This window comes from Pontibaca salina, assembly GCF_016307205.1.
Lineage (GTDB): Bacteria > Pseudomonadota > Alphaproteobacteria > Rhodobacterales > Rhodobacteraceae > Pontibaca > Pontibaca salina.
In genome coordinates this window covers 224,602-338,310 of record NZ_JAEIJD010000001.1, presented here as the reverse complement: position 1 = coordinate 338,310, position 113,709 = coordinate 224,602, and the positions used below count along the sequence as shown (strand labels likewise).

At 60.5% G+C, this 113,709-nt stretch carries 107 protein-coding genes (1 of these 107 only partly in view); 58 read left to right on the top strand and 49 right to left on the bottom strand.

From position 1 onward, the window contains the following. Positions 1-186: 186 nt before the first annotated feature. Positions 187-369, top strand: coding sequence for an SGNH/GDSL hydrolase family protein (locus tag JAO82_RS01740; protein WP_198684607.1), 183 nt, complete (start codon positions 187-189; stop codon positions 367-369). Between the two features lie 20 nt (positions 370-389). Here JAO82_RS01740 and JAO82_RS01735 read toward each other — a convergent pair whose 3' ends face one another. From JAO82_RS01735 to JAO82_RS01725, 3 genes are all read right to left on the bottom strand, one after another. Then, positions 390-950, bottom strand: a complete 561-nt coding sequence (locus JAO82_RS01735) for a DUF4329 domain-containing protein (protein ID WP_198684606.1) — start codon at positions 948-950, stop codon at positions 390-392. Between the two features lie 46 nt (positions 951-996). Continuing rightward, a complete protein-coding gene (locus JAO82_RS01730) occupies positions 997-1,560 on the bottom strand; it encodes a L,D-transpeptidase (RefSeq protein WP_198684605.1) in 564 nt (187 codons plus the stop codon). Between the two features lie 184 nt (positions 1,561-1,744). Next, positions 1,745-1,951, bottom strand: a complete 207-nt coding sequence (locus tag JAO82_RS01725) for a cold-shock protein (protein WP_198684604.1) — start codon at positions 1,949-1,951, stop codon at positions 1,745-1,747. A gap of 483 nt (positions 1,952-2,434) precedes the next feature. Between JAO82_RS01725 and JAO82_RS01720 the strand changes: the two genes are divergently transcribed. After that, the gene (locus JAO82_RS01720) at positions 2,435-2,725 is read left to right on the top strand and encodes a hypothetical protein (protein WP_198684603.1); all 291 of its coding nucleotides are present in this window, start codon (positions 2,435-2,437) and stop codon (positions 2,723-2,725) included. A gap of 135 nt (positions 2,726-2,860) precedes the next feature. Here JAO82_RS01720 and ettA read toward each other — a convergent pair whose 3' ends face one another. After that, positions 2,861-4,516, bottom strand: a complete 1,656-nt coding sequence (ettA, locus tag JAO82_RS01715) for an energy-dependent translational throttle protein EttA (protein ID WP_198684602.1) — start codon at positions 4,514-4,516, stop codon at positions 2,861-2,863. 79 nt (positions 4,517-4,595) lie between these two features. On the opposite strand from ettA, the gene JAO82_RS01710 reads away from it, so the two are divergent. Together JAO82_RS01710 and dacB are read left to right on the top strand one after the other, a co-directional pair. Then, a complete protein-coding gene (locus JAO82_RS01710; RefSeq protein ID WP_198684601.1) occupies positions 4,596-5,225 on the top strand; it encodes a nicotinate-nucleotide adenylyltransferase in 630 nt (209 codons plus the stop codon). A 58-nt stretch (positions 5,226-5,283) separates the two neighbouring features. Next, positions 5,284-6,774: a D-alanyl-D-alanine carboxypeptidase/D-alanyl-D-alanine endopeptidase gene (gene dacB / locus JAO82_RS01705; RefSeq protein WP_232897168.1), complete on the top strand. Its 1,491-nt coding sequence runs from the start codon at positions 5,284-5,286 to the stop codon at positions 6,772-6,774. A gap of 10 nt (positions 6,775-6,784) precedes the next feature. On the opposite strand, the gene JAO82_RS01700 is transcribed toward dacB, so the two are convergent. Then, positions 6,785-7,201 carry a tellurite resistance TerB family protein gene (locus JAO82_RS01700; RefSeq protein ID WP_198684599.1) on the bottom strand — a complete coding sequence of 139 codons (417 nt, stop codon included), beginning with the start codon at positions 7,199-7,201 and terminating at the stop codon, positions 6,785-6,787. A 123-nt stretch (positions 7,202-7,324) separates the two neighbouring features. Here JAO82_RS01700 and JAO82_RS01695 point away from each other — a divergent pair, with 123 nt between their 5' ends. Continuing rightward, entirely contained in the window at positions 7,325-8,899 is a 1,575-nt protein-coding gene (locus JAO82_RS01695; protein WP_198684598.1) for a lysine--tRNA ligase, read from the top strand. 155 nt (positions 8,900-9,054) lie between these two features. Then, positions 9,055-11,340, top strand: a complete 2,286-nt coding sequence (locus tag JAO82_RS01690; RefSeq protein ID WP_198684597.1) for a glycosyl hydrolase family 28-related protein — start codon at positions 9,055-9,057, stop codon at positions 11,338-11,340. Between the two features lie 41 nt (positions 11,341-11,381). Here the strand turns inward: JAO82_RS01690 and JAO82_RS01685 are convergent, their stop codons facing one another. Next, on the bottom strand, positions 11,382-12,320 hold the full coding sequence (locus tag JAO82_RS01685) for a hypothetical protein (protein WP_198684596.1): 939 nt from the start codon (positions 12,318-12,320) through the stop codon (positions 11,382-11,384). Between JAO82_RS01685 and parA the strand changes: the two genes are divergently transcribed. The 4 genes from parA to JAO82_RS01665 all read left to right on the top strand — a co-directional run bounded on the left by parA (position 12,307) and on the right by JAO82_RS01665 (position 14,361). Beyond that, on the top strand, positions 12,307-12,939 hold the full coding sequence (parA, locus tag JAO82_RS01680) for a ParA family partition ATPase (protein ID WP_198684595.1): 633 nt from the start codon (positions 12,307-12,309) through the stop codon (positions 12,937-12,939). The genes JAO82_RS01685 and parA overlap by 14 nt on opposite strands. Before the next feature lie 24 nt (positions 12,940-12,963). Continuing rightward, complete coding sequence (locus JAO82_RS01675; protein WP_198684594.1) at positions 12,964-13,284, top strand: antibiotic biosynthesis monooxygenase family protein; 321 nt, start codon at positions 12,964-12,966, stop codon at positions 13,282-13,284. A gap of 86 nt (positions 13,285-13,370) precedes the next feature. Continuing rightward, positions 13,371-13,778, top strand: a complete 408-nt coding sequence (locus JAO82_RS01670; protein WP_198684593.1) for a universal stress protein — start codon at positions 13,371-13,373, stop codon at positions 13,776-13,778. A gap of 1 nt (position 13,779) precedes the next feature. Next, positions 13,780-14,361 (top strand): rhodanese-like domain-containing protein, encoded by a 582-nt coding sequence (locus tag JAO82_RS01665; protein ID WP_198684592.1) that lies wholly within the window; start codon positions 13,780-13,782, stop codon positions 14,359-14,361. Between the two features lie 115 nt (positions 14,362-14,476). On the opposite strand, the gene JAO82_RS01660 is transcribed toward JAO82_RS01665, so the two are convergent. The 4 genes from JAO82_RS01660 to JAO82_RS01645 form a co-directional block, all read right to left on the bottom strand. Beyond that, positions 14,477-15,868, bottom strand: a complete 1,392-nt coding sequence (locus tag JAO82_RS01660; protein WP_198684591.1) for a TRAP transporter large permease — start codon at positions 15,866-15,868, stop codon at positions 14,477-14,479. Positions 15,869-15,874: 6 nt separating this feature from the next. Continuing rightward, a complete protein-coding gene (locus JAO82_RS01655; RefSeq protein ID WP_198684590.1) occupies positions 15,875-16,423 on the bottom strand; it encodes a TRAP transporter small permease subunit in 549 nt (182 codons plus the stop codon). 216 nt (positions 16,424-16,639) lie between these two features. Further along, positions 16,640-17,791, bottom strand: a complete 1,152-nt coding sequence (locus JAO82_RS01650; protein WP_198684589.1) for an aminodeoxychorismate synthase component I — start codon at positions 17,789-17,791, stop codon at positions 16,640-16,642. A 37-nt stretch (positions 17,792-17,828) separates the two neighbouring features. Next, a complete protein-coding gene (locus JAO82_RS01645; protein ID WP_198684588.1) occupies positions 17,829-18,122 on the bottom strand; it encodes a Dabb family protein in 294 nt (97 codons plus the stop codon). A 525-nt stretch (positions 18,123-18,647) separates the two neighbouring features. On the opposite strand from JAO82_RS01645, the gene JAO82_RS01640 reads away from it, so the two are divergent. The 10 genes from JAO82_RS01640 to JAO82_RS01595 all read left to right on the top strand — a co-directional run bounded on the left by JAO82_RS01640 (position 18,648) and on the right by JAO82_RS01595 (position 29,341). Continuing rightward, positions 18,648-19,850 carry an ABC transporter substrate-binding protein gene (locus tag JAO82_RS01640; RefSeq protein WP_198684587.1) on the top strand — a complete coding sequence of 401 codons (1,203 nt, stop codon included), beginning with the start codon at positions 18,648-18,650 and terminating at the stop codon, positions 19,848-19,850. Between the two features lie 18 nt (positions 19,851-19,868). Continuing rightward, positions 19,869-21,731, top strand: a complete 1,863-nt coding sequence (locus tag JAO82_RS01635; protein ID WP_198684586.1) for an ABC transporter permease — start codon at positions 19,869-19,871, stop codon at positions 21,729-21,731. Continuing rightward, entirely contained in the window at positions 21,728-22,507 is a 780-nt protein-coding gene (locus tag JAO82_RS01630) for an ABC transporter ATP-binding protein (RefSeq protein ID WP_198684585.1), read from the top strand. The genes JAO82_RS01635 and JAO82_RS01630 overlap by 4 nt, the downstream gene beginning before the upstream one ends. Beyond that, entirely contained in the window at positions 22,500-23,201 is a 702-nt protein-coding gene (locus JAO82_RS01625; RefSeq protein WP_198684798.1) for an ABC transporter ATP-binding protein, read from the top strand. Before JAO82_RS01630 ends, JAO82_RS01625 begins: the two co-directional genes overlap by 8 nt. Before the next feature lie 212 nt (positions 23,202-23,413). Further along, the gene (locus tag JAO82_RS01620; RefSeq protein WP_198684584.1) at positions 23,414-24,211 is read left to right on the top strand and encodes a S49 family peptidase; all 798 of its coding nucleotides are present in this window, start codon (positions 23,414-23,416) and stop codon (positions 24,209-24,211) included. Between the two features lie 168 nt (positions 24,212-24,379). Then, positions 24,380-25,327, top strand: coding sequence for a calcium/sodium antiporter (locus JAO82_RS01615; RefSeq protein WP_198684583.1), 948 nt, complete (start codon positions 24,380-24,382; stop codon positions 25,325-25,327). Positions 25,328-25,970: 643 nt separating this feature from the next. Further along, complete coding sequence (uvrC, locus tag JAO82_RS01610) at positions 25,971-27,848, top strand: excinuclease ABC subunit UvrC (RefSeq protein ID WP_198684582.1); 1,878 nt, start codon at positions 25,971-25,973, stop codon at positions 27,846-27,848. Positions 27,849-27,986: 138 nt separating this feature from the next. Further along, positions 27,987-28,649, top strand: a complete 663-nt coding sequence (gene pgsA / locus JAO82_RS01605) for a CDP-diacylglycerol--glycerol-3-phosphate 3-phosphatidyltransferase (protein WP_198684581.1) — start codon at positions 27,987-27,989, stop codon at positions 28,647-28,649. A 2-nt stretch (positions 28,650-28,651) separates the two neighbouring features. Then, entirely contained in the window at positions 28,652-28,897 is a 246-nt protein-coding gene (gene moaD / locus JAO82_RS01600; RefSeq protein ID WP_198684580.1) for a molybdopterin converting factor subunit 1, read from the top strand. A gap of 3 nt (positions 28,898-28,900) precedes the next feature. After that, positions 28,901-29,341, top strand: coding sequence for a molybdenum cofactor biosynthesis protein MoaE (locus JAO82_RS01595; protein ID WP_198684579.1), 441 nt, complete (start codon positions 28,901-28,903; stop codon positions 29,339-29,341). 31 nt (positions 29,342-29,372) lie between these two features. On the opposite strand, the gene JAO82_RS01590 is transcribed toward JAO82_RS01595, so the two are convergent. From JAO82_RS01590 to ubiA, 3 genes are read right to left on the bottom strand one after another with little or no spacing between them, the layout of a single operon-like run. Continuing rightward, positions 29,373-29,690, bottom strand: a complete 318-nt coding sequence (locus JAO82_RS01590; RefSeq protein ID WP_198684578.1) for a hypothetical protein — start codon at positions 29,688-29,690, stop codon at positions 29,373-29,375. Further along, positions 29,687-31,642, bottom strand: coding sequence for an OmpA family protein (locus JAO82_RS14220; protein ID WP_332872456.1), 1,956 nt, complete (start codon positions 31,640-31,642; stop codon positions 29,687-29,689). The genes JAO82_RS01590 and JAO82_RS14220 overlap by 4 nt, the downstream gene beginning before the upstream one ends. A 55-nt stretch (positions 31,643-31,697) precedes the next feature. Next, complete coding sequence (gene ubiA / locus JAO82_RS01580; RefSeq protein ID WP_198684577.1) at positions 31,698-32,672, bottom strand: 4-hydroxybenzoate octaprenyltransferase; 975 nt, start codon at positions 32,670-32,672, stop codon at positions 31,698-31,700. Positions 32,673-32,683: 11 nt separating this feature from the next. On the opposite strand from ubiA, the gene JAO82_RS01575 reads away from it, so the two are divergent. The 3 genes from JAO82_RS01575 (at position 32,684) to JAO82_RS01565 (ending at position 35,366) form a co-directional block, all read left to right on the top strand. Further along, the gene (locus JAO82_RS01575) at positions 32,684-33,406 is read left to right on the top strand and encodes a 16S rRNA (uracil(1498)-N(3))-methyltransferase (RefSeq protein ID WP_198684576.1); all 723 of its coding nucleotides are present in this window, start codon (positions 32,684-32,686) and stop codon (positions 33,404-33,406) included. Then, positions 33,403-33,930 carry a hypothetical protein gene (locus JAO82_RS01570; RefSeq protein WP_198684575.1) on the top strand — a complete coding sequence of 176 codons (528 nt, stop codon included), beginning with the start codon at positions 33,403-33,405 and terminating at the stop codon, positions 33,928-33,930. Before JAO82_RS01575 ends, JAO82_RS01570 begins: the two co-directional genes overlap by 4 nt. Before the next feature lie 65 nt (positions 33,931-33,995). Continuing rightward, a complete protein-coding gene (locus tag JAO82_RS01565; protein WP_198684574.1) occupies positions 33,996-35,366 on the top strand; it encodes a glutamate--cysteine ligase in 1,371 nt (456 codons plus the stop codon). A gap of 119 nt (positions 35,367-35,485) precedes the next feature. On the opposite strand, the gene JAO82_RS01560 is transcribed toward JAO82_RS01565, so the two are convergent. The 3 genes from JAO82_RS01560 to JAO82_RS01550 all read right to left on the bottom strand — a co-directional run bounded on the left by JAO82_RS01560 (position 35,486) and on the right by JAO82_RS01550 (position 38,458). Continuing rightward, positions 35,486-36,745 carry a glycerate kinase type-2 family protein gene (locus JAO82_RS01560; protein ID WP_198684573.1) on the bottom strand — a complete coding sequence of 420 codons (1,260 nt, stop codon included), beginning with the start codon at positions 36,743-36,745 and terminating at the stop codon, positions 35,486-35,488. After that, positions 36,742-37,719, bottom strand: coding sequence for an HpcH/HpaI aldolase/citrate lyase family protein (locus JAO82_RS01555; protein WP_198684572.1), 978 nt, complete (start codon positions 37,717-37,719; stop codon positions 36,742-36,744). The genes JAO82_RS01560 and JAO82_RS01555 overlap by 4 nt, the downstream gene beginning before the upstream one ends. A 115-nt stretch (positions 37,720-37,834) precedes the next feature. Beyond that, the gene (locus JAO82_RS01550) at positions 37,835-38,458 is read right to left on the bottom strand and encodes a response regulator transcription factor (protein ID WP_198684571.1); all 624 of its coding nucleotides are present in this window, start codon (positions 38,456-38,458) and stop codon (positions 37,835-37,837) included. A 233-nt stretch (positions 38,459-38,691) separates the two neighbouring features. Between JAO82_RS01550 and JAO82_RS01545 the strand changes: the two genes are divergently transcribed. From JAO82_RS01545 to glyA, 5 genes are all read left to right on the top strand, one after another. Further along, positions 38,692-39,936 (top strand): aminotransferase class V-fold PLP-dependent enzyme, encoded by a 1,245-nt coding sequence (locus JAO82_RS01545; protein ID WP_198684570.1) that lies wholly within the window; start codon positions 38,692-38,694, stop codon positions 39,934-39,936. A 26-nt stretch (positions 39,937-39,962) separates the two neighbouring features. Next, entirely contained in the window at positions 39,963-41,159 is a 1,197-nt protein-coding gene (locus JAO82_RS01540) for a malate--CoA ligase subunit beta (RefSeq protein WP_198684569.1), read from the top strand. Beyond that, positions 41,159-42,040 (top strand): succinate--CoA ligase subunit alpha, encoded by an 882-nt coding sequence (gene sucD, locus JAO82_RS01535; RefSeq protein ID WP_198684568.1) that lies wholly within the window; start codon positions 41,159-41,161, stop codon positions 42,038-42,040. Before JAO82_RS01540 ends, sucD begins: the two co-directional genes overlap by 1 nt. A gap of 533 nt (positions 42,041-42,573) precedes the next feature. Continuing rightward, positions 42,574-45,195 (top strand): phosphoenolpyruvate carboxylase, encoded by a 2,622-nt coding sequence (locus tag JAO82_RS01530; protein WP_332872455.1) that lies wholly within the window; start codon positions 42,574-42,576, stop codon positions 45,193-45,195. Between the two features lie 25 nt (positions 45,196-45,220). Continuing rightward, entirely contained in the window at positions 45,221-46,516 is a 1,296-nt protein-coding gene (gene glyA, locus JAO82_RS01525; protein ID WP_198684566.1) for a serine hydroxymethyltransferase, read from the top strand. A 91-nt stretch (positions 46,517-46,607) separates the two neighbouring features. Here glyA and JAO82_RS01520 read toward each other — a convergent pair whose 3' ends face one another. Both JAO82_RS01520 and JAO82_RS01515 read right to left on the bottom strand, forming a co-directional pair. Further along, positions 46,608-47,618, bottom strand: coding sequence for an LLM class flavin-dependent oxidoreductase (locus JAO82_RS01520; RefSeq protein ID WP_198684565.1), 1,011 nt, complete (start codon positions 47,616-47,618; stop codon positions 46,608-46,610). A 57-nt stretch (positions 47,619-47,675) separates the two neighbouring features. Next, positions 47,676-48,965, bottom strand: a complete 1,290-nt coding sequence (locus JAO82_RS01515; RefSeq protein WP_198684564.1) for a cystathionine gamma-synthase family protein — start codon at positions 48,963-48,965, stop codon at positions 47,676-47,678. A 209-nt stretch (positions 48,966-49,174) separates the two neighbouring features. Here JAO82_RS01515 and JAO82_RS01510 point away from each other — a divergent pair, with 209 nt between their 5' ends. Continuing rightward, entirely contained in the window at positions 49,175-50,449 is a 1,275-nt protein-coding gene (locus JAO82_RS01510; protein WP_198684563.1) for an efflux RND transporter periplasmic adaptor subunit, read from the top strand. After that, entirely contained in the window at positions 50,446-53,517 is a 3,072-nt protein-coding gene (locus JAO82_RS01505; protein WP_198684562.1) for an efflux RND transporter permease subunit, read from the top strand. Before JAO82_RS01510 ends, JAO82_RS01505 begins: the two co-directional genes overlap by 4 nt. A 92-nt stretch (positions 53,518-53,609) precedes the next feature. Here the strand turns inward: JAO82_RS01505 and JAO82_RS01500 are convergent, their stop codons facing one another. Next, a complete protein-coding gene (locus JAO82_RS01500; protein WP_198684561.1) occupies positions 53,610-54,770 on the bottom strand; it encodes a patatin-like phospholipase family protein in 1,161 nt (386 codons plus the stop codon). A 287-nt stretch (positions 54,771-55,057) separates the two neighbouring features. Here JAO82_RS01500 and JAO82_RS01495 point away from each other — a divergent pair, with 287 nt between their 5' ends. The 5 genes from JAO82_RS01495 (at position 55,058) to JAO82_RS01475 (ending at position 59,690) form a co-directional block, all read left to right on the top strand. Then, positions 55,058-55,807, top strand: coding sequence for an ABC transporter ATP-binding protein (locus JAO82_RS01495; protein WP_198684560.1), 750 nt, complete (start codon positions 55,058-55,060; stop codon positions 55,805-55,807). Beyond that, on the top strand, positions 55,800-56,519 hold the full coding sequence (locus tag JAO82_RS01490) for an ABC transporter ATP-binding protein (RefSeq protein ID WP_198684559.1): 720 nt from the start codon (positions 55,800-55,802) through the stop codon (positions 56,517-56,519). The genes JAO82_RS01495 and JAO82_RS01490 overlap by 8 nt, the downstream gene beginning before the upstream one ends. Before the next feature lie 46 nt (positions 56,520-56,565). Next, complete coding sequence (locus JAO82_RS01485; RefSeq protein WP_198684558.1) at positions 56,566-57,762, top strand: ABC transporter substrate-binding protein; 1,197 nt, start codon at positions 56,566-56,568, stop codon at positions 57,760-57,762. Between the two features lie 66 nt (positions 57,763-57,828). Continuing rightward, positions 57,829-58,716 carry a branched-chain amino acid ABC transporter permease gene (locus tag JAO82_RS01480; RefSeq protein ID WP_198684557.1) on the top strand — a complete coding sequence of 296 codons (888 nt, stop codon included), beginning with the start codon at positions 57,829-57,831 and terminating at the stop codon, positions 58,714-58,716. Further along, a complete protein-coding gene (locus tag JAO82_RS01475) occupies positions 58,716-59,690 on the top strand; it encodes a branched-chain amino acid ABC transporter permease (RefSeq protein WP_198684556.1) in 975 nt (324 codons plus the stop codon). The genes JAO82_RS01480 and JAO82_RS01475 overlap by 1 nt, the downstream gene beginning before the upstream one ends. A 3-nt stretch (positions 59,691-59,693) precedes the next feature. Here the strand turns inward: JAO82_RS01475 and JAO82_RS01470 are convergent, their stop codons facing one another. From JAO82_RS01470 to JAO82_RS01435, 8 genes are all read right to left on the bottom strand, one after another. Next, the gene (locus JAO82_RS01470) at positions 59,694-60,872 is read right to left on the bottom strand and encodes a multidrug effflux MFS transporter (protein ID WP_232897166.1); all 1,179 of its coding nucleotides are present in this window, start codon (positions 60,870-60,872) and stop codon (positions 59,694-59,696) included. Positions 60,873-60,913: 41 nt separating this feature from the next. Next, entirely contained in the window at positions 60,914-61,384 is a 471-nt protein-coding gene (locus tag JAO82_RS01465; protein WP_198684554.1) for a MarR family winged helix-turn-helix transcriptional regulator, read from the bottom strand. Between the two features lie 224 nt (positions 61,385-61,608). Beyond that, positions 61,609-62,049: a universal stress protein gene (locus JAO82_RS01460; RefSeq protein WP_198684553.1), complete on the bottom strand. Its 441-nt coding sequence runs from the start codon at positions 62,047-62,049 to the stop codon at positions 61,609-61,611. A 9-nt stretch (positions 62,050-62,058) separates the two neighbouring features. Then, entirely contained in the window at positions 62,059-63,345 is a 1,287-nt protein-coding gene (locus JAO82_RS01455; protein WP_198684552.1) for a TRAP transporter large permease, read from the bottom strand. 12 nt (positions 63,346-63,357) lie between these two features. Continuing rightward, a complete protein-coding gene (locus JAO82_RS01450; protein ID WP_198684551.1) occupies positions 63,358-63,984 on the bottom strand; it encodes a TRAP transporter small permease in 627 nt (208 codons plus the stop codon). A gap of 67 nt (positions 63,985-64,051) precedes the next feature. Next, entirely contained in the window at positions 64,052-65,065 is a 1,014-nt protein-coding gene (locus JAO82_RS01445; RefSeq protein WP_198684550.1) for a TRAP transporter substrate-binding protein, read from the bottom strand. Positions 65,066-65,337: 272 nt separating this feature from the next. Then, a complete protein-coding gene (locus JAO82_RS01440; protein WP_198684549.1) occupies positions 65,338-66,684 on the bottom strand; it encodes an ATP-binding protein in 1,347 nt (448 codons plus the stop codon). Further along, complete coding sequence (locus JAO82_RS01435; RefSeq protein ID WP_198684548.1) at positions 66,681-67,349, bottom strand: response regulator; 669 nt, start codon at positions 67,347-67,349, stop codon at positions 66,681-66,683. Before JAO82_RS01435 ends, JAO82_RS01440 begins: the two co-directional genes overlap by 4 nt. Before the next feature lie 166 nt (positions 67,350-67,515). Here JAO82_RS01435 and JAO82_RS01430 point away from each other — a divergent pair, with 166 nt between their 5' ends. Then, a complete protein-coding gene (locus JAO82_RS01430) occupies positions 67,516-68,082 on the top strand; it encodes a L,D-transpeptidase (protein ID WP_198684547.1) in 567 nt (188 codons plus the stop codon). Between the two features lie 114 nt (positions 68,083-68,196). Beyond that, positions 68,197-68,820: a glutathione S-transferase family protein gene (locus tag JAO82_RS01425; protein WP_198684546.1), complete on the top strand. Its 624-nt coding sequence runs from the start codon at positions 68,197-68,199 to the stop codon at positions 68,818-68,820. A 25-nt stretch (positions 68,821-68,845) separates the two neighbouring features. Here JAO82_RS01425 and JAO82_RS14450 read toward each other — a convergent pair whose 3' ends face one another. The 4 genes from JAO82_RS14450 to dsbD all read right to left on the bottom strand — a co-directional run bounded on the left by JAO82_RS14450 (position 68,846) and on the right by dsbD (position 73,819). Further along, on the bottom strand, positions 68,846-69,349 hold the full coding sequence (locus JAO82_RS14450; protein ID WP_408635487.1) for a mechanosensitive ion channel domain-containing protein: 504 nt from the start codon (positions 69,347-69,349) through the stop codon (positions 68,846-68,848). Positions 69,350-70,587: 1,238 nt separating this feature from the next. Then, positions 70,588-71,217 (bottom strand): DsbA family protein, encoded by a 630-nt coding sequence (locus tag JAO82_RS01415; protein WP_198684544.1) that lies wholly within the window; start codon positions 71,215-71,217, stop codon positions 70,588-70,590. A gap of 11 nt (positions 71,218-71,228) precedes the next feature. Further along, on the bottom strand, positions 71,229-72,050 hold the full coding sequence (locus JAO82_RS01410) for a TlpA disulfide reductase family protein (RefSeq protein WP_198684543.1): 822 nt from the start codon (positions 72,048-72,050) through the stop codon (positions 71,229-71,231). Continuing rightward, complete coding sequence (dsbD, locus tag JAO82_RS01405) at positions 72,047-73,819, bottom strand: protein-disulfide reductase DsbD (RefSeq protein WP_198684542.1); 1,773 nt, start codon at positions 73,817-73,819, stop codon at positions 72,047-72,049. Before dsbD ends, JAO82_RS01410 begins: the two co-directional genes overlap by 4 nt. 147 nt (positions 73,820-73,966) lie before the next feature. On the opposite strand from dsbD, the gene JAO82_RS01400 reads away from it, so the two are divergent. After that, the gene (locus tag JAO82_RS01400) at positions 73,967-74,155 is read left to right on the top strand and encodes a DUF6494 family protein (RefSeq protein ID WP_198684541.1); all 189 of its coding nucleotides are present in this window, start codon (positions 73,967-73,969) and stop codon (positions 74,153-74,155) included. A gap of 169 nt (positions 74,156-74,324) precedes the next feature. Here the strand turns inward: JAO82_RS01400 and JAO82_RS01395 are convergent, their stop codons facing one another. Genes JAO82_RS01395 through JAO82_RS01385 form a run of 3 tightly spaced genes read right to left on the bottom strand, consistent with a single transcriptional unit; the run spans position 74,325 to position 76,652 of the window. Continuing rightward, on the bottom strand, positions 74,325-75,155 hold the full coding sequence (locus tag JAO82_RS01395; RefSeq protein ID WP_198684540.1) for an extracellular solute-binding protein: 831 nt from the start codon (positions 75,153-75,155) through the stop codon (positions 74,325-74,327). Between the two features lie 17 nt (positions 75,156-75,172). Continuing rightward, on the bottom strand, positions 75,173-75,934 hold the full coding sequence (locus JAO82_RS01390) for an ATP-binding cassette domain-containing protein (RefSeq protein ID WP_198684539.1): 762 nt from the start codon (positions 75,932-75,934) through the stop codon (positions 75,173-75,175). 10 nt (positions 75,935-75,944) lie between these two features. Then, complete coding sequence (locus tag JAO82_RS01385; protein WP_198684538.1) at positions 75,945-76,652, bottom strand: ABC transporter permease; 708 nt, start codon at positions 76,650-76,652, stop codon at positions 75,945-75,947. Between the two features lie 159 nt (positions 76,653-76,811). Between JAO82_RS01385 and JAO82_RS01380 the strand changes: the two genes are divergently transcribed. Together JAO82_RS01380 and JAO82_RS01375 are read left to right on the top strand one after the other, a co-directional pair. Continuing rightward, positions 76,812-77,933, top strand: a complete 1,122-nt coding sequence (locus JAO82_RS01380) for a molybdate transporter family protein (protein WP_198684537.1) — start codon at positions 76,812-76,814, stop codon at positions 77,931-77,933. Between the two features lie 119 nt (positions 77,934-78,052). Continuing rightward, the gene (locus JAO82_RS01375) at positions 78,053-78,883 is read left to right on the top strand and encodes a bifunctional allantoicase/(S)-ureidoglycine aminohydrolase (RefSeq protein ID WP_198684536.1); all 831 of its coding nucleotides are present in this window, start codon (positions 78,053-78,055) and stop codon (positions 78,881-78,883) included. A 14-nt stretch (positions 78,884-78,897) separates the two neighbouring features. Here the strand turns inward: JAO82_RS01375 and bhcR are convergent, their stop codons facing one another. Continuing rightward, a complete protein-coding gene (gene bhcR, locus JAO82_RS01370; RefSeq protein ID WP_198684535.1) occupies positions 78,898-79,743 on the bottom strand; it encodes an HTH-type transcriptional regulator BhcR in 846 nt (281 codons plus the stop codon). Between the two features lie 170 nt (positions 79,744-79,913). Between bhcR and bhcA the strand changes: the two genes are divergently transcribed. The 4 genes from bhcA to bhcD all read left to right on the top strand — a co-directional run bounded on the left by bhcA (position 79,914) and on the right by bhcD (position 84,299). Then, the gene (bhcA, locus tag JAO82_RS01365; protein WP_198684534.1) at positions 79,914-81,104 is read left to right on the top strand and encodes an L-aspartate--glyoxylate aminotransferase BhcA; all 1,191 of its coding nucleotides are present in this window, start codon (positions 79,914-79,916) and stop codon (positions 81,102-81,104) included. Further along, positions 81,104-82,084, top strand: coding sequence for a beta-hydroxyaspartate dehydratase BhcB (gene bhcB, locus JAO82_RS01360; RefSeq protein WP_198684533.1), 981 nt, complete (start codon positions 81,104-81,106; stop codon positions 82,082-82,084). The genes bhcA and bhcB overlap by 1 nt, the downstream gene beginning before the upstream one ends. A 23-nt stretch (positions 82,085-82,107) precedes the next feature. Beyond that, positions 82,108-83,268, top strand: a complete 1,161-nt coding sequence (gene bhcC, locus JAO82_RS01355) for a 3-hydroxy-D-aspartate aldolase BhcC (RefSeq protein ID WP_198684532.1) — start codon at positions 82,108-82,110, stop codon at positions 83,266-83,268. Positions 83,269-83,333: 65 nt separating this feature from the next. Next, positions 83,334-84,299 (top strand): iminosuccinate reductase BhcD, encoded by a 966-nt coding sequence (gene bhcD, locus JAO82_RS01350; RefSeq protein WP_198684531.1) that lies wholly within the window; start codon positions 83,334-83,336, stop codon positions 84,297-84,299. Between the two features lie 138 nt (positions 84,300-84,437). On the opposite strand, the gene JAO82_RS01345 is transcribed toward bhcD, so the two are convergent. Both JAO82_RS01345 and puuE read right to left on the bottom strand, forming a co-directional pair. Next, positions 84,438-84,923 carry an ureidoglycolate lyase gene (locus tag JAO82_RS01345; RefSeq protein WP_198684530.1) on the bottom strand — a complete coding sequence of 162 codons (486 nt, stop codon included), beginning with the start codon at positions 84,921-84,923 and terminating at the stop codon, positions 84,438-84,440. Beyond that, complete coding sequence (gene puuE / locus JAO82_RS01340) at positions 84,920-86,329, bottom strand: allantoinase PuuE (protein ID WP_198684529.1); 1,410 nt, start codon at positions 86,327-86,329, stop codon at positions 84,920-84,922. Before puuE ends, JAO82_RS01345 begins: the two co-directional genes overlap by 4 nt. Positions 86,330-86,477: 148 nt before the next feature. Here puuE and uraH point away from each other — a divergent pair, with 148 nt between their 5' ends. Further along, entirely contained in the window at positions 86,478-86,831 is a 354-nt protein-coding gene (uraH, locus tag JAO82_RS01335) for a hydroxyisourate hydrolase (protein ID WP_198684528.1), read from the top strand. A gap of 9 nt (positions 86,832-86,840) precedes the next feature. Here uraH and JAO82_RS01330 read toward each other — a convergent pair whose 3' ends face one another. After that, on the bottom strand, positions 86,841-87,758 hold the full coding sequence (locus JAO82_RS01330; protein WP_198684527.1) for a LysR family transcriptional regulator: 918 nt from the start codon (positions 87,756-87,758) through the stop codon (positions 86,841-86,843). Between the two features lie 95 nt (positions 87,759-87,853). Here JAO82_RS01330 and JAO82_RS01325 point away from each other — a divergent pair, with 95 nt between their 5' ends. Then, positions 87,854-89,110: a urate hydroxylase PuuD gene (locus tag JAO82_RS01325; protein WP_198684526.1), complete on the top strand. Its 1,257-nt coding sequence runs from the start codon at positions 87,854-87,856 to the stop codon at positions 89,108-89,110. A gap of 38 nt (positions 89,111-89,148) precedes the next feature. Here JAO82_RS01325 and JAO82_RS01320 read toward each other — a convergent pair whose 3' ends face one another. Then, positions 89,149-91,218 carry a 3-hydroxyacyl-CoA dehydrogenase NAD-binding domain-containing protein gene (locus JAO82_RS01320; protein ID WP_198684525.1) on the bottom strand — a complete coding sequence of 690 codons (2,070 nt, stop codon included), beginning with the start codon at positions 91,216-91,218 and terminating at the stop codon, positions 89,149-89,151. After that, positions 91,215-92,501: an acetyl-CoA C-acetyltransferase gene (locus JAO82_RS01315; protein WP_198684524.1), complete on the bottom strand. Its 1,287-nt coding sequence runs from the start codon at positions 92,499-92,501 to the stop codon at positions 91,215-91,217. Before JAO82_RS01315 ends, JAO82_RS01320 begins: the two co-directional genes overlap by 4 nt. 233 nt (positions 92,502-92,734) lie before the next feature. Here JAO82_RS01315 and JAO82_RS01310 point away from each other — a divergent pair, with 233 nt between their 5' ends. From JAO82_RS01310 to JAO82_RS01285, 6 genes are all read left to right on the top strand, one after another. Beyond that, the gene (locus JAO82_RS01310; RefSeq protein ID WP_198684523.1) at positions 92,735-94,159 is read left to right on the top strand and encodes a dihydrolipoyl dehydrogenase; all 1,425 of its coding nucleotides are present in this window, start codon (positions 92,735-92,737) and stop codon (positions 94,157-94,159) included. A gap of 87 nt (positions 94,160-94,246) precedes the next feature. Continuing rightward, a complete protein-coding gene (locus tag JAO82_RS01305) occupies positions 94,247-95,188 on the top strand; it encodes a carbon-nitrogen hydrolase family protein (protein WP_198684522.1) in 942 nt (313 codons plus the stop codon). Next, the gene (locus tag JAO82_RS01300) at positions 95,188-95,811 is read left to right on the top strand and encodes a flavin reductase family protein (protein WP_198684521.1); all 624 of its coding nucleotides are present in this window, start codon (positions 95,188-95,190) and stop codon (positions 95,809-95,811) included. The genes JAO82_RS01305 and JAO82_RS01300 overlap by 1 nt, the downstream gene beginning before the upstream one ends. A 77-nt stretch (positions 95,812-95,888) precedes the next feature. Then, on the top strand, positions 95,889-96,431 hold the full coding sequence (locus tag JAO82_RS01295; protein WP_198684520.1) for a biotin transporter BioY: 543 nt from the start codon (positions 95,889-95,891) through the stop codon (positions 96,429-96,431). 10 nt (positions 96,432-96,441) lie between these two features. Continuing rightward, positions 96,442-97,110, top strand: a complete 669-nt coding sequence (locus tag JAO82_RS01290) for an energy-coupling factor ABC transporter ATP-binding protein (RefSeq protein WP_198684519.1) — start codon at positions 96,442-96,444, stop codon at positions 97,108-97,110. Continuing rightward, on the top strand, positions 97,104-97,697 hold the full coding sequence (locus JAO82_RS01285) for an energy-coupling factor transporter transmembrane component T family protein (protein ID WP_198684518.1): 594 nt from the start codon (positions 97,104-97,106) through the stop codon (positions 97,695-97,697). The genes JAO82_RS01290 and JAO82_RS01285 overlap by 7 nt, the downstream gene beginning before the upstream one ends. Here JAO82_RS01285 and JAO82_RS01280 read toward each other — a convergent pair. The 8 genes from JAO82_RS01280 to JAO82_RS01245 form a co-directional block, all read right to left on the bottom strand. Beyond that, the gene (locus JAO82_RS01280) at positions 97,686-98,396 is read right to left on the bottom strand and encodes a DUF1045 domain-containing protein (RefSeq protein WP_198684517.1); all 711 of its coding nucleotides are present in this window, start codon (positions 98,394-98,396) and stop codon (positions 97,686-97,688) included. The two genes, JAO82_RS01285 and JAO82_RS01280, sit on opposite strands and share 12 nt — an antisense overlap. 65 nt (positions 98,397-98,461) lie before the next feature. Beyond that, a complete protein-coding gene (locus JAO82_RS01275; RefSeq protein ID WP_198684516.1) occupies positions 98,462-98,638 on the bottom strand; it encodes a hypothetical protein in 177 nt (58 codons plus the stop codon). Next, entirely contained in the window at positions 98,635-99,762 is a 1,128-nt protein-coding gene (locus JAO82_RS01270; RefSeq protein ID WP_198684515.1) for a YeeE/YedE thiosulfate transporter family protein, read from the bottom strand. Before JAO82_RS01270 ends, JAO82_RS01275 begins: the two co-directional genes overlap by 4 nt. A 7-nt stretch (positions 99,763-99,769) precedes the next feature. After that, the gene (locus JAO82_RS01265; protein WP_232897165.1) at positions 99,770-100,714 is read right to left on the bottom strand and encodes a sulfurtransferase; all 945 of its coding nucleotides are present in this window, start codon (positions 100,712-100,714) and stop codon (positions 99,770-99,772) included. 266 nt (positions 100,715-100,980) lie between these two features. After that, entirely contained in the window at positions 100,981-102,366 is a 1,386-nt protein-coding gene (gene lpdA / locus JAO82_RS01260; RefSeq protein ID WP_198684514.1) for a dihydrolipoyl dehydrogenase, read from the bottom strand. 4 nt (positions 102,367-102,370) lie between these two features. Further along, entirely contained in the window at positions 102,371-103,657 is a 1,287-nt protein-coding gene (locus JAO82_RS01255; RefSeq protein ID WP_198684513.1) for a dihydrolipoamide acetyltransferase family protein, read from the bottom strand. Between the two features lie 2 nt (positions 103,658-103,659). Next, positions 103,660-104,673, bottom strand: a complete 1,014-nt coding sequence (locus tag JAO82_RS01250) for an alpha-ketoacid dehydrogenase subunit beta (RefSeq protein WP_198684512.1) — start codon at positions 104,671-104,673, stop codon at positions 103,660-103,662. Between the two features lies 1 nt (position 104,674). After that, positions 104,675-105,907, bottom strand: a complete 1,233-nt coding sequence (locus JAO82_RS01245; RefSeq protein ID WP_198684511.1) for a 3-methyl-2-oxobutanoate dehydrogenase (2-methylpropanoyl-transferring) subunit alpha — start codon at positions 105,905-105,907, stop codon at positions 104,675-104,677. A 266-nt stretch (positions 105,908-106,173) separates the two neighbouring features. Here JAO82_RS01245 and JAO82_RS01240 point away from each other — a divergent pair, with 266 nt between their 5' ends. The 3 genes from JAO82_RS01240 (at position 106,174) to JAO82_RS01230 (ending at position 109,020) form a co-directional block, all read left to right on the top strand. Then, positions 106,174-107,160, top strand: coding sequence for a TRAP transporter substrate-binding protein (locus JAO82_RS01240; RefSeq protein WP_198684510.1), 987 nt, complete (start codon positions 106,174-106,176; stop codon positions 107,158-107,160). A gap of 68 nt (positions 107,161-107,228) precedes the next feature. Continuing rightward, positions 107,229-107,744, top strand: coding sequence for a TRAP transporter small permease (locus JAO82_RS01235; protein WP_198684509.1), 516 nt, complete (start codon positions 107,229-107,231; stop codon positions 107,742-107,744). Then, the gene (locus JAO82_RS01230) at positions 107,737-109,020 is read left to right on the top strand and encodes a TRAP transporter large permease (RefSeq protein WP_198684508.1); all 1,284 of its coding nucleotides are present in this window, start codon (positions 107,737-107,739) and stop codon (positions 109,018-109,020) included. The genes JAO82_RS01235 and JAO82_RS01230 overlap by 8 nt, the downstream gene beginning before the upstream one ends. Positions 109,021-109,026: 6 nt before the next feature. Here JAO82_RS01230 and JAO82_RS01225 read toward each other — a convergent pair whose 3' ends face one another. Next, positions 109,027-109,209, bottom strand: a complete 183-nt coding sequence (locus JAO82_RS01225) for a DUF1674 domain-containing protein (RefSeq protein WP_198684507.1) — start codon at positions 109,207-109,209, stop codon at positions 109,027-109,029. Between the two features lie 78 nt (positions 109,210-109,287). On the opposite strand from JAO82_RS01225, the gene JAO82_RS01220 reads away from it, so the two are divergent. The 3 genes from JAO82_RS01220 to purH form a co-directional block, all read left to right on the top strand. Beyond that, positions 109,288-110,553 (top strand): RsmB/NOP family class I SAM-dependent RNA methyltransferase, encoded by a 1,266-nt coding sequence (locus JAO82_RS01220; protein WP_198684506.1) that lies wholly within the window; start codon positions 109,288-109,290, stop codon positions 110,551-110,553. Positions 110,554-110,637: 84 nt separating this feature from the next. After that, positions 110,638-112,374, top strand: a complete 1,737-nt coding sequence (locus JAO82_RS01215) for a heparinase II/III family protein (RefSeq protein WP_198684505.1) — start codon at positions 110,638-110,640, stop codon at positions 112,372-112,374. A gap of 149 nt (positions 112,375-112,523) precedes the next feature. After that, positions 112,524-113,709: the 5' portion of a bifunctional phosphoribosylaminoimidazolecarboxamide formyltransferase/IMP cyclohydrolase gene (gene purH, locus JAO82_RS01210; RefSeq protein WP_198684504.1), read on the top strand. The gene runs 404 nt beyond the window's last position; only the first 1,186 of its 1,590 coding nucleotides appear in the window; the start codon lies at positions 112,524-112,526; the stop codon falls past the right edge of the window.

Here is a 113,709-nt window from a genome sequence, read left to right as displayed (position 1 = left end):
GCACGGTGGCCCCAATCCCCCCGATATGATGGTCAGATCGCGTGCCAACCTGCGCACGATCCTTGCGGCCGCATAAAAGACCGACGTCGAGGTAGTGCTGATCGGCCTGTCCGCGCCCAAAAATTATGGAGCCGAATACCAAGCAGTGCTCGACAGCATCTATCCTGAATCTATCCTGATCTGGCTGTGCAATATGAGGTGCTTTACGCGCCGAATTTTCTTGCGGGGCTTGGCGATACAGCAACAGCCGGGCAGGCGATGGCCTTTTTGCAGGATGATGGCACCCATCCGAATGAGAAGGGTGTTGCCCGCATTGTCGAGGCGCTGGGGCCGTCGGTTCTGGAGCTGGTTGTACGGATCGCGGGCTAGGCTGATCAACGCAGCACGCCTTAATGCGCCTTCTCTAACTGCAGCAACTCCTCGCGGGTATAGCGGTTTCGGATCGGACCGTCATCGCCAGTGCGAAAACGCTCGTCCTGCGGCAAACAGCCCTCGCCACAAATCTGGATCGCCACCAAGGCGCGGCTGTTGATGTACCAAAGCCGCCCACCGGGCGTCGCGACATAGCCGTTCACGCCCTCGCGCGCATCGCTGTCCATGTCCAGAACGGTCGGGAATTCTGCCGGAACTGAGGGGTCATAGGCCCCGTGCGTGTGCAACGAGGCGCGAACCTGCGCTGCTCGTCTCGGAAGGCGGGGGGTGCAGCCATCGTGACCGCCCCGGATCATTTCGGTAAAAAAGAGTCGTTCGTTGGCAAGTTCGCCCAGATAGCCGCAATATTCCCGCCCGGTCGCAAAAGACAGCAATTGAATCGGGGCAAGCCGGGCCTTTACGGCATCGATTTCCGCTTGGTCCGGAAGCATGTTCGCAACCGGATTGGCCTTGGCTGGTATGATAAGCGCCAGCGTCAAGGCGGAGACGATGGCAAGCAGGCAAGTTCTTTCGGACATGTCACCACTCATCTGCAGGTGGGGCAACCACGCCCAGTGAACATGTTCAGATTACAGTAACGACTGTTCCGATCGGCACCCGCTGGTAAAGGTCGACCACATGGGAGTTGAGCATGCGGATACAACCGTTTGAGACAGAGCGACCAATGCTGCGTGTATCGCTGGTGCCGTGGACCCGGAAATAGGTGTCGACGCCATTCTGAAACAGATAAAGCGCCCGCGCGCCCAGTGGGTTCTCAGGGCCACCCGGTTGGACATAGTCGTTGTCTTTGAAGCGACCATAGATCTGGGGGCTGCGTTCGATCATCTCGTCCGTGGGCCGCCAGGTGGGCCATTCCTTTTTCACGTCGATCGTCGCAGTGCCGGTAAATTGCAGACCGGCCATGCCAACGCCAACGCCATATCGAATCGCCCGGCGGGGCTCGGTCACCCAGTAAAGATAATAAGAGCGCGGCAGCACCAGCATCTGCCCCGGCAGGAAGTGATCCCTTATGCTGACATATTGCGGCTTCGGGTCGAATGCTTCCTGAGCTTGGGCCGGTTCGGGCATTAGTAAAGGGGCAGTGGCAGCGGAAGCGGTGGTCATTAAGAAAGTACGGCGTGAAATCATGGCAGTCCCGATTTTCTCTCCAATACTTAACATTTGGGTCGATCAGGCTTTGGGTCAAACACGCGCATGCCAGTAGGGCCAGATCCTGGTGCGACTGCAGCGAGTATAGCATAAATTGCAAAGAAAAAGGCCCGCGACTGGCGCGGGCCTTTGAATTTTTTAACGGACGTGCGGTCCGTCTGGCTTATGCCAGAGCGATGTTGGTCGCGCTTTCGCGGCCGTCACGGCCGGCTTCAATGTCGAAGGTAACCTTCTGATTGTCAGCCAGACCTGTCAGGCCGGCACGCTCAACAGCGGAGATGTGGACGAAAACGTCCTTGCTGCCGCCATCGGGTGCGATGAAGCCGAAGCCTTTAGTTGCGTTGAACCATTTCACGGTGCCAGTGGCCATATCCGTGGTCTCCTATCGTTTGTTTGCTGTCCGCGGAGTGCGACAGCCCGGCGTGGTTGGTCTTTGGATCGATTAGACTGACCGCCGTTTGATCGGAGACAGTGGGTCGAAAAAGATAACGTAAGCGGGTCCATATTGCAGCAATTCAGCTCTCTGGCAAGGTGATTCGTTGTAAACTGCTTGCTCAGGCGAAGCTGCGCCAATGGTCTCGGTTGTCTGAGAGTGGGTTTGTCCCATGAAAACCGCGTGTTGAAAGCAGGCCGGGCCGGGCAATCGGGATTCCGAAAAAACAGCAGGCGCCGGGCATAAAATACAGCACAGACAGTGGCCCGCGGTGGTTGTCTTTCGCGGCAGCAGCAGGACAAAGGCCGCATTGGGGGGCGGTGTAAAAGGCGCTAATCGTCGACTGGCTGCATGGTTAATGCCCATAACCGGGCAAAAATGGTGTATGATACAAGGGTCTTAAAGGTCTGGGAGGTCACCATGGCATATATCACGATCACCACTTGGGAGGTCGCCGATGGCACCGATTACGACATCACCCTGCGCGGAATCCGCGAAAAGCGCCTGCCTGCGTTAAAGGCTCTAGGTGCCAGCCGCATCACGGTTGTGCGCACCAGCGACCGCACCAGTGCGGCCATCACAGAATGGCCTGACAAAGCGACGCGTGATGCCGCCGAACAGGCCATTGAGGAGGTGCGCAAAAAGCTTAGCCGCGAGGATCTGGCGCGGATGACCGGAGAGATGAAAGGGGCTGTTGTCGCGGAGACCTGAAAAGCCCGGGGTAAAGGATTGACCCATTTATGCGAGTTACGCCGGTTTTCAGGTGGTTTTGCCCGACCATATAGCGACCAAGGGAAGTTCACTATTAGCCTGTGTAGGGCGGCGGAATGTGCGCCGCCCTTAGCCTCACCGCGAAAATTTCTTGTGCTTCATTCTTGTCGGCTCCAGCGCATCGGGGCCTAGGCGGCGTTTCTTGTCCTCTTCGTAATCCTCGAAGTTGCCCTCGAACCATTCCACATGGGCCTCGCCCTCAAATGCCAGCATATGGGTACAGATCCGGTCGAGGAAGAACCGGTCGTGCGAAATCACCACGGCGCAGCCGGCGAAATCGACCAGCGCGTCTTCCAGGGCGCGCAGGGTCTCGACGTCAAGATCGTTGGTCGGTTCGTCCAGCAGCAGCACGTTGCCGCCTTCTTTCAGCAAGCGGGCCATGTGGACGCGGTTGCGTTCGCCCCCGGAGAGCAGCCCGACCTTTTTCTGCTGATCGCCGCCTTTGAAGTTAAACGACGAGCAATAAGCGCGTGAGTTCACTTCGGCATCACCCAGTTGGATCAGTTCGGCGCCGCCGGTGATGGCCTCCCACACGGTGTCGTCGTCCTTGAGGTCATCGCGCGACTGATCAACATAGGAGAGCTCTACTGTTTCGCCGTATTCGATGGTGCCGGTATCGGGTTCAAGCTGCCCGGTCAGCATCCGGAAAAGCGTTGATTTACCGGCGCCGTTGGGGCCGATCACGCCGACGATACCGCCCGGAGGCAGGGCAAAGGACAGATCCTCGATCAACTGTTTGTCGCCCATATGTTTGGACAACCCGTTGACCTCGATCACCTTGTTGCCAAGGCGGGGACCGTTCGGAATGACGATCTGGGCGCGCGCCAGCTTTTCCCGCTCGGAGGTTGCGGCAAGCTCGTTATAGGCGTTGATCCGGGCCTTTGATTTCGCCTGCCGGGCCTTGGCGCCTTGACGCATCCATTCCAGTTCGCGTTCCAACGTCTGCTGCTTGGATTTGTCCTCGCGGGCTTCTTGCGACAGGCGCTTGGCCTTCTGCTCCAGCCAATCAGAGTAATTGCCTTCGTAAGGGATACCGCGCCCGCGATCGAGTTCAAGAATCCAGCTGGTGATATCGTCAAGGAAATAGCGGTCGTGGGTGACAACCAGAATCGTGCCTTTGTAATCGATCAGATGCTGTTGCAGCCACGCGATGGTTTCGGCGTCAAGGTGGTTGGTCGGTTCGTCCAGCAGCAGCATGTCGGGCGCTTCGAGCAGCAGCTTGCACAGAGCGACACGGCGCTTTTCCCCGCCTGACAGGGTTGTGACATCGGCATCATCGGGCGGGCAGCGCAGCGCCTCTAGGCTGACATCGATCTGGCTGTCGAGATCCCAAAGGTTCTGGCTGTCGATCTCGTCCTGAAGCTGGGCCATCTCGTCGGCGGTTTCATCTGAGTAATTCATCGCCAGTTCATTGAAGCGATCAAGTTTGGCTTTTTTCTCGGCGACGCCCAACATGACGTTTTCACGCACGTTCAATGTTTCGTCCAGTTGGGGTTCTTGCGGCAGGTAGCCGACCTTGGCGCCCTCGGCCGCCCAAGCCTCGCCCGAGAAATCCTTGTCGATTCCCGCCATGATCCGCAGCAGGGTGGACTTCCCCGCGCCGTTGACACCGACGACACCGATCTTGACCCCGGGGAGGAAGTTGAGATGGATGTTCTCGAACGTTTTCTTGCCGCCGGGATAGGTCTTGGACACTCCCTGCATGTGGTAGACATATTGGTAGGCGGCCATGGTGTGCTCCTGCTGCTCACTTGCGCTTTGACGTCGGTGGTCTATCCAAGGGCGGTTGAAAGAGCAATCGGGAAGAAATGTGGCGCGGACAGAGTTTCCACTGGCGCGAGCGGGCATGTCAATCGGCCTGCTGGGCGGGTCTTTCGATCCCGCGCACAAGGGCCATGCGCATATCACGCGTGAGGCGCTGAAACGGTTTGGTTTGGATCGGGTCTGGTGGTTGGTCAGTCCCGGCAACCCGCTGAAAGAGCATGGCCCCGCTCCATTGGCCGAACGAATTGAGCGGGCGTGCGCGGTGATGCGCCACCCCCACGTTGATGTGACGGATATTGAGACGCGGCTGGGTACACGGGTGACAGCCCGCACACTGGCGGCGCTGCGCACGCGTTATCGGGGCGTGCGGTTCGTCTGGTTGATGGGCGCGGACAATCTGGCGCAGATCCATCGATGGCAGGATTGGCGCTGGATCATGGACCATGTGCCGGTCGGTGTGCTGGCGCGTCCGGGTCAGCAAATTTCGGCTTGCATGTCGCCCGCGGCGCGAATTTACCGACCGTACCGGATTCCGGGTTCGCAAAGTCAAGCACTGGCGCAGGCAGAGGCGCCAGCTTGGTGTTTCGTCAACGTCCCAATGGTTGATATTTCCTCATCCGAAATCCGGGCAGCCGGAAAGTGGACGGCCGCCCAATCACGCGAAGGTGAGCACTGAAACGCCCTGTGAGGTGGTTGTCTGTCCCGTTGGGCTGCGGTTAGATGCGGCCATGACAATGAACAGATCGCGTCGGTTTTTTCTTGGTGGAATAGGGGCACTGCTGGCTGCGGGGCCGGTGGGTGCTGCTGCGCCGCAAACATCGCTGCGCCCGCAGATGCGCTTTGCCGCTTTGCAAGCCGAAATCACGGGCGGCCCCGAGGGGCTGGTGGATCGGGCCAAGCTGAGCGGTAAGGTGGCCTGTTCGGTGGCGGACACCAAGACCGGGCTGGTGCTGGAAACGCTGCATGGCGATCTTGCGCTACCTCCTGCGAGCGTGGCTAAGGCGCTGACCGCCTTATACGCGCTGGAGACATTGGGTGCGGGGTATCGCTTCAAGACCCGGCTTTTGACAAACGGCGTAATCCATAATGGGGTTCTGAGCGGAGATCTGATCCTTGCTGGGGGTGGAGATCCGTCGCTGGATACCGATGACCTGGCGGCTATGGCAGCGCAATTGAAGCTGGCGGGTGTGCGCCAGGTCACCGGCGGTTTTGTGGTGCAAGATGGCGCGCTGCCGTTCACATCCAGTATTGATGCTACGCAAGCCGATTATTCGGGATACAGCCCTGCCGTTTCGGGAATAGCGCTAAATTTCAACCGGGTGCATTTCGAATGGAAGCGGGCCGGCCAAGATTATACAATCAGCATGGAGGCACGGGCGCGGAAGTTCCGCCCCGCAGTTGCCGTGTCGCGGATGCAGGTCGTGGACCGCAGCACGCCGGTTTATACCTATGCCAGTGACAAGGGTGGGGATCAGTGGACCGTGGCCCGCAGGGCGCTGGGCAAGGAGGGCGCGCGTTGGTTGCCGGTGCGTCGACCCGGTGACTATGTCGGCGATGTCTTCCGGACGCTGGCAGCGGCGCAGGATATCAAGCTGAAGGTGCCAAAGGTCGTTACCGCCCTGCCGGCGGGCGCGCGCGTTCTGGTGGAACACCAAAGCGGCGAATTGAGCGGCATTTTGCGCGATATGTTGAACTGGTCGAATAATCTGATCGCCGAGATGATCGGAATGACTGCAACGGCGGCTCGCGTCGGGCGGCCAGATTCGATTCGCGCTTCGGCGCGGCAAATGAACGCGTGGGCGGCCGAGCGCTATGGTATGGTGCAGACAAATCTGGTCGATCACTCGGGTCTTGGCGATGAATCGCGCATGACCGCGGCTGATTTGGTGACGGCACTGGTTCAGGTGCGCAGACAGGGGCATCTGCGCCCGATGCTTAAAGAATTCACATTGCGCGATGCGCAGGGGCGGCCAAACAAGGGGCATCCGATCAAGGTTTACGCCAAGACCGGAACGCTGAATTTTGTCTCAGGGCTGGGCGGCTTCATGACCGGACCGGATGGTACCGAATTGGCCTTTGCGATATTCTCCGCCGACGCCGACACGCGCGAAAAATTCAAAGCCACTGAGCATGAGATACCGCCGGGGGCGCGCAACTGGAACCGCCGGGCCAAGAATCTGCAGCAAAAGCTGATCGAGCGTTGGGGCGTGCTTTACTGTACCTGAGCGGCTCGCCTCAGGTCAGGTGCCGGGCCCGCGCGCCGCGCTCGATTGCGGCGGCATGCAGCCGATCGAGATTAAGCTCATAGCGGATTTCCTCGAGCAGTCGCAGTTCGGCTTCGCCGATCCTGCCATCGGCGGCAGCCACGTCGCAGGCCAGCGCATAAGCGGTTTCGAACAGGCGCTCGGGCAGGTGTTTACGGATCAGGCCGAACAGCGCGTCCAGACCGTCCTCCTGTTCGAAAAGATCGAACACGACCTGCGCGGTGACATTCATACGGTCATCGTCATAATCAGCGAAAACCGGCAGGTTGTTGACCGCCGACTGGATCTTGATCAGTTCTGCGGTGCGGATATTTTCATCCGAGGCGGAAACGGCGATCATCAGCGCCACAAGCGCATCCTGAGCGCCAAGATTGTCGGTGTCTGGCATGGTCATAAATCCTTTGTTGCGCGCTTGTTGCGGTGCAGAATATTGACGCGCCCACGCCAGCACAATAGGTAACGGCCGATGGTCGCGCACTGCCTGCGTGACCCTTTACCCTGGAGAATGAAGATGTCCGAGTTGCGCGAAGCAGCGTTTCAATCGAAAGCCTGGCCCTTTGTCGAAGCGCGCCGGGTATTGAAACGCTATGAAAAAGCGCCGCCGGAAAAAGGGTATGTGCTGTTTCAGACCGGCTATGGCCCGTCTGGTTTGCCACATATCGGCACCTTTGGCGAGGTCGCGCGCACCACGATGATCCGGCGCGCTTTCGAGGAACTGAGCGATATTCCTACGCGGCTGCTGTGTTTCTCCGACGATATGGACGGGATGCGCAAGGTGCCGGGCAACGTGCCCAACCAAGAGATGCTCAACGAGCATCTGCAACTGCCATTAAGCGATGTCCCCGACCCGTTCGGTACGCATGAAAGCTTTGGCGCGCACAATAACGCCATGTTGCGCCGCTTCCTCGACACGTTTGGTTTTGAGTACGAGTTCATCAGCGCCACCGAGTTCTATCGCTCGGGCCAGTTCGACGAGGTGCTGCTGCGCGCGGCTGAACGCTATGATGACCTGATGAAGATCATGCTGCAATCGCTGCGCGATGAGCGTCAGAAAACCTATTCGATCTTTCTGCCCATCCATCCCGAAACCGGACGGGTGCTGTATGTGCCGATCAAGGACGTGAACGCCAAGGACGGCACGATCACCTTTGACGACGAGGACGGGCGTGAATGGACGTTGCCGGTGACCGGCGGCAATGTAAAACTGCAGTGGAAGCCGGATTTCGGTGGGCGCTGGGCGGCACTGGGCGTCGATTTCGAGATGTATGGCAAGGATCACTCGACCAACACACCGATTTACGATGGCATCTGTCGCACTCTGGGAGCGCGCGCCCCAGAACATTTCACCTATGAGCTGTTTCTGGACGAGAACGGCCAGAAAATCAGCAAGTCGAAAGGTAACGGCGTCAGCATCGACGAATGGCTGACCTATGCCAGCAGCGAAAGCCTGTCATATTTCATGTACCTGAAACCCCAGACCGCCAAGCGGATGCATTTCGATGTGATCCCAAAGGCGGTGGATGAATACCACCAGCAATTGCGGGCTTTTGCGGGGCAGGATGTCAAGGCGCGGCTGAACAACCCGGTCTGGCATATTCATGGTGGCGACGTCCCGGAGTCGACACTGATCGTGCCATTCGCGATGTTGCTCAATCTGGCGTCGGTATCCGGCGCCGAAAGCGAGGAGCAGCTTTGGGGGTTTATTCGGCGCTATGCGCCTGAGGCATCGGCCGACAGCCATCCGGATTTGGCGGCGGCGGTGGGCTATGCGCTGCGCTATTATGAGGATTTTGTCAGACCGACGCGGGCGTTCCGCGCGCCCAGCGAGGCAGAGCGCGCCGCCCTAGAGGAATTGCGCGACCAACTGACCGCCTATGATGGGCCGGTCGAGGACGAAGCGCTGCAATCCGTGGTCTATGCCGTGGGTCGCGACCGGTTCGATCCGCTGCGCGGATGGTTTACCGCTCTTTACGAGGTGCTTTTGGGAGCCAGCCAAGGGCCGCGTTTCGGTGGATTTATCGCGCTATACGGTGTCGATGAGACCGTCGCGCTAATCGACCGTGCCTTGGCCGGCGATCTGGCGTGATACCCTTGGGGCGTGGCCGTTGCGCCGCGCCCCAACAAACCGTGACGGTGGTTTAAGACCGTCTTTAGCCTTTGTTGCTACACCATTTCCCGTGTCCGGTTCGCCCCGGATTGATGCAATGCGCGCGGCAGCGCCGCGATGGGAAAGGGATTTCGATGAACAAGGCAATCACCGACGGCATATTGTTCATGCCACCGGCATTCGCGAATGGCCTGGACATGTGGTCAAGCGGCGATGGCACGCCGGGTTCGGATAGCTATGCCGGGGCCGCCAATGCCGCCTTTGTTCCGGCAGATCCGGAGTTTGGCGGCTGTCTGGAGCTGCAAAAGACCGAAAGCACACAAAAGTTGCGCTATATGGGGGAAACGCCACTGCTGCCTGGCTGCTATCTGCAAATCCGCGCGCGTATCAAGGCGGTCAGCGGCAACCTGCCGTCGGTACGGATTGCCGGCTGGGCTGGCGCGGGCGGGGGCGATCATGTGAACGGCGTGGTCGAGGTGGGACCGACCGTCACGCTGGCCAGCTATGGCGACGTGGTCGAGATCGCCGCGATTGTTGGCTCGGGCGCGCGGGGCGGGGTCGATATGGCTTGGGGGTTGGAGGCGATTTACGGGCATTTCGGCCTTGACCTGACCGGGCCGAATGGGGGCGTGCTGCGCATCGACGACATCGAAATCACGGATGTTACCAAGCTGTTTGTGCTCGATATGATGGGCCGCGTCGATATACGCGACTTCGGTGCCATCGGCGATGGCAGCACTGACAATACCGCTGCGTTTACGGCTGCTGACCTTGCTGCCAATGGGCGGCGGCTTTTCGTTCCGGCGGGGGACTACTACCTTGGCGAAACGGTCAGTCTGCTGTCGCCGGTCGAGTTCGTGGGCACGGTTAGCATGCCCGCAGACAAGATGCTGTTGCTGACCAAGGGGTTCGATCTGCCGACTTACATCGCGGCGTTTGGCAACGAAGAACTGGCATTTCGTAAGGCGTTTCAGGCCTTGCTGAACAATGTCGACCATGAATCGCTGGACATGGGCGGGCGCAAGATCACCGTGACCGGTCCGATCGACATGCAAGCAGCGGTGCCCAACAAGGCGAGCTACGCCACGCGACGGGTGCTCCGCAACGGGCAGTTCACAGCCGCCGAATCAACCGCTTGGGATACCGAAATTGTTACGTCTCAAGCGACCTATGATCCCAACGACGCGCGGATCCTGACCAACGTGACCAATATCGCCAATGTTCCGGTGGGGGCGCTGGTTACAGGCGATGGTGTCGGGCGGGAAATCTATGTTCAATCGAAGAATACCGGAGCAGGAGAAATTACCCTCAGTGCACCGCTCTATGATGCCGCTGGAACGCAAACCTATGAGTTTCACGGATTCAAATATATGCTGGATTTCAGTGGCTTCAGTCAATTGAATCAGTTTTCGATCTCAGATGTAGAGGTCCAGTGCAACAGCCTGTGCAGCGGGATCAGACTGGCGCCTTCCGGGCAGACTTTCAGCTTGCGGGATTGCTTTATCTCGCGGCCCATGGATCGCGGGCTGACCTCGATCGGGGCGGGGTGTCAGGGCATGTTGATCGACCGCTGTCAGTTTTTGTCGGCGGAAGAACCGTTAGATGTCGAAGACCGCAAGACCATTGCGCTGAATGCCAATGCCAATGATGTCAAACTGCGCAACAATCGCGCCACCCGTTTCAAGCATTTCGCCATGTTGGCGGGGGACAATAGCATGGTGATCGGTAACCACTTCTTTCAGGGCGATTCCGTCGCCAATGGCGTGCGCACCGCCGGGCTGGTCATCGCCGGCACCTATACCTGCGCGACCATTACCGGAAATTACGTCGATAATTGCTTTATCGAATGGACCAATGAACACGACCCCAGCCCGGCCTTCATCGATGGTTTTTCATTCAGTTCGATGAGCATCACCGACAACATTTTTCTGGCGAGCGCGGTGGCCCCGTGGTTCAGCTATATCGTCGTCAAACCTTACGGCGCGGGCCATTTCCTGAACGGTGTAACGGTCAACGGCAACAATTTCCGCGCGATCAACGGTACCATTGATCGGGCCGAGCGGGTCGATACCAGTTTTGCCGAATTGAACTTCAGCCGAATCCGCGATGTAACCTATACTGGCAACGCCTATCATGGCGTCGACAAAAAGGCGGCAAGCCCCTTGCGCTTGCGATATCTACAGGGCACCGCCGCGCAAAACTGGGTGATCGATACCGATGGCGAACTGCCCTTCCTTGGTCGCGCACGGGCAGTGGATGCGGTGGTGGCGCTGGGCGAGATTTTTAATGAGCAGTCGGCGGTGAAACACGCCATGCCCTATGCGCGGCCTGAAGAAGGCAGCGATAAAAGCCAGGTGATTCTGACTTGGGACGAGGCAACGCACGGCGAGGTGTCGGTGACGGTGCGCGTGGATATCTGATGTATTGAGTGCCTCCGCGAGTGGGGGTGGAGCTACGCGATTCAGAACTCGCGCCAGAATCCCAGTTCGAGGCCGACGCTCGCGTTGGGACCGAATGTCCGTTCAAGCCCTGCGGCCCATGTGGCTTTCTTTCCCGATCCGATCAGGATTGTGGGGGTCAGCGACCAAGATACAGGATCGTCGGCCACGCGGGTGGCCGCGACCTTCAGCAGGGGGCGAAACAGCCGTTTGTTCGACAGGCCGATGCTGGCGTCCAGCTTGTAAATCGGATCGGCAAGCGCCTCGCGACGCTCGACCGTCGTTTGCGCGGTCAGCCATCCCGGACCCCACGGACTATCGAACCCGCGCCCGAGTGCCAGCGCCACCGTATGCATGCGCAGCCTCTCGATTTTTTCAGTGTGAAGGTTGGTGTCTCTGACATAAATGCCTGTTCCCAGTTCCAGCGTATAGCGCATGCGCCAAGCATCCGGAGTGAAGGGCAGGCGCATGAAGATCCGCGCGTGACCGGAAAGCATACTCACTTGGCTGCTTTCGCTGACCGCCCCCTTCTGGTTCAGGTCAATACCCAGGGTGAGGTGGCCAAGAACGCCGTAGTCCGCATAGATCCGGGTTTCGTACTGGGGCGCGCTACTGGGTCCGCGCAGAACGCCGGCCGTTGATACGAAACCGCTGCCCTTTTCGCGCAACCATGCACTTGCTTGTGCAGATTGAGCCGCCAAAAGGCATAGTAAAAAGAACACCAGAATCCGGGGCATGTCCCTCCTTTTCGCCCTACATTCAGCAATTCTGGTTAATAGGAAGTTACCCGGTTCCGGCTTCAACTGAGTGTTGGAGCACGCATTCGCAGACAAGCGCAGGTGAGCGCCGAGATCCGCCGCAAAGCCGAAGTGCTGTGGCTGGCCCGGATTTACCTTGCGTCCTTGCACTATTTGGATACGCTGCAATGCAGCAGAACCGGAGGTTCGGATGGGGCAGGTCATTACCATAGCGCAGCAAAAGGGCGGTGCCGGCAAGACCACACTGGCCGTCAACCTTGCGGTTGGTTTTGCGCAGGCGGGTAGGTCCGTGGCGTTGATGGACACCGATCCGCAGGGCAGCGCCGGACGCTGGTTCATGGCCCGACTGGAGGCACAGGGCGAGCCGGGTCTGGAGTTCTCGACCGCTTCGGCCTGGGGCGTGCCTTACGAATGCCGCAAACTGGCCGATAACCATGACATCGTGATCATCGACACGCCACCCAAAGCCGACAGCGATCTGCGCCCGGCCTTGCGCGCTTCTGATCTGGTGCTGGTGCCGGTCGCCACATCGCATCTGGATCTCTGGGCGGTCGAGGTCGTGCTGAACCTCGCACGCAACGAGAATATTCCGGCCATGATGGTCATGACCCGCGCCCGCTCCGGGACACGACTGGCGGTCGAAGTCGGCGAGCAGGCCGCACAGATGGATGCTGAAATTGCCCTGGCGGCAATGGCAAATCGGGTGATCTATGCCGAAACGCTGGGCAAGGGCCGCGCCGCTCTTGAGGCGCCCAAAGGTCCGGCCCATGATGAGATACAGGCATTGCTTAGCGAAGTCTCGGCCCGGCTGGGCAGGCCGTAATTGCAAGTGGGAGGGGAGAGAAAAATGCCGAATATCACTAAGGAAAGCAATATTCAGACGGTGATCACGACCTTCGAGATGACACCGGGCACCTGTCAGGATTTGCTGGATGCGCTGACTGACGCTTATGCCCAGTTCATTTCGAAACAGCCCGGTTTCATCGGCGCAGGTCTGCACGTAAATGATGCGCAGACGCGGATTGCCAACTATTCCCAATGGCAGCGGCGCGAGGATTTCCAAGCCATGCTGCGCTCGGAAGAAATGCGCGCCCGCAACCGCAAGATCCACGAACTGTGCCGCAGTTTCGAGCCGGTCATGTACGACGTGGTCGAGTGTTTCGACTGACGGGTTCAAACTGGCCCACTTGACTTCGACCATTGCCGCCGAGAGCATGACAGGGCAGACTGGTGCCGCAAGCTAGGAGCACGCCTATGTATCACAATATTCTTGTCCCAATTTCCTTTGACGCCGAGCGCGACACGTCGGCGCCGCTGAAACTGGCGCAGAAGCTGGCCACGCCCGATGCTCAGATCACCCTGCTACATGTTATCGAGCATGTTCCCAGCTATGCGATTTCCTACATTTCCGCCGATTACCTGGCCGAGGCCCGGCAGGCGATCGAGGCCGAATTGCAGGAACTGGCCGATCAGGTTCCCAATGGGCGGGCTGTGGTGATCGAGGGCCATTCGGGGCGGTCGATTCTGGACTGGGCCAACACCAATAAGCCCGATCTGATCATCATCGCGTCGCACCGGCCGGGCATGCAGGATCTGCTGCTTGGCTCCACCGCCTCGCAAGTGGTGCGCCATGCGCACTGTGCTGTCCATGTGGTGCGCTGAGATGTGGCGGGTTGTAGCTGTGATGTTGCTGGTGTCCGGCGTTTCGGCATGGGCAGACGAGCCGGTGAACCTGCGCGGGGACCGCATGAGCGTCACCGTTCAGACCGATGAGGGTCCGGTCGAGATCGGGCGTATTCAAGATCCGACCAACGAGATCAGCGGGGAATGGGCGCGAACCTCACGCGCCTGTCCGCCGTTCTGCATCCAGCCGATGACCCCCGCGCCGGGGGTAACAACGATTGGCGAGCTGGAATTGCTCGACATGCTGGAAGACCCTGACACGATCGTCGTGGACAGCCGCACGCCGGATTGGTTTACCCAAGGCACAATACCGGGCGCGATCAACATTCCGTATACGGACGCTGCAGAGCAGTTAAACCTTCTCGGCTGCGAGTTGGACTTTGAGGGCTTCCTCTGTGACGAGGCAAAGCCGGTTGCCTTATTCTGCAATGGGCCGTGGTGCGGGCAATCGCCGACGGCTGCGCGCGCTATGATCGCCGCCGGCTTCCCCGCCGAAAAAATCCATTATTATCGCGGTGGCATGCAAGTGTGGCGGCTGTTGGGTCTGACAGTAACTGATTAAGGTGCGCTGACCCACGCGACCCGTGGTCCACAGATCGCGTGGGTATCTGGACGTGAGTAAGATACGAGCATCGCGGCCCTTCTGCAGGGCACCGAAAATGCGCGCGAACGGTCGATTATTTGCGCAGAATCTCAGGCAGCCACAGGACGATTTCCGGGAATACGAACAGGGTGGCCATGGCTGCGATCTGCAAAAGCACGAACGGAATTGCCCCGCGATAGATCATGCCGGTGCTGATCGTGCTGGGGGCGACACCACGCAGATAGAACAGCGCAAAGCCAAAGGGCGGCGTCAGAAACGACGTTTGCAGGTTCATGCCCACCATCACGCCCAGCCAGATCGGCTCCAGTCCCAGGTCCAGCAGGATCGGGGCAGTGATCGGGATGATGATGAAGATGATCTCGAACGTGTCCAGAATGAAGCCCAGCACGAACATGATCGCCATGACCATGATTGCCGCACCGATCACGCCGCCGGGCAGGTTGGTCAGGAACACATGCACCAGGTTGTCGCCGCCCATTTGCCGGAACACGATGGAAAACACCGAGGCGCCGAACAGGATGATGAACACCATCGAGGTGATCGACGCGGTTGCAACCACGACCTGTTGCAACGTCCCTGTTGAAAGCCGCCAGCGCAGTGCCGCCAACAAGGTCGCGCCCACCGCGCCGACCGAGGCAGCCTCGGTCGGGGTGGCGATGCCGCCGAGGATCGAGCCAAGCACCGCGATAATCAGCAGCAGCGGTGGCACCAATGCGACCATGATCTCGCGCGGCATGCCCTTGCGCTCCTCCTCGGGCACGGGGGTCGCGGGGCAGGATTGTGGATCGGTGATCGCCTTGAACACCACGAAACCGATGTAAAGGCTGACCAGCAGGAAGCCGGGGATGAATGCGCCTGCGAACAGGTCGCCCACCGAAACCGGTGACGGCGCGAAATTGCCCTTTGACATCTGCACTTGTGCATGGATGCCCGCCAGCATGTCGCCCATGAAAATCAGCACCGTCGAGGGCGGAATGATCTGGCCCAATGTGCCGCTGGCACAGATCACGCCGGTCGCCAGTTTTGGATCATATCCCGCCCGCATCATTGCCGGCAACGAGATCAACCCCATTGTCACCACCGTTGCCCCGACCACCCCGGTCGAGGCCGCCAGCAATGCGCCCACTAAAATCACCGAGAAACCAAGCCCGCCGCGCAGCCGTCCGAACAGGCGGCCCATGGTCATCAGCAATTGCTCGGCAATGCCGGATCGTTCCAGCATCACCCCCATGAAGATGAACAGCGGCACCGCCACCAGCACTTCGTTGGTCATATAGCCGATATAGCGGTTGGCCAGTGCGCCGAAATTGCTGGGGTCGAAGACCCCTACCGCGTACCCCACGAATGCAAAGATCAGCGAGGTGCCGGCCAACGTGAAGGCGACCGGAAAACCCAGCATCAGCATCCCGATGACGCCGAAGAACATTAGGCCCGAGAGAATCTCGCCCAGCAAAACAGGGTCCATGCGGGGCTACTCCACTTTGCTGTATCGGTAATCGGGCGGCACCAGATCAGGATGATCGGCTAGCACCAGCACCGAGCGGATCAGCATGGCCAGCGCCTGCAATCCGACCAGTACTGCAAAGATCAGCACAAAGGATTTCAGGACATAGAGGCCCGGCATTCCGCCGACATTTGCCGACCCTTCCATGAATCTCCACGATCGTTGCACAAAAGGCAGCGCGTAAATGAACACGACGGTGACGAAGGGCAGAAGGAAAAACACGACCCCGGCCAGATCGGCAATCGCCTTGGTGCGATCCCGCGCACCGCGATAGAAGATATCGACGCGGACATGGTTTTCGCGCAGCAAGGCAAAGGCCGCCACTGCAGTGAACATCGCGCCATTCATCCAGACATAGAGATCCTGCATCCACAGCCGCGTGGTCGAAAACAGGTAGCGTTCGACCACGACCCAGAAACAAAGCACGACGATGCCAAGCGAGAGCCAGGAAAACACCAGTCCTACGACCCGGTTCAACCCGTTAATGGCCTGCAGAATCCGCGCCAAAAACGTCAAATCGTGCCTTTCCCTGATGTGCTGCGCCTATTGCCGTTTATGCGCTTAGAGATGCGCCAGGGTCAACAGAAGACGTCGCGTGTAGTGGTTGTCCGTGGCGGCGAAGAGGGCTGCCTAGTGCAGAATAATGGGGCGAGAATTATCTATTTTTATAGCAGAACAAGGCCGATATTTGCGGGCCGTGCGCCATGAAGGGGCCGAGCCGGAACCACAGGCTCAAGCAGGCGGCGGGTCAGAAACATCTGAGCCCGATAACATGGCGAATTCAGCTTTGAGCAATGCCTCGGCATATTCTGCCGCCGCATTACTGTCATAGACGACACCGCCCCCGACATTGAGCCGAACCCTTTCATCCGCCCCGCAGATCAGCGTTCGGATCGCGACGCCAAATGACATCGAACCATCGGGTGCGATCCAGCCGAGCGCGCCGCAATAGATGTCGCGCGCGGAGTCTTCCAGCGCGGCCAGAATCTGCATCGCGCGGATTTTCGGCGCGCCGGTGATCGAGCCGCAGGGAAAAAGCGCCTCGAAAATGTCGGGAATGGTAACGCCATGATTCAACCGAGCAGTGATGCGCGAGGTCATCTGATGCAGGGTCGCATAGGTTTCGATGGTGAAAAGCTCGGGCACGCGCACGCTGCCGATCTGTGAAATCCGACTCATGTCGTTGCGCAGAAGATCAACGATCATCAGGTTCTCGGCACGGTTCTTTTCCGAATTGTGCAGCCATTGCGCGTTGCTGGCGTCTTGCTCGGGCGTTACGCCGCGCGCGACGGTGCCTTTCATCGGCCGCGCGACCATGTTGCCATGCTGATCGACCGAAAAGAACAGTTCGGGCGAACGTGACAATACCACCGGTCCGCCCAGATCAATCAGCGCCCCATGCGGGGCCGCCTGACGTTTGCGCAGGCGTGACCATAGCGCATCAATCGATCCGGTTCGCTTGGCCACCATCGGAAAGGTCAGGTTGGCCTGATAAATGTCTCCTGCGGCGATGAAATCGTGCAGTTTTGCAAAGGCAGCGCCATAGTTGTCTGGCGTCCAAACTGGTTCTGGCTTTGTCAGCGATGCGGTGCCTTGATCTGTCACTTCGGCAGCCGGCGAGGGCGCATCGAACACGCCGAACAACAGCAATGGCATCTCGCGTTCGTCCGGCAGCAGCGCGCGCAGCTTGGCGCTGAACAGATAGCCAAGTTCGTAACTTGCATAACCGGCAAGCCAAAACCCATCGGTCTGGGCCTGCTGAAGTGCGGCAAGAGCCTCGGGAACCTGTTGCGCTGTATCCGCGCGGATGATGCGGCGCGGTGTGCGAAACGCGGTTCCTGTCGGGGTCGGACCGCCATCGAAGATCACGCGGTGGTCGGGCATTTAGCGGAGTACTCCTAGCGGGCGGCTGGACACGGGATCAGATATCGGCAGCAATGCGAAGATCGCGCAACGGGCGGACGGTCTCGATCGACTTCTGATAGATCGGATCGGCTTTGTATTTCGCAAGATCCTCGGCGCTTGCGAATTCTGCATATACGACGACATCCACTTCGTTGGAAAGTGCATCGCTTTGCGTGTTGCGGCGCACCTCGAAAACCTTTGAGTAGGGGATTTTGCCAAGCTGTTCCAGCCCTGCGACGATGCGTGGAATGTCGGTCTTATCCTTGGCACTGAAAAACACGATATGCCGAATCGCGGGTCTCTGGGTCATGGGTTGGCCTTTCTCGAACAGTTCTTCCCGCGGTCTAGGCCATATTTCCCAGGGCCGGACAAGAGAGCGGGCGGTCAATTTATCGGCTTCAAACGAAAAATTCTGCCGGATTTGCTTGAGCAGGGTGATGTTGTAGGTGCGAAGCTCAGTTAATGCTGTCGCGGCTCAAGCGCCTTTGATGGCTCGCTGTGTCATATGTCGCCATCTAAAGCTGCTAATGTAGCGCATGAGCACACGTGAATGACGGCGCAAAAGCAGCGAGGGTGATGACAGAAGCCAAACTTCTTCCCTGCGCTGTATTGCCCGGGTAAGTGCATAAACGTCCTGTCTTTAAGCTTAATCGGCAAAGCTCAAAGCTGGCCTGCGTTACGGGCAGCCCAAGCAGGCGAACACCGCAATCATACTGATAGATTGCAGACATTAATCGCATCATCAGGCACAGGCATTGATTGCAATGATCCAAGTCTTTAAGAAGCGCACCACGCCCCGCGGCAATTTGCCGTTAGCCAGCAGGATGGACAGCCCATGAAACGCAAGACTTTCCTCGCAACCGTGGTGGGGGCCGCGCTGGCGCTGACCGCCTTTGAGGCACCTGCGCAAGAACCGATCAAGATCGGCGAGATCAACCATTTCAAGCGTATGGCCGCCTTTGCCGAACCCTATCGCATGGGAGTCGAGTTGGCGGTTGAGCAGATCAACGAAGCGGGAGGCGTTCTGGGGCGTCCGTTGGAGTTTATTTACCGCGACGATCAGGGCGAACCGGGCGAGGCGGTGAAAATTGCCGAAGAATTGATGACTCGTGAGGGCACGGTAATGCTGACCGGCGCGATCCTGTCCAATATCGGGCTGGCAATCAGTTCTCTGGCCGCCGAAAAGCACTATGTCTATCTGGCTTCCGAACCGCTGGCCGATGCATTGGTTTGGGACAAGGGGAATGACTGGACCTTCCGCCTGCGCACCTCGACCTACATGCAGGCGGCGATGCTGGCCGAAGAGGCCGCCAAGACCGATGCGATCCGCTATGCCACCATCGCGCCCAACTATGCCTATGGCAAGGATGCGGTCGCGGCCTTCAAGGAAAACCTTCTGGCGCTGAAACCCGAAGTGGAATTCGTTGCCGAGCAATGGCCACCGCTGTTCAAGATCGACGCGGGGGCCGAGGTGCAGGCGCTGGAACGGGCCAAGCCCGATGCAATTTATAACGTCACCTTTGCCGGGGATCTGGCCAAATTCGTGCGCGAGGGGACCACGCGCGGCCTGTTTGACGGGCGCAAGCTATACGGCCTGTTGTCGGGTGAGCCGGAATATCTTGATCCGCTGGGCGCCGAGGCGCCCGAGGGCTGGATCGTCACCGGGTTTCCTTGGTACGGATTTGACGAGGGCGCGGAAAAAGATTTTGTCAACGCCTATCAGGCGCGCTGGGACGATTACCCGCGCAACGGGTCGATCGTCGGTTACAACACCGCGCTTTCGGTCGCCGCTGCCATCGAAAAGGCCGGCTCGACCGAGGCCGAGGCGATCCGCGAGGCCTTTGTCGGGCTGGAACTGGACACACCGGTCGGGCCGGTCACCTATCGCGAAATCGATCATCAATCGACCATGGGTGCCTTTGTCGGCACGACCGCCCTGCGTGACGGAGAGGGCGTGATGATCGACTGGGAATATCGCGACGGCGCCGATTATCTGCCTTCCGATGATGTGGTGCGCGAGATGCGCCCGGCGAAATAACCGCCGTCACTTAGGATCGTGGGACTGTTCATTGCGCAATTGCTGACCGGACTGGCCAATGCCGGGGCACTGTTCATGGTGGCGTCGGGCCTGTCGCTGATCTTTGGCGTGACGCGGATCGTTAACTTTGCCCACGGCTCGTTCTACATGCTGGGGGCCTATGTCGGCTATACGCTGATGCAGGTGCTGCCCGGTGCTTTCGGCTTCTGGGGTGCGATCCTGCTGACCGGTGTTGTCGTCGGGCTGGTCGGTGTTATCGTCGAGATTCTGGTGCTGCGCCCGGTCTACCGCGCGCCGGAATTGTTTCAGTTGGTCGCCACTTTCGGGGTCATTCTGGTGATTCAAGATCTGGCGCTGATGATCTGGGGGCCGCAGGATCTGCTGGGGCCGCGCGCGCCGGGACTGAAAGGTATCGTTCGGATCATGGGCGAGCCGGTGCCGAAATACGATTTGGCATTGATCGCGATCACGCCCTTCGTCGCGCTGGCGCTGTGGTGGCTGATCGCACGCACCCGCGTCGGCATTCTTGTGCGCGCCGCCACGCAAGACCGCGAAATGGTCGGGGCGCTGGGCGTCAACCAGTCCTGGCTGTTCACCGGCGTGTTCTTCCTTGGCTGCGCGCTGGCGGGCTTGGGCGGGGCCGTACAACTGCCCAAGGGCGGTGCCGATCTGCTGATGGATTTCAATATTCTGGCGTCAATCTTTGTCGTTGTGGTGATTGGCGGCATGGGGTCGCTGCCCGGGGCCTATTTGGCGGCGGTACTGGTATCGGTGCTGAACGTATTCGGCGTGACCTATCTACCGCAAAGCACGCTGGTGCTGATGTTCGTGGTCATGGCGCTGGTCTTGATGATCCGCCCCTATGGGTTGCTGGGCCGCGAAGAGGTTGCCGGCGATCACGGCCAGAGTGGCGAGCCCGAACGCCCGATCAAGCCCGCCGGAGCGCGGGTGCGGCTGATCGTGGCCGCCGGACTGGCGGTGTTGGCCGTGGTGCCTTTGCTCGCGCCGTCCTGGATCGCTATTTTGGCGACCGACATCCTGATCTTCTGCCTGTTCGCCGCCTCGCTGCATTTCCTATTGGGCCTTGGCGGGTTGGTCAGTTTCGGCCATGCGGCCTTTTTCGGCGGCGGTGCCTATGTGGCGGCGCTGTTGGTGGCCCATGCCGGGACGCCGATGGAGCTGGCGCTGCTGCTGGCACCGCTTGGCGCGGGGTTGCTGGCAATGATCATCGGCTGGGTCTGCCTGCGCTTGACGGGCGTATATTTCGCGATGCTGACATTGGCCTTCGCGCAGCTGCTCTGGAGTCTGGCCTATCAGTGGGGCGAGGTCACCGGCGGTGATGATGGATTGGTGGATATCTGGCCGCCGGACTGGGCCACATCCAATCTCGTGTTCTTCTATCTGACGCTGGTGCTTTGCATTGGTGGCATTCTGGCTTTGCGCCACGCGGCCCATGCGCCGTTCGGCTATGCCCTGCGCGCCGCCCGCGACAGTGCCCGGCAGGCCGAGGCGACGGGCATCCACACGCGCGCGGTGCAGTGGGTGGCCTTCGCCCTTGCCGGGGCCATGGCCGGGCTTGCGGGCGGGCTGTTTGTCTTTGCCAAGGGCAGCGTCTTTCCCAATGAGCTGGAGATCACCCGCTCGTTCGATGCGCTGATCGTGGTCTTCCTTGGCGGAGTCAAGACGCTCTCGGGCGGGGTGGTCGGCGGCGCGGTGTTCGAAAGCGCTAAGGACATGCTGACCCGGTTTGAATATTGGCGTCTGGCGCTGGGCCTGACCATCATTGCGGTGGTCGTATTGGCCCCCGAAGGCATCGTCGGCGGGCTGCGCCGCCTCGGCGAACGTATCGGCCTACTGCGGCCCTCCGAGCAGGAAACATGAGTACGGTGCTGTCGGTGCGCGGGCTCAGCAAATCTTTCGGCGGAATCCGCGCCGTCGATGACGTGTCCTTTGATCTCGCGCAGGGCGAGTTACTGGCGCTGATCGGCCCCAACGGCGCGGGCAAGAGCACCTGTTTCAACATGATGACTGGCCATCTGAAACCCGATGGCGGCACGGTGTCGCTGAACGGCACGCCGATCACTGGGCTGAAGCCGCGCCGGATCTGGCGGCTGGGCGTTGGGCGCACGTTCCAGATCACCGCCACCTATGCCTCGATGACCGTGGTAGAAAACGTGCAAATGGCGCTGATCTCGCACCATCGCCGGGTCTTCGCGCTGCGCCCCTATGCGCACCGGCTCTATCGCGACGAGGCGCTGGAGCTCCTCGATCTGGTCGGCATGGCGGCCCAGGCCGACCGCGCCTGCGCGGTGCTGGCCTATGGCGATCTCAAGCGGTTGGAACTTGCCATCGCGCTGGCGCATGCGCCGGGCCTGCTGCTGATGGACGAACCCACCGCCGGCATGGCACCGGGCGAACGCGCCGCGCTGATGCAACTGGTGGCCGATATCGTGGCGCAGCGGCAGTTGAGCGTGCTGTTCACCGAACATGATATGGACACGGTTTTTGCCCATGCCCATCGCGTTATGGTGCTGAACCGCGGCCGGCTGATCGCCAAAGGCCCCGTCGCCCACATCCGTGCCGACCCAGAAGTGCAACAGGTCTATCTTGGCGGCGGCACTCTATTCAATGCGCTGGACACATCAACCGATGCTTGAACTGGCCCAGATCAACAGTTTTTATGGCAAGGCCCATGTGTTGCGCGCCCTCTCGCTGCAGGTCTCGCGCGGGCAGGTGGTCGCGCTTTTGGGGCGCAACGGCGCGGGCAAGACAACGACGCTCAAATCCATCATGCAACTGGTGGTGCCACGGTCCGGGCGCGTCCGTTTCAATGGCGCCGACATCACCGGCTGGCCAGCCCATCGCGTGGCGCGCGCCGGCCTTGGCTATGTGCCCGAGGAACGGCGCATTTTTACCGACCTCACGGTACTGGAAAACCTCGAAGTCGGTCGGCAAAAGCCGCGACAAGACGCCGCCATCTGGAGCCGCGACGCGCTGTTCGAGCTGTTTCCCAACCTCGCCGAGCGTCGCCACAATCGCGGCCGCGACCTGTCGGGCGGCGAACAGCAAATGCTCAGCATCGCGCGCACACTGATGGGCAACCCGTCCTGCGTGCTGCTGGACGAACCCTCCGAGGGCATCGCGCCCGTCATCATTGAAGACATGGCCCGCGCCATTGTGCAGTTGCGCGATCAGGGGCTGACGGTGCTGCTCTCCGAACAGAACCTGCATTTCGCCCGGGCCGTCGCCAGCCGTGCGGTGGTTCTTGATCGCGGCACCACGCGCTTTTCGGGCAGTTTCGCCGATCTTGATGCCAGCCCGGAAATTCGCGACGCGTGGCTGTCGGTCTGAGCGCCCTGCTTCCTTCTGGTTGCAAATACCCATTGCGGAGCGGCGCCGCATAGGCCGGGGTACAGGGCGCCGCTATCTGATGGGTTTTTTGCACCCGATCCAGCGATTTTGCGTTACAAGAAAGTCGGGCGCGGCGCGAATTCTTCCATCCCTCTGACTCAACCCAATTGCGCACCTTGTTTGTCGCGTTGCGGCATTCTACATCAGCTCTCATGAAGTTACGCCTTCCCTTTATCAAAAGCCGCCCACTTGTGTCCGTGGTTCGCCTCCAGGGGACCATCGGTACATCGGGGCGGATGACGCTGAGCGATCAGGCTTTGGCCTCGGTTCTGGAAAAGGCATTTCGCAGGGGCAAGCCCGATGCGGTCGCGTTGGAAATCAACTCGCCCGGCGGCTCGCCGGTGCAATCCTCGCTGATCGGGCGGCGGATCCGCGATCTGGCGGAGGAAACCAAAGTTCCCGTCATTGCCTTTGTCGAAGACGTTGCCGCGTCGGGGGGCTATTGGCTGGCGGCGTCAGCCGATGAAATCTGGGCCGATGAAAGTTCGATTCTGGGCTCGATCGGGGTGATATCCTCGGGCTTTGGTGCGCATGTGTTTCTGAGCCGTCAAGGAATCGAGCGGCGGGTTTATACCGCTGGCAAATCGAAATCGATTCTGGACCCGTTCCGCCCTGAAAACGAAGACGACGTGGCCCGCCTGACCGCCCTGCTGGGCGACGTCCATGAACACTTTATCACCCATGTCAAAAATCGTCGTGGTGACCGGCTGGACACCTCCGCCGATTTGTTCACTGGCGAGATCTGGCTGGCCCGTCGCGCCGCCGAGCTGGGCCTGATCGATGGAATCGGGCATCTGAAGGCCACGCTGCGCGAGCGGTTTGGCGACAAGGTGAAATTACGCCGCTACGGCTTACGCCGTCCCTTTCTGACGCGTTTCGGGGCCTATGCCTTCAATGAAGCCGTTACCGGCATCGAGGAGCGCGCGGCTTTCGCGCGCTTTGGTCTTTAAGGTGATCCTCAAGATCGTCGCCCTGTTTCTGGTGGCCATCGCGGTGTTGGCGATGTTCGGAAAACTGCGATTTCCAGGCCAAAATCGTCTCGACTCAGCAAAATGTCCGGGGTGCGGACGTTATCGCATCGGCAAAGGGCCGTGTTCCTGCGGCTACAGGGGGCGAGAATGAGCGCGTGGATTCTTGCCGCTTTGGGCTTGCTGATTCTGTTTTTTGCAGGCGACGCGCTGGTACGTGGTGCGGTCAATCTCAGCCTGCGGCTGGGCGTGCCGGCGCTGATCGTAAGTTTGACCGTTGTGGCCTTTGGCACTTCAGCGCCGGAATTGCTGGTGTCGATCAGTGCGGTGCGCGATAATCTGCCGGGGCTTGCACTGGGCAATATTGTCGGTTCGAACACCGCCAATATTTTGCTGGTGCTGGGTATACCAGCCATGCTCGCGCCGATACACAGCACAGAGTGCAATACCCGCAAGTCGTTTCTGGTGATGATTGGCATCTCGGTTCTGTTTATTGCACTGGCCTTCAACGGCGTTCTCAGCACGATGGAAGGTCTGATCATGCTGGCCGCTCTGGCTCTGGTTCTGCTGGATCAATTCCGAGAGGTGCGGGTCTATCAACGGGCCTGCGCCAACGGCGAAATCGGAGGGCTGGAAGAGGCCGACCCGAATATGCCGTGGTGGCGCGTGATTGCATATCTTGTTGTGGGGATTGTCGGACTGCCACTGGGCGCAAATTTACTGGTCGAAAACGCCTCGATCATCGCACGGCATTATGGGGTCAGTGACGCGGCAATTGGTTTGACACTGGTTGCGGTGGGCACGTCGCTCCCCGAACTCGCGACCACGGTGGTGGCGGCGCTGCGCCGGCAGGCCGATGTTGCGCTTGGCAATGTGATCGGGTCGAACATATTCAACCTGTTGGCGGTCATCGGTCTCGCCACACTGATCCGACCAATTGATGTCGCGCCCGAGTTCCTGCGCTTTGATCTTTGGGTCATGCTGGCGGCTTCGCTGCTGCTGATCCCATTCGTGTTTATGCAAAAGAACATTACCCGGCTTTGGGGCATTGCGCTGACCGCACTCTACCTGGTCTATCTTGCAACAGTTTTTCTTTGAGGGCGACGGCCGAACGCGAAAGAAAGAATGCTGACACAGGCCATGGCAGCGCAGGGGCTTGAGCCGGAGATTGACGACAATAACGCGCCCTGCGCCATCGATTTTATCGGCAACAGGATCGATCAGCGCGTGCGCAAGCAAATCCCCGAATTCATGATCCATACCGTGGCCAGGGCAGCGTTTTGGACTTTGACGCAGACGACAGCGCGGGCCCCCCGCAATTCGGGTCAATGCTATCGGTCCCGGCCCAACCATGCGCGCAGCTCATCAAAGCGGGGCGCATTTTGTCGCCCAACAGAGAAACACAGTGTCGGCCGCGGTTCGAACCCATCCGATTGTATTGGCGCGTTGACGCTCTGGGACATTAACTTTTCCACCGGCCCCCCGGCTGTCATGAAAACACGATGCAATCCTCATTGAATTCATCATCTTGCAACATCATGAGTTAAGTTTTCTCTGTTTTCAACGGTTTGACATTGTGCCTGTTTTTTGAGCAAATCAGCGAAGTCCGTCAGATACAATGAGAATTTCGATCTCCCCCGAGGTTGTCACCAGACTTACCCACATATTCGGTGGATTTGTTCGGGCTTGATTAACACCAACCAAGATTGCAGCCGCGCGCCGGGAATCATATCTAATGCCCATGACCGACCGATCCGATATCTTCAGCGATCCGGCTGTAACCGGCTATGCATGTATCCAGAGCTATCAGCGGACGCTGGATTCCTCGCCCGGCGTCTACCGGATGCTGGATGCGCAGGCGCGCGTGCTCTATGTCGGCAAAGCGCGCAATCTGCGCGCACGGGTGTCAAGCTATACGCGGCCGACCGGCCATTCGATCCGGATCGACCGGATGATCCGCGAAACCGCGTCGATGATGTTCCTGACAACGCGCACCGAAACCGAGGCGCTGCTGCTTGAACAGAACCTGATCAAGCAGCTGAAACCGAAATACAACGTCCTGCTGCGCGATGATAAAAGCTTCCCCAATATCCTGCTGGCCAAGGATCATCCGTTTCCCCAAATCAAAAGACATCGCGGAGCCAAGAAAGCAAAAGGCAGCTATTTCGGGCCCTTTGCCAGCGCCGGGGCGGTCCATCGCACCCTGAATCAGCTGCAAAAGGCGTTCCTGCTGCGCAATTGCACTGATTCGGTGTTTCAAAACCGCACAAGGCCCTGCCTGCTCTACCAGATCAAACGCTGCTCGGCCCCTTGTGTCGGCTATATCAGCGAAGCCGAATACGCAGATTCCGTGCGCGATGCCGAACGGTTCTTGTCTGGCCGGTCAACCCGTATTCAGGAAGAGCTGGCGATCGAGATGCAGCAGGCCTCGGACGCGATGGAGTTTGAGCGCGCCGCCGGTCTGCGCGACCGCATCCGCGCACTGACCCAGGTCCAAGGCGCACAGGGCATCAATCCGCGTGGTGTGCCCGAGGCGGATGTGGTGGCCTTGCACCTTGAGGGCGGGCAGGCCTGCGTGCAGGTGTTCTTCATCCGCGCCAACCAGAACTGGGGCAATCACGATTACTATCCCCGCGTTGGCGCGGATATGGGCGCGCCCGAAGTGATGGAGGCATTTCTGGGCCAGTTCTATGATAACAAGCAACCACCGCGGCAGTTGCTTTTGTCCGACGCCATCGAAAACGCTGATCTGATGCAGCAGGCACTGTCTGAAAAGGCCGGGCGCAAGGTGGAAATCCTGGTGCCGCAACGCGGTGAAAAGGCCGAACTGGTGGGCGGAGCTTTGCGCAATGCGCGCGAAGCGCTGGCCCGTCGCATGGCGGAAAGCGCGACACAGGCAAAACTGCTGCGCGCTCTGGCCGAAGCTTTCGCGCTCAACGTCCCGCCGCAACGGATCGAGGTCTATGACAACTCCCATATTCAGGGCACGAATGCGGTCGGCGCGATGATTGTCGCCGGGCCGGAGGGGTTGATGAAGAACCAATACCGCAAGTTCAATATCCGTGGTGACGATCTGACCCCCGGCGACGATTTCGGCATGATGAAAGAGGTTCTGAGCCGCCGCTTCAAACGCCTGCTGAAAGACGATCCGACGCGGGAGAGGGGCCTTTGGCCCGACCTGCTGCTGATCGATGGTGGTGCCGGGCAGGTCAGCGCGGTGGCGCAGATCATGGCAGAACACGGCGTCGGCGACATCCCCATGGTCGGTGTGGCCAAAGGCGTGGACCGCGATGCCGGCAAGGAGGAGTTCCACCGCCCCGGCACCCGGCCTTTTGCGCTGCGGCACAACGATCCAGTGCTCTATTTCATCCAGCGTCTGCGCGACGAAGCGCACCGCTTTGCCATCGGCACTCACCGCGCCAAACGCGCCAAGGCGGTTGGTGCCACTCCGCTTGACGAGGTGCCGGGTGTCGGGGCGGCCCGCAAACGCGCGCTGTTGGCACATTTCGGCAGCGCCAAGGCGGTTAGCCGCGCAGACCTGGCCGATCTCAAAGCGGTCGACGGTATCTCGGATCGGCTTGCCGAAACCATCTATGACCATTTTCACACCCGCGGCTGACCGGTGCCGCGCCCCGGTCTCTTTCTGGTCGGGAAATACCCCCGCCGGAGGCTTTGCCCACAGGGCAAATCGGCCATTGCTGCCGCGATACGCCAACATCCGCTTTCAAGTTCCGGGGCCGCATTGTAGGGTTCGACCATGAGTTTGACCCTACCTAATATCCTGACGTTTCTGCGCCTTCTGGCTGCGCCGGGGCTGGCGATAATGTTTCTGTACTTCCACCGTCCCTGGGCCGACTGGCTTGCCCTGATTCTGTTCATCGGTGCGGCGGTGACCGATTGGTTCGATGGCTATCTCGCCCGGGCCTGGAGACAGGAGACCAAGCTGGGTGCGATGCTTGACCCGATCGCGGATAAGGCGATGGTGATCATCGCGCTGATGGTGATTGTCGGCTACTCCTCGATGTCGCCCTGGTTGGTGCTGCCTGCCACCGTAATCCTGTTTCGCGAGGTCTTCGTTTCGGGCTTGCGCGAATTCCTTGGTGATGTGGCCGGCACGCTCCGGGTCACCCAGTTGGCAAAGTGGAAGACCACGGCGCAAATGGTCGCCATCGCGGTGCTGTTTTCACAGGGCATTTTCGAACACGCGCTGGGACTAAGCGCCGAAGGCATGGACCCAGACCTGTTCGAGCGCACGTTGATGGGTACCGGTGCGGATCCGGACGGGCTGCGCTGGAAGCTGGAAGGCATGGAGTGGACAGGACGTATCGGGCTGTGGTTGCTGTGGCTGGCGGCGGGGTTAACATTGCTGACCGGCTGGGATTATCTGCGCAAGGCGCTGCCGCATCTCAAGGAGGAATGAACATGGATGTGCTTTATTTCGCATGGGTGCGCGAACGCATCGGATTGCCGCGCGAAAAGGTTGAGACCGATGCCGGTACGGTTTCCGAACTGGTCGAGGAATTGCGCGCGCGAGAAGAACGCTATGCCGCGGCCTTTGCGGACCTGTCGGCGCTACGGGTCGCGCTGGATCAGGAGCTGGCCGATTTCGACGCGCCGCTCGCCAATGTGCGCGAGGTCGCGTTCTTCCCGCCGATGACGGGAGGGTGAGCGATGCGTGTGCAGGTGCAGGAAGAGAATTTCGACCCAAGCGCCGAGCTTGAGCACTTCGGGCGGGGAAAAGATACCGGCGCGGTGGTCAGTTTTACCGGGATTGTGCGCAACAACTCCGAGGGAACCTTGCGCAGGATGGAGATCGAACATTATCCGGAGATGACCAAAACTGCGCTGCACCAGATCGCGGATCAGGCGCAGACGCGGTGGGCGCTGAACGATGTGCTGGTGATCCACCGCTACGGGCGGCTGACGCCGGGCGCGCGGATCATGATGGTCGCCACCGCCTCGCGCCATCGCGTCGATGCATTTCAGGCGGCGGAATTTCTGATGGATTACCTGAAATCCCGCGCACCGTTCTGGAAAAAGGAAATCACCGATCAAGGCGCCGACTGGGTTGCTGCCCGCGATGAGGATGAAGACGCCCTGAACCGCTGGTAAGGTGGGGGCGCATGGCCGTCGGCCTCAAGCCCTATGTGCGTTCGATTTGAGCGCGCAGTTCTTCGGCCTCGTGACGGGCATCGCGCAGCCCTTCCATCGCAGCGCGCAGTTCGGCTTCCGCCTGGCTTAACTGGTTGGTCAGTTCTGCCTCGCGTTGTTGCATATAGGTGATCGCCTGATCACGGGTTTCTTCGGCTTCGTGCAGCTCCTGACTCATGCGCTCCAGTTCGCCGACATCGCTTGGCCGCACGCGGGTCAAGCGGCCAATCAGCCAGTTCGCAAACCAGCCCAGCGAAAACGCGACAAACAGGATGATCGCGGTGGTGATGATGAACTCGGTTCTGTTCATTGTTCGCTCTCTTTTTCGCTTTTAGCGTCAGATTTATCGCTGGCGTCGGGAGCGCTGGCCTTCTCTTGGCCGTTCGACCCGTCACCGCTCTCATGAGGTGCGGCATCCGCGCTGTTTTCTTCGTCGGAGTCTGCATCAGAGTGGATCAATCGGAACTCGATCCGCCGGTTGGCCTCGCGCCCTTCGGCGGTGCCGTTATCGGCGATTGGCTTGGTGATTCCATAGCCGACCGCCTTATAGGTCGAGGTCAGGACCCGCCGCGCACGCAATTCGGCGAGCACCGCATCAGCGCGCCGCTGACTTAGTTGCTGGTTCATCTCCTCACGACCTTGGCTGTCGGTGTGTCCTTGAATTTCAAGCGGAATTTCACCGCAACGATCCAGGATCTTGACGATTGCCGACATCGTCTGGCGCGAGCTGCCGGTGATCTTGGCCGAGCCCGGTTCAAAGGTGATCTTGCCGCCTTTCTGGATCTTCGCCAGCTGCTGCTGACATTCTTCCGGGGTCGGGGCGGCGTTTTTGGGCTTGGGTGGCGCGCGGTAGGTGATGTCCAGTTCAAAACTTTCAGCTTCGCCGAGCTTGTCCACCACGAGGCCCGAAATCTCTGCATTGGCGTTCTTGCGCTCGGAGATGCCGCGCACGATCAGGGTATCGGGTTTAACCGTGACCGATCCTTCGGCCAATTTCGACAAGGCCTCAAGCCCGGCTAGAACTCTGGCTGGCCAGTCCCTTGGCAGATCATCGACCTGCCGGGTCGCCGTATAAACATTCTGGGAGCCAAAACTCGCACGGGCATAGCTGTCGGCGACCTGGCGCAGGTTGTTGTCGCTCAGCCGCCCACGCAGTTGCGCCTGTCCGGTTGCACTCAGCGTGGCGACGAATTCAGCGGGGCCATTGGGGGTCTCGCTTTCGGGCTTTGTCAACACGGCGTTCAGTGCAAAGACCTCGGGCAGGGCGGCCTCCAGCTCACCGATGACGCGTTCGAACGATTTGGGCTCGGTGGTTTCCGCTGCGACCAGCGAGATATCTGCATCGGCAAAGGTGACGCTACCCTGTCCCAGCTCGGCCAGAGCACCAATTGTCAGTTCCGCGGCCTCGGCCCAGCGCGGTGACGGGACACCCATGCCGACAGTGCAATCCTCGTCGTCTTTTTCCAGTCCTGCGGCCTGTGCGGCTTTCAAGATACGATGTGCCGAGTTTTCGGTTTCGGCCGAGCACGCATCAAACCGCGCACCCTTGTCATCGATCAGAAAGCGCAGGGTAAAGGGCGTGATGACCGGACGCGGGGCGGCGACTTCAAGTGACAGATCAATGCCACGAGGCACCGATCGCGTCAGGTCGGCCTCGATCGACGTTTTTTCATCGGTGCTGTTGGCAATCGCGGTAACCGAGATGCGTCCGGCATCCACAGACACTTTTGAACGGGGCAGGCGTGCCAACGCAGTGATTGCGAAATCCAGCGACTGGTTCCAGCCTTGTGGAGCGGGATAATTGGCGGTTTCCAACAGGTCGGCCACATTTTCCGCTCCGACCATACGGTTTAGACGATGGATCAGAGCTTTGCGGTCCGAGGCAGTCGGGATTAGGCCGATGATTGAAATACCGCTGTCATTGCGCAGAATCTCGGCGGAGAATCGCGGTGGCGTGAGATCCGCGCTAGGGGCGATTTCGATGGAATCGACCAGCCTTGCGGCGTCGACCGCCCTGGCCACTGCGCTGAGTGCGGCAAAGCGGCGCGCTTCGTCCGGGGCGGTGCCGGTCAGGATCACCTGCAGCCCATTGGCCTGAACCTCGGCCCAGCCAAACGACGATTCGTCGAGCGCGCGGCGGACGTCAATCTCGGTGGTTTGCTCGATCGCCGTCAGTGCAAGACGGGCGGTCACCAGACTTAGAAACGCGGCAAGCGCAAAGGTGGCCAGAGTAATGGCGTGGGAGGAGAGTGGTTTCTTCACGATCCGGGCTTCCTTAATGCTGGTGTCTCATACCGGTGACAGGCGTGAGGATCAATCACACCAGCAGCGCAAGCAGCAATGGGATCAGCGGGATCAGGCCGGTATTGCGGTTCGACCGGAACAGCCGCAGCATCCGCTCATTGTCCATGTGGTCAAATCCGCGCAACTGCCATGCCATGTGCCAGCCCATCAATCCCGGCCCCGCCAGAGCAACGACCAGCGCCAACATGGACGCGCCCGGCAGCATCGCTGCGATCACCGCCAGTGCCATAAGTGTGACGGTTCCCGCCAGAAAATACTTCAGCCAACGGGCGGTATCATCCCCGAACAAAAGCGCGGTGGATTTGACCCCGATCAGGGCGTCGTCCTCTTTGTCCTGATGGGCATAGATCGTGTCGTAGAAGATGGTCCAGCAAATGCCCGCCAGATAAAGGATGACCGCAGGCCATCCCAGACTGCCGCTGTGCGCCGTCCAGACCAGCAATGCGCCCCAGTTGAACGCCAGGCCGAGAAAGACCTGCGGCCACCAGGTGAATCGTTTGGCAAAGGGGTAAATGGCCACCGGCAACAGCGCCACAACCCCCAATGTGATGGCAGCGGTGTTGAAGCTCAGCAGGATCATAAGCGCGAACAGCGCCTGCGTGACCATCCAGATCACCGCCTGAGCGACACTGACCTGACCCGAGGGGATCGGACGCGAGCGGGTGCGCGCAACGCTTCCATCGATGTGGCGGTCGGTGATGTCGTTCCAGGTGCAGCCCGCCCCGCGCATCAACCACGCGCCAATGCCGCACCCAAACGCGATCCAGACATCCTCCCACCTTGGCGCTTGATCGTGCAGCATGGCCAGCGTCAAACCCCACCAGCAGGGCAGCAGCAGCAGCCATGTGCCGATGGGCCGGTCGGCGCGGCTGAGCCGCAGATAGGGCCGCGCGATGGCGGGGGCGTATCTATCCACCCAATTTCCGGCGGGCGCATCGGCGACCTGACCCGTTGGCGATGACTCTGGCATCGGAGCGTTGCCTTGCATATGTAACCTGCATGAGTGCGAAGATCAGGCTGTATGTAGAGCACCCCTTGGGGGCGGGGCAATCGGTTCCTTTGACGCGGGATCAGGCACATTACCTGTTTGCGGTGATGCGGCTGGGGCAGGGCGATAAGGTGGCGCTGTTTAACGGAGCAGACGGCGAATGGCTGGCCGAGGTGGCGCAGGCAGGCAAGCGCGCGGGCGTGCTGGATTTGATCCGGCAAAGCGCAGCGCAAGGCACGCCACCTGATCTGTGGCTGTGTTTTGCACCGATCAAGAAAGCGCGCACCGATTTCATCGTGGAAAAAGCCGCCGAACTGGGGGCGGCGCGTATTCTGCCGGTACAGACAGATTTCACCAATTCCGAGCGCATCCGACAGGACCGGCTTCAGGCCCACGCGGTCGAGGCAGCCGAGCAATGCGGCGGCACCTATGTGCCCCCGGTCGATGATCTGCAAAAGCTGGGGCGCCTGCTGGACGGCTGGCCCGAGGAACGGCAACTGATGTTTTGCGACGAGGGGCTGGCCGGTCCCGCCACAGTTCTTGCCGAGGCTACACCGGGACCGTGGGCGATCCTGATCGGTCCCGAAGGCGGGTTTTCCGAGGCCGAGCGCAAGCGCCTGACCGAGCTGCCTTTTGCCCATAGGGTCAGCCTTGGGCCGCGCATTTTGCGCGCCGATACGGCAGCCGTTGCGGCAATAACGCTTTGGCAGCAGGCGCTGGGAGATTGGCGATGAGTCTGATCCGCCCTGCGGCACGCGAAGCGCTCTGGCGTTGGCGCGAGGGGCTGGCGGGCGTTGGCGTGCTGGTGCTGGGGGCCAGTTGGGCGCTTGGCCCGCGGGGCTTGCTGGGCTGGGCGGGCTGGGCTCTGGTCATAATCGGCGCGGTGTTGATCGTCGTCGGCATACAGCGGGCGCGGTTTCGTGCCGGGGGCGGTGGGCCGGGTGTTGTACAGGTGGTCGAGGGCCAAATCACCTATTTCGGTCCGCTTTCGGGCGGGGCCGTTGCCACCCGCGCTCTTGAGCGGCTAACCTTGGACCCGACCGCCAAGCCGGCGCATTGGGTGTTGGATCAGCCCGGTCAGCCAACGCTTTACATCCCGGTAAATGCTGAAGGCTCGGATGCGTTGTTCGATGTGTTTTCCAGCCTGCCGGGGTTGCGCACCGAACGTATGCTGAGCGAATTACGCGGTGGCGCCAAACATCCCGTGGTGATTTGGGAGCGCCACAGCCAGCGCCCGCCCAGCCATCGGCTGCATTGACACCTTGTAGAATTCACCGCAGTTGTGACCAAATATTGTAATCCAGACCTAGCGGAGCGCGCCCCATGTCTATTCCCCAGTCCGGTGGCGGACCGATCGAAAGCATTCACCAATTGTCAGAGTATCTGGCCGAGGGCTGCAAACCCAAAGCCGATTGGCGCATTGGTACCGAGCATGAGAAATTCGGCTATTGCAAGGACACCTTGGAGCCGATCCCCTATGACGGTCCGCGCTCGGTCAAGGCGGTGCTGGAAGGGCTGCGTGATGCCCATGGCTGGGCCCCGGTCGAAGAGGCTGGTAATCTGATCGGGCTGGAAAAAAACGGTGCGAATGTATCGCTGGAGCCGGGCGGGCAATTGGAGCTGTCGGGCGCGCCGCTGGAGTCTATTCACGGCACCTGCGACGAGGTGAACCAGCACCTGCGCGAGGTCAAGGACGTGGCCGATAAGGTCGGCGTCGGATTTATCGGTCTGGGGGCCGCGCCGATCTGGACGCATGAGCAGATGCCAATGATGCCGAAGGGGCGTTACCGGCTGATGACGGATTACATGGACCGTGTCGGCACTATGGGGAAGTCAATGATGTATCGGACCTGTACGGTGCAGGTGAACCTCGATTTCGGGTCCGAGGCCGATATGGTGCAGAAACTGCGCGTTGCCCTGGCATTGCAGCCGGTTGCGACGGCGTTATTTGCCAATTCCCCGTTCTTCGAGGGCAAGACCAACGGCCACAAAAGCTGGCGCAGCCGTATCTGGCGCGATCTCGACCCCGACCGTACCGGGATGCTGCCCTTCGTGTTCGAGGACGGGTTCGGGTTTCAGGCGTGGGTCGATTACGCGCTCGATGTGCCGATGTATTTTGTCTATCGCGATGGGGTCTATATTGACGCGCTGGGCCAATCGTTCCGGGATTTCCTGAACGGTGAACTGCCCGCGCTGCCGGGCGAAATACCGACATTGTCGGACTTTGCCGACCATTTGACGACAATTTTCCCCGAAGCGCGGATCAAGCAATTCATGGAAATGCGCGGTGCCGATGGCGGCCCCTGGCGGCGGCTTTGCGCTTTGCCGGCGTTCTGGGTCGGCTTGATGTATGATCAAAACAGCCTTGACGGTGCATGGGATATTGCCAAGGGCTGGGATGCGGAGACGCGTGAAAACCTGCGCATCGCTGCCAGTCGCGACGGGTTGCAGGCGCGTGTCGGCGACATTCACATGCACGATCTCGCACGCGAGGTTCTGGCTCTCTCCGAGGCTGGGCTACGCGCCCGCGCTTGCGCTGGTTCGGGTGGTCTGGTGCCCGACGAGACACATTTCCTGAACGCGCTTAAAGAAAGTGTTGAGACGGGCAAGACGCCCGCCGACGAATTGCTTAACCGTTACGCTGGAGACTGGAATGGCGATCTGACCCAGATCTACGCCGAATACAGTTATTGATCGCGCAGCCAGAAGCGGGGCTGAGGCCAAGATATAAATAGGGCGATCCTGCGAAGAGGATCGCCCTATTGCTGTTCAAAAATCTAAAGGGAATTCAGTCTGATGGCTGCAACCCTAGCTCAGGGCAGCAGCAAGACCTGAACGTCAGCCACATTGGTGCCAGTCGCACCGGTGATCAGCAGATCGTTGGCCGCGGCGAGTGCCTTATTGCTGTCATTATTGGCCAGTAGAGCAACGACATCGGCGTTGGCCTGGGCCATGCGCTCGAGGGTCGAGTCATCGACAAGTCCGCCAGCGGCATCGGTCGGCCCGTCGCGGCCGTCAGTGCCGCCGCTCAGAAACACCCACCCTTCCGGCAGCTCATCGCCTTGCAATGCCACGCGCAAAGCAAGTTCCTGATTGCGCCCGCCGCGCCCACTGCCCTTGATCTGAACCGTGGTTTCGCCACCGAAAATCAGGGCGGTGGGGCCGTCTGTTTTCAATTCAAGGGCCGAATCGATGATCTGTCTGGCCGCATCGGAAACGTCCCCGATCAGGTGGTCACAGACAATTCTCGCCGTCCAGCCTTCGGGTACGGCCGATTTCATCGCGTCTAGCGATTGGCGGTTGCTGCCGATCAGGTGATTCTTGCCTTCGGGTACTGGATCGCGCTTGTCCTCGGATAGAAGCGCGGTTTTCACCCGCTGTGGCAGGGCATCGAACACACCGATTTGCGTCAGCGACTCAATCGCTTTCTGCCGCGTCCCCAAAGGCGAGACTGTTGGCCCGCTGGCAATCGCACGCAGATCGTCGCCGATCACGTCCGATAGGATCAGTGCAGTAACCGAAGCAGGAGCGGCGTGACGCAGCAAGCCACCGCCCTTGAGCTCGGAGAGTTGCTGGCGAATCATGTTCATTTCCACGATATCCAGCCCGCTCTCCAGCAAGAGACGGTTAACCATTTGCTTGTCGGCCAGCGTCAGCGGCTTGATCGGAGCTGGAACAAGGGCCGATCCGCCCCCCGAGATCAGTGCCAGCACGCGGTCATCGGACCCTGCCGAGGAAAGCAGGTCGATGAGACGCTTTGAGGCATCAAAGCCGGCGTCGTCGGGTACGGGGTGGCCGGCAGTCAGGATGGAGGCGCCGGCCACCTGTTGAGCGTTTTCGTGATGGGTGACCCCAAGGGCAGTCACCGGACCGGGCACATGCAACAGCGCCTCGCGGAGCATGGCAGGTGCGGCCTTACCGATCGCGACCACGATATAATGTCCGCCAGCCGGGAGCTTGGCTGGCGGATGACTGCGCAGATACTCCCGGACCGCCAAAGCGGGGTCGGCAGCATCTACCGCAGCCTTGAAAAGCCGTTGCGCAAGTGCACGCATTTCAGCTTTTTTCGTCATGCGTCAGCAATCTGTTTGGCTTTTTCGACCAGCACTTCGGCCTGACGGATCGAAGCATAGTCGATCAAACGACCGTCGAGCGAAACGGCGCCTTTGCCGGCGGCCTCGGCCTCGGCCATGGCTTTGAGAATGCGCTCTGCACGGTCGATTTCGTCTGCGGAGGGGCTCATCACCTCATTGGCCAGCGCGATCTGGCTCGGGTGGATCGCCCATTTGCCTTCGCAGCCGATGACCGCGGCACGATAGGCGGCAGCACGGTATCCGTCGGGATCCGAGAAGTCGCCGAAGGGGCCATCAATCGGACGCAGACCATTCGCGCGGCAGGCAACAACCATGCGCGAGATGGCGTAATGCCACATGTCGCCCCAATGGGTTTCGCGGTTGCCCGCGCTATCGGCGTCGGTCAGCACGGCGTAATTTTCGTTAACGCCACCGATCACCGTGGTGCGGGCGTGCATGCTGGCAGCATAGTCGGCGACGCCGAAATGCATGCTTTCGTTGCGCTTGGATGCGGCAGCAATTTCATGCACGTTCTGCATGCCCAGTGCGGTTTCGATGATATGTTCGAAGCCGATGCGCTTTTTGTAGCCCATGGCGTCTTCGACCTGGGTCACCAGCATGTCGACGGCATAGACGTCAGCTGCGGTACCAACCTTGGGAATCATGATCAGATCAAGTCGCTCGCCCGCCTGTTCGACAATGTCGACCACGTCACGGTACATGTAATGGGTGTCGAGTCCGTTGATCCGAATCGACATGGATTTCTTGCCCCAGTCGATCTCATTCAGGGCCTTGATAATATTCTTGCGCGCCTGCGCTTTCTCATCCGGGGCGACTGCATCCTCAAGGTCTAGGAAGATCACGTCGACATCAGAATCAGCTGCTTTTTCAAACATTTGCGGCTGGCTGCCCGGTACCGCAAGCTCACTGCGATTCAGTCGTCCGGGGGCTTGTTCAATAGGGTGGAAACTCATGGTGTTTTGCTCCTTTGGCGAACACGTGTCATCGGCCCCTTATGCAATTCGAAAAATTTCTTTCCTGTCAAGAAATATTATTTCATGGCGCATTTCTGCACCGGCACGCCGATCATCAGTCTTTGTCGCCATCTCTGGGTGTCCGTTCGCGGGGCAGGTGGCTGCTATAGTAAAACGCGATGGCCTGCGCGCGATTCCGCACTGACAGTTTTTCGAACAGGTTCGACAGGTGGAACTTGACCGTATTGATCGAAATGTTCAACTCTTTCGCCAACTCGCGATTGGTCAGGCCCTGGGACAGCGTTTCAAGCATGACCCGTTCGCGCCGGGAAAGCGACTGAATCGGATCCCGCTGCAATTCGCGCACGTCGAGAAACGGAAAAACCATCTTGCCCTCTGCCACTGAGGCGCAAGTTTCCAAGAGTCCTTCCACCGGTCCGCTGCGCGGCGCGAAACCCGCTGCGCCGGCGCCCATCGCGCTACGGTGGGCATCGCTTCTTTCGTCGCCATAGACCACCAGGCGTGGCGCTTTTTCATGTTCGCGCAGCACCTCAAGCAGTCGCGCCCCGCCCAGAACAGGCAGATTCCAGTCGATCACACCGACTTGCACCGGGATTCTCATCACGGTGCCGAGGAAACCTTCGGCAGTTGCGGTGGTCGCGACGAGTGAGAATCGCCGGTCCCGCTCGAACACCGCCGACATCGCAGACAGCACGAGCGGATTGCTGTCCGCGAGCATGATCTTTATCGGCGTCCTGCTTTGGTTAAGCATTTTTATACAAACCCTTTTTTGCGATAAACTGCCCATTCGGGCAGGGGTAAAAGCGGTATACTACGGTATTTTTACCGTTATGGGTAGGGGATTTCCTACCCATATAGATACCCAAAAGCAGCATTAAGGTATGTTGCGTATTTGCTCTGTACAGTGTTTCCTGCAGTGAAGGTCGAATTAACTGACAGGAAACAAATACCATGAGCCAGAACATGATCTTTCCGCAGCTCGAGATTCCCCAGACCCTCGCGGCGGGTCCTGGGCCGGGCAATACCGATCCCCGCGTGCTTGATCGCTTTGCCAGTGCCGGCATGGCGGATCACATGCAGCCCGACGTTCTGCGCGGCATGATCGAATGCAAGCAGATGCTGCGCGCCGTCATGGGCACCAGCAACGTTTACACTTTTGGCGTAGCCGGCACCGGCTGGAGCGGTCTGGATGTGATGTTCAGTGCCGTCATGCCCGGTGACAAGGTCGTCGTGTTTTCGAACGGAACGTTTTCGAGCATTGACGGTCTGACTGTCCGCATGAAAGCGGCGACCGCCGAAGAGCTGGCCGCAGACCCGATGAACCCGCAGCCCGCCTCGGTTATCACGATTGATGTGCCGCATGGCGAATCCGTCACCGCCGAAATCGTCGAAAAAGCGCTGGCCGAACACAAGCCGAAATGGGCCGCCATTGCGCATTGGGAAACCGGTTCCGGCCGGATCAACGACATGCGCGGGTTCTCCGACGCGTGTGAACGCCACGATGTGATGGGTTTGGTCGATGCTGTGTCCTCGCTCGGCGTTGAGGATTTCCGCATTGACGACTTCCCCGGTATTCATGGTTGGGCCTCCTGCCCGCAGAAGGGAATCTGCTGTCTGCCGCTGACATATGCGCCGGTGTCGTTCACCGACCGCTATATAGACGAGTTGAAGAAAACCGGAACCCGTACTTTTGTGCACCATCCGATTCTCGAAGCCCGTCACTGGGGCATCATCGACGGCAAGGATGTCGACAAGGGCACCTATCACCGGACCCACAGCGCCTATGCCATTGCTGCTTTCCACGAGGCACTGCGCATCACGTTGCAGCACACCATTTCGCAGCGCGCCGAAGACTACGCGTTCCACGAGTCGGTGCTGCGCGAAGCGGTGACAGCCATGGGTTGCGACGTGACGTCGAACATGACCTCTCTGGTGGTGCTGAATCTGCCCGAGAGCCTGGCCGGACGCGAAGCCGAACTGGTGCAGCATTGCCGTGCCGACGGTTTTGGCATCTGGCCAACATTGTCAGCGCCGGTTCAGGTTCGCATCGGTATCCTCAACCTGCTCAGCCCGGTTGCAATCACTGAAATCGTCACCCGCTTTGGCCAGGCAATGAAAGATCTGGGAGCGGATGTCGACATGGATGCAGTCCAGGCCGTGCTCGACAAACATTATAAAACAACAACAACCGCATAACAGGCACACAACAGGGAGGACTGACCATGGATATCCATGAGTACCAAGCCAAAGAAGTGCTGAGCAAATTCGGTGTGCTAATTCCTCAAGGCGCACTTGCCTATAGCCCCGAACAGGCGGCCTATCGTGCCCGCGAAATGGGCGGGGAGCGCTGGGTCGTCAAAGCTCAGATCCACGCCGGTGGCCGTGGCAAGGCAGGTGGCGTCAAGGTTTGCGACAGCGATGTCGAGATCCAGGAAGCGACCGAAGAAATGTTCGGCAAGAAGCTGGTGACGCATCAAACCGGCCCCGAGGGCAAAGGCATCTATCGTGTCTATGTCGAGGCAGCGGTGCCGATCGATCGCGAAATCTATCTGGGTTTCGTGCTCGACCGGACCAGCCAGCGGGTGATGATCGTCGCCAGCGCCGAAGGCGGAATGGAAATCGAGGAAATCTCGGCAGAACGTCCGGACAGCATCGTGCGTGCCACGGTCGAGCCAGCGGTTGGCCTGCAAGAGTTCCAGTGCCGCGAGATCGCGTTCAAACTGGGCATCGAGGCCAGCATGGTGCAGCAGATGGTGCGCACGCTTCAGGCCTGTTACCGCGCGTTCACCGAGCTTGACGCGACCATGGTTGAAATCAACCCTCTGATCGTAACCGGTGACAACCGCATCATGGCGCTCGACGCCAAGATGACGTTCGACGACAACGCGCTGTTCCGGCATCCGCAGATTTCCGAACTGCGCGATAAATCCCAGGAAGACCCGCGCGAAAGCCGCGCGGCTGACCGGGGTCTGTCCTATGTCGGACTTGACGGCAATATCGGATGCATCGTGAATGGTGCCGGTTTGGCCATGGCGACGATGGACACCATCAAGCTGGCTGGTGGCGAACCCGCGAACTTCCTTGATATTGGTGGCGGCGCGACCCCGGAGCGGGTGGCCAAAGCATTCCGACTGGTGCTTTCGGACAGCAATGTTCAGGCTGTTCTGGTCAACATCTTCGCCGGTATCAACCGTTGCGACTGGGTCGCCGAAGGCGTGGTGCAGGCATTGCGCGAAGTCGAGGTCGATGTGCCTGTTATCGTGCGGCTGGCCGGGACCAACGTCGAGGAAGGTCAGAAAATTCTGGCTGAAAGCGGCCTGCCGCTGATCCGAGCAACAACCCTGATGGAAGCCGCCGAGCGCGCCGTAGAGGCTTGGCAGAGCGACAGCAAGCAACGCACCGATGTGAGGACCGTCTGATGAGCATTTTTCTGGACCGCGACACCAAAGTGATTGTGCAGGGAATTACGGGCAAGATGGCCCGTTTCCACACCAAGGACATGATCGAATACGGCACTAATGTTGTCGGCGGCGTCGTCCCCGGCAAGGGCGGCGAGATCGTCGAGGGTGTGCCTGTGTTCAACACCGTCAAAGAGGCTGTCGCTGAAACTGGCGCCGAAGCGACACTGGTTTTCGTGCCGCCGCCGTCCGCTGCTGACAGCATCATGGAGGCCGCAGATGCCGGTATCCGCTATTGCGTCTGCATCACTGATGGAATTCCCGCGCAGGACATGATCCGGGTCAAGCGCTACATGTACCGCTATCCCAAGGAGCGCCGCATGGTGCTGACCGGCCCAAACTGTGCCGGAACAATCAGCCCCGGAAAAGCGCTGCTCGGGATCATGCCGGGCCACATCTATCTTGAGGGTAATGTTGGTATCATCGGGCGGTCGGGAACGCTGGGCTACGAGGCCGCGGCGCAGCTGAAAGAGCGCGGCATCGGGGTGTCGACGTCGGTTGGTATTGGCGGTGACCCGATCAATGGCTCGTCCTTCCGCGATATCCTGGAAGAGTTCGAGAAAGACCCAGATACCCACGTGATCTGCATGATCGGCGAGATCGGCGGACCGCAGGAAGCTGAAGCTGCAGAATATATCAAGCAGCACATCAGCAAACCGGTTGTGGCCTATGTCGCGGGTCTGACCGCGCCCAAGGGCCGCACCATGGGCCACGCGGGGGCGATCATCTCGGCCTTTGGCGAGAGTGCCAGCGAAAAGGTGGAAATCCTGTCCGCAGCCGGAGTGACGGTGGCCGAGAACCCAGCGGTGATCGGTGAAACCATCGCATCCGTGATGCAGTAACCATAGGTCGAGATGACCAATCTCGCATGGTGTAAGGAGAGTGCTGGGCCGGTTGTCGGCCCGCACGCACGGCCGGGACCTTGGGGGCTGGAAAGGTGACGGACATCACAGAGCTGGAAGCCGTCCAATCGATCTATTCGTGGCTCAGCGAGAGAAACCTGATTCGGCACCGCAGAGATATTGCACCGGAGAGTCGGGCGCAATACAATGTCCCACTACTGGGTAAGCTTGACGATGCGCTGACAAAGTGCGATCGCGGCATCGCTGGATTACCCCTGCGGTGCTACAAATCGCGATATGGCCAACGCCGCCGCCGCAGCGGGAAACTTTGCTGGTGTTTCATGTATTAATCAGGGCTTGCACGGCAGCAGCCAGTTGGGCATGTTGCCCGATCCTGGCATATCAACTTGCGAGGCGGTAAGCCTTCGCGCAACAGACAACCCGTGCGACTTCACTGAAGTGCGCGAACCATAGGAATGGGAAAACTGATGAAAGAGCGCGCGACAGCAACCGATGCCGAACGCTCTGGGCCCGTGAGCGACCCGTATGCGGATCGTCTACGTGCCGAGGTGTTCGGGCTGTGGAAAAATGTCATCACGCGGCGGGTGCCTGCGGTCCTGCCGCTATTGGCAGGGGCTGAAAAAGAGTTGCCTGAAGGTAAGACCCTTATTTCGTACCTGCAGGCACTGAACATCTGGTTTCAGCTGCTTACGATTGTCGAGGAAAACGCAGCAATGCGGGGCCGGCGTCAGGCTGAGACTGATGGGGGGCCGCAGGCAGTGGACGGCAGCTTCGCCAAGGCGCTGTCCGAATGCGGTGACATTTCGGTTGCGGATTTCAAGGCGTCGGCGGATCGACTTTCGGTCGGGCCCACCCTGACTGCACACCCCACCGAGGCAAAGCGTGTTACGGTGCTGGAAATCCATCGCCGGATTTATCGGGCATTGGTGACGCTGGAAACCCAGCACTGGACCCCGCACGAGCGCCGCGAATTGCTGGCAACCATCGAAAGCGAAATCGATCTTCTGATGCTGACCGGCGAGCTGCGCCTTGAGCGGCCGTCGCCCGAGGATGAAATCGAATGGGGTTTGCAGTTTTTCCGCGACAGCCTGTTTGACGCGGTGCCTGAACTGTTCGACGCTTTTCATGTCGCGGCGCATAACCGTTTCGAACTTGAAGACGAGCCCACCCCGTGCCTGCGCTTCCATTCCTGGATCGGAGGAGATCGCGACGGCAATCCCAATGTCTCGATCCAGACAACCAGGACGGCGCTGGAGCGCAATCGCACCGCCATTCTTGAAAAGTATCTGTCTGCGTTGATCATCGCCGGACAGCAGCTCAGTATCAGTGCCTCGATTTCCGGGCTTCAGCCTGATGCGGCACAGGCACTCGCTGACATCATTGCCGCCAGCCCGGCGGAAGGGGACAATTTCCGCGCCAATCCGGGTGAGCAGTTCCGGCAGGCGATCAGCGCCATGAGACGGCGCATGGTTGCGACGCGGGATGGCGCTGAGAAGGGCTATCGGCACGTTTCTGCCTTTATCAGTGATCTGCGTAAAGTCGAGGATGCGCTAGAATCAATCGGGGCCGACAGGCTTGCCACACGGCTGGTGCGCCCGATCCGCTGGCAGGCCGAGGTTTTCGGTTTTCGCACCGTGACGCTGGACGTGCGGCAGAACTCGTCGGTAACGACCCGCGTCTTGGCCGATATCTGGGCCTTGACCGGCGCGGCGAATGAATACGGCACGCCGGAATGGTCCGAGCGATTGCGCACTGAACTGGCCGCGGGCGAACTGCCTGCTCTCGACCGCGATAAACTGGACGCGGAAGGGCAGGAATTGCTGGGCCTGCTCGATCTGATGCGCAAGACGCTGCATGGCAATGATCCGCAGGCAATGGGCCCGTTCATCCTGTCGATGACACGATCCTGCGACGATCTTTTGGGGGTCTTCCTGCTGGCGCGTTATGCCGGGTTCGGCTCGGAGAAGCTGGATCTGCGGGTTGTGCCATTGTTCGAGACCATCGAAGACTTGCGGGCCGCGCCACGGATCCTTGAGGAGCTGCTTACGGTACCATTGGCCCGGCGCAGTCTGGTCGGTGTGGCGCAGACCATTGAAATCATGTTGGGCTATTCCGACAGTAACAAGGATGGCGGGTTTATTTGTTCGACCTGGGAGCTTGAAAAGGCACAGCGCAACATTTCGCGCACGCTTGAGGCACAGGAGCTCAAGCCAGTGTTTTTCCATGGCCGTGGCGGGTCAGTCAGCCGCGGTGGCGCGCCCACAGAACGTGCCATCGCCGCGCAGCCCAAAGGCACCATTCACGGCAAGCTGCGCACGACCGAACAGGGCGAGGTTGTGTCCTCGAAATTTGCCAACCGCGGCACCGCCCGACATGAATTGGAATCACTGGCCTCCTCGGTTCTGGCACGATCGCTGAATCGGCATGTCCCGGATATCGAACCCGATTTCCACGACGCGCTTGAGGCGTTGTCGGGCATGTCGCAAACCGCTTACAGCACCTTGCTGCATAAGCCCGGTTTCATCGATTATTTTCAGCAGGCCAGCCCGGTCGAAGAGCTGGCAATGCTGAAGATGGGGTCGCGCCCTGCACGCCGGTTCGGCGCGCAGAGCCTGGACGATTTGCGGGCCATTCCTTGGGTATTCGCCTGGTCGCAGAACCGTCATCTGATCACCGGATGGTACGGATTTGGCTCGGCCATTGCGTCTTTCCGCCGCTTCCGCCAATCCGATGGCGATGCGCTGTTGCAGCGAATGTTCGCCGAATCCCTGCTGTTCCGCCTGATTGTTGACGAAGTCGAGAAATCATTGTTTCATGCTGACATGGACATCGCCGCGCGCTATGCAACGCTGGTGACCGACACGGCCGTAGGCGAGGAGATTTTCGGACTGATCCGACGTGAGTATGAGGCGGGTTGCGAGGCGCTGCACGCTGTAACTGGCTGTGCGCAGATCGGAGCCAGATTTCCCAACATGAAGGGCCGTTTTGCACGTGTCCGTGGTGAACTGGACCGTGTACATGATATTCAGATCGCCCAACTGCGCCAGATTCGCGCAGCGGGGGACGGGAAAGGGACTGTCCCGCTGATGCAGTCAATGAATTGTGTTGCCGCCGCCTTGGGCTGGACCGGCTAGATCTAAATGTAAGGAGATACCTTAAATGAATGCACCGAATACTAAGCCGAGCTTCTTTACCGCATCATTGGCGGAATCGGACCCGGATATTCACGCGTCGATTACCGGGGAACTGGGTCGCCAGCGCGACGAGATCGAATTGATCGCCAGCGAAAACATCGTGTCAAAAGCGGTGCTTGAGGCGCAAGGCTCGATCATGACCAACAAATATGCCGAAGGTTATCCCGGACGGCGCTATTATGGCGGGTGTCAGTTCGTGGACGTCGCCGAAAACCTGGCAATCGACCGGGCCAAGCAGCTGTTCGGCTGCGGCTTTGTCAACGTGCAGCCCAACTCGGGTAGCCAGGCCAACCAGGGCGTGTTCACCGCGCTGCTGAAGCCCGGCGACACCATCCTTGGCATGAGCCTTGATGCTGGTGGGCACCTGACCCACGGCGCTGCGCCTAACCAGTCGGGCAAGTGGTTTAACGCCGTGCAATATGGCGTGCGCCGCGAAGACAACCTGCTGGACTACGACGAAGTCGAGGCTCAGGCGAAAAAGCACAAGCCCAAGATGATCATCGCCGGTGGCTCGGCGATCCCGCGTCAGATCGATTTCAAGCGCATGCGCGAAATTGCGGATATGGTCGATGCCTATCTGCTGGTCGACATGGCGCATTTCGCCGGTCTGGTCGCTGCGGGCGAGCATCCCAGCCCGTTCCCGCACGCCCATGTGGCCACAACCACCACGCACAAGACCCTGCGCGGTCCGCGCGGTGGCATGATCCTGACCAATGACGAGAATCTGGCCAAGAAATTCAACTCGGCCATCTTCCCGGGCATTCAGGGTGGTCCGCTGATGCACGTGATCGCGGGCAAGGCCGTCGCCTTTGGCGAAGCGCTGCGCCCCGAGTTCAAGAGCTACATCAAGAGCGTGGTCAACAACGCGCAGGCGCTGTCGGATCAGCTGATCAAGGGCGGTCTGGACACGGTGACCAAGGGCACCGATACCCATGTGGTTCTGGTTGATCTGCGCCCCAAAGGCGTCAAGGGCAACGACACCGAAAAGGCACTGGGACGTGCGCACATCACCTGTAACAAGAACGGTGTGCCCTTCGATCCAGAATCGCCCACTGTGACCAGCGGTATCCGTCTTGGCTCGCCCGCCGGCACAACCCGCGGATTTGGCGAGGCCGAGTTCCGCCAGATCGCGGATTGGATCATCGAAGTCGTCGACGGTCTGGCCGCCAATGGCGCAGAAGGTAACGCGGAAGTGGAAAACCGGGTGCGCGGCGAAGTCGAAGCGCTGTGCAAGAAGTTCCCACTGTACCCTGACCTGTAAGACCGGGTGGCCTGACAGGCCGAAGTAGAACATGACGGGCGGACGATCATCGGGATTGTCCGCCCGTTTCTATTTTGAAAGTGGCGCGTGGTTATTCCGCTGCCTGATCGTGCGTGATCAATCCGTCAAGCACTTCGGCGGCGATAGCGAAGGATTTTCGCCGCGCTTCGGGGTCGTGGATCATGCCCGTAACGATCAGCTCATCGGGGCGATAAAGTTCAACGATCCGCGCCAATTGCTGCCGCACTGTATCGCGACTGCCGGTGGCCGAGCAGGCCAACGCCTGTTTGACCTGTGCCAGCAGCGGCGCGGATATCTCGGCGCCCACATCGGCGACAGGGTAGGGCAGTTTGCCGGGGTCACCTTTGCGCAACCGGGCAAAGGACAGGATATGCGAGGACTGCAAGAACTCTGCCTCAGCATCGGTATCGGCGGCGAACACATTTGCGGCAACCACCGCATAGGGTTTCGCGAGCCATTTTGACGGTCGGAACGTGGCGCGATAGGTGGCCAGCGCCTGCTCCAGCATCGCCGGGGCAAAATGTGACGCAAACGCATAAGGCAGCCCCAGATGCGCCGCCAGTTGCGCGCCGAACAGGCTGGAACCGAGAATCCAGACCGGCACATGGGTGCCTTGCCCCGGCACCGCCCGCACCTTGGCCCCATCGGGGGTGTCGTCGAGATATTGCAGCAACTCGACGACATCCTGTGGGAAGCTGTCGCCAGCGTCCATATGGCGGCGCAAGGCGCGGGCGGTTGCCATATCGGTGCCCGGCGCGCGGCCCAGCCCAAGGTCGATGCGGCCCGGAAACAGCGTGGCCAGCGTGCCGAACTGCTCGGCCACCATCAGTGGCGCGTGGTTGGGCAGCATGATGCCGCCCGCGCCGACGCGGATCTTGCGCGTTGCTGCCGCGACCTGTCCGATCACGACCGATGTCGCGGCGCTGGCAATGCCCGGCATGTTGTGGTGCTCGGCCAGCCAGAAGCGATGATAGCCAAGGTTTTCGGCATGGCGCGCCAGATCGATGGTGTCGGCCAGCGCGGTGGCGACATCCGCGCCCTCGGGGACGGGCGCGAGATCAAGCATGGAATAATGGTGCATGGTGAGCCCTTTGTTGCTTGCCCTCTATCTAGGGGCGCACCTGCACCGCGCCAACCGCTACGTTGCGGCGGCTTGGAAGGCCTGTTCCAGATCGAGAATTAGATCTTCGGGATGTTCCAGACCGACGGATACGCGTATCAGGCCTTCGGTCACCCCCGCGGCCTTGCGTGCTTCTTGCGGTACACCAGAATGGGTCGTCGAGGCCGGGTGACAGACCAGTGACTCGGACCCGCCCAGCGACACCGCCAATTTGAAAATGCTCAATCCGTTCAAAATGCGGAAGGCCAGTGCCCGATCATCCTGCACCACAAAGGAAAAGGTCGACCCAGCGCCGCTGCATTGCCGCTCGAACAGGGCGCGTGAGGCCGGGTCGGGATCGTGTAGCGGGTGCATCACGGTGCAGGGGATGATGTCGTTCTCTGCCAGCCATGACGCGACCTTGCGCGCCGAGTGTTCGGCCCGTTCCATTCGCAGGGAAAGCGTCTCCATCGAGCGCCCCAGCATCCATGCCGAATGGGGATCAAGCTGAAAGCCATAGGTCGAGCGGGTCTGTCGTACCGGTGCCAGCGCGGTTTTCGATCCGGTGATGCCGCCCGCCACCAGATCGGAGTGGCCGCCGACATATTTGGTCAGCGAGTAAACACAAATGTCGACACCCAGTTCCAGAGGGTGCTGGAACACTGGCCCCAGCATGGTGTTGTCACACACGATGACTGGGCGCTCGCCATCGCCGGTCCAGTCATCGACGACGTCGCGCACCATGGCAAGATCGATCAGCGCATTGGTCGGGTTGGCGGGAGTTTCCAGATAGACCATGCGCACCGGCCCCTTTGCTGCAGCCTCCTCCAGCGCCGTGCGCAGTGCCGCTTCGTCCAGCCCGTCATCAAACGCCACGGGCGAGATATCCCAGCCGGTCAGCACCTTGCCGAAAAGAGTTTCGGTGCCCCCGTAAAGCGGCGTGTAATGCACGAAAGCATCGCCCGGACGCAGATAGGACAGTGCAACGGCACTGATTGCGGCCATGCCGGACGAGGTGATAAGGGCGGCTTCCGCCCCCTCGTAAAGCGCCAAGCGGTCCTCTACGATTTCTGTATTGGGGTTATTGAACCGCGAATAGACCAGCCCGCCTGCGCCCATGCCCTCGGGGGCGGGCTTGCGCCCTGCCACCACGTCGAAGAAATCCGCGCCCTGTTCGGCGGTCTCGAACACAAAGGTCGAGGTTAGATAAACTGGTGGCTTTACCGAACCTTCGGATAGGGCGGCATCATAGCCATAGGTGGTCATCTGGGTTGAAGGGTGCAGTTTGCGCCCTCCCATATGCGTGCGGCGAAAATCGCGGCCAGTCATTGCGGTCTCCTTAAATAATCCGGGCGCAGTCAAGCGATAATGCACGCTTTCCTCTCGGTGACAAACACTTACCCTCGCGTAAGCCACCCTTGGAACCTCGGCGCAGGCGCACTAGTTTGGCCGCGTGGCACGGCTCTTGCGCGGATTGACGTTTGCCGCGCTGCATAGCTATACGCACGTATCGATGCACCGCACAGGAAGATGCCTCCATGATAAAACGCCTTGTCATCGCCGTTATTGCTCTGAGTCTTGTCGTAGTGGGTATCGTCGGCTTCGAGAGGTTTCGCAGCAAGATGATCGATGACTTCCTCTCTGGCCGCGAGGCACCGGCCGTTACCGTCCCGGTATATGAGGTCGAGCCGCGCCCGTGGACGCCTGTGATCTCGGCGATCGGGACAGTGGTGGCAGTGCGCGGTGTCGAACTGACCGTTGAGGCAGCGGGCATCGTGACACATATGGGGTTCTCGGCGAACGAGATTGTCGAGGAAGGCCAGTTGCTGGTCCGGTTGGACGACGCGGTGCAGGTTGCCGATCTGAATGCGGGGCGCACGCAGGCCCGGCTGGATGAACAGGCGCTTGAGCGCACCAAAGAACTGCGCGAACGTGGGGTGACATCTGGCGTCAGCCTGGATGAATCCCAAGCACGGGCCGAGTCGTCGCGCGCCCAGGTCGCCAAGCTGGAAGCGGTACTTACAACAAAACGGTTGCGCGCGCCCTTTGGCGGTACAATCGGGATTCCCCAAGTGGATTTGGGCAGCTATGTCACGCCAGGGACGGTAATCGCGACCTTGCAAGATCTCGACACGCTGTACGTTGATTTCAAAGTTCCTGAACAGCAGTTCCCATTGCTGAAAATCGGCCAGACAGTAAATGCCGGCCCCGAAGAGGGGGCGCTGTCGATGGAAGGCAAGATTTCAGGGATCGACCCGCGTATCAACCCGGCAACACGTTTGGTATCGGTGCGGGCCGAGGTCGACAACGGCGATGCCCAACTTGTGCCGGGGCAGTTCGTCCAGGTCGAGGTGCAATTGCCCCTTGAAACCGATGTCCTGACGATTCCACAGACCGCGCTTGTGAGCAGTCTTTATGGCGATCATGTCTATGTCGTGCGCGAGGCTGAGCAAGAGACTGATAGGCTGGTCGCACAGCAAGTCTTTGTGACCGCCGGGCGGCGCACGGGTGGGATGATCGAGGTCGTTGACGGATTGGAACCGGGCGCCAGTGTGATCACCGCAGGCCAGAACCGTTTGAGCAACGGGGCGCCGGTCAATCCCAGCAATGACGTTAGCCCTGATGTTTCGCCAGACGGAGAATTGGGCAAAGCCGAAACAAGTACGAGCGAGGCAGAGCCCGACAAGGCCGACGCCGAAGGCGCCGAGCAGCAGGGTGCAGCGGAGAAAAAAATAGCCGCAGATGCAGCCGATGCCGGGACGCATGAGCCGGATGTAAGCGAACCTGATACGGAAAAGGCAACGCAGGAATGAGCTTCTCCGATATTTTCATCCGCCGTCCGGTTCTGTCCACGGTTTTCGGTGCGCTGATCCTGCTTCTGGGAATGCAGGGACTGCTTAGCATTTCGGTGCGAGAATATCCCGAAGTCGATGAGACCGTGATCACTGTCACCACCATCTATCCCGGTGCCAGCGCCGATCTGATCCAGGGATTCATTAGTTCGCCAATTTCCAGCGCAGTGTCGACGACCGAGCATATTGATTACGTCACTGCCACCTCGCGCCCCTCGGTCAGTACGGTGACGGTGCAGATGGATTTGGGGGCTGACCCGGACATTGCCCTGACCGAAGTTATGTCCAAGGTCCAGCAGGTGCGCGGCGACTTACCACCGAATGCCGAGGACCCGACCATCGTCAAAGGCACGGGGATGAACTTTGCCACCATGTATCTGGCGATTCAGAACCCGAACATGACGGCAGAAGAACTGACCGAGTATATCGATCGGGCGGTGCGTCCGCGCATGTCCACCATCGAGGGCGTGGCTGAGATCCAGATTCTTGGTGCGTCGGAATATTCGATGCGCATTTGGGTCGATCCATTGAAGCTTGCCTCGCGCGGACTGACAGCAGCGGAGCTGATGGATGCGATCAACGCGTCTAACTTCCTTGCGGCACCGGGCAAAACCCAGAACGACTTTGTCGCCTACCCAATATCAGTGAAGTCCACGCTGCAGACTGCCGAGGCGTTCGGAGCCTTGCCGATATCCTCGGAAACGGGCGGTGTTGTGCGGCTGCGTGACGTAGCCGAAATCGAACTGGCTGCCGAAAGCACCGATACCATTGTGAATTTCAATGGCGAAAGTGGTGTGTTCATCGGTGTATTCCCGACACCTGCCGCCAACCCCCTGGATACCTCTGCTGCGGTGCTTGACGAATTGCCAGCGATCGTCGATTCGCTACCCAGCGGTATGACGATGACGCTGATGTATGATGCGACCGAGTCGATTTCGGCGTCTATTAAAGAGGTGTTCAAAACCATCACCGATGCCGTGATCATCGTGGTTCTGGTGATTTTGTTGTTCCTGGGGTCGCTTCGCTCGGTTCTCATGCCAATCGTGACGATTCCTTTATCTCTGATCGGGGTTGGCTTTTTCCTGTTCCTTGCGGGGTATTCTATCAACCTGCTGACCTTGCTGGCGATGGTTCTGGCGATTGGGCTGGTGGTGGACGACGCTATCGTTGTGGTTGAGAATATCCACCGCCATATCGAAGATGGCATGACGCCCAAACAGGCCTCCTTCAAGGGCATGCAGGAAATCACTGGCCCGGTCATCGCGATGACGATCACGCTGGCCGCTGTGTTCGCGCCATTGCTGTTCATCGGTGGTCTGACCGGAACGCTGTTTTCGGAGTTCGCGGTCACGCTGGCGGGAGCGGTGATCATTTCGGGGATGGTTGCGCTGACGATCACGCCGATGATGTCGGCGCGGCTGCTGAAACAGGGCAATCACAGCCGCTTTCAACGCATCGTCGACAAAACATTCGATGGGTTGGCCAACTGGTACGAGCGGCGGGTGTCGGCTTCTCTGGAGTATCGGCCAGTGATGTTGTTGATGGTGGCCGTGTTGCTGGGGCTGACTGGGTTCATGTTCGTCAAATCCTCAAACGAACTTGCGCCTGAAGAGGATATCGGCGCGCTGTTCTCGATCGTCAATGCGCCCAGCTATGCCACGTCGGAATATACCAATCTCTATACCGACCAAATGCGCGCCTTGACCAAGGATATTCCAGAGCTCGACATCAATTTCTCGATCACTGGTATGGGCGGGCAAACGAACTCGGCAATCATGCTCTGGGCTTTCGATGACTGGGCCGACCGGGACCGTTCGCAAGCCGAACTACAGGCCGACATTCAAGAGCGCCTGACCGCAGTCTCCGGGGTGGAGCCGCTGGTATTTTCGCCGCCCACGCTGCCGGGGGCCGGGGGCGGTCTGCCGATTTCGATGGTGATCCAATCGACTGGCGCTTCCGATCGCGTGTTCGAGGTCACCGAAGAAATCAAGCAACGCGCGATGGCCACAGGACAGTTCATCGTGGTGCAGAATTCGTTGGCCTATAACGCGCAAGAGGTGGTGGTGACCATCGACCGCGACCGTGCGGCGGCGCTGAACCTGCCAATCCGAGATATCGGCAACACGCTGAGCCTGCTGGTGGGCGATGGATCCATTGCGCAATTCGATCGCGACAGCAACAGTTACGATATCATCATGCAAGTGCCGCAGGAATATCGCAACAATCCCGAAAGATTGGGCGAGTTCTTTGTGCGCAGCGTGACCGGCGACATGGTGCCTCTGTCGGCCGTTGTGAATATATCGACCGATGTGACCGCCTCGGCGATTGAGCAGTTCAATCAGTTGAACTCGTCGACGATATCGGCCCTGCCGGTGCCGGGTGTCACCACCGGCAGCGGACTGGACACGCTTGTGTCGATCGCGCGCGACGTGGTGCCGGACGGGTTCTTTATCGACTATGCCGGGCAATCGCGCCTTGAGGTTGAAGAGGGCAACACCATCGCTATCGCCTTCGTGTTGGCGCTGACGGTGATCTATCTGGTGCTGGCCGCGCAGTTCGAAAGCTTCCGCGATCCGCTCATTATCTTGATGACCGTGCCGCTGTCGATCTTCGGTGCAATGTTGCCGCTGTTTTTCGGTCTGTCCACGTTGAACATCTATACGCAGGTTGGGTTGATCACGCTGATCGGCCTGATCACCAAGCACGGTATCCTGATGGTGGAATTCGCAAACCAGCAGCGTCACGAACACGACCTGAACCGACGCGAGGCGATTACCGCAGCCGCCAAGACCCGCCTGCGGCCAATCCTTATGACCACGGCCGCAATGGGTTTCGGGATGATACCCTTGATCACCGCCAGCGGAGCCGGAGCGTCGGCACGGTTTGCGATGGGGTTGGTGATCTTTGCCGGAATCCTTGTCGGTACGGCCTTCACGCTGTTTGTTGTGCCGATGTTCTATACTTTCATCGCCCGGCGTGAGCTGCATCGCGAAACCGAGGACGACCGCCCGCCCGCGCCTGCCCAATGACAGGCGCGGCCTGCACGGGCCATGGCGCTGGCCCGTGCGATATATAGATGCTGCGATCCGGATGCAGGAAGGGACGACGTCTGTTGAATTTGTTAAAGTGAGACGGCGGCGCCTGCTGGGGCCAACAGGAACTCGCGAACTTCATCGGCGCGCGCCATTGTATCAGCATAACCGAGATCGATCAGGGCACCGATATAGCCGGGCTCGAACAGCAAATAGCTGACAAGCCGTCCGTCGCTGCCCCATGACCCGATCGAGCGCATTAACAAGCGGATCGCCAGCGGCAGTTCCGTGGCATGATCGCTCGCGATGAGGCGTAAATCCCGGCTGGGGGACAGCATCAGAGATTCGATTTGGCGCAGCGGGGTTTTTTGGCGTCCTTCGTCCGACAATAGCGACAGCGTGTGGTTGATGCGTATCAGGCGCTCGTGGTCGGAATCCAGATTGTCGTTGAACAGGATGTCCAACGCGTGGCCGACCATCTCTCCAAAACTGGGGTTAATATGCGGACTCTCGGAGTTGGGCTCCGGTTCGTGGTCGCGGGCCGCAATCACCAGAATCCGGTCGGCCCCGGAATGGATTGCCGGCGACAATGGCGAGGTCAACCGCATCGAGCCGTCGCCATAGTAAGCGCCGCCAAGTTCGACCGGAGAAAACACGAAGGGCAGGGCGGATGACGCCAGCAGATGCTCTGGCGTGATGCGGGTGCGTTCGCCACTGCGCCGTGCGCGGCTCCATTCCTTTAGGGTCGCATTGGCCTGAAAGAAGGTTACCGCCTTGCCGTGGTCATAGCTTGACGCGGTGATGCACAGCGCGTGCAGGGCATCACAGGCGATGGCGCGCGAAATCGCGTCAGGATGCACCTCGCGCTCCAGAAGCCGGGCTAACGGGGAATTATCAAGCAACGATGAAGGCCCGATATGGCCGAACCGACCTAGCACCAACGTGGTTAACCAGCGCAGGGCCGTTCCGAGCAATGGGGCCATTCGTGTTTCGTAAACGGAACCGCAGTGCAGCGAGCGCCAGAGCCGCTCCAGCCGCCGCACCCCGCGCGGAAAATGCATCGATGCGACCGCCAGCGGGGCGGCGTTAATAGCGCCTACGGAGGAACCGCAAACAATGGGAAATGGTGATTTGCGTCGGCGCATGATTTCCGAAATCGCCCGAAGAGCGCCCACCTGATAGGCCCCGCGCGCGCCGCCGCCCTGAAGCACTAGCGCCGTTGCCTGACCGTGAACGGGATCGGGTTTCATCGACTTGCTTCCTCTTGCGCTGCTGTCGAAAGAAACCGTGGCAAGCCGCTGCGCCGATTGCAAGCTATCGATCAGCGCAATCCGCCCAGTGAACGCAGCGTCTGCTCTGCGAAAGGTGCCACCAGAGCACAGATTTCCTGTGTGTCGGGGGCAGTGCTTTCCGTGTGGTCAGGTTTCATCGGGAGGAAACGCACTTGACAGGTCGCTTGCCTCTGACAGCTAATGGAAGCAATCAAGATGAGGAAGCAGGCTGCCATGACGACATCGGGCAAAGGTGTGCATCCCATATGAACATAGCGCTTGAGGCCCGGGGGCTGACCAAGGAATTTAAGGGGTTCGTGGCCGTCAAGGATGTCGATCTGACGGTCGAAAGAGGGTCAATTCACGCGCTGATCGGACCAAATGGCGCTGGCAAAACCACCTGTTTCAATCTGCTGACCAAATTCCTGCAGCCCACGCGTGGCACCATCATCTATGAAGGGCGCGACATCACCAAACTGGCCCCGGCCGAGATCGCGCAGCTGGGCATGGTGCGTTCATTCCAGATTTCTGCGGTCTTCCCCGATCTGTCTGTGTTGCAGAACGTGCGCGTGGCGGTGCAGCGAAAGCGCGGCGAAAGCTTTGATTTCTGGCGGTCAGAAAGAAAGCTCAGCCGCTTTGACGATGAGGCACGCCGCCATATCGACGAGGTCGGGTTGGCCGATTTTCTGCATCACCGCGCGGTTGAGCTGCCCTACGGGCGTAAGCGCGCGTTGGAGATCGCGGCCACGCTGGCGTTAAATCCCGACATGTTGTTGTTGGACGAACCGATGGCCGGCATGGCGCAGGCGGATGTGGAGCGGATCTCAGCCCTGATCCGGCGGGTTGCGCAAAACCGGACTGTGCTGATGGTCGAACACAACCTCTCCGTTGTTGCCAGCCTGTCTGACCGGATCACGGTGCTGGCGCGGGGCGAGATTCTGGCCGAGGGCGATTACGCCACTGTGTCACGCGCCCCGGCAGTGATCGACGCCTATATCGGAGCGGGCTATGAGTGACGCGCAAACTGCGAACGCGCTGCTGTCCGTGCGCGACCTGAACGGCTGGTATGGCGAAAGCCATGTGTTGCATGGGGTCGATTTCGACGTGCAAGAGGGTGAGGTTGTCACCTTGCTGGGGCGCAACGGCGCGGGCAAGACTTCGACGCTGCTCGCGATCATGGGTATTCTGGGCAAACGCACTGGGGCCGTCACCTATAACGGGGCCGAGACCATCGCGATGGCGCCCCGCCAGATCGCGCGGCTGGGCATCGCCATCTGCCCCGAAGAACGCGGTATCTTCGCCGCGCTGAACGTCGATGAAAACCTGATGCTGCCGCCGCGCATCGCCGATGGCGGGCTGGATCTGGAACGGATTTTTGAATTATTTCCCAATCTGCGCGAGCGCCGCCGCAGCCAGGGCAGCAAATTGTCGGGCGGTGAGCAGCAGATGTTGGCGATTGCCCGAATCCTGCGCACCGGCGCGCATCTGCTGTTGCTGGATGAACCTACCGAAGGGCTGGCACCGGTGATCGTGCAGCAGATCGGGCGCACCATTGCTGCGCTCAAGAAAGAGGGGTTCACCATCGTCTTGGTGGAGCAGAACTTCCGTTTTGCCGCCTCGGTCGCGGATCGGCACTATGTCGTTGATCAAGGCCGGGTGGTGGACATGATCCCGAACCGCGAATTGGACGCCAATATGGACAAGTTACACGCTTACTTGGGTGTCTGAAAAACTGGCGCGGATGACCGTGCCACAACGAGGAGGAGTGAAAGACATGTTGAGGAAACTGGCCTTGGGCACGGCGCTTGGCGCATTGGCCGCGGGGGGCGCGCTGGCGCAGGATATCGATGTCAAACTGGGCGTTCTGAACGACCGCTCGGGCGTCTATGCTGATCTTTCGGGTGAAGGCTCGGTGGTGGCGGCGCGCATGGCGGTTGAGGATTTCAAGGCCGCCGAGAAGGGCCTGAACGTCGAGGTGATCTCGGCTGATCATCAGAACAAACCCGATGTGGGGTCGAACATTGCACGCCAATGGTACGACCAAGACGGAGTGGATGTCATCGTGGATGTGCCGACTTCGTCGGTGGCATTGGCGGTTGCACAGATCACCGCCGACAAGAACAAGATTTTCCTCGCTTCTGGACCGGGTTCCACCGAGCTGACCCGCGAGCAATGCCAGCCGACCACGATCCACTGGACCTATGACACCGCTGCGCTGGCCAATGGCACCGGCAAGGCGGTGACCGATGCGGGTGGCGAAAAATGGTTCTTCCTGACGGCGGATTATGCCTTTGGTCACTCGCTCGAGGAAAATACCGCGCGGGTGGTGAAGGAAAACGGCGGCGAGGTGGTGGGCAGCGTCGATGTGCCATTCCCGGCCACGGATTTCTCGTCCTTCCTGTTGCAGGCGCAATCCAGCGGTGCGGATGTGATCGGGTTGGCCAATGCCGGGGGCGACACCATCAACGCCATCAAACAGGCCTCGGAGTTCGGGATCACACAGGCGGGGCAGAAATTGGCCGGGTTGCTGATCTTCATTAACGATATCCACGCCTTGGGTGCCCAGACGGCGCAGGGCTTGCAGATGACCAGCGCGTTTTATTGGGACACTAATGACGCCACCCGCGATTGGTCCGCCCGGTTTGAAGAGCAAATGGATAAAAAGCCCTCGATGGTGCATGCCGGCGTCTACTCCGCCGTGATGGACTTTTTGGCAGCGGTCGAGGCCACCGGCACCACCGATGGCGATCAGGTTGCCGCCTGGATGAAGCAAAACCCCTATGAGGACGCGCTCATGGGCAAGGTACAGGTGCGCGGTGACGGGCGCGCGGTGCATGACATGTATCTGTTCGAGGTGAAAACCCCCGAGGAATCCGAAGGCGAATGGGATCTGCTCAAGCAGGTTTCGACCATTCCCGGCGATCAGGCGTTCCTGCCGATGCTGGATGAATGCGACTTCACCAAGGAATAAGAGCCACGACGGTGCGCTGGGATCGTCCGGCGCATCGTGGATCACCTTGACGACGGAAAGGCCCGCATGTTCGAACTTCTAGGCATTCCACCGCAGGCGCTGTTGGGTCAGTTGCTATTGGGGCTGATCAATGGATCGTTCTATGCCGTGTTGTCACTGGGGTTGGCGGTGATCTTCGGCCTGCTCAACATCATCAACTTCGCCCATGGCGCGCTTTACATGATGGGCGCTTTCGTGGCGTGGATGTTGCTGAACTATGCGGGCATCGGTTATTGGCCGGCGCTAATTTTGGCACCGCTGATCGTGGGGGTGTTCGGGATCGTGCTCGAACGGCTGTTGCTGTCGCGACTATATCATCTCGACCACCTTTATGGATTGCTGCTGACCTTTGGTTTGGCGCTGATCATCCAGGGCCTGTTCCGCAATTACTACGGCATTTCCGGCCTTCCTTACCGCATCCCCGATGCGCTGGCGGGGGGATACAACCTTGGTTTCATGTTCTTGCCGAAATACCGCGCTTGGGTGGTCGTGGCCTCGCTGGTGGTGTGTTTTGGCACCTGGTTCATGATCGAAAAAACCCGCCTTGGTGCCTATCTGCGCGCCGCGACCGAAAATCCGGTGCTTGTGGGCGCATTCGGGGTGAATGTGCCGCTGCTGATTATGCTGACCTATGGTTTTGGCGTAGCGCTGGCGGGTTTTGCCGGCGTGCTGGCCGCACCGATCTATTCGGTCAACCCGAACATGGGCGCGGACCTGATCATCGTGGTGTTCGCCGTGGTGGTGATCGGGGGCATGGGCTCGATCATGGGCTCGATTCTGACGGGCTATTTTCTGGGCCTGATCGAGGGGCTGACGCGGGTGTTCTATCCTGAAGGCTCGGCGGTGGTGATATTTGTGATCATGGCGCTCGTGCTCTTGGTCAAGCCCGAAGGGCTGTTCGGGAGGGCGACCTGATGACGATCAGCAATTCCGGCATTGCAACTCCCTCGGCACAGCGGGCAGGTATGCCGCTGCTCCACAAGGTGATTTTTCTGGTGCTGCTGGCCTTCCTCGTCGTGCTGCCATTCTTGGTCTATCCCGTTTTCGCGATGAAATTGATGTGTTTTGCGCTGTTCGCGGCGGCCTTCAACCTGTTGCTGGGCTTTGGCGGGCTGCTGTCCTTCGGTCATGCGGCGTTTTTCGGCAGCGCCAGCTATGTCGCCGCCCATGCCGCCAAGGTCTGGGGGCTGACGCCGGAACTGGCGGTGCTGAGCGGCACTGTGGCGGCGGCGTTTCTTGGGCTGGTGATCGGCGCGCTGGCGATCCGCCGGCAAGGCATCTATTTTGCGATGGTCACGCTGGCCTTCGCGCAGATGGTCTATTTCGTGGCGCTTCAGGCCCAGTTCACTGGCGGCGAGGACGGGATCCAGTCGGTGCCGCGGGGCGCGTTGTTTGGCTTGATTTCACTGCGCGACAACATTTCGCTCTATTTCTTCGTGCTGGCCGTGACCTTTGGCGGCATCTTGATGCTCTATCGTATTGTCCATTCGCCGTTCGGGCAGGTGCTGCACGCGATCCGCGAGAACGAGCCGCGCGCGATCTCGCTAGGCTATAATGTCAATCGTTACAAGCTGATGGTCTTCACCTTGTCGGCCACATTTTCCGGGCTTGCAGGCGCGACCAAGGCGCAGGTGTTCCAGCTTGCATCCTTAACCGACGTACATTGGACGATGTCGGGCGAGGTGGTGCTGATGACCTTGCTGGGCGGCATGGGCACGGTATTTGGCCCGCTGGTCGGAGCCGCCATTATCGTGACCATGCAGAACTATCTGGCGACTTTCGGCGCATGGGTGACGGTGATCCAAGGCGTTATCTTTGTGATCGGCGTCATGCTGTTCCGCGAGGGCGTGGTCGGCGTGATCGCGCGCTGGATCAAACGGCCCCTGTAAGCCCTATGGCTCGGCGAATACGGGCAGGCGGCGGAACAGGAGGAAGGATAGACAGGCGATTGCCCCCATTGCCGGGATCAGCACCGCCGCCGCAATCACCGGATCGGGGAACAGCGCGGCAAGCGACCCCATGACCAGCCCTGCGCCCATTTGCAGGAATCCCATCAGCGACGAAGCGGCCCCGGCGATATGCGGAAACGGCGCCAGTGCCGAGGTTGTCATGGCGGGCATGACGAGGGCCACACCGAAGGAATAGAGTCCGATCGGTCCCATCACGCGCAACAGGCTGGGTTCGCCCCAAAAGAGCGTGACAAACATCGCGCTACCCAGCAGGATGAACCCCAGACCCGGTGCGACCAGCCGGGATGCATCGTGGTGTTTCATCAGGTGACGCATGCTCAGCGCACCAATGAAGAAGCTGCCCGATTGCAGGATCATGGCCAGCCCGAATCCTGCAGGCGACATGCCCAGAGTGTCCATCAGGATAAACGGTAGGATTGTTGCCTGCGTGTATATCGCCCCCAACGCCCCCGCGATGGTCAGCGCTGCCGTCATGAAATGGCGGCTGGCGAACAGTTTGCCATAAGACCGCATCAGTGCCTGAAATTTCAGCCGATTGCGATCCGCGACAATCGTTTCTTGCATCCCAAGATGGGTCACGGCGACAACGAAAACACCAAATAATGTCATTGTCAGGAACAGCGATTGCCAACCCGCATAGGTCACCAGAACCCCGCCAAGGGTCGGCGACAGCGCAGGCGCGATGGCCAGAATGATACCAATCGTGTTCATGATTTCTGATGATTGATTGCCCCGGAACTGATCGCGTACGATCGCCCGTGAAATCGCCACTCCGGCCGAGGCACCAACGCCTTGCAAGAAGCGCGCCACCAGAAACACTTCGATATTGGGAGCGAAAAGCGCGAGCAGGCTAGCGCCGCCAAAGATGGCCATGAAGGCCATGATCACCGGCCGCCGCCCCAGCGCGTCGGATACCGGCCCGGCGATCAGCTGTGCCAAGGCGAACCCGGCAAAATACAGCGTCAGCGTCATCTTGACCATACCTTCGCTGGTGCCGAAAGCATGGACGATTTCCGGCATCGCTGGCGTGTAAAGTGCCATGCCGATTGGCCCGATGGCGACGAATAGAGCGCCGATCAGGCTGACGCGCAGAGCGCTCATTTGCGGGGTTTCAATTGCAGTCATTGTAGGGTTGGCGACGTTCATATTTTTCCTTCGCTTTTATGGCTCTGGCGTGCGGCCATCTGGTTGTTGCGTACGATCCGAAGAAATTCGCGAAACTGATGCCATTGCGCATCGGTCATCTCGCCGCGCATCACTGCGCGGACCTCGTCACCGATGGACTTGAGCGCCCGCAAAAGCGGGGTCGCGGCCTCGGTCACCTCGACTAATTTGGCCCGGCGGTCGTCGGGATCAGGGCTGCGGCGGATCAGTCCGGCGGCTTCAAGCCGGTCTAGAAATACCGTGACACTCATCCGGCTCTGTGCCGACAGATCCGCCAGACAGTTCTGCCGGATCGGGCCCGAACGCGCCATTGTGGCAAGCGTGCGCGCCTCGCCGGGCGTGATGCCAAGCTGCGCGGCAGTGACTCGGCGCTCGAACTCGGCCCGCGTCATGCGCGAGATATCAAGCAGCAGGAATGACGGGCTTTCCGGGTCGATCAGGGGAGGCATGTGGGCGAATCCAAAATTGTATCCTTTAGATATAGTATGTGACATTTACGAAATCAATAAGCCGAGCCTAGCGTCCGGCGATCAGGCGAAGGGCGTTTATGAATTTGCCCATGCGGAGTCAGTCTGCCAGACATCGACAAGTTCCGACACTTGACGGGGCAGGGCAGATCCGCTCCAGCGGTTGCTGGCGCGGTGTTATCTTTGAAAGAGCGGGGTTCGGTTCGTCACACCACCATTACCGGCATCGGCGCAAGCCCAGTGACCTTGTGCGATACGCTTCCCAGCAGATAGCTCTCGACCGAGCCCATACCGCGGCTGCCCATAACGATCAGATCATGTTCATGCTGCCGGGAAAATGCCACGATGGTGCGTGCAGGTTGCCCGACCCTCGCGAATGCGCGCAGGTTGGTGATGCCCAATTCGGTCAGGAGTTTCTTGCCGTGTTCGGCCACCTCGCGGGCATAATCGCGCATATTGTCATCCATGTTGCCGGGGTCGGCGGCCCGAACCATCGAGAATGACGCCTCCAGCATCGAATGATGACGGTAGACGGTCAGGATGGTGATTTGCGCGCCTTCGCACAGCTTGGCCAGTTGCGCCGCCTTGCGCAGTGCCTTTTCAGCGCCGACCGAGCCATCGAAAGGAACAAGGATGTTCTTGAACATGGTGTTTCCTCACTTGGCGAAAGCCAGATCGCGCAGGAACAAGGCAATCTGGGGAAAGGCAATCAGTGCCGCCGACACCCCAAGCAGGATCACGATAAAGGGCGGCGTGCCGCGGATCACGTCGATATAGGGCCGCTTAAACACGGCAATCGCGGTAAATATATCGCAACCGAATGGTGGCGTCGCCGATCCGATGGCCACCTGAAGCGTGATGATCGTCCCTACCAGAACCGGGTCCAGCCCGACGGATTTGACCACTGGCGCGAAGATCGGGACCAGAACCAGAATCACCACGATCGGGTCGACAAACATGCAGCCGATGAAGAACGCGATCGAGATAACCACTAGAACCCCGACCTGTCCCATCTCGTCGATACCGATCCCGGCCAGAATGCCTTGCGGAATCTGCGCGAATGAGATCACCCATGAAAATGCAGCCCCCGCGCCGACCAATATGAATACGACCGCGGTAATCAGGCCGGTGGATTTGGCAGTGTCGTAAAGCCCTGCAAAAGTCAGTTCGCGGAAAACCACCATCTCAAGGAACAGGGCGTAAAGCACGCAGGCCGCCGCTGCCTCGGTCGGGGAAAAAATACCGCCATAGATGCCGCCGATGATGATCGCCGGAAAGCCCAGCGGCCAAAGCGCACGTTGCAATGCGATCAGACGCTCCTTCCACGAGGTCTTGGGCTCGGTCGGAACCTTGTTGCGCACCGCATAGACCCACGAATAAATCGAAAACAGCAGAAGGATCAGCAGGCCGGGGCCGACACCGGCAATGAACAATTCGGAAATCGAGGTGTTGGAAACAACCCCATAGATGATCATCCCGATCGAGGGCGGGATCAGGAAGGCGATGTCCGATGAATTGACGATCAGCGCCAGAATGAAGCTGTCCTTATATCCGGCCTTGAGCATGCGCGGGCGCAGGGGCGAGCCGATCGCCACCACTGTTGCCTGGGTTGACCCCGAGACCGCCCCGAACATGGTGCAGGCGGCGGCGGTGGAAACTGCCAGCCCGCCGCGCATGTGGCCGACGAAGGACATCACCAGATCGATCAACCGCCCCGCCGACTGGCCCCGTGTCATGATGTCTGCGGCCAGAATGAACATAGGCACCGCGATCAGCGACGCCGGACGGATGCCGGCCATCATCTGCTGCACCATGGTTTCCATCTGTCCCATCCCGCCAAACAGCGAATAAAAGCCGACGAAAGCGCCGACGATCAGCGGGATCATCATTGGAAAGCCCAGCAGCAGCAGAACGATCATGATGGAGAAAATTGTGGTCGCCATGTCGCGTGCCTCTCAGATTTCGAATTCGTCGTCATCATAACCCTCAAGCACATTGGTCGAGAGGTAGATGTCGCGTTCGATCATGTTCTTGATCGCGGTCAGCAAATATTGTGTGCCGGTCATAAAAAATCCGACCGGCACCCAGACATAGATCAGCCAGACCGGAATCTGCAGCGATGGCAAAACCCGTCCGCGCCCCGCTTGGGTCAGCATATATTGCAGCGAATACCATGCCAGCCCGAACATGAAGACCGCGGTGATCAGCGCAATGGCGATCATCAGCGGCTTGCGCAGCTTTGCGGACAGCGCGTCGTATATTGCCGACATCCGAATATGGCGCCCATGACGGGCAGCATAAGAGATACCGGCGAAGGTGATCATGATGATCAGGATGCGGTTCAATTCTTCAGAAAAGAAGATGCTGGATTGGAAGACAAAACGCCCAACCACATTGGCGATGGTGTTCACCGCCATCAACAGCACGCCGGCGGCCAGCATCACGGATTCGATCCGGCTGATCGCGGTATCAACCGTTCCAAGCACCCCCGGAAGGTCCGAGCGATAGGCCGGCGAGGGCGGATCGTCGGTGGATGTGGTGTCGGTCTGCGATTGTGTCTGCGAAGAGTGTGGCTCTTTCATCTGAGCTGTCCTGCCCTTAGCGATAAGGCGGGCGCGCTGCATGCGCCCGCCCAAGGATTTTCAAGGGTCAGTTGGTGGCCTCAAGATCGGCCTTCATCTGATCAAGGATCTTCTGACCGGTGTCGCCGGTCATCTCGATGAACGCCTCCTCGACCTGTCCGGCGGCATCCTTGAACGGCTGGCGCTCTTCGTCGCTCAGGATATTGATTTCGATCTCGGGCTTGGCTTCCTTGATCTTGTCAAAGCTCGCCTCGTCCAGCTCGGCCTGATAGTCGAGGATATAGTCGAACGCGACGTCGATGGCGTTTTGCACCACTTCCTTGTCTCCGTCGGCCAGCCCATCATAGAAATCCTTGTTGGCCATCACCGCAGTGGTGAAATTATTGTGGCCGATACAGGTGATGACATCCGTCACCTCGTACATCTTCATGGATTCCAGGTAAAAGCGCGGATTTTCCTGACCTTGGATGATGCCGGTCTGCAATGCGCCATAGATCTCGCCGGTGGGCAATGGCGTCGGCGTCGCGCCAAACGCCTCGTAGCTCTTGACCAGCAGCGGGTTGGTCATCACGCGGAACTTGACCTCGTCCAGATCTGCGGGCGAATGCACCGGTTCCTGCGTGGTCATGCAGACCTCACCTTCGGGGAACATGGTCAGCAATTCCAGACCCTGGTCGGCATAAAGCGGCGGGAACAATTCGTTGATTGCCTTGGATTCGCGGAAGAAGCTTTGCAGCTTTTCCTGATCCTGCGGCAGCAGATAGGGCACAAAGAACACTTGGGCTTCGGGGATCAGCGCGCCGGTAAAGCCGGGGGACTGATCGACGAATTGCAGGATGCCCGCCTGCGCCTGCTCCATGATGTCGGCGCTTTCGCCCAAGGTGCCAAATGGGAAAAGCTGGATCGTATGGTCGGAGTTCGCCTCGACCTCTTCTTTGAACTTCTGCGCGAATTTGCCCTGAACCTCATCCATCGCTTCCTCGAAGGCATAGCGCCAAGTGTCGGCATTGGCGGTGCTGGCCAGCGCCACCCCCAGTGCAGCCACGGCGGCCCCCAGTTTCAGCGCGTTCGAAATTTTCATGCAAAATACTCCCGTTGTCACTTTCACATTTTCAGTTTGTGTGCAGCGTATCAAATTCGGGTCTACGCAAATACACCTACTAACCCCCTCCCGATGCCAAGATAGGCACCGGACTGAGTATATCACGGAATCCCTAAACGATGCCTGTGCGATTTTCGACTGTCAACCAGCGACAGGTAAATGTCGTTTTTAGACAATGATTATCGCGAGAAACCTTATTCCGGTGCACCTGCCAGCGCCGGTATTCTGCCAGTCGTTTCGGCAGTGGAAAATCAGGCTTTGGCCATCGGCAGCACAAGGGTGGCAGACTCTCCGCCGCCGGTGCGTGGCTCAAGCGTCAAGCTGCCGCCAAGACGGCTGGCGGCGGTCGCGACGATGGCCAGACCCAGACCGCTGCCCTGCGCGCTGGCATTTGCTCCGCGATAAAAGCGATCCGTTGCGCGGGCACGGCTGCTTGCGGCGATGCCGGTGCCGCGATCCTGTACTCGCACGCGTATCATGTCGCCTTCGCGGTGTAGTGACAGGTTGACGGCACTGTATTCGGGTGCGGCCTGGATAGCGTTTTCCAGAAGATTGCGCAGCGCCACGCTCAGCAGTCCTGCATCTGCGATTGCCGGTTCGTCGCCGGTGGGCAGATCGACACAGATTTCGACCGATTTCGCTGCAGCGGTCCGTGCCAGATCGGAGGCGATTTCATGCAAGATGGAGGCGGCACTGACTGGCGGGTCGGCCTCGCTTACGGTCTCGGCGCGAGTCAGATCCAGCAATTGCCGTGCCAGACGGTCGGTGCGCGCCACGCTTGTCTGGATCTGGTCTAGCGCATGGCGGCGGGTGGCGTCGTCCCCGGCCATCGCGGCGATCTGCGCTTGTGTCTTCAGGCCAGCCAGCGGGGTCTTCAATTCATGTGCGGCGAAGGCGGTGAAATCCCGCTCGCGCGCGCGGGCAGCGGCGACCCTGTCAAACAACCCGTTCAACGCCGCACCAAACGGGCGCAATTCGCCGGGCAGAGGCGTTTCCAACGGGCGGAGATCGCTGGCATCGCGGGCGGCCAGCGCGCTTGCCATGCGGTTCAGCGGGGCCAGCCCGCGCCCGACGCTGATCCAGATCAACGCCGCCAGCGCCGGCAGGATCAGCAGCGCCGGTAGGATCAACCCCTTGATCACGTCCGATACCAGCCGGTCACGCACCGCAAGACTGTCGCCCACCATGATGCGCAACCCCAGATGTTCGTTCACAACCGTATACACGCGCCATTCGTTGCCATCGATCAGTGTATTGTCAAAACCGGCGACATTGCCCGCCAGCCGCTCTGCGGGGGCACCACCCGAGCGGCCGATAAGGGTGCCGTCCAAGCTCCAGATCTGGCAGGATAGGCGGTGGGAATAGGCCGATACACCGCTGGGCAATGGTGTGGAGGCAAGTTCGGCCGCATCGGAAATGTCGATGCGCCGGTCCGAGATCAGCGATGATACCATTTGCGCAGCCTCGGCCAGACGGGCATCGAGCACTTGGCGCAGTTCGGCGCGGGTGGAATATTGCGTCCACACCACCCCCGACAACCAGACGAGCCCGGTTGCCAACATCAGGATCAGAAACAGGCGCAGGCGGATTGAATTCATACCGTGTCCTCGGGGGCCAGACGATAGCCAACACCGCGCACGGTCTGGATGAACCGTGGGCCCAGTTTGGCGCGCAGGTTGTGAATATGCACTTCGAGCGCGTTGCTTTCGACGCCCTCTTGCCAGCCGTAAAGCCGATCCTCCAGCGCTGCGCGGTCAAGGATGGTGCCGGGACGTTCCATCAGGGCCGAGAGGATCGCGAACTCCCGACGTGAAAATTGCAGCGTTTTACCGTCGCGCCCGCCCTCCATGCGCGACAGATCCAGCGTCAAGCCATTCCAGCTTGGCTTTGGCTGCGTGCGCCCGTCCGAGCGGCGCGACAGCGCGCGTAGGCGGGCGGTGACCTCGTCCAGATCGAACGGTTTGCCCAGATAATCGTCAGCCCCTGCATCCAGCCCGGTGATCCGGTCGCGGACCTGATCCAAGGCGCTGAGCATCAGCACTGGCAGATCCACGCCTTGTTGACGCAGCGCCGCCAGCAGGTCGCATCCGGAACCATCAGGCAGCATCACGTCCAACACCATGGCGCCGAATTCGTCAGTTTCCAGCGCCGCGCGCGCATCGGCGCAGGTGGTGACCAGATCGGGCGTGAATCCGGCCAGCCGCAGGCCGACGCTCAGCCCGTCGCCCAGCGTTGCATCATCTTCGACGATCAGCACACGCATCCGTGATCCTTTCCTGATGCTGGATGGTCTTGTCTGGGCAAGACCTTAAGCCTGCCTTAAGTCTGCCGTTCGAGACGGTCCAAAGTGAAACCGGATCAATAGCCCCGGTCGTGTTCGTGCGCCAGTCGCCCGCAATGCAGATAAGGGCAGGAAGGAGAGCAGATAAATGAAGCTTATACATACTCGGCGTGGCTTTCTCACGCTTGCTGCTGCAGGCACAGCAGGATTGGCGATGCCCGCACTGGTGCGGGCGGAAACACCGCTTGAGGGCGTGCGCCGCAACGCATCCAGCTTCCGGATGCAAGACTGGCAGGATCATTTCGATGATCTGGGCAAGGCCACGCTGGTTTGTGACACGCAATCGCGCGCCGTGCATTTCTGGAGCGGGGACGGATCCGATTACCGGGTTTATCCGACCTCGGTGCCGATCAGCGAAGAATTGACCAAACGCGGATATACCAAGATCGTGCGCAAACGGGTTGGCCCCGACTGGACGCCGACCGCCAGCATGATCGAGCGCAACCCCGAGCTTAAGTACATGCCACCCGGTCCCGATAACCCGCTCGGCACCCATGCAATGTATTTCACTTGGCCTGCTTACTTGATGCATGGCACCCATGACGATCGCAAGATCGGGCGGCTGGCCTCGGATGGCTGCATCGGTCTCTATAATGAACAGATCGAGGAATTATACGCGATCACCCCGATTGGTGCACAAGTGCGGATCATATGATTGGTCGGCTGTCCCGTTTTTGGGGCAGCTTTTGCGCATCGCAAGGTTTGACCTCGGCCCGTTCCTCCCTGACAATGCCGCCCCACGCGCTGATGCGAATGCAAAGGAACAGGCATGAGATTTTTTGACAGCAAGGGCAGCGGTGGTTCCTGCGTCCGTGCAACGCTGGCCGTGATCGGCGCTCCGGTCGAGATTATCGAGATCGAAAATCAGGAGAGTGAAACCCAGAAGGACTGGTTTCTGGCCATCAACCCGCGCGGCGAGGTGCCCACGCTGGTTCTGGACGATGGCAGCGTGCTGACCGAAAGCGCCGCGACGCTGCTTTGTCTTGCCAATATGCATCCGGAGGCAGACATCGCGCCGGCCCTGTCCAGCTCGGCGCATTTCCAGATGATTCGCTGGCTAAATTTCGCCGCCGTGAATCTTTACGAGGGCTATTTGCGGCGCGATTTCCCCGAACATTACACCACCGGCGACCCCGAACCGGTGCGCGCCGCGACCCGGGATCATCTGGACCGGCATTGGGAGGTGATGAACGAAATCTCCAGCACCGGGCCTTGGTTCATGGGGCGGCAATTCTCGGTACTTGATATATATCTCTGGATGCTGGTGCAGTGGGAAGCCGACGATGAGCACATGCGCAAGCATTTTCCGCGCATCGCGAATATCGCGCAAAAGGTAAAGACGCTTCCGGCGATCAAGCCGGTGCATGAATATCATTTCGGCAGCTTAACCTGAGCCGACCCCGAAGGCGCGGTTGGTTTCACCGCGTCGCTTTGCGACTGTGCGGTGCAGAAAGGGCGGCGACCTCTTGGGTTTCGGCATCGACGCGCTCGCGCGGCCACCAATCCGGATGATGGGTGCGCACATAATCCAGTAGCCCTTCGCGCAGACGCATTGCCGTGGTCCAGCCGGTCGATGGGTCCGGCGACATCGCGAAGAACGAAACTTCCTGAGCGTGCGGCATATGTTCGGTGACATTGGCAGCGAGAGATTCATGATCGATCACGCCTTCATCCTGTTTGGCCAGCTCTAGGAAGACGTCTCGCAGCACCGCCACATCGGCGCGATGATCCAGAAACAAGGTGATCGTCTTCATCACCCGAGCATCCTTGACCGACCAGTTTTCGAAGGGCTGGGACACGAAATATTTGACCGGCACGATGATCCGGCGCTCGTCCCAGGTGCGCAGGCGCAGGAAGGTATAGAAGATGCTTTCGACATAGGCCCAGTGACCTTCAAACAGCACACTGTCGCCGATGCGCACCGGCTTGGCCAATGCGATTTGCAGCGATGCCATGATGTTGCCCAGCACCGCCTGACCGGCAATGCCCAACAGCACCGTCACCACCCCGGCCGAGGCCAGCAAGGTCATGCCGAGCGATTCAAACAGGTTGAGGCGCAGCAGGATCACGGTGATCGCCACCGCCACCATGACCAGTACCACAATTCGCCGCAATGCGTAGATCGAGGTGTAAAGCTCGCGTTCGTCCAGACTGCGGGTATCATCAATCTCGCCGATGACGCGCATGGTGACCCGATCCAGCACCGCATCGATGATTTTGAGCGCGGTCACGCCCAAGCCCGACACGATGACGATGATCAGGAAGGGGCGAATGATATTGGTGGCCGGGCCGGAAAAGGAGACCCCCAACTTCAGCAAAAACTGCGCGGCAATCGCCACCGTCACCAGCGCCAGCGGTATCCGCGCCCGCGCCGCAGCCTGACGCAGGATCGGGCGCTGGGCCTTGCCGCCCAGCCAGCGAATACCGCGATTGATCAGGAACCCCAGCGCCAACAGCAGACCCAACAGCAGCGGAAGCGCGATCCATTCCCAGATCCGCAGGCCACCCATATGGCGCTTCAGCGGCGCGGGGATATAGGATTCGAACGCGCGGGGGCCGAAGGCGGCGTAAAGGATGGGCACGTTCTCGACGGTCTGCGGGGTGAACAGCCAGACCGGATCGGCATCTCCAGATTTGTACCGGCCCAGCCGTATTTCATAGACCTGTCCGTCGAGATCGACCATCTTCAGCCCGATATCGCGGCGCGGTTGCCCGGCCATCGGATGGTTGGCGGCGCTGGTTTCCAGCATTGCATCGGGACGGGCCGACAGGTTTTTCCAGTCCAGCCAGAGCTGCCGCTCGATCACCAGCCCCAGTTGTCGCGCCAGATCGGGGCCGCGCTTGGCCTGCTCGGCACGCGGCAAATCGCTCAGATTCAGGAAATCGGCGGCGCTGTCATAGTCGCCGGCTCCGGTCAGCCGAACGAAATTGCGCACGGTTTCCCGCGGGGTGCGGCGATTGATCCCCTCGGCCCCTTCGCGCGGCCCGGTGGCGATGGTCTCGGCCTCGTACCAGGCGGAAGTCTGCCCTTCCTCCTGCGCCTGCGCGGACATCGGCAGAAAAACACACACCAGCGCCATCAGCAGGAGAGCGGGAAGCATCTTCATGCATTGGCAACGCCGCAAGCGGGCCAGCGGTTCCCCTCACGGGATTGAGCGGATCAGCCGCGTGCCTGTGCCACCGCCTGTTTCAGATCATTGCCGCTCATCGCGCCGGAATAAATCGTGGTGCCGATGATGAAGGCGGGTGTGCCCCGTATCCCCAGTTGCGCCGCCTGATTGCCGTTACGCGCCATCAATCCGTCCCATTTCCTGCGCTCGGCGCGATAGCCCTTGTCCAGTGCGTCAACATCCAGCCCGGCCTCGGTCAGCGTCTGCTCGATAGCTTTTTCGGTCAGCCGCCCCTGAGTGGCCATTAGCGCGTTGAGCGCATTCTCGTAAGCGCCGATTTCCGCTGCACCCAGCACCAATTGGCTGGCCCGGATCGAGGGCGCACCAAAGATCGGCCAGTCTTTCATCACCAGCCGGATATTACCATCGGCGGCTACTGTTTCGCTCAGGGCAGGGTGGTTGGATTTGCAATAGGGGCATTGGTAATCGAAGAACTCGACAATGGTCACGTCACCGTCGGGATTGCCCAAGACCGGGTTCGCCGGGTCAAACAGCACATCGTCAATCGTAAGTTCTTGCGCCGCGGGCGCACCGCCTGACAGCAGCAGAGCGCCTGTGCCAAGCGCACCGCCAGTTGCCAATCCTCCGACCAATAGGGTTCTGCGGTTCAATATGGACATCAATACTCTCCTTATTCCTGAGGGTTCGGGCTGATATCGGCGATTTTACGCAGGAGTGACGCGCGCGATATCTCGCCGGTATGTGTCGTGACAAGTTGGCCATCGGCAGCGAAAAACAGCGTGCTTGGCAAGCCGATCATGCCGAATTCTTGCATCAAGGCGTTTTGTGGGTCGCGCAGAATGCCATCCTGCGGCAGATTTGCTATGGCCAGAAACTGCGCAATGGTTGCCGGGTCTTCGCCCTGATTGGCGAAGATGATTTTTGTGTTGTCCTGCGCAGCGGCGATTTCCATCATCATCGGCATTTCGCGCCGACAGGGCGGACACCATGTCGCCCAGAGGTTCAAAACCACCGGTTCGCCGCTATCGTTGCTAAGCGAAACCTGTGTGCCTGTCATGTCCGCAAGGGTGATATCGGGAATCCGGCCGTCCAAACCATTGGGCAGTGCCAGATCGGTCAGTCCCGCCGCAGCGCTTGCCACAAGTGCGGATAGGGCAACGGGCAAGGCAGAAGGCGAACTTCGCAGAAAGGCGATTAACAGCACGGCGGCAGCGGTCAGGGCTCCGGCACGCAGGTGGAACCCCCCTTGCCAGACCGCGAAAGCATCCAGCGGTGCCGCGACGAAGGCATCAAGGTTGAGCGCTACAAATCCCAGCCGCGCACCGACGATCCAGCCCAGCAGCGTGGCCAGCGCCCAGCGGTGAATCGCCCGCGCGTCCGATTTGCGCCAACGGGCGAAGAGCTCGCTGGCCAGCAGGAATGCCATAATCGCGATGATGGCGATAAAGCGACCATTGGCAAAGACCAAAGGGCCGACCTGCACCGCGTTCATCGCAGAGTACCGGCTGCCGATATGACTCGCGCCGCCGAGGCATCGCCCACGATTCTAGTGCCGGGCGTCTCGCGGCGGTCGCGGTCAAGGAACACCATAGTCGGCGGGCCGACCGCATCCAGACGGTCCAGCAGTTTCTGCCCCGCCGCATCGAATGTCGAGAGGTCCGCGGCGATCAGCGTCATGCCGTCCAGCGCGGCCCGCACATCGGGATCCGGCCAGATCTTCCGGTCGAAGGTGCGACAGGTAACGCACCAATCGGCAGTCACATAGATCAGCGCGGGGTTGCCAGATGCTTTGCTCAGTGCCGCATCCAGCGCCGCATTGTCGCGCACCTCGGTGAACGTCAGTTGGTCTTGCGGCGTTTCAGGCCCGCCCCGTGCCAGCAATGGCGCCAGCGGGCGCAACGGATCGGTGCCGCCAAGCGCCGCGCCGAAAGCCATGATCGCCCCGGCCAGCAGCGCCAGAACACCGCCCGTTTTCAGCATCCGCCGCAGCGGTCCCGTCTCCGCCGGCAGCAGATCCATCGCCCCTGCGAAAATGCCGGCAGCCACCAGCAGCGCGGCCCAAAGCGCCAGAATCAGCGGCCCGTCCAGCAGACGCCCGGCCAGCCAGAGCGCCATGCCCAGAAAAACAAAACCGAAAACCCGCTTTACCCCATCCATCCACCCGCCCGCACGGGGCAGATAGCGCGCGCCAAACGTGCCCGCGATCAGCAGCGGAATACCTTGCCCAAGGCCAAGCGCAAACAGCGCCCCCGCGCCAAGCGCGAGATCGCCAGTCCGCGCGATGTAAAGCAAAGCGCCCGCCAGCGGTGCAGTGACACAGGGGCCGACGATCAATGCCGAGGTAAACCCAAGCGCCCAAGCGCCGGCCAATGTGCCGCGCCGCGCCGCGCCGACCGAAGACAGCCGGTTGGTCCAAGCCGTGGGCAGGCCGATTTCGAACAGCCCGAACATCGACAGCGCCAATAGCACGAAAATAGCCGCGACGGTCCAGATTGCTGCCGGCGATTGCAGCACCATCTGCAGGTTCTGCCCTGACCACGCTGCTGCGACGCCGAGCAGGCCGAAGGCCGCGGCCATTGCCAGAACATAGGCTCCCGACAACATCGCGCCGCGTCGTGCGTTCAGGGTCTCGCCCTGACTGGCCAGCAGTCCGGCAAGGATCGGCACCATCGGGAAGACGCAGGGCGTGAAGGCCAGAAGCAGACCGAAGCCGAGGAAACCCGCAAACACCAAGAGCGTCCCGCCGCGTGCTTGCAGCCCATCCAGGCCGCTTTGGTCCTGCGCCAATGTCAGAGATTGTGCCGGCTGTGCGGCGGTTTCCAGCGCGGCCAGCGTCTCGGTCACCGGGGGATAGCAAATGCCGCCATCCTGACAGCCCTGATAGGTGATCGTGATCGGGCCCGAAGCAGCGGGCAAAAACGCCTGCACCGAGTCGAAATATACCTCGACGGTGCCGAAGGTGGGATCGTCCTTAACCGTGCCGGGCGGGGTATCCAGATTCAGCTTTTCACCGTCGGCGGTTTCAGCGGCGAGATAGTCGCGATAGAGATAATACCCCTTGGCGATCCGCCATGTCAGCAGGCGCCGCCCATCCACGCTCTCGGTCACGTCAAGCTGCAACGCTTCGGCCACCGGCAGGGGCGCGGCGGGGCGGCTCCAGCTCGATTGCGCCAGCGCCGCGCCGGTCCAGAGCAGAGCAAAGAGCGCCACCAGAAACAGGCGCAAGAGCGGGGGCAGGGGGGAGGATGCGGATTGTGTCATGCGCGCGGCTTGCCGTCTGTGGCTTAAGCCAATCTTAAGCGGTGATCGCCGCAAGAGTTGCATTCACCGAAATTGAGTCGGAATATGGTTGCACGCCCCTCGTGGTGCGGCTGGCCATGCGGTCGGAAACAGCAAAAGGAGAAGAGAATGAGCGAAAGTTTCAACATGTCGATGCGCAAGTTCCTCAAACAGGTGGGCGTAACCTCGCAGCAGGCAATCGAGGAAGCAATGCGCGAAGCGGGTGACGTCGACGGCAAGGAATTCCCGGTCCGCGCGGTGGTCACGATTAAGGAACTGGATCTGGAGCATGAAGTAACCGGCACGATCAAAGGCTGATTCTGACCCGCAAATATGCCGGCTATCGGTCTGCCTGGTTGCCGGGCGCAAGAATGGCGACCCGTATTCGGCAGCATCACTGTCCCGACTGGATCGCCACCGCCAGACTACCGGCAGCATCGTTCCGGGCCGATAGCGGGTGCGTGATGCCGCCGATATCCATGTTCAGTCAGCCTTTATCAGCATTCGGGAAAAACAGTTTCTGCCCGTCCACCTCGAATGAAGCGATGGCATTCTGCGCTTCTTCGGAGAGCATCCAGTCAATGAATTTCTGACCTTGCTCGGCCTTCACGTTCGGATGCTTTTCGGGGTTCACCAGAATAATACCATATTGGTTGAATAATGTTGGGTCGCCCTCGACCAAAATATCATAATCACCTTTGTTGCCAAAGCTGATCCAGGTCGCGCGGTCGGTCAAGATATAGGCGTTCATGCCGGTTCCGGTATTCAGCGTTGCCCCCATCCCCGAGCCGGTTTCGCGATACCAGTCGCCCGAGGCGGCGGTGGCATCGACACCGGCCTCGTCCCAAAGGCGCAGCTCGGCCTTATGGGTGCCGCTGTCATCTCCGCGCGAGGCAAAGGTCGCTTGCGTCTCGGCGATCTTGCTCAGGGCGGCAACCGCATCGGACATCCCTGCGACCTTGGCGGGGTCGGATGCCGGGCCAACGATGACGAAGTCATTATACATCACATCGGCGCGGCTGACTCCTTGCCCGTCGGCCACGAACTTCTCTTCAGCGGGCTTGGCGTGGACCAGCAGAACATCGCCGTCACCGTTGCGGGCGTTCCGGATCGCCTGCCCAGTGCCCACAGCGACGACGCGGACTTCGATTCCGGTGTTGTCGGTGAACTTCGGCAAGATGTAGTCGAATAGACCCGAATTCTGTGTCGATGTGGTGGATTGGACAATGATAAAATCACTCTGCGCCGTTGCTGGCTCTCCAAGCCCTAAAGCCGTCAATGCGGCGGCGGCAACGCCGAAGAAACTGCGTCTGAACATAATAAACTCCTTGTGGTTCAGGTTTGGCTTGAGTGAGTTGGATCGAGATACAGTCGACCACCGAGCCAAGCCTGCGCGGCGGCCGAGCTTGGAGCGTCAAGAACCTGCGCGACCGGGCCGGTTTCCACGATCCGCCCGGCATCGAGAAATACCAGATCCTGCCCCATGCGGCGCGCCTGCCCGGCGTCATGAGTGACTAGCACGATGGTCACGCCATCATCATGTGCCTGATCGATGATCTGTTCGATGGCATGGGTCGAAGCCGGGTCGAGGCTGGCGGTCGGCTCATCAAGAAACAGCAGCCGTGGTGCGCAGGCCAGTGCCCGCGCCATCGCCAGCCGCTGCTGTTCGCCTCCCGACAGCACGCGGGCGGGTCGATTGACCAAGTGTTCAAGGCGCGCTGACGCGATTGCCTCGGCTTCGCGCGCGGCGCGTTCAGCACCGCGGATGCCGCGCGCGGACAAGGCAAAGCGCAGGTTGGCCGCGACCGAGCGGCGCATCATGACCGGGCGCTGGAATACCATCGCCTGTTCGTTGCGCGCCGCTGTGTCCAGCGGACGCTCGCACCATTCGACGTGCCCTTCGGTCGGCGGTATAAGGCCGTGCAATAGGCGCAATAGCAGGCTCTTGCCGGAGCCGTTCGCGCCCATGATGACGGTGCGGCTGCCTGCGCGAATTGTCAGATCAATGTCGCGGATCAGGCGCTGACTGCCCGCCGAAAAGCCGAGCCTCTGCGCGCCAAGAAGCGGAACTTCCTCGTCGTTCTGTACCTCTGGCATTGGCGCGGGATCATGCATAGGCTGCTCTCGTCGCCGAACCCCGGATCGCATAGACCAGCCCGTTCACCACCACGGCGATCACCAGCAGGACAAGGCCCAGCGCCAGCGCCAATTGCAGATTGCCCTTGGAAGTTTCAAGCGCAATGGTCGTGGTCATGACTCGGGTGACGTGGTTGATGTTGCCCCCCACAATGATCACCGCCCCGACCTCGGCTGCCGCGCGTCCAAACCCGGCCAGTGCCACCGTCAACAGGCTATAGCGCGCATCCCACAGCAGCGCCATGATCCGCCGCACCGGCCCGATGCCCATTGACGCGAACTGTTCAGCATATTCCTCATTCAGATCCTCGACCACTTGACGTGTCAGGGCAGCAACGATGGGGGTAACGAGAATGGTCTGGGCGATAACCATCGCCGTCGCCGTGTAAAGAAGGGCCAGCGGCCCCAGTGGCCCCGCAGCGGATAGCATCAGGTAGACGACCAACCCCACGACCACCGGCGGCAACCCCATCATGGTATTCATGGTCACAATCACCGCAGTGCGCAGCGGAAAGCGGAACGCACCAACCATCGCGCCCAACGGCAGGCCAATGAGACAGGCCAGCACTACCGCAGTCAGCGTCACCCGCAGCGACAGCAGAACAATGTCGATCACTGCCTGGTCACCCGACAGAATCAAGCCCAAAGCTTCCGCCAGGATCGCCGTGAAGCTCTCCATATCTGCCCTTCCGTTCGTTAGTTGACTGAAAATCTACTACATTGAATGGGATATTCCATCCCCGATTCGCCCCTTCCGGCACCACTGTCGGCTGGCTTTTCCGCCGGCGCTGGACATGCAAGGATAGGTGGCGAGCCATGACAGGTTGCCCAGCTACCAATGACAGAACGCCCAGAGATACAACAGCACCGATTGCGCGCGATCAGCGGAGAAATTTCCGGATCGTTTGGCGATCTGGGCACTTTTCTGCCCTATGTGGTCGCCATCGTCGGGGCGGGAGTGTTGATGCCCGCGCCGGTTTTCTTAGGCTTTGCCGCTGGCTATGCGATGGTGGCGCTAATCTATCGGGTGCCGATAGCGGTGCAGCCGATGAAGGCGCTGGGCGCCATGATCATTGCCGGAGGGCTGGGCGTATCGGAGATCGCATGGTCGGGCGCGGCCATCGGATTGGCGCTGCTGTTGTTTGCGTCGAATGCGCGGTTCGCGAACGCGGCGCGGGCAATTCCGCAATCGGTTATCACCGGGTTGCAAGCGGGGCTGGGGCTGATTCTGGGGTGGGTTGCGCTGGGACTGATGGCACAGCACTGGGGGCTTGCGGTCCCAGCGCTGGCGGTGCTGGCGCTGTCGCTGATTGCGCCGCGCGGGCCGTGGGTGCCAGTGGTGCTGATCGCGGCAGTGTTGCTGGGTCCGGCGCAGATCCCGGCATCGCAGGTGATCGTGGCGCAGGGCGGCAGCGCGCTTGGCTTCATCGTCTCGGGCATTGCCGCGCAATTGCCGCTGACCTTGCTGAATGCCGTGGTGGTGACAGCGGCTGTTGCCCGTGCGCTTTATCCCAACCATGCTGCGCGTGTCAGCGAGCGGCGTCTGGCGGCAACAACTGGCATACTGAACCTGATATTCGTGCCTTTAGGAGCCCTGCCGATGTGTCACGGGGCGGGGGGAGTCACAGCACATCACCGCTTTGGTGCCCGCGGGGCAGCAGCGCCGCTCCTGCTGGCGCTATTGTGTGGGGCCGGAGCCTTGGCCGGGCCGAAGGTCATGGATTGGCTGATGCGGATCCCGCTGCCGGTGGTGGGGGCGCTGCTGCTCTATGCCGCCGCCGATCTGGTGCTTAGTCGTCGCATGTTCGATGCGCGCCCCGATTGCCGTCCGGTGATCGGCTGCGCGGCAGTGGTCACCTTCTTTTTCGGTGCGTTCGCGGGTCTGATTGCGGGCCTTCTGGCCGAGACAATACGCGTTCATATCAAGCGCGGACGCCGGGCGGAAAGCGGGGATTGTTGATCCGACCAATATAGTCGAGCGAATTATCAAAACGTTCCAAATAATCCTTCATGGATTTACCGTCTTAACCGCCCATCCTTTTCGTGGAAGGATTCACAAGACCACATAAAGGACCAACCATGACCAAGCCAAGCTATTACGCGCCGACCGGGGGGCATCCCGACCAGCACACATTGCTGACCGACCGTGCCGTGTTCACCGATGCCTATGCGGTCATCCCCAAAGGCACGATGCGCGATATCGTGACCAGTTTGCTTCCGTTCTGGAATCAGACCCGTCTGTGGGTTCTTGCGCGTCCGCTGAGCGGTTTTGCCGAGACGTTCTCGCATTATATCATGGAGGTGCAGCCGGGCGGCGGCAGCGCTCAGCCTGAGACCGATGCGGACGCGCAGGGCGTACTGTTTGTGGTCGAGGGTGGTTTTACCCTGACGATTGATGGCAAAACCCATGCACTGGACGAAGGCGGCTATGCCTATTTGCCCGCCGGTGCCGATTGGACATTGAGCAATGACAGCGGCGCGGTGACCCGGTTCCATTGGGTGCGAAAAACCTATGAGGCAGTCAAAGGGCTGGATCGGCCTGAGCCGCTGGTGTTGAACGAACAGGACATTACACCCGTTGTGATGCCAGAAACCGACGGTAAATGGGCCACAACCCGGTTTGTCGACCCGGACGATCTGCGCCATGACATGCATGTGAATATCGTCACCTTCGAGCCCGGCGCGGTCATTCCGTTTCTGGAAACACATGTGATGGAACACGGCCTGTACGTGCTGGAAGGCAAGGCGGTCTATCGCTTGAACCAAGATTGGGTCGAGGTCGAGGCGGGCGATTACATGTGGTTACGCGCCTTTTGCCCGCAAGCCTGTTATGCCGGTGGGCCGGGGCGGTTTCGCTATTTGCTTTACAAGGACGTCAACCGCCACATGAAGCTGACGCCGGGCAGATGATCCGGATCGCACGCTCAGCCGGGGCGTGGGGAGAGCGGTGCGCCGATGGCCGCAGAAACCGCATCTGCGGCCTCAATCACCGCGTCAGCCAGTGTTGCAACCTCTTCGCTTAGCACACGGGTGATCGGGCCGGAGACCGAAAGCCCGGCAATGACTTCGTCATGGGCATTGCGGATTGGGGCGGCAATGCAACGCATCCCCATATTGCGCTCCTGATCATCGACCGAGTAGCCGCGCGCGCGAACCTTTTCCAAATCGGCGCGGAGGGCGTCGCGTTCCCAGAGGGTATGCGGAGTGAACTGTTCTAGGTTTGCCGAGAGAAAACGCTCCAGCAATTCGGGGCGCGCATGGGCCAGCAGCACCTTGCCAATTCCCGAGGCGTGTAGGGGCGACAGGGTGCCGGGGGCAAAGAACGCCCGGATCGGCGCGTGGGTTTCCACTTGCGAAAGAAACAGCACTGCGTCCTCGTTCTTGACGCCAAGATTCGCGGTCTCTCCGGTGCGCTCCATCAGGGCGCGCAGGATCGGGCGACTGCGATCAACCAAACTGGTGCGTCGCAAGAAAACCGAGCCGATCAGGAATGCGTTCGCTCCGATTTGCCAGGTCTGCGTTGATTCCTCGTGCTCGACGATATCGTGCAGGGCAAAGGTGGTCAGCACCCGATAAAGTGTTGCGGGCGACTCGTTCAGCGACTGGGCCAACTCGCTTAGAGAAGCGCTTTCGACCTGAGCCAACCGGGCCAAAACCACGAGTGCGCGATCCAGAGATTTGATCGTGTTCTGTTCAGTTCTTTGCGAAAAGGCGCGGGGTCTGCCACGCGGTCTGCGTTCGGGTTCATCAGGCGTGCTATGGCGTTCCATTGAATCTTCCCTTGGAGTGTTGAAATCGTGTTTCACCATATGAAAAACCTAACCGTTTGACAATGCACTACTTTTCCGAAATTCCAAAAAATGAAAAACAATTTCAAAAAAATTGCCCGGATTGGCGCGGGGCGCTAGTATATAAGGGAAACTGTCCGATGGAGATAACGATGAGCCTTCAGAATCCGGTATTCATTCCCGGCCCGACCAATATGCCCGAGGTGTTGCGCAAGGCGTGTGACATGCCCACGATCGACCACCGTTCGCCGCAGTTTGGTGCGATCCTGCACCCCTGTCTCGAAGGTGTCCGCGAGGTCCTGAAATCTGATTCTGCGCATATCTTCATCTTGCCCGCGACGGGCACCGGCGGTTGGGAAGCCGCGCTGACCAACACGCTATCGCCGGGCGACGGAGTCTTGGCCGCGCGCAACGGCATGTTTAGCCACCGCTGGATCGACATGTGCCAGCGCCATGGGCTGGATGTGCGGGTTGTCGAAACCCCTTGGGGTGCTGGGCTGCCTGCCGATAAATACGAAGAGATCCTGAAAAGCGACCGAGATCATAAGATCAAGGCCGTTCTGGTCACCCATAACGAAACCGCGACCGGCGTCAAATCCGACATCGCCGCCGTGCGCGCGGCGCTCGACGCCGCGAACCATCCGGCGCTGCTGTTCGTCGATGGCGTGAGTTCCATCGCGTCAATGGATTTCCGTTTCGATGAGTGGGGCGTGGATGCGGCCGTTACGGGCTCGCAAAAGGGGTTTATGCTGCCCGCTGGTCTTGCCATCATTGGTTTCAGCGACAAGGCAATGAAAGCCAGTCAGAGTGCTGCCCTGCCGCGCACCTTTTTGGATATTGGTGATATGGCGCAGGGCTATGCCAATAATGGTTATCCGTACACGCCGCCGTTTGGCCTGATGAATGGCTTGAAGCTGTCGCTCGACATGTTGCGAGACGAGGGGTTGGACAATGTGTTTGACCGTCACCACCGCATTGCCGAAGGTGTGCGCCGTGCCGCCGCTGCCTGGGGGCTGGAATTGTGCGCGCAGTCGCCCGATCTGTATTCCGATACGGTGACAGCCATCCGCACGCCCGAGGGGTTCAATGCCACCGATATCGTGACCCGCGCCGCCAACGAATACGGCATGGCCTTTGGGGTTGGCTTGGGCGAGGTTGCGGGCAAGGTGTTCCGCATCGGCCACCTGGGCAGCCTGACTGACGCGATGATGCTCTCGGGGTTGGGCGTGGCGGAAATGGTCATGGTCGATCTGGGACTGAATGTGAAATTGGGCTCGGGCGTCGCGGCAGCTCAGGAATATTACCGCCACGGCTCAAGCAAAGCAGAAAAGGCAGTAGCGTAATGACCGACAGGCCGATGTACATCCCTACCTTCGAAGACATGCTGGCAGCGCATGATCGTGTCCGGCCGCATATCCACCGCACGCCGGTGCTGACGTCCAGCCACCTGAACGCGCTGGCAGGGTGTGAAATGTTCTTCAAGTGTGAGAACTTGCAGAAGGCCGGTGCGTTCAAGGTGCGCGGCGCCTCGAATGCAGTGTTTGGGCTGTCGGACGAGCAGGCCAGCAAGGGGGTGGCGACCCATTCTTCCGGGAACCATGCGCTATCGCTGGCCTATGCGGCGGGGCAGCGGGGTATTCCCTGCAACGTGGTCATGCCGCACACGGCACCGCAAGCCAAGAAAGATGCAGTGCGTGGCTATGGCGGCATCATCACCGAATGCGAGCCCTCGACCACCTCGCGCGAGGCGGTATTCGCCGAGGTACAGGCGAAAACCGGCAGCGATTTTGTGCATCCCTATAATGATCCGCGCGTGATCGCGGGGCAGGGGACCTGTTCGCGCGAATTGCTGGAGCAGATGGAGGATTTTGGTGGTGCGCCCGATATCGTGATGGCCCCAATCGGTGGCGGCGGAATGATTTCGGGCACCTGTCTGACCCTTTCCAATCTTGCGCCGGAGGTGAAGATCATCGCCGCAGAGCCCGAACAGGCCGATGACGCGGCGCGCAGTTTCCGCGCCGGGTATATCATCGCTGATGATGCGCCCGAAACCGTGGCCGACGGGCTAAAGGTGCCGCTGAAAGACCTGACATGGCAGTTTGTCAGCAAACATGTTAGCGACATCCTGACCGCAAGCGAGCAGGAAATCATCGATGCGATGCTGCTGACTTGGAAGCGCATGAAGATCGTGATCGAACCCAGCAGCGCGGTGCCGCTGGCCACGATCTTGAAAAATCCCGACGTTTTCGCAGGCAAGCGCGTGGGCGTCATACTGACCGGCGGCAATGTCGATCTGATGCGGTTGCCGTGGATGGCGCAGTGAACTCTGAACCAATGGAGAAAGTTATGAAAGATCTAGATTATAGCGAGTTGGAAGTCGGTTTTGACGTTCCCGCCGTGCCCGGCATGGACGAGGCTGATATTCAGACGCCCTGCCTGATCCTCGATCTTGATGCGCTGGAGCGCAACATCAAGAAGATGGGCGATTACGCCAAGGCCCACGGAATGCGCCACCGCAGCCATGGCAAGATGCACAAATCCGTGGACGTGCAGAAATTGCAGGAAGAACTGGGCGGCGCTGTCGGCGTCTGCTGCCAGAAGGTCTCCGAGGCCGAAGTCTTCGTGCGCGGCGGCATCAAGGACGTTCTGGTGTCGAACCAAGTCCGTGATCCCGCCAAGATTGACCGTTTGGCACGGCTGCCCAAAATGGGCTCGATCATCACCGTTTGCGTGGATGATGTGACCAATGTGCCAGACCTTTCGGCCGCAGCGCAGAAACATGGCACGACAATCAATTGCTATGTCGAAATCGACTGCGGCGCCGGACGCTGCGGCGTGACGACCACATCTGCAGTTGTGGAAATTGCCAAGGCGATCGACGCGGCCGAAGGGCTGAAGTTCACCGGGTTGCAGGCCTATCAGGGCGCGATGCAGCACATGGACAGCTATGAGGACCGCAAAGCCAAGCTGGATGCCGCTATCGCGCAGGTCACGGACGCGATTGAAGGGCTGAAAGCTGAAGGGCTGGAGCCGCAATTCGTCTCGGGCGGCGGCACCGGAAGCTATTACTTCGAAAGCAATTCGGGCGTCTACAATGAATTGCAGTGCGGCTCCTATGCCTTCATGGATGCGGATTATGGCCGTATTCACGATGCAGAGGGCAACCGGATCGATCAGGGTGAGTGGGAAAATGCGTTGTTCATCCTCACATCGGTGATGAGCCACGCCAAGCCACAATTGGCCATCGTGGATGCGGGTCTGAAAGCGCAGTCGGTCGATAGCGGATTGCCGTTCATCTATGGTCGCGACGATGTCAAATACATCAAGTGTTCCGATGAGCATGGCAATGTTGAAGACAAAGACGGCGTGCTGAAGATCAACGAAAAGCTGCGCCTCGTGCCTGGTCATTGCGACCCGACTTGTAACGTCCACGACTATTATGTCGGCGTGCGCGGCGGCAAGGTTGAAACCCTGTGGCCGGTTTCGGCGCGCGGCAAGGTGTTTTGATCTCGATAAAAACGGGGCGTGCGGCAACGCACGCTCCGGCGAATATAAAGAAAGGGTAATCGTAGATGATTATCGTACCCGAAAAAGAAATTGCAAATCTGATGACGCGAGACGCGGCCTTTACAGCGGTCGAAGAGGTCTTTGCGTCAATGGCGGCGCGCAGTGCCTATAACTTCCCCGTGGTGCGGGAGGCAATCGGTCACGCCGATGCGCTTTACGGGTTCAAGTCCGGCTTTGACCGGGCAGCGCTGAACCTTGGCCTTAAGTCGGGCGGATATTGGCCCGGAAACGCGGCAAAGGGGCTGACGAACCACCAGTCCACCATTTTCCTGTTCGATGCGGATACCGGGCAATGCCGCGCGGTGGTTGGAGGAAACCTGCTGACTGCGCTGCGTACGGCGGCGGCTTCGGCGGTGTCGGTTGCGCATCTGGCACGTGAAGATTCCCGTGTGTTGGGCATCGTGGGGGCAGGCCATCAGGCGGCTTACCAATTGCGCGCGGTGGCCGAGCAGCGCCCGTTCGAGCGGATCGTGGCCTGGAACCGCACCGCGGATAAGGTTGAGCCGCTGCGCGCTGTGGCGGATGAAATGGGGCTGGCGTTTGAGTCGGTTACACTGGACGAATTGGGCGCGGTCAGCGATGTGATCGTGACCATTACATCCAGCTTCGATCCGATCCTCAGCGCAGCGCAGGTAAAGCCGGGAACCCATGTGGCCTGTATGGGCACCGATACCAAAGGCAAGCAAGAGGTCGAGAGCGCGCTGATCGGCCAAGCGACGGTGTTCACCGACGAAGTCGCGCAATCGATATCGATTGGCGAATGCCAGCATGCGATCGGTGACCAGACGATCCGGGCCGAGGACATCACCGAGCTCGGTGCGGTCATCAACGCCAAGCACGTGGGGCGCAGCTCGGACGATGAGATTACGCTGTTCGACGGCACCGGCGTTGGGCTGCAGGATCTGGCGGTCGCGGCGGCTGTCGTGGATCTGGCGGTCGAGCAAGGCGTCGCCACCGAGGTGGAAATCTGATGCGGGCCGCGACCTAGTTGCGGCCATCCATATAGCCCGCCGGCGCGGCAGAATATCTGCCAGTATCCATGGCGGAAAAAGAAACGGCCAGGCGTTCGCTGCCCTTGGCCGTTTCTCGACAATCTCTTTCGTGCGATTTTAGCGTTCGATGATCCAAGGTGTCTCGAACCAGTGTTCTTCGAGATTGGTCCCGTCTCCGATCCGGTCAATCACCGCGAATAGGCCGGGGCCGTTCAGCGGGCATAAAACACCGTGCCAGACATTGCGGTGCAGGTTCACACCCTGACCGGGCTGCGCCAGAAACGCCAGAGGCGTGCCCGGAGCGCCGTTTTGGTCAGGCGCAACGACCACAAGAAACGGGTTGCGCTGCATCGGCACAAAGGCTTGGCTGCCCTCGGGGTGTCGTTCCATCATATCGAGGGTGAAGGGCAGCGCGCGTTCTTGGGCATCAAACAGGCTGATCCCGGCGCGCCCGTCGCCAAAATCGAGTTTTGCGAGATCGTGATGGCGTCCGCAAAGTCCCTGATTGATCAGCTTGTCAGGGGCGTCCTCGGCTGCAAGCACATCGCCATATGGGGCGAAGGCGGTGGCGGTCAGCGGAGCGGTATGAAGTATATGGGTCATGGCAATAGATCCTTCAGGCGGTGCAGGGCGATGCGTTCGACCTGACGGCAGGCTTCGGTAAATTCGGTGTCGCGGTCGTTGTCGATGCGGCGGCGAAACGCATCTAAGATGCTGGCCTTGTCATGATCGCGCACCGCGATGATGAAGGGAAAGCCGTGTTTCGCCATGTAGCGCTCGTTCAGATCGGTGAAGCTCGCGCGTTCTTGATCGGTCAGGGCGTCCAAACCCGCCACCGCCTGTTCTGAGGTGCTTTCGGCGGTCAGGCGCTTGGCCTGCGCCAGCTTGCCGGCAAGGTCCGGATGGGCGGTCAGCACGGCAAGGCGACGGTCCTCCGGGGCGGCGCGGAACACACGGCACAGCGCGTTGTGCAACCCGATGGCGGTATCGTGCGCAGCGCCAAGTTCTAACACGTGCGCTGCTTCGGCAACCCAGGGGGAGTGTTCAAAGATGCTGCCATATCGCTCAACGAACTCAGCCAGCTCGATCCGGCTGGGCCGCTCGCGGCGTTGGTGCGGGTGGACCTTGGCCCAGTGGTCGGCGATCTGCTCGCGGGTGGCAAACCAGACGTCATCATGGCTTTGTGCGAATTCCAGAAACTCGCGCAATGCCTCAATCCGTCCCGGTCGCCCGATCAGACGGCAATGCAAGCCGATCGACATCATCTTGGGCGCGCCTTCCAGCCCCTCGCGGTAAAGCGCGGTAAAGCTGGCCTTGAGATAGTCGAGGAACTGATCACCCGCGTTGAACCCTTGGGGCGTGGCAAAGCGCATGTCGTTGACGTCCAGCGTATAGGGCACGATCAGTTGATCATGGTCACCGATTTCGACCCAATAGGGCAGATCATCAGCATAGCTGTCGGCAACATAGGCAAATTGCCCGGTCTCGGCCGCCAGCCGCACCGTATTGGCGGAACAGCGGCCCGTATACCAGCCGCGCGGCGGCCGGCCGGTGACCTCGCTATGCAGGCGGATCGCCTTGGCCATGTCGGCGGCTTCCACTTTGGGATCGGTATCCTTGTATTCGATCCATTTCAGGCCGTGGCTGGCGATTTCCCAACCGGCCTGCTGCATCGCTTCCACCTGCGACGGGGACCGCGCCAGTGCCGTGGCGACGCCATAGACGGTAATAGGGATGTCCTTGAGTAAGCGATGCAATCGCCAGAATCCGGCCCGCGCGCCATATTCATAGATTGATTCCATGTTCCAGTGCCGCTGCCCCGGCCACGGTGCCGCGCCGACGATCTCTGATAGAAACGCCTCTGAGGCATAATCGCCATGCAGCGTGTTGTTCTCGCCGCCCTCTTCATAATTGACGACGATCTGCACCGCGATCTTTGCGCCACCCGGCCATTTCGGATCGGGTGGGGTTTCGCCATATCCGTGCATGTCGCGGGGATACCGGTTCATTTGCGTTCTCCTTGTCCTAGCGTCATGATAAAGCAGAAATTAACGTCTGATTATCAATAAAAACCCAATACATTGTCATGAAATGCGGGCTTCTGTTTTCCATAATGTCGTCGCATCCTGACACATCAACAACCAAAAGGGGTGCAATATGGGCGGGTCTCTGACGACACATGTGTTGGACACGGCACGGGGCTGCCCCGCCGAGGGGCTGCAAATTGAGTTGTTTCGCATTGACGGCGACAAACGCGTCGCGCTGCGCACATTGGTGACCAATGCCGACGGACGCACCGATCAGCATATCCTACCGGAAAGCGAGTTTCAGATCGGCGTTTACGAGTTGGTGTTTCACTGCGGCGATTATCTGGATCGCTTCGGGGTCAGCGCCGACAGCCCCCGGTTCCTTGATCTTGTGCCGTTGCGTTTTGGCATGTCCGAAGCGGCGCATTACCATGTGCCGCTCCTGCTGTCGCCATTTGGCTATTCCACCTATCGCGGCAGTTAAGCCGACCTGTCAGCCGATCTGCGTGTCGGCCAACGCGTCGGCCATGCGGTTTATCATGAACTCCATGAACAGCCGCGCCTTAGGGTCTTGAAATCGGCGATGCGTATAAAGCACCGCCATCTGCACCGGCAGGGGCGGCGTTTCCTCAACCACATGCACCAGCGCGCCCGAGCGCAGATGGTCGGCAATTTCAAAAACTGGTTTCATCGCGATCCCGACACCATTCAACGCCCAGTCGGTCAGTACATCGCCGTCGTCGCTTTCAAGGCGACCACGGACGTCGAACTTGCGCGGGCCATCTTCGGTTTCCAGCTCCCATTGAAACTCGCTCGCGCCGGGAAAGCGCAGGTTTAGGCAATTGTGCTGCCCGCGCTCGATCTCGCTCGCGCGTCTGGGGTGGCCATGGGCCGCAATATAGGCGGGGCTGGCGCAAAGAATGCGGCGGCATTCCGAAATCTTGCGGATGCGCAGGTTGGAATCCGTCGGGCGGCCCAGGAAAAACGCGATATCCAGCCCCTCGGCGGTCAGGTCCAGCTTGCGGTCACTGAGTCGCAGCCGGACGTCCACCAGCGGATAGGCTTGGGCAAAGTCTGGCATATGCGGCGCGATCAGGCGCCGCCCGACCCCCAAAGGCGCCGCGATATGTAATGTTCCGCGCGGGTTTTCGGTGACCTCACCGACTCTGGCCTCGGCTTCCGCGACCGCTTCGAGCACGCGGGCTGCGCCATCGTAAAAGATCCGCCCCTGTTCGGTTGGGGTCAGGCTGCGCGTGGTGCGCTGGAACAGCCGGACGTCGAGATAAGTCTCAAGCTGGGCGATGCGGGCCGATGCAACCGCTGGCGATATGCGCTGGTCGCGCGCCGCTGCCGACATGCTGCCCAGTTCGTAGATGCGCACAAATGTTCGGATATTATTGAAATAGGACATTGTCCGGCTTTTTTTGACGCTCTTTGCTGAGTGTCAAATATAGTATGATAACGTCGTATTGGATAGTCTCAGACGAAAGCGCGGGGGGATAGCTGATGTATGATCTGGCAATCATGTGGGATTGGCTGGCCTTCGCGGTGCGCTGGCTGCACGTTATCACCGCCATCGCGTGGATCGGGTCCTCGTTCTATTTCGTTGCGCTGGATCTGGGCCTGAAGAAGGCGCCGCATCTGCCGGTCGGAGCTCATGGCGAAGAGTGGCAGGTGCATGGCGGTGGGTTCTATCACATCCAGAAATATCTGGTGGCGCCAGAAAACCTGCCCGTGCATCTGGTGTGGTTCAAATGGGAAAGCTATTCGACATGGCTTTCGGGGGCCGCGCTGCTGATGATTGTCTATTGGGCAGGGGCCGAGCTGTTCCTGATCGATCCCTCCAAGGCAGATCTGGCAGTCTGGCAGGCCATCGCAATTTCCGCCGGCTCGCTGACACTCGGCTGGATCTGCTATGATTTCCTGTGTAAATCGCCATTGGGCGAGCGACCCACAATGCTGATGCTGTTGCTGTTCATCGTCCTTGTGGCGATGTCATGGAGCTATAATCAGGTCTTTACTGGGCGCGCCGCATTGTTGCATCTGGGCGCCTTCACCGCGTCGATCATGACAGCCAACGTGTTCTTCATCATCATGCCAAACCAGCGCATCGTGGTGCAAGACTTGCAGGCAGGTCGCACCCCCGATCCGAAATACGGCAAGATCGCCAAGCTGCGCAGCACGCATAACAACTATCTCACGTTGCCGGTGGTGTTTCTGATGCTGTCTAACCACTATCCGCTCGCCTTTGCGACGGAATATAATTGGATCATTGCCGCGCTGATATTCCTGACCGGGGTGACGATCCGGCATTATTTCAACACCTTGCATGCCACCGGCAAGGGGCCGTCATGGACGTGGGCGGCCACGGCGATTTTGTTCATCATCATCGCCTGGCTTTCGACCGCCTCCACATGGGACGGGGAGCATGACAGAGTCGAGATGCAGCAACTGACGCCCTATGAACAGCGTTACGCAAGCGCCGAAGGCTTTGACGAGGTCCATGATATCGTTCTGGGCCGCTGTTCGATGTGTCATGCCCGCGACCCATTTTGGGACGGCATTCGCTGGGCACCAAAAGCGGTGTATCTGGAAACTGCCGCCGATATTGCGCGCGAGGCCCGGCAGATCTATCTTCAGGCCGGAATAAGTCGCGCGATGCCACCGGCCAACCTCACCCATATCGAAGCTGATGAGCGCGCGACCATCATCCGATGGTTTCGCGCCGCCAATGTGGGCAGGGTCGCCCATCTGAGCCCCTGACACTTGCGCAAGGGCCAAGTTTCTGAAGGTTGTCCCGGTCAGGCGAACCGCGTCCAGCCTTCGTCGGGGATAAAGCGGTCGCCGTGTTTCGCCGCCAATTCGCGCAGAATGCGGGTGATTTGATCGGGGCCGCGCTTGCGGGCATATTGTAACGGCCCACCCCGGAATGGCGCAAAGCCGGTGGCGAAGATCACGGCGGCGTCCAACGTATCCGCATCCGCAACCACCTTGTTGCGCAGACATTCCATCGCTGCGTCGCACAGCGGCAGGATCAGCCGGTCAGTCATGCTGTGGGGAATCGTACGGTCGGTATCGGGACGCGGGGTGCCAACCGACCAGTCGTAGAAACCCTGACCGGCCTTCTTCCCGGTATCGCCGCTTTCCACTTTGTCGCGCAGGCGTTGCAGCACGTCGGCCAGGGGTTTGTCGAGCGATGCTTTCAAATTTTCGCCCACGTCCAGACAGATATCCAGCCCAATCTGATCGGCCAGCGCAAGCGGTCCCATTGGCATGCCGAAACGCAGGCCTGCGGCGTCGATCACTTCTTTCGGGTGACCCTCATCCAGCAGCAGCATCCCTTCCATCAGATAGGGCATGAGGACGCGGTTAACGAGGAAGCCGGGATCGTCGCGTACCGGCGCGGGCAAACGGTCGATGGCCCCGCAGAAAGCATGCAACCGATCCAGAACCTTGCGGCTGGAGCGCTCATGCGCGACCACCTCGACCAGCTTCATTCGCGAGACCGGGTTGAAAAAATGCAGCCCCGCAAATTGCGCCGGATCGGCAACCGCGCCCGCAAGAGCGGCCAGTCGCAGCGACGAGGTGTTGGTGGCAAGGATCGCGTCATTTTTCATCCGCTTTGCCAAATCCGCATAGATTTTCACTTTGAGCTCGGGGTTCTCCGGCACCGCCTCAATCACCAGATCGGCATGGGCAGAACCGATGCCATCTGGATCAGGCATCAGCCGGTCAAGCGCGGCAAGGGCTTCGATCTTGTCGAGATGTTTCTCGCGGCAGATTTTTACAGCCCGTTTCACCGCCATACCCAGCGGCTCCGGTTTCACATCGGTCAGCGTCACGCGCTTGCCCCTTATCGCGGCCCAGGCCGCGATTTCGGCGCCCATCGCTCCGGCGCCAATGACGTGGACATGGGCGATGCCATCCTCGCCCTTGGCACGCGCCCTCAGATTTTGCCGCAAAAAGAAAATGCGGATCAAGTTCTTTGCAGCGTCGGTTTTCAGAAGATTGGCGAAGGACACGATCTCGGCCTTCTGCATCGCCTTAGCGTCAGTGGCGTTTTCCTCCCAAAGATCAATCAGCGCGTGGGGGGCCGGATAGTGATCGCGAGGCGCGCGTTCTTCCGTCTTGCTGCGCATCTTGCGCACCGCCAGCGTGCGGGCGGCTTGGGTGCGCATGGCGGTGGCGCGCAATCCTTGCATGCCGGTTTTCAGCTTGTCTGCGCAGGCGAGGCGCACCGCACTTGCGACATGGCGTTCGGGCACCACCGCATCGGCGATGCCTAATGCTTTTGCTTTGCGGTCATGGGCGGGTTTACCGGTCAGCATCATTTTCATCGCCGCGGCGGGGTTGATCAGCGCGGTCAGCCGAAACGTGCCGCCCAGCCCCGGATGCAGCCCCAACTGCACCTCGGGAAAACCAAAACTCGCGCCTTCCACGGCGATGCGGTGATCGCAGGCCAGAGCGATCTCGAACCCCGCACCAAGGGCCGCACCATGCACCACCGCGATAGTCGGAACGGACAGCGCGGCAAGCCGATCCAGCACCGCATGGCCCTGCCGCAACAGCTTGGTTGCATCGTCGCCGCTCATATCAGCGATCATGGTGAGATCGGCCCCCGCAGCAAAGCCCGCCGGTTTGGCTGAGCGAAGCACCAGCGCCCGAGGGTGGTCATGTTCCAGCCCGTCCAGGATGTAATCCAAATCACTTAGCACGGTTTGCGAGATCGTGTTGGTGCCGCTATCGGGGCAATCCAGCAGCAGCCAAGCGATGTTCTCGTCATCGCGCCCCATTCGCCATGTGGTCACGCCATCGGGGTGCGGCGGGTGGCGGTCGGCGGGATCGGGAAGGTGGTTCAGAACGTCGGTCATGCGACCTCCAGCATCATCGCGCCGCCTTGTCCGCCGCCGATACATTCGGTGGCGATGCCGCGCTTTTTATCCATCCGTTTCAGGGCATGTGCCAAGTGCAACACGATACGGTTGCCACTGGTGCCAACCGGGTGGCCCAGGCTGATCGCGCCGCCATCGACATTCAGGCGGTCGTGGTCAATCCGACCAAACGCACCTTCCATGCCCAGGACCTCGCGGCAGAAGCTCGCGTCCTCCCACGCGGCAAGGCAGGCCAGAACCTGCGCAGCGAAAGCCTCGTTCAGCTCCCAAAGGTCGATGTCGGCGCGGTTGAAGCCGTGGCGTTGCAGGATCGGCTGGCTGGCCAGTACCGGCCCCAGCCCCATAATCGAGGGATCGAGCGCGGCCCATTGGCTGTCCATGATCCGCGCGAGGGGTGTCAGCCCGTGCGCTTCCACCGCCTGTTCCGAGGCAAGGATCACCCAGCTTGCCCCGTCGCTGATCTGGCTGGAATTTCCCGCCGTGACCTTGCCGAATGGCTTTTCGAATGCGGGTTCGAGTTTCGCCAGAACCTCGATGTCAGTGTCCGGGCGCACACCATCATCCCAGAGATACGCGCCACCGTCGCGGTCAAACACTGGCATGACCTCTCCCTTCAACCAGCCCTCGCGCTGGGCACGGGCGAGGCGATGGTGGCTGTTCATGGCATAGGTGTCGGCGGCGCTGCGGGTGATGGAGAAACGATGCGTCAGCACCTCGGCGGTCTGGCCCATGTTCAGGTCGGTGATCGGGTCGGTCAGCCCGCGCTCTAGCCCCAGCACGGGCTTGAGGAAATCCGGCCGCAGCCCGGACAAGGTACGAACCTTGTCAAGCGGCCCTTTGGCCGTGTTGAAGTTTCCGAACCACTCCACCGCCTCTTGGCGCAGCACCAGCGGCGCGTGGCTCAGTGCCTCGGTGCCGCCAGCAAGGATCAAATCGTGGCTGCCGTCACGGATATAGCGAAATGCGGTGTCGATGCTTTGCATCCCGGAGCCGCAGTTGATCTGCACCGTAAAGGCCACCATCGCCTCGCCGAGCCCAAGACGAAGCGCGGCGATACGGGCGGGGTTCATCTCGTCCGCGATCACGTTGACACAGCCGAGAATGCACAGATCAAAGGCGGTGCGCTTGAACGGCTGGCGCAATAACAGCGGTCGTCCCGCCTGCACCGCCAGATCGACTGGGCTGAACGGGCCGGGCTTACCGCGTGCCTTGAGAAAAGGCGTGCGCGCCCCATCAACCAGATAGACCGGACGGCCTTTCATACTGTTCCCCCTTCCCAGTTGCACGCAGCAAATGGCGGGCGGTCTGGGTCGGCTCGAGGGGCCGCGCGGCGGCCAGGGCTTGATGGGACAACTTGGGCTCCTTTTCACGGGTTCGCGGTGTCACCGAGTTAACCCGGCTGGGTGGCAATGGTTCCGGCTTGGGGAACTGGCGCGAAGGGCAAGGCGTTATGTCATCTACATACATCGTGTTCCCGGAAAGAAAGGTCGGTTTCATGTCCCCCAAGCAAGAGATTGAAATCTGCGATGTTGCGGTAATCGGAGCAGGCACAGCGGGGATCGTAGCCGAGAAACACGCCCGCGATCGTGGCGTTACAACACGTTTGATCGACCCGGAATTCGCTGGCACAACCTGTGCGAATGTGGGGTGTATGCCGTCCAAGCTGTTGATTGCTGCCGCCGATGCTGCCCATGCGGTGCGGGCGGCGCAGCGCTTTGGCATCACAGCCACTCCGCAGATCGATGGAGCCGCTGTCATGCGCCGGGTGCGCAAGCATCGCGACCGGTTCGTGAGCGGTGTGAAAGAAGGATTCGCGCGGTTGCCCGACGGCGTCCGTCTGCAAGGCCATGCGCGCTTTGTTGCGCCGGGGCAGTTGGAATTGGATGACGGCACGCAGATCCGGGCGCGGGCGGTAGTGTTGGCGACCGGCGCGAAACCAGCATTGCCGGGGGCGTTCCAAGAGGTAAAAGACAAGGTTCTGACCAATCGCAACATCTTTGAGCTGGAAGACCTGCCCGAATCCGTCGGTGTCATCGGCACCGGTGCGGTGGGTCTGGAACTGGCGCAGGCGCTGGCACGACTGGGCGTGCGGGTCGAGGTGTTTGACATGGGCAATCGTGTCGCCGGTCTGCCCGAGGAACCGAGCGCCGAATTGTGCCGTATCCTGTCTGACGAGTTCGCGATTCATCTGGGACAGGCCCCCGAGGCGGAGGCTGATGGCGACGGCGTGCGCCTGACATGGGATGGCGGCAGCGCGCGCTTTGATCGCCTGCTGGTCGCCGCCGGACGCCCGCCGCAACTGGAGGGGCTGGATCTGGAAAAGGCCGGGCTGGAACTGGACGAGAACGGCATGCCGGAAATTGACCCGGCGACACTGCAATGTGGCAACGCGGCGATTTTCATCGCGGGCGATGCCAATGGATTGCGCCCGGTGCTGCATGAGGCGGCGGACGAGGGCGCGGTGGCGGGGCGCAACGCCGCCTGCTATCCCGACCTTCGCCCCACCAAGCGCACAGTGCCGATGGCCATCACGTTCAGTCGCCCCTGTGCGGCGGTGGTTGGCGCGGTTCCCGAAGCGGGCGATGGCGATACGGTCACGGGCCGTGCCGATTATGGCAATCAGGGCCGGGCTAGAGTGATGGGGCAAGCGCACGGCCTTTGCGAAATATATGCCGCGCGAACGGATGGCAGGCTGACGGGTGCGGCGCTTTGCCTGCCCGATGGCGAACATCTCGCACATGAACTGGCTTGGGCGATCAGCTCTGAATTGACCGCAGGGCAGATGTTGGATCTGCCATTCTATCATCCGACGCTGGAAGAGGGACTGAAACCAGCGCTACGTGAGGTCTGCAAACAGATCCCGATTAAAACGCCGTGGAATCGCGCCGATGAGCCGCTGCCCGGCGATGATTGCTCGTGAGGCAACGGGTGCCGGGTAGTTTGACAATTGCCCTCGCGCGCAGAATACCAGTATTGGGCCGGTTTTCGGCGGCAATGGGGGCATCACATGAGTATTCACAAGGTCGCAGTGGCACAAATCGCTGCAAATCCCGACGATTCCCTCGCTACCGCCGGGAAGGTGGTCGAAACCTTGCACCGGGCGGCTGCCAACGGTGCGCAACTGATCGTGTTCCCCGAGGCGCTGCTGGGCGGTTACCCCAAAGGCGCGTCTTTCGGCGCTCCGGTCGGGTTGCGCACGCAAGAGGGGCGCGAGGCGTTTCGTCGCTATTACGAGGCGGCGATTGACCTTGACGGCCAAGAGGTGGCGATGATCGCCGAGGCCACGTCCGCGACCGGCCTCTTTGCAGTGATCGGCTGTATCGAACGCGATGGTGGCACACTCTATTGCACCGCGCTGTATTTCGACGGCAAGAACGGGTTGGTTGGCAAGCATCGCAAGCTGATGCCGACCGCGGCTGAGCGGTTGATTTGGGGCTTTGGCGATGGGTCCACTATGGAAGCTGTGGACAGTCCGTTGGGCAAGATCGGCGCGGTGATCTGCTGGGAAAACTATATGCCCGCGCTGCGGATGCATATGTACGCTCAGGGCGTAGCGTTTTACTGCGCACCCACTGCGGACACCCGCGATACCTGGCTGGCAACGATGCAGCATATCGCGTTGGAGGGACGCTGTTTCGTGCTGAGCGCGTGCCAATATATCACCCGCCGTGCCTTCGGAGCAGAACATGAATCGGTCTTAGGCGATGATCCCGACACGGTGATGATGCGCGGCGGCAGCGTGATCATCGATCCCATGGGCACGGTTCTGGCCGGGCCGGATTTCGAGGGCGAAACCATCCTTTACGCCGAGGCCGATACCACCGCGATTGCGCGCGGCAAGTATGATTTCGACGTGACCGGCCATTATGCCCGCCCCGATGTGTTCGAATTGGTGGTCGATGACCGGCCAAAACCAGCGGTGCGTCGCCGTTCGCGCGAGGAGGTCTGATGCAGGTTGATCTGGCCGATCTTGACCCGATGGCGGGGTATAAGCTTCTAACCGCTACGGTCACCCCGCGACCCATCGCTTGGGTGACCTCGCTGGGGGCAGATGGGACGGTAAACGCTGCGCCGTTTTCCTTTTTCAACGCCATGGGCCACACGCCGCCGACGGTCGCCCTGGGGCTTCAGGCCGATCCGGTCAAAGGGTTCAAGGACACGGCAACCAACATCCTTGCACGCGGCGAGTTCGTGGTGAATCTGGTGTCGGAAAGCGTCGCAGAGAAAATGAACCAGACCAGTATCGACGCTCCCGGCGATGTGAGCGAATTCGAAGCCGCCGGGCTGACGCGGCTGGCCTCGCGCCATGTCGGGCCGCCCCATATCGCGGAATCGCCGGTATCTTTTGAATGCGTGAACCTATCCAGCATCGTGACCGGCCCGAGTCAGACCGTGGTGATCGGGCGGGTGCTGTCGATCCGTATCAATGATGCGTATATTCTCGACGCGGATCGATTCCATGTCGACACGCCGGCGCTGAGGCTGATCGCAAGGATGCACGGGCGCGGCTGGTATGCGCGCGGTACGGATCTGTTCCAGTTGACGCGCCCGAAATCGGATACCAAGAAGTAGCATCGCGCTTGCAGAGGGCGGTGGCAAAGCGGATATTTTCGGCGTAAACGGTTCCAAATTGAAACAGAGGGACCGACATGGATACTCGCGATACCGTCTTTATTGCTCTTTTTGCAGCCATCATGGCGGCGCTTGCCGTGTTTCCGCCGATCACATTGCCGGTTATTGGCGTTCCAATCACGGCGCAATCGATGGGGGTGATGTTGGCGGGTGGCGTTCTGGGTGCGTGGCGCGGGGCGCTGGCCATGGTTCTGTTCCTGACGCTGGTCGCCATCGGCCTGCCACTGCTGCCCGGCGGGCGCGGGGGTTTCGGCGTATTCATGGGGCCGACCGGCGGGTTCCTGGTGGGGTTTGTGCTGTCGGCCTTCGTCATCGGCTGGCTGACCGAACAGTTCTGGCACAGTCTGAGCTTTCCGGTGGCGCTGGCAATCTGCCTGGGCGGCGGGGTGGTCGTGCTCTATGCGGTCGGCGTCCCTTGGATCGCAACGGTGGCGAAGATTTCTCCGCTGACCGCGCTGAGCGGTTCGCTGGCCTTCATCCCCGGCGACATCGTCAAAAGCGTCATCGCCGCAGGGGTGATTGTAACGGTCCGGCGCGCCTATCCGATCATAACGCGCTGAGGGCGCGCCGATGATCCGGTTCCGTGAAGTCAGCGTCAAAAAGGATGGGCAGGCGATCCTCACCGAGATCGATCTGTCGCTGTCCGAACGGCGCATCGGGATTATCGGGCGCAACGGATCAGGCAAAAGCACCTTTGCCCGGCTGTTCAACGGGTTGGAAACGCCGACAAACGGTTCGGTTACCCTGAACGGGCAGGGCGGGAGCAAGGCGCTACGCCGTCATGTCGGCTTCGTGTTTCAGAACCCGGACAACCAGATCGTTTATCCCATCGTACACGAAGATCTGGAGTTTGGGCTGAAGAACCTCGGCCTTGGTAAAGATGAAATGCGGGCGCGGATTGACACTGTTCTGCGCCGGTTTCAGCTTGAACATCTGCGCGACCGCCTTACCCATCAGTTGAGCGGGGGGGAAAAGCAGATGATCGCGCTCGCCGGGGTCTTGGTGATGCGCCCGCGCCTGATCGTGCTGGACGAACCCACAACGCTGCTGGACCTGTGGAACAAGCGCCGCTTTATGGCAGCAATTCATGAGCTGGAACAACAGATTGTGCTGGTTTCCCATGATCTGGATCTTCTGGATGGGTTCGACCGGGTGCTGCATATCGATGGTGGACAAGTGGTGGCGGATGGCCTGCCTGATCCGGTCATCGCGGGTTACACCGCCGGTGCGCAATGCTGAGCGATCTTTACGTCTTTGGTGACAGCCTGCTGCATCGCGCGCGACCACTGATTAAAATTCTGGCGCTGGTGGTGTTCTGCACCGGATTGTTCTTGTTCGATCACTGGGCAGTAATCGCGATTGCGGGGCTGATGGTCGCTGCTGGATTTGCTGTCGCGGGTCTGCGTCCGCACCATGGGGTTGCGGCGCTGCGTCCGGCTTTCTGGATCTTGGTGGCCATTTTTGCGGTGCAGGTCTGGCTGGCCGATCTGGCTCTGGCGACATTCATTATCTCGCGCTTTGCCTTGCTGATTTTGGCCGCGTCGCTGGTCACCTTGACCACTACGGCGGGCGAATTTGTCGACGGGATCGAAGCGGGACTGAAACATGCGCCCGGCTGGGTGCCCAAGACGCGGATTGCCTTGGCAATCTCACTCACACTGCGATTTATCCCGCTGGTCCGCAGCGTTCTGATTGAGGTGCGTCAGGCGCAGGTGGCGCGTGGGCTAGAGCGCAATATCACCGCGCTTTTGGTGCCGGTGGTGGTGCGCACGCTGAAACATGCCGACGAAACGGCCCAAGCGATACAGGCGCGGTCATTCGACTGACAGTGTCTTGGTTCCGGTCAGGTCGGCGCGATGGATTTTGTGAAAATAGCCCGTGTCATCCTCGCCCACGACGCAAAGCGATGCGAGCTGAAATGGCTGTGGTAGAATTGGTTCCAGTGTTTGGGTAAGGGCGATCTGCACCGGTTCCAGATTGTGGCGATGGATGCGGCCGGTCAAGGTGATGTGGAAGCGAAAGCGCTCCATCACATTGGGATAGCCCCAGCGCAGCAAAAGTCTTTCCTGTTGCGGGTCCAGTCGGGCGGCGCGGCGACGGGTCAATTCCGCATCGCTGGGCGGCGCACGGAAGTCATCCAGTCCGGCCACGACCTTTGCCGCGAGATCCGACAACGCTGCCGAGTCCTCCTGCGCGAGCAGCGCCAGAAAGCTGCCCATTCGGCCGATCCTTAATCCGCCCAGTTCAACCGGCGCAAGCGCGGCGCAAAGTGCGTCAGTCGCATTGCACAGCGCCGCAGCCGTGGTGTTTTCGGCCAAATAAAACGGAGCCTTGATCGTGGCGTGCAGGCCGTATCGTCGCGGTCTTGCGGTGATTTGGGCAAGCGACAGTGGCAGGCCCGGAACATCGGGATGCGCCAATGTCCGCCCCTGTACCGCGTCCCAGCCCAGCCAAGACGCGGCAAAATCCGACCAAGCGGCGCGCTGGGGCAGGAAATAGATTGCGTAACGGCGAAAATGGTCCATGAAGCCAAGCTTTGTCTGCGTCGCCGCTCACAGACAATAGCTTAGCGCATAATGCAAGGGGGCCGTTACTTGGAGGGCAACGCGGCGCAATGTGCCCCGCCCGACGCCTGCCCCGACCCCAGGGCCAGTATCGGCGGTGCGCGAAACGGATCAAGCGGCGTGCTGGTGGCCTTGTCCAGCGCCAGAATGCCCAGGACCAAGGCCAGTGCGGCAGCGGCTGTCAGACGTCGTGTTCCCGTCATCGTCTGCCCTCCAGTCCCAAAAGCGGACGCAGGCGCACGCCGGCAATACTGCCAGCGAAGGCAGCGGCGAACCACGCCCAACCGTGCAACGAACCGGTTGAAATTCCGCTGAAGAACGCACCCACATTGCAGCCGAAGGCAAGTCGCGAAGAATAACCCAGCAACAGCCCTGCGATGATCGTGGCGACCCATGCGCGCGGCGGCAGATTAGGCAATTTCTGCGCCAGCCCACCGCGCCATGCGGCAACCAGAAACGCGCCGCCGATGATGCCGAGATTGGTCAGCGAGGTCACATCGGTCAGGATGCTTGAGGTCAGGCGCTCGCTATTGGCAGGGGCGCTCCAGAAGGGCAGGGCGGCGACATCACTGCCCATCGCTGCAGCTCCTTTGGCCGTCCACAGCCCCAAACCATAGACCACGCCCCACGGCTGACCCGCAACCGCCAGATTGGCAAGCGCGAACAGTGCCAGCAGCAATGCGGCGATCCACATGCGGCGCGGAATGGTGCGGGTACCGGGCGCGGCCAGAAACAGCAACAATGCGGCCACAGCGGCCAGCGCGCCCAGCGTGACGATCAGGCCGGAGGTGCCAGTGAAAGCGACCACCGGCGCGCTGCCGAGCGAGGTCCACCACAGCAGATGTGTCGCGCCGATAAAACTGCCGATGGCAAAGAAAGGCAGCGCGACGAGGCCCACGGGGTTGCCGCTGCCCGCGTTGACCAGCGTGCCCGAGCCGCAGCCCAGCACCACCTGCATCGCCGCACCAAACACGAAGGCCCCGCCGACCATCGCCCAGCCGACCGGTGCGATGGCGCCGGTCAACTCCTCGGCATTGCTTTGCAGCAATGGGAACGCGACGATTGCGACCAGCCCGATGGCAACTAGCTGCGCCAGGATACCTGCCGGTTCACGGCGCAGGATCATGGCCCGCCACGGTCCCGCAAAGCCAAAACGCAGGCCTTCAAGCGTGATGCCAAAGCCGAACCCGATCGCCAGCAGCAGCCCATAGCGCGCCCCGGCCATCATCGCGACGGCCAGGCACAGGAATAGCGCGATCGCGACAAGGGCAATGCGTGGTACCGCGCGGCTAGCGCGCGGTATGTCTGAAATAGTTTGTACGCTCATGGGATCCTCAGAAGATGCTCTTGACCTGGTTCCAGAGATTGCGGATCGGACCCGGTACGTTCTCCATCTCGCCGCCAGCCTGAGACCAGCCGACCATGGATTCGGGATAGAGCTTCACGTTTTCGATCCCGGCAAGTTCGCTGAGCGCGAACCAGTTGGTTGCTGCCCAGTGGCCCGTGTTGCAGAAGGAAACCACCTCTTGGGCGTCGTCCAGTCCCTCGGCCAGGGCCAGCTTATGCGCAGCGTCAGCATCGGCGATGATCGGGCCGTTCGAAAACCAGTCAGTATGGGTGAGATATTTGGACTGCGGCAGCGTGCCGGGGCGCGCGGCAGCGGGGTGCATGTCTTCGCCTTTCCAAGAGCTTTCGGGCCGAGCGTCCAGCAGCAGCGCATGATCGCGCCCATCCACCACTGCCTGAACATCTTCCGCATCGGCCAGCCATTGATCCGAGAGCTGAACGGTGATGTTGCTGGGTTCGGGCAAGACTGGCTGCTTGTCGAGATTGAGCCCAGCCGCTTTCCAACCTTCTACCCCGCCGTTCAGAATTGCCAGATGGCTGACCCCGCTGGATTTCAGTGTCCAGTAGACGCGGGCGGCGGCACCGAAATCAGTCTCGTCGCTGCCCTGATGGACCACGACCACAGGCTGTTCCTTGGTCACGCCCAACGCACGCAGGACCTCAGTTAGCCTGTCCTCATCTGGCACCTGACCGGGGTTGTCGGCGGGGCCGCGAAACAGTGGATAGGGCGCATTCACGGCATTGGTGATATGGCCTGCGCCATACTCCTTCATCCAACGGATATCCAAGATCAGTGGCGCGCTTTCGCCCTGCAGGTTGGACAGCTCCTGCGGCGTGAGCAGCGGGCCGAAGTCGTCGGGCGCGGCAAGGGCCGGCAAGGACAGGCCGAGCGCAAGCGCGGCTGCGGTGAGGGTCTTGATCGGCATCGTCATGGGGAAACCTCCGTGGTTCGTTGGCGCTGAAGTGGCATCGCGGCGATGCGGCGGCAAGGGGCGGGCAATGTGCGGCGGCTGGAAGGCCCGGAACTCTGTTCCAATGGCTGTACTGGCGTCAGGTCAGGTGTTCGGACGTGTGCGCAGCGCGGAACGTTGTCCCAGTTTTTGCTGCCTTGCGGGGTGTCTGTTCTTATTTCCGGTCACGGCGACAGGCAACCGGAAAACGTCTGTTTTGCTCGGTGTCCGCCATGTGATTCGCTGGCTCAGATATGCAGTGCCTGCCCCAACGCGGCCAGCGCCGCCTCCTGCACCGCCTCGCTCAGCGACGGGTGAGCGTGGATTGTATCGGCGACGTCTTCAAGGCGCGCGCCCATTTCGATTAAGTTGGCGAATTGCGCCGAAAGCTCGGACACCCCTGCGCCGACCGCCTGCAGCCCAAGGATCAGGTTGTTGTCCTCGCGCGCGATGACGCGGACGAAACCGGCAGTCGACTCGAGGGTCATGGCGCGGCCATTGGCGTGGAGCGGAAAGCTGGCAGTGCGGATGCTGTGCCCAGCTTCGCGCGCGGCGTCGGGGCCAAGCCCGGCGGTAACGATCTCGGGATCAGTGAAACAAATTGCCGGTATGCAGGTCTTGTCCCAGATGCGGGCGTTGCCGGCGGCGATTTCGGCCACCAACACGCCTTGCGCCATGGCGCGGTGGGCCAGCATCGGCTCGCCGGTGACGTCGCCGATGGCAAAGACGCCACGCATCGACGTGCGGCACTGATCGTCGATGCGCAGGAATCGCCCGGTCATGGCCAGCGACAGTTCGTTCAGTCCGCAATCGTCCAGATGTGGCACGCGGCCCACGGCGACCAACACCTTGGCCGCGGGAATCCGGTCCTCGCCTTCGTCGGTTGCCACCGCCAGTTCGCCGTTCGAATAGCCCGAGGCGCGCGCGCCCAGCAGCACCTGCACCCCTAACCGGTCGAGCGCGTTGGCAACCGGTTGCGTCAGATCGGCGTCATAGTGCGGCAGAATGCGCCGCTCGGCCTCGACCACTGTGACCCGCGCGCCCAGCTTGGCAAAGGCGGTGCCGATTTCCAGCCCGATATAGCCCGCCCCGACCACAACAAGGCTTTCGGGCACTTGCGTCAGCGTCAGCGCCTCGGTTGAGGATAGGATGTTGCCGCCAAAGGGCAGGTCGGGCAATTCGACTGGACGCGCGCCGGTTGCGATGACGATGCGGCGGGCGTGAATGCGCTGTTCACCCATTTCGGTGCTGACGCTTACCGTCTTGCCATCGATGAACCGGGCCTGTCCCTGTACCGTCTTGACGCCGGCCTTCTTTAGCAGCCCTGCGACGCCACCAGTCAGGCGCGAAACGATCTCGTCTTTCCACGCGATGGTACGACCAAGATCGATGCGAGGTTCGCTGACGGTGATGCCAAGCGGGTTGTCGCCACTTTGTTCAAGCGCGATGTGGAACCGGTCCGCGGCGTGGATCAACGCCTTGGACGGGATGCAACCAACATTCAGACAGGTGCCGCCGGGGCGGGCCTTCTCGACGATCACGGTGGACACGCCCAGTTGCCCGGCCCGGATTGCGCAAACATAACCGCCGGGACCGGCGCCGATCACGAGGAGATCCGTTTCGATGGGGTCCACGATCCTATCCTTTCAGAAACAGCAGGGCAGGGGTTTCCAGAAGGGTTTTCAGCTTCTGCACGAACACCGCCGCATCCCAGCCATCGATGACCCGATGGTCAAAGCCGCAGGAGAGGTTCATCATCCGGCGGGGGACAAAACCGCTGCCGTCCCACATCGGCCTTGTCGCCAGCTTGTTGATGCCGACGATCGCCACTTCAGGGTAGTTGATGATCGGAGTCGACACGATCCCGCCTAGCGGCCCCAGCGAGGTGATGGTAATGGTCGAGCCGCGCAGATCTTCGCGCCCGGCACTGCCGTCGCGGGCCGACTGGCTGAGGCGGGCAAGTTCGCGGGCGCTCTCCCACAGGGTCAGCGCTTCGACATGGCGCACCACCGGCACCATCAAGCCGCCGGGCGTTTGCGTGGCAACGCCGCAATGCACGCCACCGAAGCGGCGCATGATGCCGGATTCATCGTCGAAATGCGCATTGATCTGCGGCTGTTCTGCCACGGCTTCGGTGATGGCCTGCATCACGAAAGGCAGGATCGTCAGCTTGCCGCGCGTCTCGGCATGGTCGGCATTCAGCTTGCTGCGCAGCGTTTCAAGATCGGTCATGTCGATCTCTTCGACGATGGTGATATGCGGAATGCGCGCTTTTGACAGCGCCATGCGCTCGGCGATCTTTTTGCGCAGGCCGATCAGTTTTTCCTCAAACACTGAGGGGTCGGGGCGGCGTGCGTCAACGTCCTGCGCCGGCCCGTGCTCCAGAAATACCGTCAGGTCGTCATGGGTGATCCGCCCGGCCGGGCCGCTGCCCATGACCCGGCGCAGATCGACCCCCGCCTCGCGCGCGCGACGCCGAACCGAGGGCGGGGCCAGCGGGCGCTCGCCCTCCTTGCGGCGAGGCGCGGTGCGGGGGACGGGGGTTTTCGGTGCAGCCGCTTCGGGCGCTGGTTCTGGTTGCGGCGGGTCCGGCCTGGGCTTTTCCAGCGCCTGCGGTTCGTCTTGTGGCGGTTTGGAGTCAGGTTGCGGCGGGGCATTCTTATCCGCAGCGGTATTGCCTGCGCCCTCAACTTCGATCCGGGCCAGATCGCTGCCGATGGGCAGGGTCTCGCCGACCTCGCCGCCCAGCCAAAGCACTTTGCCGGTGACATGGCTGGGGATCTCGATCGAGGCCTTGTCGGTCATCACCTCGGCGATCAGGTCGTCCTCGCGCACGATGTCGCCGGTCTTGACGTGCCATTTGGTCAGCTCGGCCTCGGCCACGCCTTCGCCCACATCCGGAAGCCTTATGGTGTAAACGCCCATCGCTATGCCTCCATCACGGCCTGAAGCGCCTTGGCGATGCGCGGGGGGCCAGGGAAATAATGCCATTCCTGGGCATGTGGATAGGGCGTGTCCCATCCAGCGACGCGGGCGACGGGGGCCTCAAGATGCCAGAAACATTCCTGCTGCACCAAGGCCACAAGCTCTGCACCAAAGCCGGAAGTCAGCGTTGCCTCATGGACCACGACGCAGCGTCCGGTCTTGCGTACCGAGGCGGTGATCATGTCGATATCCAGTGGCATCAGCGTGCGCAGATCGATCACTTCGCCGTCGATGCCGCTGTCGGCAACCGCTGCAAGCGCCACATGCACCATCGTACCATAGGCAAGAATGGTCACGTCGCGGCCCTCGCGGCGCAACTTGGCGCGGCCCAGCGGGATCGGAGCATAGCCCTCGTCAACCTCGCTCAACTCGGACTTCTTCCAGGATACTATGGGCTTGTCGTAATGGCCGTCGAACTGACCGTTATAGAGCCGCTTGGGCTCGAGGAAGATCACCGGATCGGGGTCGTCGATCGCGGCCAGCAGCAGCCCCTTGGCGTCACGCGGGTTTGACGGCACAACCGTTTTCAGCCCTGCCACATGGGTGAACAGGGCTTCGGGGCTTTGGCTGTGGGTCTGGCCGCCGAAGATGCCGCCGCCGGTGGGCATGCGTACCACGATGGGGCAGGTGAATTCCCCGGCCGAGCGATACCGCAGCCGCGCTGCTTCGGACACGATCTGGTCATAGGCGGGATACATGTAATCCGCGAACTGCATCTCGACGCAGGGGCGCAGCCCATAGGCGGCCATGCCGATGGCGGTGCCGACGATGCCGCTTTCGCTAATCGGGGTGTCGAAACAGCGGGATTTGCCGTATTTCTTCTGCAATCCGGCGGTGCAGCGGAACACGCCGCCAAAATAACCGACATCCTCGCCAAAGACGATCACCCTGTCATCGCGCGCCATGGCAACATCGTGCGCGTCGCGGATTGCCTCGACCATCGTCATTCGCGCCATGTCAGTATCCCACTTCGTGCCGTTGGCGGATCAGGTGGGCGGGCATTTCAGCATAGACATCCTCGAACATCTCGCGCGGTGAAGGCTGGCGTCCGCTGTGCATGGTGCCGATGCTTTCGGCCGCTTTCTGGGCGGCGATCACCTCGTCGCGTATCTGCGCCTCGGCCTGAACGTGGCGTTCCTCGCTCCAGGCACCGATCTCGATCAGATGGGTCTTGAGCCGCAGGATCGGATCGCCCAAGGGCCAGGCCGCGCTTTCCTCCTTGGGGCGATAGGCAGCCGGATCATCCGAGGTGGAATGTCCCCCGGCGCGGTAGGTGACATATTCGATCACAGTCGGCCCAAGGTTGCGCCGTGCGCGCGCGACCGCCCATTTCGCCACCGCATGCACGGCCAGATAATCATTGCCATCAACCCGAAGCGCCGGAATACCAAACCCATGGCCCCGCGCAGCCAAGGTGCCTGCCTCGCCGACAGCGATGCCCTGAAAGGTAGAAATCGCCCATTGATTGTTGACGATGTTCAGCACCACCGGCGCGCGATAGGTCGAGGCAAAGACCATGCCGGCGTGAAAATCATTCTCGGCGGTTGATCCGTCCCCGATCCAGCCCGCCGCGATCCGGCTGTCGCCCGAGATTGCCGAGGCCATCGCCCAACCCACCGCCTGCACGAACTGTGTCGCCAGATTGCCCGAGACGGTAAAGAACCCGTGCTCCTGAGACGCGTATAAAATCGGTAATTGCCGCCCGCGCAGGGGATCGGCTTCGTTCGAATAGATCTGGTTCATCATCTGCGTCATCGGATAGCCCGACGCGATCAGCAGCCCCGCCTGCCGATAGGTGGGAAAGTTCATATCGCCGGGTTCCAGCGCAAGGCGGAACGCGCAAGAGACTGCCTCTTCGCCCAGATGCTGCATATAGAACGACGTCTTGCCCTGGCGCTGCGCGGTCATCATGCGCGCGTCAAAAATGCGCAGCGTCATCATATGGCGCAGGCCTTCGATCAGCCGCTCGGTGTCCAGCGACCCGGCCCAGGGGCCGACGGCCTGACCGTTGCGATTGAGAACCCGGATGATCGAGAATGCAAGATCGCGCATCTCGGCGGGGCTTTCATCGATTTCGGGGCGGCGCACCGAACCGGCCTGCGGTATTTTCACATGTGAGAAATCGGGGGTGTCACCGGGGCGCAAGCCGGGATCGGGAACATGAAAGCTGAGTTTTTGCGTATCGGGCATGCTGATCCTGTCAAACAATTCCGGGGCGAGGATGCCTGTCTTCCTCTCCTTCACCTTAGCGCAGATTTTGCAAATGTCTTGCCTTGCGTGATTAAATCGCGCGTTTTACCACTCCCGTGGAGATGGGCGGGAATTGCATCGTCGAAAGCGACCACGGAACCTCGGTAATTGTAGGCGCGGGGGCATTAGGCGATGCCGATCCCTTGCCTGTTCATGTCAAGATGATTAGCAATTTCCGCAGGTCATCATCCCGAAAGGACACGATCATGTCGATTTACTTTCCCTCCCGCCTGCTGGCGGGGTCTGCCGCACTGATATTAGTTGCAGGATCGGTGCTTGCGCAAACCGGGGTCAAGATCGGTTACGCCTTGGCACCAAATTCGCATTATGGGGTCGCTGCCGAAAAATGGGATGAGGTCGTGACCGCCGAAACCGACGGCAAATTCGATTTCAAACATTTCCCGTCGTCCGGTCTGGGTGGTGAGCGCGAGGTGATCGAGGGGCTTCAGATCGGCACCGTCGAAGCCACCATCGTGTCCTCGGGGACGCTGGCCAATTTTGTGCCGGAAACCGGTGTTTTCGACATTCCGTTCCTGTTTCGTGATCTGGATCATGCCCGCGGTGTTTTGGACGGCCCTATTGGTGCGGAAATCTTGGCCAAATTCGACAATGTGGGCCTGCACGCCCTGGCATGGGGCGAGCAGGGATTTCGCCACATCACCAACAACCGCAATCCGATTTCAACGCCCGAAGACGTCAAGGGTTTGAAAATCCGCACCATGGAAAATCCGGTGCATCTCAAAGCGTTCAACACCTTGGGCGCGGCACCGACTCCGATGGCCTGGCCCGAGGTGATTTCCTCATTGCAACAGGGCGTGATCGACGGGCAGGAAAACCCGCTCTCGGTGATCGTGTCGGTCAAGCTGGACGAGGTTCAGAAATATCTGACCCTGTCAGGCCATGTCTATTCGCCGGCGATGCTGCTGGTGTCCAAACCCTTTTGGGACGGGCTGAGCGATGCCGACAAGGCGGCCTTTGAAAAGGGCGCAACCGAGGCCGTGGTCGCGATGCGCGGGTTCGTCGATGATGTTGAAACTGATGGCGTTGCGACGCTGAAGGAGCGGGGCATGGAAGTTGGCGAATTGTCGACCGAAGAAAAGGCGGCTTTCCAGCAAGCCGTGCAGGGCGCCTATGAGTCCTATTATGACATGTATGACAAGGATCTGATCGAGCGCATCATCGCCGCCGAATGATTTCTTGCCGGGGCCGGTGCTGACACCCGGTTCCGGCAGAGTCGGAATTCGCAGATAGGACCAACGCCATGCGCAGCTTTGAACGCGCCCTTGTCGGCTTGAATCGTTGGGCAGTGATCGGGATGCTGGCCGCTATGGCGCTTGTCGTCGGCACCAATGTTGCGCTGCGTTATACCACCAATGCCTCCCTGCCATGGGCGGATGAGGTCGCGCGTTATTTGATGATCTGGCTGACCTTTATCGGCGCGGGTCTGGCGCTGCGGACCGGGGGACATGTCGCCATCACCAATCTGCAAGATGCGATCCCGACCCGCGCGCAGATCGTGCTGCGAAGCTTGATCGTGCTGACATTGCTGGCCTTCTTCCTGTTCATGATCTGGGCTGGGCAGGATTACATGACCCGGATGCAGTTCCAGAAAAGCCCGGCGCTGCGCTTGCCGTTCAACTATGTCTATGCCGCGATGCCGATCGGTTTCGCACTGCTGGCCGTGCACCTGCTGCTGATCGCTCGGCAATTCATCACCGCAGGCACTTATCGCGACGCGCCCAGTGGCGCGGCGCAGACCGAGGCCGCGAGTGGCTGAAATTCTGTTTCCCGCCCTGTTCCTGCTGATGGCGCTGGGATTGCCGGTGGCCTTCGCCATGGCCATCGCCGTGTTTTGCGCGATCACCTTTGCCAGCAATTACCCCAATATCGTCGTCGTCAAAGAAATGTTCGCGGGGTTGGATTCCTTCCCGTTGCTGGCGGTGCCGTTCTTTGTCTTGGCGGCCGAATTGATGACCGGCGGCGCGATCACCCATCACCTTTTGCGTTTTGCCGCCCAATTTGTCGGTCATTTGCGGGGCGGGCTGGGCCATGCCAACGTAATTTCGTCGACCTTGTTCGCCGGGATTTCCGGCTCGGCGCTGGCCGATGCCGCAGGGCCGGGGACAATGATGATCCGCATGATGGAGAAGGGCGGTTATGATCGCGCCTATGCTGGTGCGCTGACGATTTCCAGCGCCATCGTCGGGCCGATCATCCCACCGTCGATCACGATGATCATCTATGCCATGCAGGATGACAATGTTTCGGTTGGTTCGCTGTTCATGGCCGGGATTGTGCCGGGACTTCTGATCACGGCGGCGATGTTGGCGACCAATGCGATCATCGCCCGCAAGCGGGGGTATCTGGGCACCGGCACCCGCCCCGGCGCGGTCGCGATGATACGCACCACGGCGCTGGCCTTGCCCGCATTATTCCTGATCGTGCTGGTGGTCGGGGGCATTCGCTTTGGCATTTTCACGCCCACCGAGGCCTCGGTGATTGCAGTGTTTTACGCCTTGATCTGCGGCATGTTCATTTATCGCTCGCTGCGACTGCGCGACCTGCCCGACATCATCCTGCGCGCCGCCTTGGTCAGTTCGGCGGTGTTGCTGATCCTTGGTGCTGCGCGGGCTTTTGCCTGGGTGCTCATCATTGAGGGCATCCCGCATGATCTGGCTGCCACCATCATCGGCTGGGAGCTCAGCCCGGTGATGTTCCTGCTGGCGGTAAACCTGCTTTTGCTGGTGTTCGGCCTGTTTATGGACCCGCTGCCCGGGGTCATGATCCTAGTGCCGATCCTAGCCCCAATCAGCCACGCGCTGGGGATCGCCCCCAACCATTTTGCCATTGTTGTGATTGTCAATTTGACGATGGGTCTGGCCACGCCTCCGGTCGGGGCGCTGATCTATGTGGTGTCGTCTGCCGCAAATATGCGCCCCGGCGCGCTGATCCGCGAGTTGCCACCGTTTTTTTTGGCCGGGCTGGCCTTGCTGTTATTGCTGACCTTCGTGCCGCAACTGTCCACATGGCTGCCACGGATTAGTGGGCTTTAGGTGCGCTCAGAAATCGATCGCCAGACCCTTCTTTTCCCAATCGCCATAACGCACCGGGTCCAATCCATCGCGCCCGCCCAGTTCAACGGGTGGTTTGGGCGCGGCATCTGCTTCCTTGCGGCGGGCTGCGGCCTCGGCCAATGCGCGCTGGGCGGCGGGGGGCAGCGTGTTCTCTGTGCTGTCGCTCATGACGGGTTCCTTTGTAGCGCCCTCATGATATATGCGCCCGGTCAGTAAGGGCAAGGCGAACGCAACGGAGGATCGGACATGGCAGACAGCGGTACAGCAGCGCGGCGTAGTGCGATCCACATGCTGGATCAGGTCTTGGGAGAGGGGCGTCTGATTGCGGAGATCCTCTCGGCCGGTGCGCTTGATCATCTGTCCCCCGAGGACCGCGCCCGCGCCCAACGGCTGGCGACGCAAACCCTGCGCGGGCTGGAGCGCGCCGACCGGCTGTTGCAAAAGCATCTGCGCAAGAACCCGCCGCTAAGCGTGCGCAATGCCTTGCGTCTGGGCACGGTCGAACTGTGTCAGGGCGAGGCTGCGCATGGTGTCGTCAACGCCATGGTCGAGATCGTCGGCACGCATAAGCGCCATGCCAAGTTGAAGGGGCTGGTCAACGCGGTGCTGCGCAAGATTGCGGTTGAGGGGCCCGAGGGCTGGACTCTGCTGCGCGCGCCCCGGCTGCCTAAATGGTTGCGCAATCCGTTAGTGGCGGCATGGGGAGGCGACGCCGTGGCGGCGATGGAACGCGCCCATCTTGCTGGCGCACCGCTGGATATCATCATGAAACCGGGCGTTTCCGGCGCTGCACTAAGCGCGTTGGAACTGCCGACCGGATCGCTGCGATTGGATGCTCCGGGGCAGATCACGGCATTGCCGGGTTATCGCTTGGGCGACTGGTGGGTGCAGGATGCCGCCGCTGCCTTGCCCGCTCGGGTCTTGAATGCGCAGCAAGGTGAAACCGTGCTGGACCTTTGCGCCGCGCCGGGGGGCAAGACGCTGCAACTCGCCGCCACGGGCGCGGATGTGGTGGCGGTGGATATTTCCGAGGCGCGGACGCAGCGCTTGCGTGACAATTTAGGCCGTACCGGTCTGAGCGCCGAAATCCGCATTGGCGATGCTTTGGAGCAGACCGGCGAATATGACGCGATCCTGCTGGACGCCCCCTGTTCGGCCACCGGCACAATGCGCCGCCATCCCGATCTGCCCTTTGCCAAAGACGGCTCGGAATTCGGCGCGTTGATCGACTTGCAGACGCAGATGCTGGCCCATGCCTGGACCCTGCTGAAACCCGGTGGCCGTCTGGTTTTCTGCACCTGTTCGCTGTTGCCGGACGAGGGCGAAGCGCAAGTGGACCATGCGCTTGCCACGCTTCCCGGTCTATCGGTGGACCGTGACGCATTGGCGCTGCCGGGGGTCGATCCCGAGTGGATCACATCTGAGGGCGGGTTGCGCTTGCGACCGGATTATTGGCTCGATCTGGGCGGAATGGACGGATTTTATATCGCCTGCCTGCGCAAAGCGGTTTGACGATCCGGTTTCGGCGGTGACTTGGCTGGCCGTGCCGTCTATGGTGCGGGCAAACGCCTTGAGAGCGTGCGAGGCCCTTGAGCAATGTCCAATTCCGTCTCTTTCCCAGGCTGTGGCGCCCGGTTCTTGAACCGGGCCTATGCGCGGCTTGCGCGGCGGCAGGCGGGCGCAGACGGGTTCGTTTCGCACCCTGAGCCACGCATTATCGGCAGTTCCGCGCGCGGGCAGCAAGTGGTGGCGGGCAAGTTGCTATTGGCCGGATATCTGGTTGAGTCGCAGGATACCGGGTTGTGGGAGGTGAAACCGCCCGCGCCCGCCTTTGAAGCTGAACGGCAAGGGTTTGTCTGGCTTGATGATCTTGCGGCGGTGGGCGACCGGAAGGCGCGCGAAAAGGCACAGCGCTGGTTGTGGGGGTGGATCGATCGCTACGGTGCGGGGCAGGGGCCGGGATGGGTGCCGGAACTGACCGGACGGAGGGTTCTGCGCTGGATCAATCACGCGGGTTTCCTGCTCGGAAAACAGGCACGGGTGGAGCAGGATAGATTCTTTTGCGCGTTGACGCATCAGGCATGGTTTCTGTCCAAACGCTGGCAAGGGGCTGCGCCGGGATTGCCCCGGATTGAGGCACTGACCGGGTTGCTGCATGCCGGTTTGCTGCTCAAGGGAAAAGAGGATCTGGCTGATCCGGCGGTGCGCGGCTTGATCCGTGAATGTGAAACGGTGATCGATGCGCAGGGCGGGCTGCCCACGCGCAACCCCGAGGCGCTGCTTGAGGTGTTCACAATGCTGACATTGGCGGGAAGGGCGCTGCATGACGCCGGGCGCGGTATCTCGCAGGCCCATTCCGCCGCAATCGAGCGCATTGCGCCAACCCTGCGCGGGTTGCGCCACGCCGATGGCGGGCTGGCGCGTTTTCATGGCGGCGGGCAGGGCAGCGAGGGGCGGCTGGATCAGGCGCTGGTCGCCAGTCATACGCGCCCGCGCCATAGCCAAGATCTGGCCATGGGCTATGCCCGCCTGTCTGCGCGGCGCACCAGTGTTATCATCGATGCCAGCCCGCCGCCTTCCGGCGCGATGGGATATGACGCCCACGCTTCGACGCTGGCGTTTGAACTGACCTCGGGACGGCGTCCTTTGATCGTCAATTGCGGATCCGGGGCATCGTTCGGGCCGGAATGGCTGCGGGCCGGGCGGGCGACCCCGTCGCACTCGACACTTAGCCTCGGGCGCTACTCTAGCGCTCGGCTTGCGAAGCCGGTCAAGGGGCGCGAGCCATTGATCCAGCCGCCGGTCAATGTTCCCGTCGAATGCACGGTCACGCCCCGAGGCACATGCTTTCAGGCCGGGCATGACGGTTATCTCCGCGAATTCGGCCTGACCCATGTGCGCAGTCTGACACTGGATTTTGAGGGACGGATGCTCACGGGGGAAGACATGCTGCTGGCGGTCGAGCAGACAGACAGGCGGCGGTTTGATCGCGTGATCGATCGGGTCGGACTGTCGGGGGTGGAATTCGCGATCCGCCTACATCTGCACCCGGATGTAGACGCCGCTCTGGATGCGGAAGGGGCGACCGTGTTGATGACACTGAACAGCGGTGAAGAATGGGAATTTCGCCATGACAAAAATGCCGCGCTATCGTTAGAGCCCAGCATGTATATGCAGAGTGATCGGCTAAACCCGCGCCCAACGCGGCAAATCGTTCTGACGGGGCGGGCACGCGATCACGCCACGCGCGTGCGCTGGGCGCTGTCCAAGGCGCATGACAGCCCGACAGCCCTGCGCGATTTGCACCGCGACGATGGGCTGGATGACGATTGAACTAAACGCACAAACCGGCCATGCGCGTGAAAACCGCATTGCGGTGCCGATCCGGTGCTTCTATCCAACGGCGTAATCGCCTATGCATTTCGAACGAGGCCGGTCCATTGCCCGCTTCGATCCTGACAGACACCTATCCGGGGACCACAATGACCGACCAGAACCCAATCCGCCGCGCGCTGCTTTCCGTTTCCGACAAGACCGGGCTGATCGATCTCGGCCGGGCGTTGGCAAAGCGCGGGGTCGAACTGCTTTCGACCGGCGGCACTGCCACGGCGCTGCGTGATGCCGGGCTGGCCGTGCGCGACGTCGCTGAGGTGACAGGCTTTCCCGAAATGATGGACGGGCGGGTCAAGACCCTGCACCCGGCGGTGCATGGCGGGTTGCTGGCGCTGCGCGATGATGCCGCCCACCGCACCGCGATGGACGAACACGGGATTGGCGCAATCGACCTATTGGTGGTCAATCTCTACCCGTTCGAAGATACCGTGGCCAAGGGCGCGGATTACGACACCTGTATCGAAAATATTGACATCGGCGGCCCCGCGATGATCCGCGCGGCAGCTAAAAACCACGCTTTCGTCACGGTGGTTGTGGATGTCGCGGATTACGATGCGCTTCTGGCCGATATGGATCAGCATGACGGCGCGACCTCGCTGGTGTACCGCCGCAAGCTGGCGCAAATCGCTTATGCCCGCACCGCTGCCTATGACGCGGCGGTCAGCACTTGGATGGCTCAGGCAATCGGCGCGGACACCCCTCGTCGCCGCGCCGTAGCCGGGACGCTGGCGCAGAAGCTGCGCTATGGCGAGAACCCGCACCAGCGCGCCGCGTTTTATACCGACGGCAGTAACCGCCCCGGCGTTGCGACGGCAACCCAGCATCAGGGCAAGGAGCTGTCCTATAATAACATCAACGACACCGACGCGGCATTTGAGCTGGTCAGCGAATTCGCGCCTGACGACGGCCCGGCCTGCGCGATCATCAAACATGCCAATCCGTGCGGAGTGGCGCGAGGCGACACGCTGAAACAGGCTTATCAGCGGGCTTTTGACTGCGATCGCACCAGCGCCTTTGGCGGGATCATTGCGCTGAACCAGCCGCTGGATGGCGAAACCGCCGAGGAAATCGCTGGTATCTTTACCGAAGTCGTGATTGCGCCCGGCGCTGACGCTGATGCGTTGCGCATCTTTGGCGAAAAGAAAAACCTGCGCCTTCTGACCACCGCCGGTCTGGCCGATCCCCGTGCCGGCGCGCTGACATGGCGGCAGGTGTCGGGCGGCTTTCTGGTGCAGGACAAGGATACCGGCCATGTGGGGCCGGGGGATCTGAAAG

Bases quoted from the DNA above. Each gene is read 5' to 3' on its own strand.
- JAO82_RS01735 (WP_198684606.1), bottom strand. From the start codon at position 950: ATGTCCGAAAGAACTTGCCTGCTTGCCATCGTCTCCGCCTTGACGCTG.
- JAO82_RS01730 (WP_198684605.1), bottom strand. From the start codon at position 1,560: ATGATTTCACGCCGTACTTTCTTAATGACCACCGCTTCCGCTGCCACT.
- JAO82_RS01725 (WP_198684604.1), bottom strand. From the start codon at position 1,951: ATGGCCACTGGCACCGTGAAATGGTTCAACGCAACTAAAGGCTTCGGC.
- JAO82_RS01720 (WP_198684603.1), top strand. From the start codon at position 2,435: ATGGCATATATCACGATCACCACTTGGGAGGTCGCCGATGGCACCGAT.
- ettA (WP_198684602.1), bottom strand. From the start codon at position 4,516: ATGGCCGCCTACCAATATGTCTACCACATGCAGGGAGTGTCCAAGACC.
- dacB (WP_232897168.1), top strand. From the start codon at position 5,284: ATGAACAGATCGCGTCGGTTTTTTCTTGGTGGAATAGGGGCACTGCTG.
- JAO82_RS01700 (WP_198684599.1), bottom strand. From the start codon at position 7,201: ATGCCAGACACCGACAATCTTGGCGCTCAGGATGCGCTTGTGGCGCTG.
- JAO82_RS01695 (WP_198684598.1), top strand. From the start codon at position 7,325: ATGTCCGAGTTGCGCGAAGCAGCGTTTCAATCGAAAGCCTGGCCCTTT.
- JAO82_RS01690 (WP_198684597.1), top strand. From the start codon at position 9,055: ATGAACAAGGCAATCACCGACGGCATATTGTTCATGCCACCGGCATTC.
- parA (WP_198684595.1), top strand. From the start codon at position 12,307: ATGGGGCAGGTCATTACCATAGCGCAGCAAAAGGGCGGTGCCGGCAAG.
- JAO82_RS01685 (WP_198684596.1), bottom strand. From the start codon at position 12,320: ATGACCTGCCCCATCCGAACCTCCGGTTCTGCTGCATTGCAGCGTATC.
- JAO82_RS01675 (WP_198684594.1), top strand. From the start codon at position 12,964: ATGCCGAATATCACTAAGGAAAGCAATATTCAGACGGTGATCACGACC.
- JAO82_RS01670 (WP_198684593.1), top strand. From the start codon at position 13,371: ATGTATCACAATATTCTTGTCCCAATTTCCTTTGACGCCGAGCGCGAC.
- JAO82_RS01665 (WP_198684592.1), top strand. From the start codon at position 13,780: ATGTGGCGGGTTGTAGCTGTGATGTTGCTGGTGTCCGGCGTTTCGGCA.
- JAO82_RS01660 (WP_198684591.1), bottom strand. From the start codon at position 15,868: ATGGACCCTGTTTTGCTGGGCGAGATTCTCTCGGGCCTAATGTTCTTC.
- JAO82_RS01650 (WP_198684589.1), bottom strand. From the start codon at position 17,791: ATGCCCGACCACCGCGTGATCTTCGATGGCGGTCCGACCCCGACAGGA.
- JAO82_RS01645 (WP_198684588.1), bottom strand. From the start codon at position 18,122: ATGACCCAGAGACCCGCGATTCGGCATATCGTGTTTTTCAGTGCCAAG.
- JAO82_RS01640 (WP_198684587.1), top strand. From the start codon at position 18,648: ATGAAACGCAAGACTTTCCTCGCAACCGTGGTGGGGGCCGCGCTGGCG.
- JAO82_RS01630 (WP_198684585.1), top strand. From the start codon at position 21,728: ATGAGTACGGTGCTGTCGGTGCGCGGGCTCAGCAAATCTTTCGGCGGA.
- JAO82_RS01625 (WP_198684798.1), top strand. From the start codon at position 22,500: ATGCTTGAACTGGCCCAGATCAACAGTTTTTATGGCAAGGCCCATGTG.
- JAO82_RS01620 (WP_198684584.1), top strand. From the start codon at position 23,414: ATGAAGTTACGCCTTCCCTTTATCAAAAGCCGCCCACTTGTGTCCGTG.
- JAO82_RS01615 (WP_198684583.1), top strand. From the start codon at position 24,380: ATGAGCGCGTGGATTCTTGCCGCTTTGGGCTTGCTGATTCTGTTTTTT.
- uvrC (WP_198684582.1), top strand. From the start codon at position 25,971: ATGACCGACCGATCCGATATCTTCAGCGATCCGGCTGTAACCGGCTAT.
- pgsA (WP_198684581.1), top strand. From the start codon at position 27,987: ATGAGTTTGACCCTACCTAATATCCTGACGTTTCTGCGCCTTCTGGCT.
- moaD (WP_198684580.1), top strand. From the start codon at position 28,652: ATGGATGTGCTTTATTTCGCATGGGTGCGCGAACGCATCGGATTGCCG.
- JAO82_RS01595 (WP_198684579.1), top strand. From the start codon at position 28,901: ATGCGTGTGCAGGTGCAGGAAGAGAATTTCGACCCAAGCGCCGAGCTT.
- JAO82_RS01590 (WP_198684578.1), bottom strand. From the start codon at position 29,690: ATGAACAGAACCGAGTTCATCATCACCACCGCGATCATCCTGTTTGTC.
- ubiA (WP_198684577.1), bottom strand. From the start codon at position 32,672: ATGCAAGGCAACGCTCCGATGCCAGAGTCATCGCCAACGGGTCAGGTC.
- JAO82_RS01575 (WP_198684576.1), top strand. From the start codon at position 32,684: ATGAGTGCGAAGATCAGGCTGTATGTAGAGCACCCCTTGGGGGCGGGG.
- JAO82_RS01570 (WP_198684575.1), top strand. From the start codon at position 33,403: ATGAGTCTGATCCGCCCTGCGGCACGCGAAGCGCTCTGGCGTTGGCGC.
- JAO82_RS01565 (WP_198684574.1), top strand. From the start codon at position 33,996: ATGTCTATTCCCCAGTCCGGTGGCGGACCGATCGAAAGCATTCACCAA.
- JAO82_RS01560 (WP_198684573.1), bottom strand. From the start codon at position 36,745: ATGACGAAAAAAGCTGAAATGCGTGCACTTGCGCAACGGCTTTTCAAG.
- JAO82_RS01555 (WP_198684572.1), bottom strand. From the start codon at position 37,719: ATGAGTTTCCACCCTATTGAACAAGCCCCCGGACGACTGAATCGCAGT.
- JAO82_RS01550 (WP_198684571.1), bottom strand. From the start codon at position 38,458: ATGCTCGCGGACAGCAATCCGCTCGTGCTGTCTGCGATGTCGGCGGTG.
- JAO82_RS01545 (WP_198684570.1), top strand. From the start codon at position 38,692: ATGAGCCAGAACATGATCTTTCCGCAGCTCGAGATTCCCCAGACCCTC.
- JAO82_RS01540 (WP_198684569.1), top strand. From the start codon at position 39,963: ATGGATATCCATGAGTACCAAGCCAAAGAAGTGCTGAGCAAATTCGGT.
- sucD (WP_198684568.1), top strand. From the start codon at position 41,159: ATGAGCATTTTTCTGGACCGCGACACCAAAGTGATTGTGCAGGGAATT.
- glyA (WP_198684566.1), top strand. From the start codon at position 45,221: ATGAATGCACCGAATACTAAGCCGAGCTTCTTTACCGCATCATTGGCG.
- JAO82_RS01520 (WP_198684565.1), bottom strand. From the start codon at position 47,618: ATGCACCATTATTCCATGCTTGATCTCGCGCCCGTCCCCGAGGGCGCG.
- JAO82_RS01515 (WP_198684564.1), bottom strand. From the start codon at position 48,965: ATGACTGGCCGCGATTTTCGCCGCACGCATATGGGAGGGCGCAAACTG.
- JAO82_RS01510 (WP_198684563.1), top strand. From the start codon at position 49,175: ATGATAAAACGCCTTGTCATCGCCGTTATTGCTCTGAGTCTTGTCGTA.
- JAO82_RS01505 (WP_198684562.1), top strand. From the start codon at position 50,446: ATGAGCTTCTCCGATATTTTCATCCGCCGTCCGGTTCTGTCCACGGTT.
- JAO82_RS01500 (WP_198684561.1), bottom strand. From the start codon at position 54,770: ATGAAACCCGATCCCGTTCACGGTCAGGCAACGGCGCTAGTGCTTCAG.
- JAO82_RS01495 (WP_198684560.1), top strand. From the start codon at position 55,058: ATGAACATAGCGCTTGAGGCCCGGGGGCTGACCAAGGAATTTAAGGGG.
- JAO82_RS01490 (WP_198684559.1), top strand. From the start codon at position 55,800: ATGAGTGACGCGCAAACTGCGAACGCGCTGCTGTCCGTGCGCGACCTG.
- JAO82_RS01485 (WP_198684558.1), top strand. From the start codon at position 56,566: ATGTTGAGGAAACTGGCCTTGGGCACGGCGCTTGGCGCATTGGCCGCG.
- JAO82_RS01480 (WP_198684557.1), top strand. From the start codon at position 57,829: ATGTTCGAACTTCTAGGCATTCCACCGCAGGCGCTGTTGGGTCAGTTG.
- JAO82_RS01475 (WP_198684556.1), top strand. From the start codon at position 58,716: ATGACGATCAGCAATTCCGGCATTGCAACTCCCTCGGCACAGCGGGCA.
- JAO82_RS01470 (WP_232897166.1), bottom strand. From the start codon at position 60,872: ATGAGCGCTCTGCGCGTCAGCCTGATCGGCGCTCTATTCGTCGCCATC.
- JAO82_RS01465 (WP_198684554.1), bottom strand. From the start codon at position 61,384: ATGCCTCCCCTGATCGACCCGGAAAGCCCGTCATTCCTGCTGCTTGAT.
- JAO82_RS01460 (WP_198684553.1), bottom strand. From the start codon at position 62,049: ATGTTCAAGAACATCCTTGTTCCTTTCGATGGCTCGGTCGGCGCTGAA.
- JAO82_RS01455 (WP_198684552.1), bottom strand. From the start codon at position 63,345: ATGGCGACCACAATTTTCTCCATCATGATCGTTCTGCTGCTGCTGGGC.
- JAO82_RS01450 (WP_198684551.1), bottom strand. From the start codon at position 63,984: ATGAAAGAGCCACACTCTTCGCAGACACAATCGCAGACCGACACCACA.
- JAO82_RS01445 (WP_198684550.1), bottom strand. From the start codon at position 65,065: ATGAAAATTTCGAACGCGCTGAAACTGGGGGCCGCCGTGGCTGCACTG.
- JAO82_RS01440 (WP_198684549.1), bottom strand. From the start codon at position 66,684: ATGAATTCAATCCGCCTGCGCCTGTTTCTGATCCTGATGTTGGCAACC.
- JAO82_RS01435 (WP_198684548.1), bottom strand. From the start codon at position 67,349: ATGCGTGTGCTGATCGTCGAAGATGATGCAACGCTGGGCGACGGGCTG.
- JAO82_RS01430 (WP_198684547.1), top strand. From the start codon at position 67,516: ATGAAGCTTATACATACTCGGCGTGGCTTTCTCACGCTTGCTGCTGCA.
- JAO82_RS01425 (WP_198684546.1), top strand. From the start codon at position 68,197: ATGAGATTTTTTGACAGCAAGGGCAGCGGTGGTTCCTGCGTCCGTGCA.
- JAO82_RS01415 (WP_198684544.1), bottom strand. From the start codon at position 71,217: ATGTCCATATTGAACCGCAGAACCCTATTGGTCGGAGGATTGGCAACT.
- JAO82_RS01410 (WP_198684543.1), bottom strand. From the start codon at position 72,050: ATGAACGCGGTGCAGGTCGGCCCTTTGGTCTTTGCCAATGGTCGCTTT.
- dsbD (WP_198684542.1), bottom strand. From the start codon at position 73,819: ATGACACAATCCGCATCCTCCCCCCTGCCCCCGCTCTTGCGCCTGTTT.
- JAO82_RS01400 (WP_198684541.1), top strand. From the start codon at position 73,967: ATGAGCGAAAGTTTCAACATGTCGATGCGCAAGTTCCTCAAACAGGTG.
- JAO82_RS01395 (WP_198684540.1), bottom strand. From the start codon at position 75,155: ATGTTCAGACGCAGTTTCTTCGGCGTTGCCGCCGCCGCATTGACGGCT.
- JAO82_RS01390 (WP_198684539.1), bottom strand. From the start codon at position 75,934: ATGCCAGAGGTACAGAACGACGAGGAAGTTCCGCTTCTTGGCGCGCAG.
- JAO82_RS01385 (WP_198684538.1), bottom strand. From the start codon at position 76,652: ATGGAGAGCTTCACGGCGATCCTGGCGGAAGCTTTGGGCTTGATTCTG.
- JAO82_RS01380 (WP_198684537.1), top strand. From the start codon at position 76,812: ATGACAGAACGCCCAGAGATACAACAGCACCGATTGCGCGCGATCAGC.
- JAO82_RS01375 (WP_198684536.1), top strand. From the start codon at position 78,053: ATGACCAAGCCAAGCTATTACGCGCCGACCGGGGGGCATCCCGACCAG.
- bhcR (WP_198684535.1), bottom strand. From the start codon at position 79,743: ATGGAACGCCATAGCACGCCTGATGAACCCGAACGCAGACCGCGTGGC.
- bhcA (WP_198684534.1), top strand. From the start codon at position 79,914: ATGAGCCTTCAGAATCCGGTATTCATTCCCGGCCCGACCAATATGCCC.
- bhcB (WP_198684533.1), top strand. From the start codon at position 81,104: ATGACCGACAGGCCGATGTACATCCCTACCTTCGAAGACATGCTGGCA.
- bhcC (WP_198684532.1), top strand. From the start codon at position 82,108: ATGAAAGATCTAGATTATAGCGAGTTGGAAGTCGGTTTTGACGTTCCC.
- bhcD (WP_198684531.1), top strand. From the start codon at position 83,334: ATGATTATCGTACCCGAAAAAGAAATTGCAAATCTGATGACGCGAGAC.
- JAO82_RS01345 (WP_198684530.1), bottom strand. From the start codon at position 84,923: ATGACCCATATACTTCATACCGCTCCGCTGACCGCCACCGCCTTCGCC.
- puuE (WP_198684529.1), bottom strand. From the start codon at position 86,329: ATGAACCGGTATCCCCGCGACATGCACGGATATGGCGAAACCCCACCC.
- uraH (WP_198684528.1), top strand. From the start codon at position 86,478: ATGGGCGGGTCTCTGACGACACATGTGTTGGACACGGCACGGGGCTGC.
- JAO82_RS01330 (WP_198684527.1), bottom strand. From the start codon at position 87,758: ATGTCCTATTTCAATAATATCCGAACATTTGTGCGCATCTACGAACTG.
- JAO82_RS01325 (WP_198684526.1), top strand. From the start codon at position 87,854: ATGTATGATCTGGCAATCATGTGGGATTGGCTGGCCTTCGCGGTGCGC.
- JAO82_RS01320 (WP_198684525.1), bottom strand. From the start codon at position 91,218: ATGACCGACGTTCTGAACCACCTTCCCGATCCCGCCGACCGCCACCCG.
- JAO82_RS01315 (WP_198684524.1), bottom strand. From the start codon at position 92,501: ATGAAAGGCCGTCCGGTCTATCTGGTTGATGGGGCGCGCACGCCTTTT.
- JAO82_RS01310 (WP_198684523.1), top strand. From the start codon at position 92,735: ATGTCCCCCAAGCAAGAGATTGAAATCTGCGATGTTGCGGTAATCGGA.
- JAO82_RS01305 (WP_198684522.1), top strand. From the start codon at position 94,247: ATGAGTATTCACAAGGTCGCAGTGGCACAAATCGCTGCAAATCCCGAC.
- JAO82_RS01300 (WP_198684521.1), top strand. From the start codon at position 95,188: ATGCAGGTTGATCTGGCCGATCTTGACCCGATGGCGGGGTATAAGCTT.
- JAO82_RS01295 (WP_198684520.1), top strand. From the start codon at position 95,889: ATGGATACTCGCGATACCGTCTTTATTGCTCTTTTTGCAGCCATCATG.
- JAO82_RS01290 (WP_198684519.1), top strand. From the start codon at position 96,442: ATGATCCGGTTCCGTGAAGTCAGCGTCAAAAAGGATGGGCAGGCGATC.
- JAO82_RS01285 (WP_198684518.1), top strand. From the start codon at position 97,104: ATGCTGAGCGATCTTTACGTCTTTGGTGACAGCCTGCTGCATCGCGCG.
- JAO82_RS01280 (WP_198684517.1), bottom strand. From the start codon at position 98,396: ATGGACCATTTTCGCCGTTACGCAATCTATTTCCTGCCCCAGCGCGCC.
- JAO82_RS01275 (WP_198684516.1), bottom strand. From the start codon at position 98,638: ATGACGGGAACACGACGTCTGACAGCCGCTGCCGCACTGGCCTTGGTC.
- JAO82_RS01270 (WP_198684515.1), bottom strand. From the start codon at position 99,762: ATGAGCGTACAAACTATTTCAGACATACCGCGCGCTAGCCGCGCGGTA.
- JAO82_RS01265 (WP_232897165.1), bottom strand. From the start codon at position 100,714: ATGACGATGCCGATCAAGACCCTCACCGCAGCCGCGCTTGCGCTCGGC.
- JAO82_RS01255 (WP_198684513.1), bottom strand. From the start codon at position 103,657: ATGGGCGTTTACACCATAAGGCTTCCGGATGTGGGCGAAGGCGTGGCC.
- JAO82_RS01250 (WP_198684512.1), bottom strand. From the start codon at position 104,673: ATGGCGCGAATGACGATGGTCGAGGCAATCCGCGACGCGCACGATGTT.
- JAO82_RS01245 (WP_198684511.1), bottom strand. From the start codon at position 105,907: ATGCCCGATACGCAAAAACTCAGCTTTCATGTTCCCGATCCCGGCTTG.
- JAO82_RS01240 (WP_198684510.1), top strand. From the start codon at position 106,174: ATGTCGATTTACTTTCCCTCCCGCCTGCTGGCGGGGTCTGCCGCACTG.
- JAO82_RS01235 (WP_198684509.1), top strand. From the start codon at position 107,229: ATGCGCAGCTTTGAACGCGCCCTTGTCGGCTTGAATCGTTGGGCAGTG.
- JAO82_RS01225 (WP_198684507.1), bottom strand. From the start codon at position 109,209: ATGAGCGACAGCACAGAGAACACGCTGCCCCCCGCCGCCCAGCGCGCA.
- JAO82_RS01220 (WP_198684506.1), top strand. From the start codon at position 109,288: ATGGCAGACAGCGGTACAGCAGCGCGGCGTAGTGCGATCCACATGCTG.
- JAO82_RS01215 (WP_198684505.1), top strand. From the start codon at position 110,638: ATGTCCAATTCCGTCTCTTTCCCAGGCTGTGGCGCCCGGTTCTTGAAC.